Here is a 115,343-nt window from a genome sequence, read left to right on the forward strand (position 1 = left end):
AAGCCCGCTGCCGTGTGCAGCGCCGCCGCCCTCGTTGGTGAGCCGGGTTCTAAGCCCATCACCCCGGGGTGTCAACAGCCGGCTTTCGATTTTCTTCGATTTTCCGGTGCCCCTCCGCAAAACCGCGGAAAACGAAGGGTCCGACGCCTGTGGATAACCGTCCGGCCGACTTTCCGGCGCGCCGCTTCCGACTTTTGCCCCATTCGCAGCCGATGACATGCGCCGAACCGGCCGATCCCGCGACTTCGTTGACGGATTCGGCCCGAAGGTGCACTTTGGCGCCCACCGCCGCGGGCTTCTCGCGGGCGGGGCCAACCGGAATCGGCCGACGGAGACGATGCACAGCCACCGGTCCATGACGGACGACGAAATCGACCTCGGCACGGAGCCTGCGCTGCGTGCCGACGGCAGCGGCACGCCGTTCGATCGTCGCAAGGTGTCGCTGCGCTGGCTGACCGGGACCGTGCTGACCGGTATGACGTCTGCCTTCCTGATGGGCGGCGCCCTGATCGTCGCGCTCGACGGCCAGCACAGCCTCGCCGCCAATCCGGTCGACCAGCCGCCGCCGAATGCGGAGGCCGCCGCCGACCGGATGGTCGGCGTCCGGCGCGAAGGCGTGCTCGTCAAGGGTGACCGGCTCAAGGTGGCGTCCGACCAGTTCGCGGCGCGCCAGGTGCTCAACCTCTCGACCATGACGCGCGTCGGCGACAAGGATCTGATCCGCGTGCGCCCGTTCGTGCGCGTGTCCGCCTCTCTGACGCTGAAACGGTCCGAGGCGCGGGCCAACATTCCGGCCTACAATCCGCTGAAGGTCTTCGCCGACACCGACATTCTTTCCGGCAAGGCCTCCGGCGCCCGCAACCCGGCCTTCTACGACGCCAAGGTCGAGGGCGAGGTGGCGCTGCGGACCCGCGACTTCCCCGCCGACTCGACCCTGTTCGACCCCGACGTGACCATGACCTCCATGGAGGTCGAGCGGATCGTGCGCGATCAGGCCCGCTTCCTGTCGGACGGCAGCGTGCAGACGGCAGCGCTCCCGATGGTGTCCGATTCCGAGCGGATCGAGGCGAGCTTCGGCAGCCCGGGCCTGGCGTCGGCGATGGCCCTGCGCATCACGCCCGAGAACGTCTCCTTCTTCGCCAAGTCGGAGGCCGAACGCGGCGGCGCCGCGACCGGCAACGGCCTCGACGAAAAGCTGGTGCCGATCATCAATGCGGACTCGCTGAAGTCGGTGCTGAAGGAGAACCAGGCCGACGACAAGCTGACCGCCGAGATCCTGAAGGCGCTGACCCAGACCTTCCAACTGAAGAACCTGGACGGCAACAGCCGCCTGCGGCTCGGCCTCGCCAAGATCGACCAGACCAACAAGCTGAAACCGGTCCGCGTCTCGATCTACAATCAGGCGACCCATATCGTCACCGTCGCGCTGTCCGACGAAGGCGGCTTCGTCACCGCCCAGGAACCGGACGTGAACGAGAACGCGATCGAGGAGGAGGAGGAGACCGTCGCCTCCGGCAGCGTGCCGAGCCTCTACGAGAGCCTCTACCAGACCGCGCTCGACAACCAGATCCCGCCGGCCAGCATCAAGGACCTGGTCAATATCTTCAGCTACGATGTCGACTTCAACGGCCGCGTCAAGCAGGGCGACAGCATGGAAGTCTTCTATTCGCTCGAAGACGAAAACGATCCGAAATCGGTCCGCGAGATTCTATACTGCTCGATCAGCATCAACGGACAGTGGAAGCGCTTCTATCGTTACCGTTCTCCTGATGACGGCACGGTCGACTACTATGACGAAACCGGCAAGAGCGCGAAGAAGTTCCTGATGCGCAAGCCGATGGACGGCGGCGTGTTCCGCTCCGGCTTCGGCGGCCGTCGCCACCCGATCCTCGGCTACTACCGCATGCATACCGGCGTCGACTGGGCCGCCTCGACCGGCACGCCGATCCTCGCCTCGGGCAACGGCGTGGTCGAAGAGGCGGGCTGGAAAGGCGGCTACGGCCGCTTCGTGAAGCTCAGCCACAACAATGGCTACGGCACCGGCTACGGCCACATGTCGGGCTTCGCCAAGGGCATCGAAAAGGGCTCGCGGGTGCGCCAAGGCCAGGTGATCGGCTATGTCGGCTCGACCGGCATGTCGACCGGCCCGCATCTGCACTACGAAGTCTATATCAACCAGGTCGCCGTCGACCCGATGCGCGTGCGCCTGCCGCGCGGCAAGGAGCTCTCCGGCACCATGCTGGCCGAGTTCCGTCGCGAGCGCGAGCATGTCGACCAGCTGATGAACCGCTCGGCCTCGAAGGTCGCCCAGTCGAACTGACGGGTTGGGGCTTTCGGGACATCGGCGTTGGGCCGAGAGTCTGGGCCGGTTTTGGGAACGCCCCCTCATCCGCCCTTCGGGCACCTTCTCCCCCGAGGGGGAGAAGGGGATAACCTCTTGGGGGATCACGCAGACGCGCCCCGACCCAGCGGCTCCTTCCCCTTCTCCCCCCAAGGGGGGAGAAGGTCGCCGAAGGCGGGATGAGGGGGTGGGTGCAGCGACAGGCTCGAAGCCCACGGTTCGGACCACGGCCGTTCCTGCGGACCGACCGACCGTCCCCCTCATCCGCCCTTCGGGCACCTTCTCCCCCCCTTGGGGGGAGAAGGGGATAACCTCTTGGGAGATCATGCAGATGCGCCCCATCCGGCGGCTCTTTACCCTTCCCCCATGGGGGAGAAGGGGGCCCGGTTGAGGGGTCATGGTGATCGGCGATGGGATTCTGCGTTGGGCGCACGCTTCGGGTGCCGTGCGATGAACCGGGACGGACTCCGGCACCCGTAGCCCCCGCTCAGAAGCCGTTGTAGCGGCCGGGGCGGTGGTTGATGGCCAGGACGAGATTGAGGGCGACGACGCCGAGGATCGACAGGGCGATCCGGAGGGGATCGAGCACCCAGAGGGCGGCGGTCACGACGACGGCGTCGAGCGCCATCTGCACCGTGCCGGCGCGCCAGCCGCGCGTTTCCTGCAGCCAGAGCGCCATGACGCCGAAACCGCCGAGGCTGGCCTTGTGGCGGAACAGCACCAGCATGCCGACACCGATCTGAAGGCCGCCCATTACGGCGGCATAGACCGGTTCGACCGCGCTGATCGTAACCACCCGCGGCAGCAGCGCCGTCTCCACCGAGAGGATCGCCACCGCCAGGAAGGTCCGGACGGTGAAGGTGCGGCCGAGCGCCATCCAGGCGAAGGCGTAGAAGGGCAGGTTGGCGACGAAGAACACCGCCGAGAGCGGCAATCCGGTCGCGTAGTGGATCAGGAAGGCGACGCCGGCGGTGCCGCCGGTGGCGAGGCCGGCCAGCTTGAACATGTGAAAGCCGAACGCGACCAGCAGCGTACCGGTCGCCAGCGCGAAGGCGTCCTCGATGAACCCATGGCGGCGCGGGTCGGTGTCGGCATGCGGAAGTCGGTCGGCCAGGGACATGGGGATGCCTTGCGGGATCGGCGGATGGGGCGCCGGCGGCGGCGTCGATGCGTCGCCCCCGGCGCAGGCTCCATGATGTCGCAGCTTATTGTGCAGCGCAACAACGGCATGAAGGCCGAGGCGCGCATCCAGCGCGACCCGGCGTTGCGACCGGTCAGAGCATCAGCCGGCCCGAACGGATCGGGTGATTCTTTGCATGCCCTTGTTTGCAAAAGCTTTCTCCGATCAGAGCGGGGCGCTTCGGTCGGGCCTTGCGCTAGAAGCCGAAGGGACGCTCGTTCGGGGACAGGGGCAGCCATGTCGGCAAGCGGCGCCTTTCAAGCCAATAGGGGCGCCAAAGCGCGCGCCAGACCTTGGGCCGCTCGGCATTGACCTCAGGGCTCCGCTTTCCCCAGGTATCCCTTCGGATTTGCTGAAGGCCTTCGAACCAGCCATGGACCGCCGCCAACACCTCCGGATCGGGGCGGCGATTGGATTTTGCCTTGACCTGATCGATGAACACGAAGGGATGGAGCGACGTGGTCCCAAAGCCGATCGTTGCCAGTCGCTCGCCGTTCCTGTGGACGCTCCAGACCCGATACCGATTCCAAGCGACAGAGCCGGCAAGTCCGCGAACGCAGTTGTCCATGACCGAGGCTTCCTCGATGATCGCCGCGGCGCTGAGGAGCGGGAGGAATTTGAAGTCGCCGACAGTGGCGGGCTGGAGCCAGGGGTCCGCTATCGGAATGTCCCCGAGGAGAACCTTGGTCATGACCGTCATTCGGAACGAACGCGCAGCGGTCACGGCCGCGTCCCAGCCGATCGCCTCGCCCCAGCGGCGGTCGACGCATCCTCCGGCCTGGGTCTCTGGACGCTGCGAGAAGAAGTGCCAGAGCGCCAGATAGGAGATGTCGTGCTCGCCGGGCTTCGCACCCGTCGGCGCCTCGCGGGCGCACCAGACGACGAAATCCGGCTCGCCCCAGCGCGCCGCCTCGGCGACAGTCTCAAGCCATTGCGCCGCCGATTTCGCGCGGCGCGGCAGGTGGTTGACGATACGATGGCGCAGGAGGGGACCGTCCGGCAGGGCCGGCAGCGGCGCCCGAAACATCGAAGGCTGAAGCCGGCGCAGCCACATCGGCACGCCGAGGGCGGCCGCGATGTCGGCGAGCGGGGCCCCGGCCAGCACCGTGTTGAGGGCCGGCCGGACGTCGAGGCCGCGACGCGGATGGGCGAGGGCGAACAGCAGCGCCGGAAAGCTGACCGCCAGATCGGCGATCCGGCCCTGCGCGGTAGCGAGCTGCCGGATGGTCGGCTGCCAGCGGGTCTCGAACAGACGGATGCGCCGCTCCACGGGCCGTGGCGGGCCGGGCGGGCTGGGCGTGCCGGGCGGGTTCAACCGCGCGGAAGGAAAAGACACCGGATTGAAGGGCTGAATTTGGACATGCGGGGTCGACCGGGCCCGAGGCCACGGCCGGAATAACATCAAGGATCATGGGTCACGCGTGCGAACGTGCGCCGGAAAGCGCAGACGACAGGGCCGGATGGATCGGCGAGACCGGTGCGCTCTTCAGAGGTGGCCGGCGCCGGGGCAGTCGCGACGTACAGACATGATCGCCTCCCGGGTCCGCGTGACGTATCCGCATCCCCTACAACGAAAGGGCGCAAGCCTCAAGCCGGATGCAGATGCGGAAAGGCCCGGCAGGTGTCCCCGCCGGGCCTCGGATGTCCTTCTCAGGCGCCGATGGTTCAGGCCGCCTTGATCTCGCGCGCGGCGACCTGGAACAGGAGCCGGTCGGTGCCGCCCGTGACCGTGACGGTCTCGCCGTCATGGACCTCGCCGGCCAGGATCTTCTCGGCGAGCGGGTCCTGCACGAAACGCTGGATGATGCGCTTCAGCGGCCGCGCGCCATAGACCGGGTCGTAGCCCTTCTCGGCCAGCCAGGCGCGAGCCGAGCCGTCGAGGTCGAGCACGATCTGGCGGTCGGCGAGCAGTTTGGCCAGCCGGCCGAGCTGGATGTCGACGATCGCCCCCATCTCGGTCCGCTTGAGGCGGTGGAACAGGATGATCTCGTCGAGACGGTTCAGGAATTCCGGGCGGAAATGGCCGCGCACGACGCCCATGACCAGATCGCGCACCGCGTCGACATCCTCGCCCTCCGGCTGGTTGGCGAGATATTCGGCGCCGAGATTGGAGGTCATGATGATCAGCGTGTTGCGGAAGTCGACGGTACGCCCATGGCCGTCGGTCAGCCGGCCGTCGTCGAGCACCTGCAGCAGCACGTTGAAGACATCCGAATGCGCCTTCTCGACCTCGTCGAACAGCACGACCTGATAGGGCCGGCGCCGCACGGCCTCGGTCAGCGATCCGCCCTCCTCGTAGCCGACATAGCCGGGCGGCGCGCCGATCAGCCGGGCCACGGAGTGCTTCTCCATGAATTCCGACATGTCGATGCGCACCATCGCCTGCTCGTCGTCGAACAGATAGGCGGCGAGCGCCTTGGTCAGCTCGGTCTTGCCGACGCCGGTCGGGCCGAGGAACATGAACGAGCCGATCGGCCGGTTCGGATCCTGCAGTCCGGCACGGGCACGGCGCACCGCGGTCGAGACGGCATGCACCGCCTCGAGCTGGCCGACGACGCGCTTGCCGAGTTCGTCCTCCATGCGCAGCAGTTTCTCGCGCTCGCCTTCGAGCATCTTGTCGACCGGCACGCCGGTCCAGCGCGAGACGACCGCGGCGATGTTGTCCGCCGTCACCTCTTCCTGCACCATGGCGGTGGCCGACTTGACCTCGGCCTCCTTCAGCTTCTTCTCCAGATCCGGGATCACCCCATAGGCGAGTTCGCCCGCCTTGGCCCAGTCACCGCGGCGCTGTGCCTGCTCCAGTTCCAGGCGGGACTGGTCGAGGCTTTCCTTGATCTTGGTCGCCGACTGCAGCTTCTCCTTCTCGCCCTGCCAGCGCGCCGTGAAGGCGGCGGATTCCTCTTCGAGGCCCGCCAATTCCTTCTCCAGCTTGCCGAGCCGGTCGCGCGAGGCCGGATCGCTCTCCCGCTTCAGGGCCTCGCGCTCGATCTTCAGCTGCACGATGCGGCGATCGAGCTCGTCGAGTTCCTCGGGCTTGGAATCGACCTGCATGCGCAGGCGCGCGCCGGCCTCGTCGATCAGATCGATCGCCTTGTCGGGCAGGAAGCGGTCGGTGATGTAGCGGTTCGACAGGGTCGCGGCGGCCACGATCGCGCTGTCCGTCATCCGGACGCCGTGATGCAGCTCGTATTTCTCCTTGAGACCGCGCAGGATCGAGATGGTGTCCTCGACCGTCGGCTCGGACACGAAGACCGGCTGGAAGCGCCGGGCCAGCGCCGCGTCCTTTTCAACATGCTTGCGGTACTCGTCGAGCGTGGTGGCGCCGACGCAATGCAGTTCGCCGCGGGCGAGCGCGGGCTTCAGCAGGTTGGAGGCATCCATCGCCCCTTCCGACTTGCCGGCGCCGACCAGCGTGTGCATCTCGTCGATGAACAGGATGATGCCGCCATCGGCGGAGGTCACCTCCTGCAGGACGCCCTTCAGCCGCTCCTCGAACTCGCCGCGATATTTCGCGCCGGCGATCAGGGCGCCCATGTCGAGCGCCATCAGCTTCTTGTCCTTGAGGCTTTCCGGCACGTCGCCATTGACGATGCGGATCGCCAGACCCTCGACGATGGCGGTCTTGCCGACGCCGGGTTCGCCGATCAGCACCGGATTGTTCTTGGTGCGCCGGGACAGGACCTGGATGGTGCGGCGGATCTCCTCGTCGCGGCCGATCACCGGGTCGAGCTTGCCGTCGCGGGCGGCCTGGGTCAGGTCGCGCGCATAGCGCTTCAGCGCGTCATACTGGTTCTCGGCCGATGCGCTGTCGGCGGTGCGGCCCTTGCGCAGGTCGTTGATGACCGTGTTGAGCGCATTCGGCGTGACGCCGGCCTGGGCCAGGATGCGGCCGGCCTCGGTCTCCTTCTCGGTCGCCAGCGCCAGGAGCAGGCGCTCGACAGTCAGGAACGCGTCGCCGGCCTTCTCGGCCATCTTCTCGGCAGTCTCGAAGACGCGGGCGGTCGGCTGGGCGAGATAGATCTGCGCATTGCCGCCGGACACGCGCGGCAGCTTTTCGAGCGCCTTCTCGGTGGCGGCGAGCGCGTCGCGCGACCGGCCGCCGGCCCGGTCGATCAGCCCGGCCGCAAGGCCTTCCGGATCGTCGAGCAGGACTTTCAGGATATGTTCGGGAAGGAACTGCTGATGGCCCCGCGACAGCGCCATGGTCTGCGCCGATTGCAGGAAGCCGCGAACGCGGTCGGAATATTTCTCAGGATTCATGCCTGACCCCCTCTTCGCCCGCGAGGACCGTCCGAAGCCCGGTGCCCCGCGTCACGGGTGACTGGATTGGCCACGAAATGCGCCGCAAGGGCCGCACCGCCGTGACCGTCGGACGGGATATAGGAAGTCGCCCGGGCACCCGGAAGGGGCTGTCGGATCAGGAGCTTTACGATGGCGCTCCGGCAGGCGTCCTTGGGGGCCGGCGCCGGCGGCCGGACGGGCGGGAGGGCAGGCTGAAGGGCGTCGTGCTCAGATGCTTGACAAAAGCAATCATATCGACAGGATCGCGGCGTAGGCCGAACGGCCGAAGAGGAAATCGCCGCCGATGACCGCACCCGTCGCTCCCGAGCAGATCGAAGCCTTCCGCCGCTTCTCCCGCTTCTACACCGCCCGCATCGGCGCCCTGTCGGAGGGGCTGCACGGCAGTCCACTCTCGTTGCCCGAGGCCCGCGTCTTCTACGAGATCGGCGTCGCCGGCACGACCACGGCCGGCCTCGTCGCCGAGACGCTCGGCCTTGACGCCGGCTATCTGAGCCGGCTGCTCAAGGCACTCGAAGAGCGCGGCTTCGTCGAGCGCCGGCCCGATCCGGCCGACGGACGTCGGCAGATCCTCGCCCACAAGCCGTCTGCACAGCCGGTGTTCGACGCCATCCAGGCCGCGGCGCGACGTGAGATCGGCGAGATGCTGGACGGCCTCGGGGCTGCCGAACGCGCCGACCTGGTCGCCGCGATGGGGCGGGTCGAAGCCTTGCTGGCACCGACGCGACCGGCGCCCGAGATCACGCTGCGCCCGCACCGCGCCGGCGACATGGGCTGGATCCTGCAGGCCCATGGCGAGATCTACACCCGCGACTACGGCTGGACCCCGCTGTTCGAGGCGCTGGTCGCCGAGATCCTGGCGAAATTCCTGCGCGACTTCGACCCGGCCTCCGAGCATTGCTGGATCGCCGAGATGGACGGCCGCCGCGTCGGCTCGGTGTTCATCGTGCGGGCCGATGCCGACACCGCCAAGCTGCGGCTGTTGCTGGTCCATCCCGATGCCCGCGGCCACGGCCTCGGCCGCAGGCTGGTCGAGGAGGCGATCGCCTTCTCGCGCGCCCGCGGCTATCGGCGTCTCGTCCTGTGGACCAACGACCCGCTGGTCGCCGCCCGCCACATCTACGAGAAAGCCGGCTTCCGCCTCGTCGAGGAAAGCCGCCATGCGGATTTCGGCCCCGAGATGACCGGCCAGAACTGGGTGCTCGACCTGGACTGATCGGAAAGGGATCAGGCCGCGTGGCCGACCTCGATCTTCAAGTCGGATTTCAGGGCCGCGAAGGCGGCGTCGAACTGGTCCACACGGGAGGCATGGCCGACCCGGAACAGCCGGTCGACCTGCTCGCGATGCCAATCCAGGCGGCGCGCAAGCTCCGCGCGGCTGACGCCGGCCTCGCGGCAGGCGCGGAACAGCAGCACCTTCATCTCGGTCAGCAGCGGCAGGCGGACCGACGACACCTTGCGATCCGAAACGCCGCGATCAACCGAGCCGTCCGGCAGCGGCACGTCGTCCCAGCGAGCGAGCCGCGCGCCGATCGCCTCTTCGATGGCCTCTTGCGCGTGACGCCACGCCTCCGGTTCCGTCTCGCCGAAGGTGGTCACTTCGGGCAGCAGCGGACAGGTCACCAGGATGGTGCCGTTGTCGTCGGGTGCGAGTTCGATCGGATAGTCGAGCATCACTTCAACCCCAAATCCTTCAGGATCTTGTTGACGAGCCCGGTGCCCAGCTCCTTGCCCCGGCCATGCATCGGCAATTGGCTGACCCGGTCGCCGAGCCGCACGGTGACATGACCCGAGCCGCCCTTGTGGGTCTCGAAGGTGCATCCCCGCTGGGCGAGGAAGCGTTTGAGCTCGCTCGCATTCATGGGTCAAGCTAGTTGCAACCCGGCGGAAATGTCAACACTTCTGTGGAGACGCTCTCGATCCCTAGCCCCGTTCGGTCAGGCCGTACCAGAGATAGGCGGCCTTGAGCGCAAGCTTGCGGACGGCGGGGGCGAACAGGTTCATCGGCAGGCCGCGATAGGGGGCGGGCAGGTCGAGCATGCCTCCGGAGCGCATGGCGACGGCGTGGGCGAGTACCTGGCCGGCCCAGGGGGCGGTGTTGACACCATTGCCGTGCCAGCCGAAACCGTAGAGCACCGTCGGGTCGGACGGCAGCCGGCCGATGGCCGGGGTGCGGCGCGCCGTCAGGCAGACGAGGCCGTTCCAGAAATGGGTCGTCTCGATGCCTTTCCAACTCGGAAAGACCTCGCCCAGCCGCCGTTCCAGCCAGGCCCGCATGGCCTTGTCCTCGCGCGGCGAACCGGAGGTGCCGCCGCGCGCGCCGAACAGGAAGCGCCGATCCGGCAGCAGGCGGTAGTAGAACAGCAGGCTGCGCGCATTGGCGACCGGACAGACCGTGCGCCAGCCCTCCGCCGCCAGTTCGTCCTCGGTCAGCGGCCGGGTGACGACGATGTTGGAGAGCGCCGGGATGGTGCGGTTGGCAAGCGCCGGCTGCAAGTCGTCGGGCGTGTAGCCGTTGGTGGCGACGATCACGCTGCGCGCCGAGACCTGGCCGTCCGGCGTCTCCAGGATATGGCGGCCGCGATCCTTGGCCCAGGACAGGACCGGGCTGTCGGCATGGACGACGGCACCGTGCCGGCGCGCCGCGGCTTCGAGGCCGAGCAGGAATTTCAAGGGGTTGAGCCCGAAGCCGCCGCGCAGGCGCAGGGCGCCGTGCTGCTCGGTGCCGCCATGGCCGATGGCGTCGAAGGCCCAGCGCCCAAGAAAGGCGGCATCGAGGCCGAAGCGGTGGCGGTAGATCTCGGCGGTGCGCTGCAGGCCGGCGACCGCCGAGGGCGCATGGGCCACCTCGTAGGTCGCATCGCCTTGCGGCTCGGCCTCGATCCGCTCCTCGGCAATCAGCCGCCGGACCAGCTCGATGGCGTCGGCCTGCGTGCGGAAGAAGCCGTAGGCATCCGCCTCGCCGTAGCGGGCGATGATCTCCTCGGCCGAGGCCTTGGCGGCCGGCAGGGTGACGAAGCCACCGTTGCGCGCCGACGCGCCCCAGCCGATCGGCGCCGCATCGAGCACCACAGCCTCGATGCCGTGGTCGCGCGCCAGATGCAGGGCCGCCGACAGGCCGGCATAGCCGCCCCCGATCACCGCCACCTCCGTGCGGATCGAGGCGCCGAGCCGGTTCGGCACCGGCAGAGCGACGCCCTCCGACCAGACCGTGCGCGGCAGCATGTCGGTCTCGTAGACCTGGGGATGGAACAGCGCGGGATACATCGGCGGACGCCCTCCGGCGAGGCCGGCACCCTACCCCGCCGCGCCCGGAACTCAAGTGCGGCAGAAGGCCTGCATTCCGTTCAAGGCCGCCAGAGCGCCATCCGCCTTGACGGCGCCGGCCGCCACCCGTACCCGAACGAACCGACAGTTGGGAGCCGCCCATGGAGATGCGCATCGCCGGCCTCTACCGCTATCCGGTCAAGGGATTCTCGCCCGAGGCACTCGACCGCACCGATCTCGCCCCCGGCATGACCGTACCGTGGGACCGCGCCTTCGCGGTCGAGAACGGCGCCTCGGGCTTCGACCCGGCCAATCCCGGCTATTTCCCGAAGATCCGCTTCCTGATGCTGATGAAGAATGCCGGCGTGGCCCGGTTGCGCACCCGCTTCGATCCGGAGAGCCGGCATTTCGCCATCACGGAAGACGGCGTCCTTCTGGCGGAAGGCGGGCTCGATACGCCGGAAGGCCGCGCCGCCATCGAAACCTTCCTGGCCGCGCGCTTCGCGGACGAACTGCGCGGGGCGCCGCGCATCCTGGCCGCTCCGGGCCACAGTTTCTCCGACGTCGCCGCCAAGGTGCTGCACCTCGTCAATCTGGACAGCCTGCGCGATCTGGAACGCCAGCTCGGCCGGCCGGTCGATCCCTTGCGCTTCCGCGCCAATCTCTATGTCGAGGGCCTGCCGGCCTGGTCGGAATTCGACCTGGTCGGCCGCACGATTGTGGCAGCCGGCGTCGCCTTCGAGGGCGTCAAACGGACCGAGCGCTGCGCCGCCACCAATGTCGACCCGACGACCGGCGAACGCGACATGACCATCCCGCGCAGCCTGATGGGCCTCTACGGCCATACCGATTTCGGCATCTATGTCCGTGTCACGCGCGGCGGCACGCTTTCGGTCGGCGACAGGATGGCGGCGGACCTGCCGCAACGCACTGCCGAATTGCCGTTCTGACCCCCGGCGCCTGCCGGATCGAACGGCCGACCGCATCCCCGCCGCCCGTGGCGCCCCGGCCGGACATGCTGCATCACCCGAAAGCAAGCGGGGCCCGGATCGTTCGATCCGGGCCCCGTCTCATATCGGTCTTCGCTGTTGGCGAAAGGCTCAGTCGTCGGCCCCGGTCGGCTCGGGCGCCGCCTCGACGGCGACCGCCTTGCGGGTCCGCGTGCGCGGCGCCGCCGGAGCGGCGGCGGGCGTCGCCTCGGTGGCCGGAGCCGCCGCAGCGGCGCGGGTGCGACGCTTCTTCACCGGCGCTTCGGCTTCGCGCGGCGCCCCGGTGATGAAGGGCGGCAGATCGCTGGCCGGCTCGACCGCCGGCGCTGTCACGACCGGAGCCACGGCCACCGGAGCGGCCACGACCGAGGTCGCCACGGGCTCAATCACCCGCTCCTCGACCACCGGCTGCTCGTGACGCTCGCCGCGCGGCTCATAGGCCGGTTCCGGACGGCGTTCGCCGCGCGGTTCGCGATATTCACGCGGCTCACGGCTCTCCCGCGGTTCGCGATCGCCCCGGAACTCGCGCGGCTCCCGGTTCTCGCGCGGCGGACGGCCTTCGCGATCCTCGAAGCGCGGTTCGTAGGGGCGCTGCTGGCCACGGTCCGGCCGATCCTGCCGCTCGTAGCGGCCTTCCGGACGCTCGCCGCGCATGTCGGGACCGCGCTCGGCGCGCGGATCGGGACCCCGCTCGCCGCGTTGATCCGGTCCGCGCTCGCCGCGCATGTCCGGGCCACGCTCACCGCGCGGATCGGGGCCGCGATCGTTGCGATCGCGATACGGACGGCCGCTGCCGTTGTGGCGCTGGCGGTCACCGAACCGGTCCCGGTTGCCGTCGCGATCGCGTCCTTCCCGCTCGCGGCCGTCGCGGTCGCGATTGCCGTCGCGCATCTCGCGCGGCTGGTAGGGCGCCCGCTCCGGCAGCACCGGCTGCGGCTGGGACGCGAGATCCTCGACATAGGGTTGCGGCTGCTCGATCACGGCCGGCGTCGGACGGAAGTCCGCGCTGGTATCCACGTCATCCTCGTAGTCCTCGTCCTCGGACTGGATGTCGGTGCGCATGATGGTGATCGGCTGCTGCAGCTGCGCCTGCGCGGCTGCAATGATCCGATAGTAGTGCTCGGCGTGCTGCATGTAGTTTTCGGCCAGCACCCGGTCGCCACTTGCCGATGCGTCGCGAGAAAGCGCGACATACTTTTCGGCGATATGCAGAGCCGTGCCCCGGACCTTTACGTCCGGACCGTTGGACTCATAGCTCCGCGTCAGCGGGTTGGGGCCTTTGCGGTTGCTGTTGTTGCTATTGTTGCCCCGCCCCCGCATCCTCTGCTTTGGATTTCCTTGTCTCATCTGACCGTGGTCTCGTCCGGGAACTGAGAGTAGGGTCCCGCCGCCCGCATGAGATCTCGCGAATGCTCCGAGATCGGACGGGATGGACCAAGCCGCCACGCGAGGGTCGGCCGGGCCTTACGGGTACGACTTTCGGCAGGCGCATCGGCCGGCCATTCCATCCGCCGCTTCGAAGCTCTCGCGATCCTGGCCATCGCGCACGCGACACCAGGAATTGCGATCGTTCGATCCGCGGTCGGCCTTGTCATGATCGGCGCTCTGCCGATCTTTCCTGTCGCCGCCGGCCCGTGCCATGGCCGAAACGTCGATCCGATACCGATACGACGCCCCCGGCGACCGAAATTCGATGACCCGAGGCCTGCCGGTGCGAGACAAGCATCCACGACGGAACGCGTCCCGGAAGCAGTCCGAACCTGGGCATATCTTTCGACGAGATCCGGTCGATCCACTTCGGTCGATCCAACGGCGACCTGCGCTCTTCACACCGCTTACGGAACACGTCCCTCGCTGCACCCCCGAGAAACCTTCTGAAGAGGCAGCCCGGAAAGTCGCTGATCCGTAGAGAATGCGGTGAACCGTTCGCCGGTGTTACGTATCGGCGCGAGTGAACCTAGCGGCTCCCGCGTGATTTTCCAAGGGCTATTTTCAACGCCGTGGCCGGAAATCCGGCCATTTCCAGCGAGATGCGGCCGGCGTTCGGCCGGCCCGACGGCGCGCGGCCCGTCACGCCGCAAAGCCGGCGACAACGCGGTCGTTTCCGCCCGCATCGGCGACAACCGTGATTCGGGTCAGGCCGGCCCGCGCGAACAGATCCGGCACGCTGCGGCCCTGGTCGTAGCCGATCTCGACCGCGAGCGCCGCACCCGGGACCAAGGCCGCGGCCGAACGCGCCGCCAAGGCGCGATAGGCATCGAGCCCGTCTTCGCCGCCGTCGAGCGCCAGAATCGGATCGTGCAGCCGGACCTCGGGCGCCAGGCCGCCGATCACCGCCCGCGCGATATAGGGCGGGTTCGAGACGATCAGGTCGAAGCGTCCCGGCGCGAGGGCGTCGGCAAACGACGCGCGCAGCAGCGCGGCGCGGTCGGCGAGACCGAGCGCGGCCAGATTGCCGGCTGCGACCGCCAGCGCCCCGGCCGCCAGATCGGTGCCGATGCCGAAGGCCCCGGGATAGTCCGTCAGGATCGCGGCCAGGACGGCGCCGGAGCCGGTGCCGAGATCGGCGACGACGGGCGCCGGGTTGCCGGACCGGCGCAGCAGGTCGAGCGCGACGGCGACCAGCGTCTCGGTATCCGGGCGCGGTACCAGCGTGTCGGGACCGAGGCGGAACGGCAGGCCCCAGAATTCCTGCTCGCCGAACAGCCGCGCGATCGGCGCCCCGGCCAGGCGGCGACCCGCGAGATCCGTCAACGCGGCGGCGTCGGCGGCGCTGAGTTGCCGGTCGGCGGCGCGGATGAGGCCGGTCAGATCGAGCCCGAGCAGGCCGCGCGCGATCAGCCGGGCATCGAGATCAGGCGTTTCGAATCCGGCCGCCGCAAAGGCCCGACGCATGGCCAACACCGCCGCATCAAGGCGCATCCCGGCTGCAAGCTCGACGGGTGGCGCAGCGCGATCGGCCTCGCCGGACACGGCGTCAGCCCTGGTCGGCGGCGAGCAGGCTCGCCTGGTGTTCGGTCACCAGCGGGTCGATCACCTCGTCGAGCGCCTCGCCGGTCAGGATTTCCGGCAGCTTGTAGAGGGTCAGGTTGATGCGGTGGTCGGTCACCCGGCCCTGGCCGAAATTGTAGGTCCGGATGCGCTCGGAGCGGTCGCCTGAACCGACCTGGCTCTTGCGCGACTCGGCCCGCGCAGCGGCGGCCCGCTCGCGCTCGGCCTCGTAGATGCGCGCCCGGACCAGTTTCATGGCCTTGGCCTTGTTCTGGTGCTGGGAGCGCTCGTCCTGCATGGCAACGACCACGCCGGTCGGGATATGAGTGATCCGCACCGCGCTCTCGGTCTTGTTGACATGCTGGCCGCCGGCCCCGGAGGCGCGGAAATAGTCGATGCGCAGATCGGCGTCGTTGATCTCGACGTCGACATCCTCCGCCTCCGGCAAAACCGCGACGGTCGCGGCGGAGGTATGGATGCGCCCGCTCGATTCCGTCGCCGGCACCCGCTGCACGCGGTGCACCCCGGATTCGAATTTCAGCCGCGCGAACACGCCCCGGCCCGTGATCGAGGCGACGATCTCCTTGTAGCCGCCCATTTCGCCTTCGCTTGCCGAAAGCACCTCGACCTTCCAGCCGTGCAGGGCGGCATGGCGCTCATACATGCGGAACAGATCGCCGGCGAACAGCGCAGCCTCGTCGCCGCCGGTACCGGCACGCACCTCCAGGATCGCGCTCATCTCATCGGCCGCGTCCTTGGGCAGGAGCAGGACGGCGACCTCCCGCTCCAGGGCCTCGACGGCCGCCGCCGCATCCGCCCGCTCCGCCTCCGCCATGGCGCGCATCTCGGCGTCGGTTGCCGGGTCGGCGATCAGTTCGTCGATGCCCGCGCGCTCGGCCTCCGCGGCGATCAGCGCGCGCACCTTGGCGACGACCGGCTGCAGTTCGGCATAGTCCTTGGCAAGCTGGACATAGCTGTCGGAATCCGTCCCGCCCGCCATGCGGGCTTCCAGGACGGCGAAGCGGTCGAGCAACTGATCGAGTTTGTCGCGAGGGAGCATGTCTGGCCGGGAACGGGAACACGGGACGCGGGCGAGCGGGCGGGTGGGCAGGAAGGCCCGCTAGACCGGGATGCCCTGTTCCTCCGAATAGCCGCGCAGGAAATGGCGCAGATCGCCGGGCGGGCGGCCCGGTTCCAGTCGGCTCAGGAAGCGCGCCCTCAGGCGCGACAAATCGGATTCCAGCACCATGGCCTTGACCGGACCGATCGAGGCGGGCGCCATCGAAATCGAGCGGTAGCCGAGCGCCAGCAGGGCGAGGGCTTCCAGCGGCCGCCCGGCCAGTTCACCGCACAGCGTGATCGGCACGTGATGCTCGGCCGCCTTGTCGGCGATGATCTTCAGCATGCGCAGGAAAGGCAACGACAAGGGGTCGTAGCGCGAGGCGACGCGGGTATTGCCGCGGTCCGACGCCATGGTGAACTGCATCAGGTCGTTGGAGCCGACCGAAGCGAAATGCACGACGCGGAACAGTTCGTCGAGCTGGAAGACCAGCGACGGCACCTCGATCATGACGCCGAGCTTGACGGAGGCCGGCAGTGGGTGGCCGTGGCGCTTCAGGAAGGTCTTCTCGCGCTCGACCATGGCCTGCGCGCGCAGGAACTCGCCGACCTCGGTCACCATCGGGAACATCAGGCGCAGTTCGCGATCGCCGGCAGCCTTGAGCAGCGCGCGGATCTGGGTGCGCAGCAGGCCGGGCCGGTCGAGGCCGAGGCGGATCGCGCGCCAGCCCATGGCCGGGTTCTCCTCCTCCTCGAGCGCCCGCACATAGGGCAGCACCTTGTCGCCGCCGATATCGAGCGAGCGGAAGGTGACCGGCCGGTCGCCGGCCGCCACCAGCACCTGACGGTAGAGCTGCTCCTGCTCGCTCATCTTCGGGAAGGAGGAGGCGACCATGAACTGCAACTCGGTGCGGAACAGGCCGATGCCGGCCGCCCCGGATTCGTCGAGATGCGGCAGGTCGACCAGCAGGCCGGCATTGAGCAGCATCTGGACGTCGGTGCCGTCCTTGGTCATCGCCGGCCGCGAGCGCAGGCGCCGGTACTGCGCCTGCCGGCGGGCGCGGAAGCGCACCTTCTCGGCATAGGCATGTTCGACATCGGCAGGCGGGCGCAGATGCACCAGCCCGGCTTCGCCGTCGACGATCATGGCGTCGCCGACCTCGACCAGCGACACGACCCCGCTCAGCTGGCCGACCACCGCGATGCCGAGCGCGCGCGCCACGATGGCGACATGGCTGGTGGTGGCGCCCTCCTCCAGCACGACGCCGCGCAGGCGTTCGCGGTCGTAGTCGAACAGCTCGGCCGCGCCCATGCTGCGTGCGACGACGATCGCGTCCTTGGGCAGGATGCCGGCGGTCGGTCCGTGCGGACGACCCATCAATTCGCGCAGGAGCCGGTTGGCCAGCGCGTCGAAATCGTGCAGCCGGTCGCGCAAGTAAGGGTCGGTCTGGCGCAGCATGCGCGCGCGGGTGTCCGACTGGACCTTCTCGACGGCGGCCTCGGCGGTCAGGCCGTTACGGACCGCCTCCTCCATCTTGCGCACCCAGCCGCGATCGTAGGCGAACATGCGGTAGGCTTCGAGCACGTCGAGATGTTCGCCGGGCGTCGCCACCTCGGAGCGCGAGATCAGGTCGTCGACCGAGATGCGCAGCTTCTCGATGGCGGCTTCCAGCCGGGCCAGTTCCCGGTTCGGATCGTCGGCGATCAGCGCGGAAACGACCACGCGCGGCTCGTGCAGCACGGCATGGCCGAGCGCGACGCCGTCGCACAGGCCGACGCCTTCGAGCTGCATCGGCCGGCGCAGGTCGAGCGCGCCGCCGGAGACCCGGGCGAGCGGCTCCAGGCCGCCGGCCGCAATCATCTCGGCGATGATCATCGAGATGGTCTGGAGGGCTTCGACCTCCTCGTCCATGTAGGTCCGGTGGGACTTGTTCTGGACGACGAGCACGCCGAGGGTCCGGCCGGCGCGCAGGATCGGCACGCCCAGGAAGGCGTTGTACATTTCCTCGCCGGTCTCGGGCTTGTAGGCGAAGGCCGGATGGACCTGCGCGTTGGCGAGGTTGAGGAAGCGGGCTTCGGCGGCGATCAGGCCGACCAGGCCTTCGCCGACCTTGAGGGCGGTATGGTGCACCGCCTCGCGCTTCAGGCCGACGGTGGCGTAGAGCTCCAGCGTCTCGTCGGCGCGCAGCACATAGACCGAGCAGACCTCGGCCACCATGTTGTTGGCGATCTGCTCGACGATCTTGTCGAGCCGCTCCTGCGCGCTGATGGGCTCAGCCATCACCTCGCGCAGGCGGCGGAGCAGCACGCGCGGCGCCGCGAGGGACCCCCGCATCGTCAGCTCCCTCCCTGGTGGTGGCCGGACCGCCCGACCGGACGGTCCCCCGGCGCGGATCACGCTCCGCGCATCTGCCTCAATGCTTATCGAGACCGTAGACGGAATGCAAAGTCCGAACGGCCAGTTCGGCATAGGCTGCGTCGATCAGCACAGAGATCTTGATCTCGGAGGTGGTGATCGCGCGGATGTTGATGCCCTTGGAGGCGAGCGCCTGGAAGCACTGGGCCGCCACGCCGGCATGGCTGCGCATGCCGATGCCGATCACCGACACCTTCACCACGTCGCCCGAGCTCTGCACGTTGGTGGCGCCGATCTTCGCCATGGCGGCGTCGAGCACCGCGCGCGCCCGGTCGTGATCGGCATTCGGCACCGTGAAGGTGATGTCGGTGGTCGAGCCGTCGGCGGAGGTGTTCTGAACGATCATGTCGACATTGATGCCGGCATCGGCGAGCGGGCCGAACACGGCGGCGGCGACGCCCGGCTTGTCGGCGACGTTCCGAAGCGAGACCTGCGCCTCGTCCTTGGAATAGGCGATGCCGGTGACGACTTGGGTTTCCACGATCTCATCCTCGTCGCAAATCAGGGTGCCGGGGGGATTGCCGTTCTGGTCGACGCCGACCGCTGCCGGGTCGTCGAAGCTCGACCGGACGAAAGTGCGGACCTTCTTGACCATGGCCAGTTCGACGGAGCGCACCTGCAGCACCTTGGCGCCGAGCGAGGCCATTTCGAGCATCTCCTCGAAGGCGATCTTTTCGAGGCGGCGGGCCTTCGGCACCATGCGCGGGTCGGTCGTGTAGACGCCGTCGACATCGGTATAGATGTCGCAGCGATCGGCCTTGATGGCGGCGGCGATCGCCACAGCGGAGGTGTCCGAACCGCCGCGGCCAAGCGTGGCGATGCGGTTGTCGGGCGCGATGCCCTGGAAGCCGGCGATCACGGCCACCTGGCCGCCGGCGATGCGGCTGGTCAGGAATTCGCCGTCGATCTCCATGATCCGCGCCGCTCCGTGCTGACGGTCGGTCTTGAGCGGGATCTGCCAGCCCTGCCAGGAGCGCGCCTCGATGCCCATGTCCTGCAGCACGATGGCGAGCAGGCCCGAGGTGACCTGTTCGCCCGACGCCACCACCGCATCATATTCGCGTGCGTCGTGCAGCGCCGAGGCTTCCTTGCAGTAGGCCACCAGCTGATTGGTCACGCCGGACATGGCGGAGACCACCACCGCCACCTGATGGCCGGCATCGACCTCGCGTTTGACATGCCGCGCCACGTTCCGGATGCGCTCGATATTGGCGACGGACGTGCCGCCGAACTTCATCACCAGACGGGCCATGGAAAGGTCACTTCGCGAAGATCGGAACGGAATGCGCGGTCGGACGGCGTCCGAGGCGCGGCGATGCTGATACAGGACCCGCCCGGGAGGCGCAACATGCGGGGCAATCCGCCGTCATACGGGCTGGATCGAGATGCGACGGCCGGGCTACTGTCCGCGCCTTGCGGCTCAAGGATATCGGAGGGGAATCGTTGCCTTTTCGTCTAGTCCGGTCGGTCCGCAGGCTCTTCGCCCCTTCCACTGACAAGCCCGATCGGAAAGCGGCAAGACGCGAAGCCCTCGCCGCGGAGGCGCAGGTCAATGCCGGCATCGTCGCCGCAACGCCGGTCCTGCGCGACATGTTCGACCTGACGCCGCACTATCTGCCTTGCGACGAGCCCTTCCCGCTGTTCAACACGGCCGCCCTGAGCACCGAGACCGGCTTCCTGATGCTGGCCCGCAGTTGCAACAGCCTGTGCCTGAACGACGGCACCTATATCCATCGTGACCCGTCGGAGCGGACCAGCGTCAACATCCTGTTCGAAACCGACGGCGATCTGCAGATCACGCGCCGGCAGCGTCTCGACAACTCGCTGGCCGAGGCGGCCCTGGGGCCGGGAGCGATCGAGGACATTCGTCTCTTCGCCTGGCGCGGCGCGATCTGGGGCCTGGGCGCCTGGGTCCAATGGATCGATGCGACGCGATACCGTGCCGAGCAGGTCGTGATCCGGATCGAAGGCGGCCGGATCGTGGAGGCCCATCCGATCCCGTCGCCAGGCGGCGCGCGGATCGAAAAGAACTGGGTGCCGCTGGTCGCCGGCGACGATCTGTTCCTGGTCCAAAGCCTGGCGCCGCTGCATATTCATCGCTTCGAAGCCGGTCGCATCGTCACCCACAAGGGCGATGCGCCAGCGGGGAAGGAATTCCCCCTCCGGGGCGGCACGCCGTTCATCCCCTTCCGCGGCCACCATCTGAGCCTGGCCCATCAGGCGCCGCGGCGCGCCAATGGCAAGATCTACTATCTGCACCAGTTCGTGCTGCTCGATGCGCAGCTCGACCTGATCGAGATCAGCGATCCCTTCTTCATCCAGCGCCGCGGCATCGAATTCGCCTGCGGCCTGCAGCCGCTCGACGCGGAGGCGCTGCTGTTGACCTACGGCGTCTCCGACCGGCGCGCTGCCCATGCCCGCCTGCCGATCCGCGCCGTCGAACGCTTCTGCGTGATCTGAACGGCCCCTGCCCGGTCTCCGGACATCCACGGGTGTTGTTGCGTTTCGCGACAAGCGCCTTGACCCCGGCGGCCCGCGGACTACCCTCCCGGCCGAGCCGAAAGGACCGATCATGAGCGCCGCCCCCGCCTCTACCGTCGACGATGCCGAGATCCGCCGTTTTTCGGCGATGGCCGCCGAGTGGTGGAACCCCGCCGGCAAGTTCCGCCCGCTGCACAAGTTCAACCCGGTCCGGCTCGGCTACATCAAGCAGGAGGTCTCGGCCCGCTTCGGACGCGATGCCCAGGCGCCGGATGCCTTCGCGGGGCTGAGCCTGCTCGATATCGGCTGCGGCGGCGGGCTTCTGTCCGAGCCGATGGCCCGGCTCGGTGCTTCGGTCGTCGGCGCGGACGCGTCGGAGACCAATATCGAGGTCGCCCGGCTGCATGCCGCCGAGGCCGGGCTCGCGATCGACTACCGGGCAACCACCGCGGAGGCTCTCGCAGCCTCGGGCGCGACCTTCGACGTGGTGCTGGCCATGGAGATCGTCGAGCATGTCGCCGATGTCGGGCTGTTTGTGCGCACCGTGGCCGGCATGGTCCGGCCCGGCGGCCTGCTCATCATGGCGACGCTCAACCGGACGCTGAAATCCTACGCCCTGGCCATCGTCGGCGCCGAATATGTCTTGCGCTGGCTACCGCGCGGCACCCACGATTGGCGCAAATTCGTGACCCCCGAAGAGCTTTCGCGTCCGATCGAAGCCGCCGGGCTCACCGTCATCGACCGGGTCGGCGTGGTCTACGACCCCCTGCGGGACCGCTGGTCGCGCAACGCCCGCGATCTCGACGTGAACTACATGCTGTTGGCCGGGCGCGACTGAACCGCGCGCCGCCCGACGGACGGTCCCACTTCAGGCCGGCTTTGGTCGCCTCACGGGATCAGTTGAGTCATCGGCATCAGGATGCGCTCGCGCGCCTTGCCATCGCGCAGGGACGCAACATCACCGGTATTCGCCGCAGGCGCGCAGCGCGAGGCGGAGGGATCGCCGGAAGACAGGCAGGCGGTCTCGGCGTTCCGATCCACGATCGCCTGGCCCGCCACCTGCAGGTCGACCGGCCGGGCTCCGAAGACGCCGGCGAAACTGACCATGCCGCGCTCGGCCAGGCCCACGGTCACGGAGCGGCCGTCGGCGGCAACGGTGATGGAGGGCGTCAAGTCCGGCCGGGCCGCGAACACGACCTTCGCGGCACTGGCCTGGGCGGCGGCGACGCGTGCGGCGGGCGATCGCGACGGATCGGTGGCGAGCGTCCGGGCCGCGGCCAGCGACGCGGTGTCTGCGACATCCTGCAAGGCGATCCGCTGCGCCTGCCAGACCGCCTTGTCGACCACGTATCCCGCCAGCCCGATGATGAGCGGTGCACAGAGCGCGAAGGTGGTCACGACATTGCCGCCCCCATGCCGCACCAGGCGAGAGACAGGGCGGATCGGCGGTTGGACGGTTCGGCATTTCCGCATGGCGCACATCCGTTGTTCTGACGGGTACCGTGCCACCGAAGTTCAAAGCAGTTCTTACCGAGATAGGCGCAAGTCTAATATGTTAAAATGTGAACCTGTCGACCGGATGAGCGATCCAGGATGCTCGCAATATTGCTCAAATGATCTCAAAAACGCTCTGGTTGCCGCAATCGGCCGGATCGGCAGCTGACGCGGTCGGCGCGGGCGCGGCTCAAAAGGACGCCCCGCAACCGTCCGGGTGCGGGGCGCTTGTCTGACATGGCGCTTGCGGGCGGGTGGCGACCGTCGCGGGCCGCTTGATCGCTGTCAGGCCGTCATGGTGCCGGAGGCGTTCAGGGCGCCGTGGCAATGCTTGTATTTCTTGCCGGATCCGCACGGGCAGGCGGCGTTGCGGCTGACATTGGTCCAGGTCGACGGATCGTTCGGATCGATGCCGACGGCCTGCGGCGCGGCGGCCGCCGGAGCCAGAGCCTGGCCATAGCCGCCCTCGAACTCGTCGCGGCCGGTCGCCGCGTCGACATGATGCACCTGCATCGGCGGCAGGGCCGGCTGCTGGAAGGCCGAGGGTTCCTGCTGGACGATCTCGACCCGCATCAGCTGCCCGGTCACGGCCCGGCGCAGGCCGTTGAGCATGGCCTCGAACAGCGTGAAGGCCTCGGTCTTGTATTCGTTCAGCGGATCGCGCTGGGCGTAGCCGCGGAAGCCGATCACCTGGCGCAGGTGGTCGAGCGTGACCAGGTGCTCGCGCCACAGATGGTCGAGCGTCTGCAGGAGCACGGCCTTTTCGACATAGGCCATCATGCCCTCGCCGAAGCGCTCGAGCTTGTCGGCCATGACCGCGTCGGCCGCCTTGGTCAGGCGGTCCTGCACCTCCTCGTCGGCGATGCCCTCTTCCTTGGCCCAGTCCTCGATCGGCAGATCGAGACCGAGATGCTCCTGGACCTCGGCCTTCAGGCCGGCCACATCCCACTGCTCCGCATAGGCATTCTCGGGAATGTGCTTGCGCACCAGATCGGCGATCACGTCATGGCGCATGCCGTCGGTGGTCTCGCGGACGAACTCGCCCTGCATCAGCTCGACGCGCTGGTCGAACACGACGCGGCGCTGGTCGTTCATGACGTTGTCGAACTTGAGCAGGTTCTTGCGGATGTCGAAGTTGCGCGCCTCGACCTTCTGCTGCGCCTTTTCCAGCGCCTTGTTGATCCAGGGATGGATGATGGCTTCGTCTTCCTTGAGGCCGAGCTTCTGCAGCATCCCGTCCATGCGGTCGGTGCCGAAGATGCGCATCAGGTCGTCCTGCAGCGACAGGAAGAACTTGGAATGGCCCGGGTCGCCCTGACGGCCGGAGCGGCCGCGCAGCTGGTTGTCGATGCGCCGGCTTTCGTGACGCTCGGTGCCCAGCACGAACAGGCCGCCGGCCTTCAGCGCCTGGTCCTTCAGCCGCGCCACGTCGGCCTTGATCCGCTCGACCGCCGCGTCCCGCTCCGGCCCCTCGGCCATGTCCTTCAGCTCGTAGCGCACGCGCATGTCGACATTGCCGCCGAGCTGGATGTCGGTGCCGCGGCCGGCCATGTTGGTCGCGATCGTGATCGCGCCCGGAATGCCGGCTTCCGCGACGATCGCGGCTTCCTGCTCGTGGTAGCGGGCGTTGAGGACCGTGAAGACCTTCTCGGTGGTCGACTTCTGGTCGCCGTCATAGAGGTCGCGGAAGGCGGCCGGATCGGTCGGGTCGGCCTGGCGGAAACCGGCCTTGACCAAAAGATGGGCGAGCAGTTCGGACTTCTCGATCGAGGTGGTACCGACCAGGATCGGCTGCCCGCGCCCCTTGCACTCCTCGATCAGGCGGATGATCGCCCGATACTTCTCCTCGTTGGTCCGATAGACCTCGTCGTCGTCGTCGATCCGCTGGACCGGCAGGTTGGTCGGGATGTCGATCACTTCCAGACGGTAGATGTCCATGAACTCGTCCGCCTCGGTCATGGCCGTGCCGGTCATGCCGCCGAGTTTCTCGTACATGCGGAAGTAGTTCTGGAAGGTGATCGAGGCCAGCGTCTGGTTCTCGGGTTGGATCTTGACGTGCTCCTTGGCCTCAAGAGCCTGGTGCAGGCCTTCCGAATAGCGCCGGCCGGGCATCATGCGGCCGGTGAATTCGTCGATGATCACGACCTCGTCGTTCTTGACGATATAGTCCTTGTCGCGCTGGAACAGCGAATGGGCGCGCAGCGCCTGATTGACGTGATGGACGACGGTCACGTTCTCGACGTCGAACAGGTTCTCGCCCTTGAGCAGGCCGGCCTCGGCCAGCGTCCGCTCGAGCTTCTCCATGCCGGCCTCGGTGAAGGAGGCGGTGCGCTGCTTCTCGTCGATCTCGTAGTCTTCCTTGGCGGTCAGCCGCGGAATGAAGGCGTCGATGGTGTTGTAGAGCTCGGAGCGGTCGTCGAGCGGGCCGGAAATGATCAGCGGCGTGCGCGCCTCGTCGACCAGGATCGAGTCGACCTCGTCGACGATCGCGTAGTGATGGCCGCGCTGGACCATCTGGCCGACCTCGTACTTCATATTGTCGCGCAGATAGTCGAAGCCGAGCTCGTTGTTGGTGCCGTAGGTCACGTCACAGCCATAGGCGACCTTGCGCTGCTCGTCGTCGAGACCGTGCACGATCACGCCGACGGTCAGGCCGAGGAAGCGATAGACCCGCCCCATCCATTCGGCGTCGCGCGAGGCGAGATAGTCGTTGACGGTGACGACATGCACGCCCTTGCCGGTCAGGGCATTGAGATAGACCGGCAGGGTCGCGACCAGCGTCTTGCCTTCGCCGGTGCGCATCTCGGAAATCTTGCCCTCGTGCAGCACCATGCCGCCGATCAGCTGCACATCGTAATGCCGCTGCCCGATCGCGCGCTTGGCGGCCTCCCGCACGGTCGCAAAGGCCGGGACCAGCAGATCGTCGAGCTTGGTGCCGGCGGCCAGGTTGGCGCGGAACGTCTCCGTGCGTGCCCGGAGTTCGTCGTCGGTCAGCAGCGCGAGCTCGGCCTCAAGGGCATTGATGGCCTCAACCCGCGGCCGGTAGGCCTTCACCTTGCGATCGTTGGCGGAGCCGAACAGCTTCTTGGCGAGATTTCCGAGCCCGAACATGGAGGGCCTTTCCTGACTGTCGGTCCGCGACGCCGCCGGAACGCCTGATCGGCTCCGTCCGGCGCGACCGGAAGATTTCATGGAAATGCGACCGAGGGAAAACGAAACGCGTGCCCCGGGGTCCGGAACAGCCCTCGTGCCGCCCTCGACCGGCCCTCGTTTTTCAACTCCGCGCGGCGAGCCGGCGAGAGGGGCTGGCGGGGCGCGACAGCCCGTCGCAAGACGAGCCGAAACCCGGCGCCACGGGGGGCCGCGGCAGAGATAAGTGGGGGCCTCCCTGTTGTCAACGTCACGGCTTTGCACCAATGTGCCGGCCCGAATTCACGGCCCCGCCGCAATCGGTCCCTATCGGGGCGAAGAAACCATCGAAGGATAGTTCCGATGATCAAAGCGTCACGCATCGCGGTCCTGGCCGCCCTTCTGGCCTCGGCGGCCGTGATCGGATCGGCCGGATGGACGCCCGCCGCGGCCGCGGAGGACAAGAAGATCGCGACCGTCGACGGCAAGCCGATCACGGAGTCCGACCTTGCCGCCGTGATGGCCGAGATGTCGCAGCAGTTTGCCCAGTTGCCGGAACCGGCCCGCCGCCGCGCCGCGCTCGACCGCCTGATCGACATCCAGATCCTCGCCGGTCAGGCCGACAAGGACGGCCTCGGCGCGTCGGACGAATTCAAGAAGCGGCTGGAGAACCTGCGGCAGCGTCTGCTGATCAACGAATTCGTGAAGATCAAGGTCGACGGCTCCGTCACTGACGCCGATGTGAAGGCGGCCTACGACAAGTATGTCGGCGGCACCACCCCGCCGGAGGAGACCCGCGCCCGCCACATCCTGGTCAAGACCAAGGAAGAGGCCGACGCGATTATCGCCGACATCGCCAAGGGCGGCGATTTCGCCAAGATCGCGGCCGACAAGTCGCAGGATCCGGGCTCGGCCAAGGAAGGCGGCGATCTCGGCTATTTCGGCGCCGGCGAAATGGTCGCCGAGTTCGACAAGGCCGTGCAGGAGCTGAAGCCGGGCGAGTTCACCAAGACCCCGGTGCAGACCCAATTCGGCTTTCACGTCATCCGTGTCGAGGACAAGCGCAAGCAGAAGGTACCGAGCCTCGACGAGGTCAAGGACCAGCTCCGCCAGCAGGTCGTCCAGGAGAAGTTCTCCGAAGCGCTCACCCAGCTGAAGAAGACCGCGAAGGTCGAAATCGACGAGACCGCGCTCGGCGCGAAGAAGTGATCTGACCGCCCGGCCGCGGGCGCTTCGAGCCGGCGTCACGGACATCCCCGCGGCGCCGGCTTTTTCGTGGGCGCGGGGGCCCCGGGCTCAGAACCGCGTCCGCGCTTTCAGGGCCGCCGCCAAAGTGCCGTCGTCGAGATAGTCGAGTTCCCCGCCGACCGGCACGCCATGGGCCAGCCGGGTCACCGTCACGTCGATCCCGTCGGCCTTAAGACCGGCGATCTCGCCGGTGATGTAATGCGCGGTCGTCTGGCCCTCGACGGTGGCGTTGACCGCGAGGATGACCTCCCCGACGCGGCCCGAGCGGCAGCGTTCGATCAGGCCGCGAATGTTCAGGTCGTCCGGGCCGATGCCGTCGAGCGGCGACATCACCCCGCCGAGCACGTGATAGCGCGCCGCCATCGCGCCGGCCCGCTCCAGGGCCCAGAGATCGGACACGTCCTCGACCACCACGATCGTGCTCTCGTCGCGGCGCGGATCGCGGCAGATCGAACAGGGATCGACGGTGTCGACATTGCCGCAGACCGTGCACACGCCGACCTTTTCGTTGACCTCAGTGCAGGCGCGCGCCAGCGGGGCCAGCAGGGTTTCCTTGCGCTTCACGAGCGCCAGGGCGGCCCGCCGCGCCGAACGCGGCCCGAGCCCGGGCAGCTTGCCGAGCAGCTGGATCAGACGCTCGATCTCGGGCCCGGCGATGGATTTCGACATGGGAATGGGCCTCGTCGGCGGGGAGCCGCAATTCCTCCCCGGAAATTTCCAGATTGCCTAGACTTTGAACGATCCGCGCAAGTCGGGATTCACGGATGCCGTCCAACGATCCGCCGCAGAACAGGGGGCGAGAAGCGGCATGACCAGCGTGGACAAGGCGCAGCGGAAGCATTTCATCGATCTCGGCGGCAACACGCGTCTCGATCGCCAGGCCACCGAGACCCGCAAGGAAGACAAGGAGAAGGTCGTCGAGAAGGAGGTCACCAAGGCCCCGATCACCTCCGGCCTCGGTCGCGTGCTCGACCGCACCGTCTGACCGCCCCAGGTTCCGAAACCCAAACCCTTCGAGCCGGCCGGCACGCGCGAGCCCGGGCCGGCGTCAGAACGGCAGCTTGAAACCGGCCGGCAGGCCGAGACCGCCGGTCAGTTCGGCCATCTTGGCGGCGATCGCCGCTTCCGCCTTGGCGTTCGCGTCGCGATGCGCCGCGACGATCAGATCCTCAAGGATTTCCGCGTCGTCCGGCTTCAGCAGCGACGGGTCGATCTTGACCGAGCGCATCTCGCCCTTGCCGGAGACCGTGACGGTGACGAGGCCCGCACCGGAGGCGCCGGACACCTCGATCGTGGCCAGTTCGTCCTGCAGGCCCGCCATCCGCGCCTGCATGTCCTTGGCCTGCTTCATCATCTTCAGGAAGTCCATCGGAGCTCCTCGGGTTGGGGGTGTTCATGGAATCTGGGGTGCAGGCGGCCGTTTGCGACCGTCAATCGTCCGGCGCCCAGCCCGGATCGTCCATGTCGACCGGTGCCGTGTAGGCGTCCGCCGGCAAATCCTCCGACCCGGCCGGCAGGATCGGCGCGCCCGCCGCCGCCGCGGCCTCCTCTTCGGCCGTCTTGTGGACGCGCACGTCGACGATCATGGCGCCGGGGAAGCGCTTCAGCACGGCGGCAACCAGCGGATCGGCGCGGGCGTCGGTGACCAGCCGGTTGCGGGCCGCCTCGCGCTCCTCGGCGACCGTCGCCCCGCCGGTCTCGCGCGAGATGGCGATCATCCAGCGCCGGCCGGTCCAGTCGCCGAGCTTGCGACCCAGTTCCTGGGCCAGATCCTTCGCCGCCTCGGGGGTCGGCGAGAACTCGATCCGCCCGTCCTCGACGCGTACCGGCCGCAGCTGCCGCTCGATGGCGAGTTTCAGCCGGATGTCGCGCTTCTCGGCGGCGAGCGCGGCGATGTCCTCGAGACTGTTGAGCGGGCGCGTGTCGCCGGCGGGCGCGGTGGCGGCGGGTACCGGGGAAGGGGAAGGGGAAGGGGACGGTTGTACGGCAGACGCGCGCGGCTCCTCCCACGGGGCCGCCGGAGACGGGACCGCGGCGGCCTGGGCGCCGGCTGGCGCCGCGGATGCCATGGCGGCCGACGAGGCGACCAACCGGGGTGCGGCGCGCGGTTCGCCCGAGGCGGTCGGCGCCCCCGGCATGGCGCCGCCGCCCGGTCCCTGCGAGCCGCCGGCCATGCGAGGAGGGCCACCGGCCCCACCGCCCGCACCCGACAGGCCGCCACCGGACGGACCCGGTGACGGGCCTCCGGAGCCACCGGCGTCGCGCAATAGCTTCAGCGCCTCGTCGGGGGTCGGCAGGTCGGCCGCATAGGCGAGCCGGACGATCACCATCTCGGCCGCCGCCAGCGGCTTCGGCGCCGTCTTGACCTCGTCGAAGCCCTTGAGCAGCATCTGCCAGGCGCGCCCGAGCACCCGGAGCGACAGGCCCTCGGCATAGTCGCGGCCGCGCGTCACCTCCGCCTCGGTCGCCGCGCCGTCCTCGGCCGCACCGGGCACCAGCTTCAGCCGTGTGACGAAATGGGTGAATTCGGCGAGATCGGCGATCACCGTCGCCGGGTCGGCGCCGACCGCATACTGCGCCTCGAGTTCCTGCAGCGCCGCCGCCACGTCGCCGCGCATGACCTGGCCGAACAGGTCGATCACCCGGGTGCGGTCGGCGAGGCCGAGCATCTCGCGGATCTGGTCGGCGGTGATCTGCCCCTCGCCATGGGCGATGGCCTGGTCGAGCAGCGACAGGCTGTCGCGCACCGAGCCCTCCGCGGCGCGCGCGACCAGGCGCAGCGCCTCGTCCTCGATCCCGACCCGCTCGGCCTCGGCGATCCGGCGCAGATGGGCGGTCAGCACGCCGGCCTCGATGCGGCGCAGGTCGAAGCGCTGGCAGCGCGACAGGATGGTCACCGGCACCTTGCGGATCTCGGTCGTCGCGAAGATGAACTTCACATGCTCGGGCGGTTCCTCCAGGGTCTTCAGGAGACCGTTGAAGGCCGCATTGGACAGCATGTGGACCTCGTCCACGATATAGACCTTCATCCGCGCCGTGGCCGGCTTGTAGCGCACCGCCTCGATGATCTCGCGGATGTCCTCGATGCCGGTATGCGAGGCGGCGTCCATCTCCATCACGTCGACATGCCGGCCCTCCATGATGGCCTGGCAATGCACGCCGGCCACCGGCATGTGGATGGTCGGCTTGTCGATCTGTCCGGGGATCTCGTAGTTGAGCGCGCGGGCCAGGATGCGGGCGGTGGTGGTCTTGCCGACGCCGCGCACGCCGGTCAGCATGTAGGCCTGCGCGATCCGGCCGATCTCGAAGGCGTTCGAGAGCGTGCGCACCATCGGCTCCTGGCCGATCAGGTCGTCGAAGCTCTGTGGGCGATACTTGCGGGCGAGCACCCGGTAGGCGCCGGATTTCGCGGCGCCCGGCTTCGCCGCATCGGTCGGCCCGGCGGTCTCGGGCAGGCTGTCGGTCGGGAAGAGACCGTCCATGCGGCACCCGCGCGTTCAGCGGAACCGGCGCTCGGCCGGTTCCGGCCGGCCGCCGCTCGGCGGGCGACCTCAAATCGTGACACCCCAAAATCGAGGCGGTGGGAGGCCGGACGATGACCCGTGCCCGACCCGCCTTGGCTGCTTCCTTCCGGACCTGACCAGATCGACGAGTGGCGACGTCCACCGCCGACCTCCCGGGGTCCTCATATCATGGATTGACCGGCGACTTGCAAGGGCTACATCTCGACCCGGCCGCTCCCTGGCGATCGGCCGCCCCGCCATCCACAGAACCGGCCTTCCGCGACAGGCCCGGTCGCCAGCCCGACAGGACCCGCCATGACCGGCTTCACGCTCGATCCCCGCCTCGATGCCGACACGCTGCCGATCTGCGACCTGCCGCTCTCGTCGGTGCGTCTGCTGACCGATGCCAATTATCCCTGGGTCGTGCTGGTGCCGCGCCAGCCGGACCTGGTCGAAATCGTCGATCTGTCCCGCCACGACCAGGGCTGGCTGTGGGACGAGATCGCGCGGGTCTCCACCGCCCTGAGAACGATCACCGGCTGCGACAAGCTCAACGTCGCCGCCCTCGGCAATGTCGTCGCCCAACTCCATGTCCATGTCATCGCCCGATTCCGGACCGACCCGGCCTGGCCGGCACCGGTCTGGGGCAAGGTCGAGCGCCGCCCCTACGATCCGGCCGAACGCGACCGCCTGATCGCGGCGTTGCGCGCGGCCCTGGCCTGACGGCCCCCGATCCCCGGGGCGGAGCCGGTATCCCCTGCCCGGCCGCCTCCCCGCTCCGGCCGCCGCTCGCCATCCGACCCACGTTCGACCCGGACGGCCGAACGATCCCCCCGAACAGCGTGCCACGAGGCCTTCATGCCGTTTCCGTTTTTCGCCGACGAGCCCTCCGCCCGGGTCGGCTTCGCCGGCAACCGTCTCGACCGCCTGTCGGAGAAGCGCGGCGATGCGGACTGGTTCGCCCGCCAGCTGGCGGTGCCGGACGCCCGCTTCGTCCTCTATTCCGGCGACCGACCGGTGGTGTCGCTGCGCGATCCCGGCCGGCTCACCGCCGCCCATGACCGGGTCGTCGCCGACAGGCTCGGCGCCGATCTGGCCGCCCCTGTTCTCCTCGGCTTCGATAGCGGGGCCGACATCGCCACCGACCTGCCCGGCGCGACCCCCTGGTTCGCCGCCGAAACCCGGCTGCCGCCCGAGGCGATCGAGGCCGAGGGTCGCGAGGGCGGGCCGTTCAAGCTGATCGACCTGCGCTCGCTGGCCCTGCAGGGCGCTTTGCCGGCCCACGAGATGGGGGCGATCGCGCAGGCCCGCTCGCTGCTCGGCTGGCACGAATCGCACCGCTTCTGCTCGCGCTGCGGCCAGCCCTCGCGACCCGCCGCCGCCGGCTACCGGCGCGACTGCCCGGCCTGCGGCGCGCAGCATTTCCCGCGCACCGATCCGGTCGCGATCATGATGGTCACCGATGGCGAGAACTGCCTGCTCGGCCGGCAGGCGCGCTTCGCCCCCGGCATGTATTCGTGCCTCGCCGGCTTCATCGAGCCGGGCGAGACGATCGAGGCCGCGGTGCGGCGGGAGACCTGGGAGGAGGCCGGCATCGAGGTCGGCCGCGTCACCTACCATGCCAGCCAGCCCTGGCCGATGGTCTCCACCCTGATGATCGGCTGTCTCGCCGAGGCGGTCACCACCGAGATTCGCCGCGACGAGGAAGAACTGGAGGATTGCCGCTGGTTCTCCCGTGCCGAGACCCGCGCCATGCTCGACCGTACCCATCCGGACGGCCTCTTCGCCGCCAACCCCTATGCCATCGCCTGGCACCTGGTCCGGGCCTGGGCAGGCGCGTGACCGGGGGCGTTGGGCTCGCGGTTAAGACCCCGGATGATCGCGGATCGGCGCACGGCTTGCTGGCGCGAATCCGCCGGATCGCCGGCGGCCGTCCTTCGACACCGTCTCTTCGACGCGATTCCGCCCCGATCGCCCGGAATGCGGTCCGCACGGGCGATCGGACGGGAACCGCAGGCCGGCACCGGCTAGAGCATCATCCGATCTGAGTGGATCGGATGATGCTCTGCATGTTTTTGTTTGCGCAAGCTTTCTCCGATCAGAGCGAGCCGCTCTGATCGGACCTTGCTCTAGGGCGACCCGCGTTCCGGGCAAAAGGCGCGGCTGCCGAGACGCGGGACCGGCCGACGATTCCCTGCCAGGCCCCGGCGTCAACATCTTGTCATTTGCCGATAACTCGATGTGTGCCTAGCCTAACGTCACCGGGACAAGAACGAGACACCCGGTCCGAGCGGGGCCAAGCCTGCCGTGGAGCCGACGATCGCGCAGACCGGCAACCGTCCGATGGCGCAGCGTCGAGTTCCGAGTTTTCGGGGGCAGGCCGGTCGACCGTGGCCATCGCCATGCCACCCGCGGACCGAGCGGGCCCTCCACTCGCGCATGCCATGGAGGGAAGCATGAAGGGCATCACGTTCATCGCAGTCGCTGCCGCCGCGGCGGCGGTCACATTCGCCGACACAGGTCCGGCGGCGGCCCAGTCGGCCAATGTGTCGTTTTTCGTCACCAGCACGGGCGCCGGCAAGGGCGCCGATCTCGGCGGACTGGAGGGCGCCGACAAGCATTGCCAGACGCTGGCCGCGGCGGTCGGCGCGGGCGCCAAGACCTGGCGGGCCTATCTGTCGACGCAGGGTGCCGGCGCCGTCAACGCGCGTGACCGGATCGGCAAGGGGCCGTGGGTCAACGCCAAGGGCGATGTGATCGCCAAGAGCGTCGACGACCTGCACGGCAGCGCCAACGGCATCACCAAGGCGACCGCGCTGACCGAAAAGGGGGCGGTGGTCAACGGCCGCGGCGACACGCCCAACACCCATGACGTGCTCACCGGCACCCAGCCCGACGGCACCGCCTTCGCGGCCGGCGAGGATCGCACCTGCGGCAACTGGACCAAGAGCGGGGCGGACGGCATCGCCACGGTCGGCCATTCGGACCGCACCGGGCTCGACGAATCCGCGGCGGCGAAGAGCTGGAACTCGTCGCACAATTCGCGCGGCGGCTGCAGCCAGGACGCCCTGAAGAGCACCGGCGGCGCCGGCCTGTTCTACTGCTTCGCGGCCAATTGAGGCCGGCGGCCCGGGCGGCCCAGGCAGGCCGGGCCATTCGAGCGATGCGGCTTTGTCGTGTCCGACAGCGGCATGAGAAGGCCGCGTGACGAAGCCCGACGGTCATCGAGCGTGACCGTCGGCCTCGGTCGGACGGCCGAGTGCGGCCGCGCCGCCGAGGAACCGACGGGGCGCGACGACCGGTGCCGGAGACCGGTCTCGGAGATCAGCCGGCGAGCGCCGTCACCACCACCTCGATCAGCGCGCCGCCGCCAAGATCGGCGACGCCGACGGTCGCGCGGGTCGGCAGGTCGTCGCCGAAGGTCTCGGTCCAGACGGCATCCATCTCCTTCTTCTTCGACAGATCGGTCACGAAGATCGAGGCCGAGACGACGCGCGTCATGTCGGTGCCGGCTTCCTTCAGATAGCCGGCGATCTTGCCCAGGATGTTGCGGGTCTGCTCGCCCATCGACAGGCTGGTGTCGTCTGCGATCGTGCCGCCGACGAAGACGAAGCCGTTGGCGATGACCGCGCGGTGCATGATCGGCGTGCGGATGGTGCGGGTGATGGTCATGAGATCTCCGGAGGTTGGCGGGGTTTCGGTCAGGCCCGGGCGAAGCGGCCGATGCCGAGGCCGTCGATCGGGGTGTTGGTATGGCCGGTGGCGATCATCTCGGCCATCACGGCGCCGGCGCCGGGGCCGAGCTGGAAGCCGTGCAGCGAGAAGCCGAACTGGTGGTAGAGGCCTTCGTGGCGCCCGCTCGGACCGAACACAGGCAGGTCGTCGCGGGTGCGCGCCTCGATGCCGGCCCAGGCGCGCACGATGGTGGCGCCGCGCATGACCGGAAAGAGATCGAACACCGTGCGGGCGCTCTCCTGCAGCTTGCGCCAGTCGAGCACGGTCTCGCCGCTCTCCGGATAGGGCTTGGCCAGATGGCCACCGCCGATGAGAACGGTGCCGTTGGCGAACTGCTTGAAGGACAGCTTGCGGCCGCGCAGGATCACGACCGGGCGGATGAAGGCCGGCACGCGCGAGGTGATCATCAGCATCGGCGCCACGGTCTCGACCGGCACCGGCTCGCCGAGCGCGGCGGCGATGCGCCCGGCCCAGGCCCCGGCGGCATTGACCAGCACGGGCGCCTCGTAGGTTTCCGCCCCGGCATCGACCCGCCACAGGCCGGCCTCGCGGCGGACATTGGCGGCCGCGACGCCCTCCCGGACCAGGCAGCCGAGCGCCTCGGCGCGGCGGCGGAAGGCCGTCGTGGTGCGGGCCGGCTCGGCCGCGCCGTCGCGGCGCGAGACGATGCCGCCGGGACAGGTCTCGGCGACCGCCGGAACCAGCCGCCGCAGCTCGGCCCCGTCGATCAGTTCCTCGTGGTCGAAGCCACGCAGGTTCAGGTCCGCGACGCGGGCGCGACAGGCCTCGAGTTCGGCCTCATCCTCGGCGACCAGCACCTGGCCGGCATTCTCGAAGCCGCAGCTGTCGCCGAGCAGGTCCTCGATCCCCTCCCAGACATCCATGGAGCGGATCGAAAGCGGGATCTCGGCGACGTGGCGGGCGAGCTGGCGCACGCCGCCGGCATTGACGCCGGAGGCGTGGCGGCCGGCATAGTCCTTCTCGATCAGCACCGGCTTGAAGCCGCGCAGGGCGAGATGCAGGGCGGTCGAGCAGCCGTGGATGCCGCCGCCGACGATGATCGCGTCGCGACGGACGGCCATCAGCGCACCACGGCGCGCACAGCCGACTCGGACTGCGGCATGTCGGCGAGCTCGGCGAGCGAGATCGGCTTCACCGGCGGCCGCAGGCGGTAGTAGCCGATCGCCTCGGGAGTCAGTCCGCGCGCATCGGCCATCAGCTCGGTCACGGTCAAGCCGCACAGCCGGCCCTGGCACGGGCCCATGCCGGTGCGCCGATAGGCCTTCAGCTGGTTCGGCCCGGTCGCCCCGATCGCCACCGCGTCGCGGATGTCGCGCGCCGTCACCTCCTCGCAGCGGCACACAACGGTGTCGCCCTCCGGGATGCGGAACGCCCGGGACGGCCGGAACAGGAGATCGAGGAAGCGGCGGCCGCGCTCGGCCTTGTCGCGCGCGACCCGCAGGGTCTCCATCGAGGGTCCGCGCCGGATGCTCGAAGGGGCGAGCGCCTCGACGGCGGCCAGTCCGGCGATGCGCCCGCGCACCACGGCTGCCGGCGCCCCGCCGATGCCGGCGCCGTCGCCCGCGATGGCGATGCCGGGGACCGAAGTCGCCAGCGTCTCGTCGAGCACCGGCGCCCAGCACAGCTGGATCGGATCCCAGGCATGCTTGACGCCCGCCGCCATGGCCAGATTGACGTTCGGCACCACGCCCTGGTGCAGCAGGAGCGTGTCGACCGGCAGCGTCTCGCGCCGCCCGCCGGCCGTGTAGGCGACCCGTTCGACGCGGCCGTCGCCCTCCGCCGACAAGACCGTGACGCCGGAGACGACACGGACCTTCGCCCTGACCTCGCGCATCAGGGCAAGGCCCTTGGCGAAATAGGGTGTGAACAGGAAGCCGGGCGCGTGCCGCCAGGCCTGGCGCCAATTGGCGCGCTCGGCGGTGTCGAGGATCAGGTCGATGCCGCCGCCGAGGCGCAGGATCTGGGCGGCGAGCAGCCAGAGCAGCGGCCCCTGCCCGGCCAGCACCGTACGGCCCTCGGGCACGAGGCCTGAGGATTTGAGCAGAGTCTGGGCGGCGCCGGCGGTCAGCACGCCGGGCAGCGTCCAGCCCGGGATCGGAAACGGCCGTTCGAGCGCGCCGGTCGCCAGCACGACCCGGCGGGCGGTGACGAAGCGCGAGCCGCCGCCGATCGAGATGGCGACCTCCAGGTTCCGGTCGAGGCTCCAGACCGTGGCGCCCTGCAGGATCTCCGCACCGCTGGCGCGCGCCTCCGCGACCAAACCGGCGCCCGCCCAGTAGTCTCGGCCGAGCAGGTCCGGCGCGCGCACCGGCGTCGTGTCGATGGCGCGCCAGACCTGGCCGCCGGGACCGGCATTCTCGTCGAGCAGCAGGGTCGCAAGGCCGGCGCCGGCCGCGGTCGCCGCCGCAGCGAGGCCGGCCGGGCCGGCCCCGACGACCACGACGTCGTATTCGGAACGGGTCGGTCCGGCGCTCATCGGCCGATCTCCCTCTTGCCCTTCTGGATTTCAATGCGCATGCCTTCGCGCACGGGGATCAGGCAGCCCTGCCGGTTGCCGGTGCCGTCGACGGTGACCAGGCAGTCGAAGCAGACGCCCATCATGCAATAGGGCAGGCGCGGTGCGCCGCTGACGGCCGTGGTGCGGCGCACGTCCAGGCCGGAGGCGAGGAGGGCGGCCGAGACCGTGTCGCCCTCGCGCGCCGTCACCGCCGTCCCATCGACGAAGATCCCGACGGGTTTGCGCGTATCCGCTTGCAATCGCTTGAACATCGCTATCTCCGAGGCGCCGGGCGCCCGTCAGTAGTAGCCGCTGCCGGTGGTCGCGGCGGCGTCGAAGCGGCGGCCCGTGAAGGCGCCGACCTGGGCCGCGTCGAGCTGGCCGGCGGCGATCATCGGGGCGAGCGCATAGGCATGGTTGGAGGCCAGCGTCACGCCCGAATGGCAGCAGGCGACGAAGGCGCCCGGGTGGCTCTCCGACTGGTCGTAGACCGGAAAGCCATCCTTCGGCATGACCCGGATGCCCGACCAGGTGCGCACCACGTTGAGCCGCCCGAGCAGCGGGAAGGTGCGGCGCGCCCGGTCGGCCATGACGGTGCTGATCGACAGATCCAGCCCGGAATCGTCGAGCAGGTCCTCCTTGCTGTCGCCGATCATCACCGTGCCCTCGTCGGTCTGGCGGATCGTGGTCAGCGGATGCGGCAGGAACGGCATGGTGCGCTCGGTGACCACGATCTGGCCGCGCGTCGGGCCCATCGGGGCCTTCAGGCCGACCATCGGGGCCAGCGTCTCGTTGGCGTTGCCGGCCGCGAGCACGACCTTGCCGGCGCGGATCTCGCCCTTCGGCGTGGTCAGGCGGAATTCGCCGCCGCTCTGCGCGATCGCGGTGACCGGATGCTCGGGCCGGTAGTCGACCCCGAAGGCCTTGAAGCCGGTGTGGAAGGCCCGGAAGCTGCGCAGCGAATTGACGTGTCCATCGAGCGGACAGAAGGTTCCGCCGACCACCTCAGGGCCGATCGCCGGCAGCATGGCGGCAACCCGGTCGTGGTCCATCACCTCGACCTGGTAGTCGGCCGCGCCGATCTGGTTGTGCAGCCGCTTCAGCGTGTTGGCGCGCTGCTCGAGCTCGCCCTCCGACAGCGCCAGGTGGAAGCCGCCATTGCGCTGCAGCCCGACATCCAGGCCGGTCTGGTCCTTCAGGTCGGCGGCCAGCTGTGCCCAGGTCTCGGAGGCGCGCACGGTCCAGACCGTATAGGCCGGCATGCCGAGGCCCTTGCTCTGCACCCAGACGAGCGCGAAATTGGCCCGCGAGGCGCGCTTGGTCACGTCGCCCTCGTCGAGGACGACGACGCGCTGGCCGATTCGGCCGAGGCCCCAGGCGATCGCCGAGCCGAGCAGGCCACCGCCCACCACGGCGATGTCGTAGTCGTTGCGCATATTGTCTCCTAACGCCCCCGGTCGCCGTGACCGGAGAGCACCCGGTCGAGACCGAAGAAGCGGTCGAGCAGGACCAGGGCGAGCATGGTCACCGCGATCACACTGGCCGAGACCGAGGTGACGAGCGGATCGATATTGTCCTGGATGTAGAGGAACATGCGCACCGGCAGCGTCTCGATGCCCGGGGCGGCGAGAAAGACCGTCATGGTCAGTTCGTCGAAGGACTGGATGAAGGCGAGCGCCCATCCGGAAATCACGCCGGGCAGGATCAGCGGCAGCGTCACGCGCCGGAACAGGGTCCAGCTGCCGGCGCCGAGCGAGACCGCGGCCATCTCGACCGAGCGGTCCATGCCGGTCGCGGCGGCCAGCGTCAGGCGCAGCGCGAAGGGGAAGACGACGACCACATGGGCGATCAGCAGGGCCGGGAAGGTGCCGCTGAGGCCGGTCTGCGTGAAGAAGCGCAGGAAGGCGATGCCGAGCACCACATGCGGGATCATCAGGGGCGACAGGAACAGCGCCGACAGCGCCTCGCGGCCGCGGAAGCTGTGGCGTGCGATGGCAAGCGCGGCCGGCACCGCGAAGGCGGCCGCGATCAGCGACGCGACCGCGCCGAGCCACAGGCTGACCCAGAAGGCGTTGATGAATTCCGGATAGCGCGCGATCGCCCGGAACCAGCGCAGTGAGAAGCCCTGCGTGGGCAGCGACAGGTAGCCTTCCGGCGTGAAGGCGACCAGGCAGACGACCAGGATCGGCGCCAGCATGAAGATCACGAACAGGCTGTGGAACAGGAGAGCCAGCGGTCCGTTGCGGCTCATCGGAACACCTCCGCATAGCGCCGTTCGATCAGCGCGTTGGAGCCGACCACGATCAGCACCAGGGCGACCAGCAGCAGCACCGCCACCGCCGCGCCGAGCGGCCAGTTGAGCGTGTTCAGGAACTCGTCATAGGCGAGCGTGGCGGCGACCTTCAGGCGCCGGCCGCCGATGATCGACGGCGTGGCGAAGGCCGAGGCCGACAGCGAGAAGACGATGATCGCCCCCGACAGGATGCCGGGCATGATCTGCGGCAGCACGATGCGCCGCAGGATGGTGGCATGTCCGGCGCCGAGCGACATGGCGACATTCTCGATCTGCGGGTCGACGCGCTGCAGCGCGGCCCACACCGAGAGCACCATGAACGGCATCATGACATGGGCGAGAGCGACGACGACGCCGGTCTCGGTGAACATGAACGGGATCGGGGCGCCGATCACGCCGAGCGACATCAGCGCCTTGTTGACGACCCCGTTGGCGCCGCCGAACAGCAGCGCCCAGCCGAGCGTGCGCGCGACCACGGAGATCAAGAGCGGGCCGAGGATGACGAGCAGGAAGAAGCCCTTCCAGCGGCCCTGCATGCGGTTCAGGATATAGGCTTCCGGCGCGCCGAGCAGCGCGGTGATCAGCGTCGCCAGGACGGCGATCCGGAAGGTGCGCAGGAACATCTCCAGGAAGTAGTCGTCCTCCCAGATCTCGCGCCAGTTCTTGAGGATGAAGACCTGCTCGATGCCCTTGTACTGGCCCCAGTCGTTGAACGAGAGCAGCACGGTCATCGCCAGCGGGATCAGCACCACGGCGACGAACAGCATCAGGGCCGGCAGCACCAGCGGCCAGGGCGTGCCGGTGCCGGCGCGCTCTGCGGCAGGCGCCGGGGCGGCAGGCGTTGGCTCGGGGGCGGGCGCGGCGGCCGTCACGGCCGGGCTCCCGCAGCGCGCAGGCTCATGTCCTCGGGCCGCCAGGCGAGCCGCACGGCCTCGCCCTCGGCCGGCTGGGCCATGCCGTCATTCTGGCGGATCACGATGGCCGGGCCGCATTCGGTCTCGCACTGGAACAGCCAGTGGTTGCCCTGGAAGATGCGGATGGCGACACGGCCCGAAAGGCCTTGTTCCGAACTGCCGGCGAAGCCAATCTTCTCCGGCCGCACCGAGACAGTGACCGGGCCCGAGAACCCGGCCGGCGCCGGGGCGCTCCAGGAGCCGGCGACGATCCGGGCGGGTTGCGCTCCGGCCTCGACGGTGCCGGCGAACTCGTTGGTCTTGCCGAGGAAGTTGGCCACGAAGGCGGAGGCCGGGCGCTCGTAGGTCTCCTGCGGGGTGCCGATCTGCTCGACCCGGCCGGTATTCATGACCACGATGCGGTCGGACAGCGACATCGCCTCGATCTGGTCGTGGGTGACCAGGATGGTGGTGGTACCGAGATTGCGCTGAATCTGGCGCAGCTCGATCTGCATCTCCTCGCGCAGCTTGGCGTCGAGATTGGACAGCGGCTCGTCGAGCAGCAGAAGGCTCGGCCGGATCACCAGGGCGCGGGCCAACGCCACGCGCTGCTGCTGGCCGCCCGACATGCGCCGCGGATAGCGGTCGGCAAAGCCGGCGAGACCGACCATGGCCAGCGCTGACGCGACCCGCTCGGCCCGTTCGGCGGCCGGCACGCGGCGCATCTCCAGGCCGAAGGCGACATTCTCGGCTGCGGTCATGTGCGGGAACAGCGCGTAGCTCTGGAACACGATGCCGAGGCCGCGCCGGGAGGGATGGACCTCGGTGAGGTTGCGTCCATCCAGCCGGATGGCGCCGCCGGACAGATCGAGAAAGCCGGCGATCATCTGCAGCGTGGTGGTCTTGCCGCAGCCGGACGGGCCGAGCAGCGAGACGAACTCGCCCTTGGTGACGGTCAGATCGAGATGGTCGACCGCGTTGTGCGGACCGAACCGCTTGGTGACGCCGTCGAGTTCGAGAAAGGCCATGAGCGGTCTCGCCGGTGCCGGATGGGCGGAAGGTTCGGACGGACCCCGTCCCCGGTCAGGCCGGGAACGGGCAGTCTGCCAGACGGATCAGGAATTCAGGGACGGGCGATCAGCGTTCGACTTCGCGGTTCCAGCGCTTGGTCCAGTCCTCGCGCTGCGGATTGATCGCCGTCCAGTCCGGATTGTAGAGCTTGGCGGCCTTCTCGCCGACCGGGGCCATACCGCCGAGTGCCGGCGGGACCTGGACGGTCTTGTTGACCGGGCCGTAGCCGTAGTCCTTGAGCAGGATCAGCTGCATCTTCGGCTCGAGCATGGCCTTGATGAATTCCGAGGCGATCGGCGAGGCGTCGGCCTTTTCGACCGGGCAGGCCGAGGCCAGCAGCGTGACAGCGCCTTCCTTCGGATAGACGAAATCGACCGGGAATCCCGTATTGGCAAAGGACTGCACGCGACCGCTGCCCCAGACGGCGATCACGGCCTGGCCGGACTGGAACAGTTCGGTCATCTTGGCCGGCGAAGGCTCGTAGGCCAATACGTTCTTGTTGACCTCGTCCTTCATCACCTTGAAGCCGCTCTCGATGGCCTTCTCGCCGCCGCCGTTCATCTTGGCGAACATGAGCAGGGTGTAGAGCCCGTAGGTGTTGTTGATCGGCGGAATGACGACCTGCTTCAGGTATTTGGGATCCTTCAGGTCGTTCCAGGACGTCGGCGCGGCCCACCCCTTCTCGGCGAACAGCTTGGTATTGTACATCAGTCCAGTCGCGACCAGCCCGATGGCGACGGCGCGATCGTCCTTGAAGCGGGCGGCATCGTGCAGATCGGCCGCCGGCAGGTTCTGGATCTTGCCGCAGAAGCCGAGCTGGATCGCCTGGTACATCGGGCCGTCGTCGACGATGGCGACGTCGATCTGCTGGTTGCCCTTCTGCGCCTGCAGCTTGGCGAGCGTATCGGTGGAGTTGCCGGCGACGTATTCGACCTTGACCCCGTGCTTCTTCTCGAAGTCCGGGATGATCTCGTCGCGCATCGTTTTCTCGAACGAGCCGCCGTAGCCGGCGACATAGAATGTCTTCTGCTGCGCCGCAGCAGTCGAAAGGGATGCGACGAGCACCGTGAGGCTCGCAGCGGCAAGAAGGCCCTGACTTTTCATCTCGACTGATCTCCCCGTGCGGCGGCATCCCCGCGATGACGCGCCACCGGAATGCTCGCAACACCTCCTTCCGCCGTCCAATGAATAATGGCAAGCTATTCATGCTCCAATGTTATGAATAGGCCCAGTTTCATGGCACGCATCAATCCGAGGCAGGTGGAGGCCTTCCGGTCCGTGATGCTGACCGGCAGCGTCACCGAGGCGGCCAACCTGATGGCCGTGACCCAGCCGGCTGTGAGCCGTCTGCTGCGCGACCTGCAGCATCTCCTGCGGCTGCAACTGTTCGAGAAGCGCGGGACGGGGCTCGTGCCGACGGCGGCCGCCATGGCACTGTTCACCGAGGTCGAGCGCTCCTTCGTCGGCCTGGAGCGGATTACCGCCGCTGCGGAGGAAATCCGCGGCCGGCGGATCGGCAGCCTGCGGATCGCGGCCCTGCCGGCGCTCGCCAACGGCTTCCTACCGCGCTTTGCCGGTCACTTCCTGATGGACCGCCCAAATCTCAACCTGTCCCTCTTCGGCGTGATTTCGCCGATCGTGGTCGACTGGGTGCTCAACGGCCAATGCGATGTCGGGTTCGCGGAAGTGCCGATCGCTCATGCGGGGCTCAACGCCGTCCGGATGCCGGCCGTCGCTCGGGTCGCGGTGCTGCCGGAAGGCCATCGGCTGGCCAGCAAGGAGGTCATCGTGCCGCGCGATCTGGAAGGCGAGACCTTCATCTCGCTCAGTGCCGGCAGTTCGAGCCGCCATCAGGTCGACCAGGTTTTCGCGCGCGAGGACGTGCGCCGCGTGCTCCGGGTCGAGACGAGCCTGTCGGAGATCATGTGCGGCATGGTCTCGTCCGGTCTCGGGGTCGCCATCGCGGACCCCTTCACGGCCACCGAATTCGCCGGCCGCGGCGTCCTCGCGCGCCGATTCGAGCCGCGCATAGACTTCGATTTCGCCGCCGTCTATCCGCCCCAGCGCAGCCCCTCGCCGGTCGCCGTCGACTTCGTCGAGGCGCTCGCCCGTGCCATCGAGCGACATCCGGCGGTCTGAACCGGCTGCGCCCTGCCCGGCTCCGGGCGCGGAGCCGCGCCGGTACGCGATGTTCCGTCGGTCGGCTCGGTTCCCAACCGCGTCTCCGGCCGCCGGGACGTCGATCCGCCCGGTCAGCGCAGCTTCTTGAGATCGCTCGCCAGACCGACGCCACCGCGCGCCACGGCGGTTGTCCGGCCGGCGAGTTCCAGGACCCGCGCCAGTTCGACCGCCGGAGCACTGGCGACATAGACCACGTCCTTGTCGCGCAAATGCATCTGACGGGCGATGAAGAAGGCGTCCGGCGACGAGAAGTCCAACCGGTAGAGGACCGGCGCCGGCCGTTCGCCCGAGGCAGCATCCGGCGTCGGCGGTTCGGAGCTGAACACGAAGACCCCTCCGGCATCGGCCGCCAGACTGTCGAGGCCGCCGGCCCGGGCAAGCGCCTCCGCCAGGGTCACGGTCGCCGCGCCGAACTTCACATCGCCGGAGGTCGCAACCGCGCCCAGGATCGCGTAGCTGCGCGGCTCGGAGGCAACGAGGATTTCGTCGTTCGCCGCCAACAGGATGTTGTTGTCGCGCTCGGCCAGCAGGTCGTCGAGATAGAGATGCGCGACGGCGTCCTTCCGCTTGATCGTCAGGGCCGTATCGAAGGACGCGGAGCGGGCGCCGCCGGCGGCGGCGATCGCATCGATCAGACGCGTCCCCGCCGGACTCAGCGGAAACAGACCCGGTTTTTCGACATCGCCGAGCACCGTCACCGAATTGCCGCGACTGGCGGTGACCGAAAGTAGCACCTGGGGCTGGATCGCCTTGTCGGCGAGGCTGCGCTGCAGGGCCTGCCGGACCTGCTCCGGGCTGCGGTCAGCCGCCCTCATGGAACCGCCGTAGGGGGTGAAGAGGTTACCCGCCTGGTCGATCTGTGCCGTGAACTGGGTACCGCGCGTCTGCGAATTCGCGAACAGCCCGTTGTCGCCGGCTTCCATGACGCGCACGTCCAGCACATCGCCCCGGCCGAGAAGGATCGGATTGGGCTTCGCCAGACGCGGGAAGCTCGCCCCGATCACGCTCCGCCTGCGATCGAATGCGGCGCGCGCCGACCCGAGGTCGAGTTCGACCAGACGGGTTCCGGCGTCCTGACGGGACTGATCGATCACGACATCGGCGGATGGTCCGGAAGAAGGCAAACCCGAGCATCCGATCAGAGCGAGGCCGAACGCAACGGTCGCGACGCCAGGAAGCAGCCGGAACTGGCGTAGCGTCATGCGATAGTCCTCGGAAGCGATGCACGAGTGGGCGATCGGCACTCCGTGCCGGCTGTCGTGCTTAGCACTCCTGGAACGCCCATAATGGGCGCTGATCCACGATTTACATGGATAGAAATGATGCGGAAATCTAATCCAATAATGTAGTTATTAACCGCTACTACGTTTATGCCCAGATTGAGCACTTCCGCCTAATTCGAACTTTTGTGTCTGGCTCGGCACTCTGCCGATCGTATTTATTAAATGCACGTTAAATTTTACGAAATCGCTCCGACGGGCATCGGAAAGCGTAGAGCTGGCGACGGGTATGAAGCACGCAAGTCCGACAGCTACGGATGGCAGGCCGTCCTTGAGAGATCGGAAGGGGGGGCGCCGGATCATTGCGGCCACCGCCTATACCGCACCCTATGCCAGGGTACTCGACCCGCTGTGCGACCTGCTGGTGGTCGATTGCGATGTGGCGATGCAGATCCACGGCCTGCCGTCGCCGGCCAGCGCCGATCTCGCCATGATGGTCCTGCATGCCCATGCGGTCGCCCGTGGCGCGCCGGCGTCGAAAATCGTCGTCGAGTTGCCGCACGCGAGTTGGACGCATTCGCTCGACCTCGCCTACGAGACCAGCATCCACATCCTACGCGAGGTGGAATGCTGCGGCGTCCTGCTGCCGCTCGAGACCGTGGCGATCGAGACGATCCGCCATCTGGCATCCTGCAAGGTACCGGTCATCGCGCGCGCCGACATCGCCATGCCGGAGGAGGCCGGACTGGGCGCACAGTTCACGGCGGCAGAACGCGAATGGCACGCCATCCAGGTTGTGAACGATGCGCGCGCGGTGGCGGAGGCGGGTGCCTTCGCGATTCTGGCGGTCGGCCAGAACGACAAGCTGGCCCTGGCCCTCAGCCGTGCGGTGCCCGTGCCGGTCATCGGCGCCGAATCCGGCAGTCTGTGCGACGGCCTCCTGCTGCGCGACGTGGAATGCCTCAGCCTCTTGAGGTCGGCCCGCGAAAACGCGACGCGCTCGACCGTGCCGGCCGGATCGGCGACGGCCCGCAAGCCAACGCCGCGTCCGGCGCCGAATCGTCCGGCGCACCGCGCTCCGGCCGCAACGGTCGAATCGATCGCGCCCGCAATCCGCCGTGACGCCCCTGCCCCCGCCGCGGCTCCGTCCAGCGCGCGGGCGGCGCCGAAGCCCGTCAGCCCTCCGACCGTCGCCGCCCCGATCTTCGAACCGATGCCGGAAGCCCGATGGGAGGCCGCCGACGAGCCGGAGGCGGCCGAGGAGACCGTCTCGCTGCGGAAGTCCCCGTCCGTCGAACCGGCGGGCCGTCCGGATCTCGTCACTCTGCCCGAAGCGCATTGGGACGCGCTGACCGATAGTGCCGTCGGGACGGCGCCGGCCCCGAGCGAACCCGTCGAACCGCCCGCATCCGGGACCGGCATAGCGGACGATTTCCTGTCGATGTTCGGCATCGCGGAGCCCGAGGAATTCGTCTCCAGGCCGCCGCGTCCGACGGCCATGCCGGGACGCCGCTCGGAGGCAGCCCCGGACGACAATGCGCCCGTTCCGGCCGCCAAACCCGGACCCGCTCCGGCCTCGGATACTTCCGCGCCAACGCCGCGACGTCCGCTCGCCATGCGCGAACGGGCCGTGGTGCCGCCGCCGCCGCCCGCATCGGCGCCGCCGGCCCATCGTCCTCCGCCCGCCCGGCTTCCCGGCTCTGCCGCCAGGGCCAGCGAGGAGAACGCCGGCCGTTCAAGCCGGGAGCCGGATCCGGCGCCGGCGCCGGCGCCCGACCCGGAACGCACCACCGCAAAGATACTGCACTTGCCAACCTTCTCGGGGCAGCGGCGCCGGCGGTGGCTTGGTCCGCCGACATCCGGCCCCGGAGTGCTGTCGCTTCTGGTCGGCATCTGTCTGGCCGGCGGCCTGGTGGCCGCGCTGCTGCTGCCTGAACGGTCGACCGTGCCTCTGTCGTCGGCCGCCAACGCGGCAACCGTCGAGACGCCGGTGGTCACCTCCCGGATCAGGACCGAGGCGATCGCCAGTTCGGAACCGTCCGCCACCTCGGGCTTCAGGTCCTGGGCCGGCACGGCCGGTCCGCGGCCGGTTGAGGTCAAGGTCCTCCAAACCCGACCGATTTTCTGACCGAACCGACCGATCCAGCATCGATTGCGCTGTGACTGTCCTCCTGCCGATCTCCTGCGAACCAAGGACGTGAATGATGTCGATGTCGCACCAGCTGGGAGCCTTCGCTCCGGTCATTGCCGTGCTGGGCAGCCGGGATTTTGCCTTGGTGATCGCTCTCGGCCTGCTCGTTGCGTCGATCGGGTGGTACCTTGCGGTCTGCCGCCCCCGTCGGCGTGCGGCGATCGAGACTGTGAAGGCGTTGCAGGACAAGCTCCTGTCCGCGATCGCGCTCGACAAGCCCGAGGCCCGCATCGCCCAGGTGGACGCGACCTTCGCAGCATCGCCCTTCGCAGCCCCCTGGATCCGCTACCGCTCCGGCTTCGAGATTCGGTCCGATCAGATCATCGCCACCATCGGCGCCGAGGACGTGTTCCGGCGCGACCGGCTGCGCGACCTGATGGATTGCGACGACATGCCGGCCCTGATCGAAAGCGTCGTCGCGGCCGGGCTGCTGCTCGGCGCGCTCGGGCTTCTGATCGGGACCTGGAGTGGCGCCGAAAGCGCGGCCTATTGGGTCGTCGTGCTGGCCGTCGCGATGATCGTCCGGCAGCTTCGCCAAGGCGACGCCAATGCCTTTGCGGTGCGCAAGGATCGGGTGATCGAGGATCTGATCGAATCCTTCGGGGCGCTCGCCAATCACGTCCCACGCGAATTGGTTGCCCTGCGCCAACTGCGGGCATCGGAGGAGAACGAGCGCCAGTTGGTCCGTCTGCGCGATGCGCTGTCGGAATCGATCGGCGGCCAGGTGTCCAAGGTCCTCAATCAACATGCCGAGCCGCTTCCCGAGCTGATCGCCGCCAAGATCGCCAGTTCGATCTCCGCCACCATCAACCCGCTGATCGGCGAGATCACGCGGATCGGCGCGACGATGGAGCGCAATTCCAACGACTTCGCCACGCGCGCCGGCGACGGCTTCGTCCGGCTGTGGCGCGAGGCGACCCAGGCCGAAACCGACCTGATGAACCGGTCCCTGCGCAGCAATGTCGAGCAGCTGGAACAGATCGCCCGGACCGTCCAGTCGGTCGAGCAGGGCTTCGGTTCGACCATCGAGCTGGCGTCGCAGCGGCTGCTGGCGACGACCCAGCATTTCGGCGACATGATGGACAGCCGCAGTGCGGAGATCGGCAACCGGCTCGATCAGTTCAAGAATGCCCTCAGCGAACTGCCGGGTCTCGTGACCAATGCGGCCGGCGAAGCGACCCGCTCGATGGCCGCGCGGCTCGCCGATGTCGACCGGTCCCTGGCCCGGATTCCTTCGGTGGTCACCGAGGCGTCCACGGCCGCCGTCGAGGCCATGAAGGCGCAGATCGGCAGCCTCGAGAAGGTTCTCGCCGGCGTCCCGACCGTGGTCAACGAGGCCGCGTCGGCTGCCGCGGCGTCCCTGAAGGCCCAGGTCGGCGCGCTCGACGACTCGCTCGCCCGCATCCCCGGCTCCGTCGTTGCGGCGACGGACAGGGCGCTGATCGCCATCACCTCGGGGGTCGAGGAGACCTCGCTGCGGATGCAGGATGTGACGCGGTCGTTCAACGACATGGCGGCGGCGGAGATGGAGCGCCAGTCGGAACAGATCACCGTCGCGCTGGGACGGGCCGCCGAACAGATCCTGGAAGCGACCCAGGCGGCGTCCGGCGAGTTGCGTACGGCGGGCGAATATCTTGGTCTCAGCGTCGTCGACGGCAGCCGTCTCGTCGGCGAGAGCGCCGAAAGCGCGCGCTCCGTCCTGTCGGGAGCCGTCGAGGCGCTCGAGCAGCAGATCGTCGAATTCTCGGGCCATGTCCGGGCGGCCTCGGCCGAACTCGCCGTCCATCCGGCCCGGGTTGCCGATGCCTTCGAGGCGGTCTGGAGCCGCAGCGTCGAACGGCAGCTCGAAATCGTGGCCGAGAATATCAGGAGCTCGGCTTCCGCACTGGAAAGCATGAGCGGCACCGTTCGGGCGGCCGAGCAGCACTATGCCCAGCAGATCGATAGTTCCGCGACCGGTCTCAACCGGGCGACCGATCGGTTGGAGGGGACACTGGCCTCCGGCACCGACCGCCTGAACGAGCAGCTCGGGGCCGTCCGCAACACGCTGGCGGATCTGGTGCGCTCGGTCGGCGACAGTTCCAGCGAGGCGGCGCAGATCGTCAGGGTCGCGATCGCCGACCTCGACTCGGGCCTCGCCCAGGTTCCGCGCGCCGTCACCCGGGCGACGGATACCGCACTCGACGGACTGAGTGCACGCCTGCGCGAGATCGAGGCCGTACTGCAGAACCTGCCGGGCTCGATCGCGGCCTCCGCCGAGAGCGCGGCGGGTACGATCGGCAATGTCCTGAACGCGACCGCGGAGGACGTGCGCGAACGCACCCGGACGATCGGCCAGCAGCTCGATGCGACGGTCACCACCAGCATCGGGCTGCTCCAGTCGGGCGTCGAGGCGGCCGGCGACAATCTGCGCCGCCAGGCCGAGCAGGCCGCCGGAACCAATGTCGAGGCCGCGCAGGCGATCGCGACGCAGATCCGGCAGGTCGAGGCCGTCCTGCAGACGCTGCCGACGAGCGTCTCGACCCTGACCCAGGATTCGGTCGTCCGCATCGGCGCCGCCATCGAGGCGGCGGCGGGCACGATCGGCACCGTCCTGAACGCGACTGCGGAGGACGTGCGCGAGCGCACCCGGACGATCGGCCAGCAGCTCGATGCGACGGTCACCACCAGCATCGGGCTGCTCCAGTCGGGCGTCGAGGCGGCCGGCGACAACCTGCGCCGCCAGGCCGAGCAGGCCGCCGGAACCAATGTCGAGGCCGCGCAGGCGATCGCGACGCAGATCCGGCAGGTCGAGGCCGTCCTGCAGACGCTGCCGACGAGCGTCTCGACCCTGACCCAGGACTCGGTCGTCCGCATCGGCGCCGCGATCGAGGCGGCGGCGCAGGGCTGGGAAACCCAGTCCGGACGCTTCTCCGACATGGCGTCCGAGAAGATCCGCGCGTTGAGCGGGACCCTGATCGAGACCGGCGAAACGCTGGTCCGGCAGACCCATCAGGCTGCAGACATCAACGTCGCAGCCGCCGACACCGTCGCGAAACGGCTGCATCAGATCGACGAGACCCTGCAGCGCCTGCCGGCCACCATGTCGGACGCCTCCCAATCGGCCGTCTTCACGATCGGCGCCGGGATGACCGCCGCCGTCCAGGACCTCAAGCAGCAGTTCGTCGGCTTCACGGGCAGCATGGTCGACACCCTGGCCAGCCGGGTCGAAAGCCTTGGCCGCCTTCTCGAAGAGGCCGGCCAGTCGATCACGCGCCAGTCCGCCGATGTCGCGGCCGAACAGGCCGCGTCCTCCAAGGCGCTGGTCGGGCAGGTGCGGGAGCTGGAGAGCCTGATGGCCGCCCTCCCGGCTACGCTCAAGACCTCCGCCGAGACCACGGCCGCAACGGTCGGCGCGACCCTCGACAGGACATCCCAGGAGGTGCTCGACCGGACGCGGGCGATCGTCGAGACGCTTGCATCCGGCCTTCATGTCCAGGTCGATGCCGTCTCCTCGCGGCTCCTGGCCGCGGGCAGCGACCTTGCCGAAGCCACGCAACGCACCGCCGCCTCGGTGCGCGAGGCGGGCGACGGGCTGGTGGCGGGAAGCCGCGAAGGCGCCCAGCTTCTGGCCATCGCGTCCGGTCAGCTGCGCGATGACTTCGCCGGATCGGTGCAGTCCCTCAAGGTGCAGGTGGATGAACTGTCCGGACGCATCGACACGGCCTCCGCCGAACTGGCACGCCAGCCCGAGCATGTGGCCAACACGCTCGGCCGGTTGTGGGAGGCGGCCGTCGGTCGCCAGATCACGCTGTTGTCCTCCGGTGTCACCGAATCCGTGTCCGCTTTGTCGGGCGTGGTCTCCGTGCTCAAGGATGCCGACAGGAAGATCGGCGATACAGTCGGTGAGGCGGCACGCGTGCTGATGTCGAGCAGCGAAGCGCTCGACGATGCCCTGTTCACCCACGGCTCGCGCGTCGCCGGTCAGCTCGATTCCATCGAGAACGTCCTGCAGCGCATTCCGCAGGTCGTCGAAACCTCGGCCCTCAACGCGGTCAAGGCCATCGACTTGTCGGCCGCGACCTTGAACGAAAGCGTGTCGCGCCTGCCCGCCACCGTCGTCGGGGCGACCACGGGCGCGATGAGATCGTTGCGCGAAGCCGTCGAGGAGATCGAGACGACCCTGCGCAAGGTGCCGGTCACCATCGGCCATGCCGCCGAGTCGAGCGTTGCCGGCCTTACCCAGAGCCTGAGCACCGCGATCGCCGATCTGCGCGACCAACATCGGGTGCTGGCCGAGCATTCCCAGCAGCGCTTTACCGCGCTCTTCTCGGACTTCGCAGCGACCGGCGATCAGTTCAAGTCGACCATCCAGGCCGCGGGCGAGAGCCTGACCGGCGCCGGTGTCGAACTGAACCGCAACACGAGCCAGAGCATTGCGACCATCGGCGAGGCCGCCGAGGTGGCACGGACCCGGATCGACGACGCCGTCTCCGGACTGGGTCGCCAGATCGACCGTCTGGCCAACCGTCTCGAACTGGCTTCCGCCGAACTGATCCGGCAGCCGGAGCGGATGTCCGAGACCCTCGCGTCGCTCTGGCAGCAATCCGCCACCGCGCAGGTGGAAGCGCTGTCGGGAACCGTCCGGGCCGCCGTCGACGCCCTTGAGACCGTCGTCCGCGGGGTTGCCGAAACGGGTACCGGACTGACCGATGGAATCAACGTCGCGGCCGGGCGGCTGGAGGCGGCGGCGGACGCCGTCGACAGCGTCCTGGCCAGCAGCGCCGAGACCCAGAAGTCCCAGATCGTGGCGCTCGGCGGGATCGTCGAGACGATCCCGGATCGCATCTTCGGCGTCGTCGACGAGATGACCCGCACCCTGCGCCTGCGCATCGAGGACCTGGACAGCGTCATCGGCGCCCTGCCGGACCATGTCGCGAAGTCCGCCGAACAGGCGGTCGCGACCATCGCGGCCGGGGCTGCAACGCTCGAAGGCGCCCTTGCACACCTGCCCGTCAAGGCGTCCGAGACCGCCGAGCGGTCTCTGGCCTCGATCACCGCCGGCGTCGAAGCCTTGGCACGGAAGGTTCAGGATGCGGGGCGGGACTTCACCCGGGCCAGCACGGCCGAACTGGAACTGAAGGTGCGCGATCTGGGCGGCGTCCTCGACGAGGCCGGCCAGGCCATGGTGATCGCCATGCGGCAGTCGGCAGAAGAGTTCCGGCGCAACGGCGGCATCCTGCGCGAGGATTTCGCCGCCGGCATGTCGCAGAGCGTCGAGCGCATCGCCCACGGCACGCAGCAGGCCGCCACGCAGCTGCAGGCGGCCGTGGAACAGCTCGACCTTCGCATCTCCGCCCTGGCAAGCCGGATCGACCGGACCGCCGAGGTGATCTCGGCTACCGGCCGCGAGATCGATGCGGCCGGCCGGAATATCGCCGGGTCGTCCGGATCGATCGCCGATCTGGGCCTGCTCTACGACAAGACAGCCGAGCCGCTGGCCGGATCGATCGCCGCGACCAAGCAGGCGCTCGATCAGGTTCTGGCCGGTCTTGCCACCGTCACCGACGTCAACCAGCGCGGAGCCGAAGCCCTGCAGACGGTCGCGCTCGGCGGCAACGCCGCCCGGGAGTTCTTCGAGACGCAGGGTGTCCGGATCGCCGATCTCGACGCCGTCATCTCCGGAACTCTCGAGCAGTTGCGCGAGAGCATGCGCCGGCTGTCCGTCGACGTGACGACGGAGCTCCGCGTCATGGTCGACGACAACCGCCAGGAGGTGCAGGACTTCCTGCGCAGCGTAGCCGGTTCGATGCCGGACGTGACCGAGCGCAGCAAGGTCTACATGCGCTGACGACGGCGACTGCTGCGGTCGACGGGGCGGCCGTGCCCGGCCGCGCCGCCGTCGAGTGGGTGGGGCGGCGGGCCGCTCCCCCCCGGAGACGTTCGATTGACGGACGAGGTTGCAACGTGCCGGCGCTTCGGGGCGTTGCCACTCCGGCGTCGGCGCCATGGCCCGTCTTCGTCGATCTGCGGCGACACTCCCACGGCCTTGAAACGCCCCGGGACCAAGACGTCCCGATGCATCAGATAATATCGTCCGGCTTCATTCGCCGTGACCATTCAATCGTTCCGGCGACCGCCAGCAAGCCGACAGGCATAAACACATCGCGCAATCGCTGCAAATGCTTCACTCAAAGCCTACAGGTACCCCTCCGAAGCCAGATAGTCCCTTCAGACTCCATCCTTCAAGAAACCAAGGGCCTGATCGACAATGCGCGATTCCTACCGCTCTCTGTCTTCCGTCTTGACGGCTCGGATCCGATGCGCGATCTCTCGATTCATCCGACGCAATGTCGTCGATGACGCGCCCTTGGATCTCACCATCATCGAAGCCGAGATCGATGCCTTCCCGAGAACGGGAAGCGAGCGGCTGATGATTTACATTCTCTGCATGTTGAATGGCGCGGTCTGGCTGCTGATCTTCGTTCTGCTGCTTCGGACCGGTTCGTAATGCGGACGGCTTCCGAAGGCAGTTGTCGATGTGCGTAGTGGTCAGAATCCGACATTGGCGTCCCGCAAATGTCAGATTGAATTGACCACACAATCAAAACGTTAGTGGCTCGGATTCACAAGACGGATGGGGACCATCCGTCTCGGTCGAACCACTAGCAATCGTGTCCTGTCCGATCCCATCTCGCGCCAGGACCGAACTCCAACGCGCCCGAACCCGAAGGCATCGCGTGAATAGGCGCGGGCGCGCGATTGCCGGTCACGGAGGCTCGCCGCCCCGATCGACGATCGTCCGTTACGACACGTTCGAACCCGCTGGGCGGGACATGCCCTTCCGGCCGCGCCGAACAGATCGCCGCGGCGTCGCCGGCACGCGCGCCAAGGTCCCGCCATCGGCGATCCGGCGCGACGCAACGATTGCATCTGCGCAGGAGAACGAGGCGATCCGATCGGACCGTCAGCTGAAAACGACGATGCGATCGCGTGCGCCAGGTCCCGGCGAAATCCGGGCGGCCGGCGCGGCACCATCAAGTCGGGTCGACAGCCCGCAAAGCGAGGCGCAGCCCCAACGCCAAGGCTACGCAACAACGGGCGCAAAGGCCAACGCCGTCGATCGGCGCGACGGTTGCGATGAAAAGGGGCTTCGGACGATCCCGGCCGACCGGGCGCCTGGGCACCGCGCAGACGGCGATCCTGCACCGGATGGAAAGCGCCTTCCGGCTGCGGAGACGGTTGTGCAAGGGCCTGAGACAGGCGGCGGCGACCCGTCCCGACGATTGCTCCCGTTCCGACAGGCGAGTCAGCCGGCCCGGGCCATAACGGGCGGCGGCGCAACCGGGGCCGGGCTGGCAGAGGAAGATTCCCGCTCCCCGTCGTCGGTCGCCGGATTGTAGGCCACGACGCGCATCACGGGCTCTCGGTCACCCGCATAGTGTACCGGGCAAGTCGGCTGACCGTTGCGAATGCCGAAGCCACGCAGGCGTTCGAGCGCGTTCTTGAAGGTGACCAGCCGCGCCGTCCGATTGATCGCGAAACTGTGGCGCAGGATCGAAAGGTCGACGATATGCGTGCGGACGCCGCGTGCGATCGAGAACTGCAGCAGCATCTCGAACTCGACGAGATCGTCCCGCGACCGCCGGTCGGCATTGGCGAGAGCATCGGCGGCTATCCGCGAGTGCCGGCCGATGAACGCGGCAGCGACCTCCGAGAAGTCCGGTTGCCGGACCCGATCACCGGTTTCCAACACCGGAGAGACGTCGGCCGCCGCTTCAGCCGGCTGACGAGCCGCAACGGAAACGCCAGCCCCGAGCAATGACGCGGGAAACCCGCGGACCGCATCGAGAATGGGGCTGAGCCTCGGCGCCGTCAGGGCGGCAGTGGTCCACATCGCACAATCTCCGATCAACATGTCTGAATCGAACTCAACCATAAAACTTAACGGCCGAAAATAGACAAAAGAGCGAAAATTTGATGATAAGGCACGTATTAGTATCGGAAATCCGCGTCTAATTTCACTTTCCTACATCCTCCTCCAACTTTCTTTCCATATAAATCAAGTACTTATCGTTCCTTCAGTACGCCATGTGATCGCATATCAGTCTTAACACGTCACCATTTTGGGTCGCTTGAAATGATGTCATGCGCTCAATGTAAATAATGTCGCCCAATATGAGCATTATACGACTTTCTATTTTCAGTTGGCCCGGCAGCCTGGATTGGTACGAGGCATTCAGATTCGGGCGAACCCGCATGCAACAGGCCGACCTATCCGTCCCGGCGATGGTCTCCGAGACCGCTCCGGCATTCGCTCCGGCGGGTCACGGCCAGCGCTGGACTGCGCAACGCAAGATGGCCGTTCTGGAAGCCGTGGCCAGCGGCGTCGTGAGCCTGTCGGTGTTGCAGTCGGACTACGGCATCAGCGAATCCGAACTGCGGGAATGGCACTATGCGGTCGAGAAATATGGCTTCGACGGACTGAAGCTGAAACACAAGCGGCCGCGCCGGCAAACGTTCCCACCGCGCCGCTCGCCGTCATGGTTCGGCAGCGACGACAGCGCCGCCCGGTGACGTGGCCGTGTCTGTGCTGACCAACCGTCGCCTGGCGAAGACGCCCTGCCTCCCGAAGGCAGGGTCCATGCGTTTCGCCCATTCGGCGCTTTCGGACCGAGGCAGCAGCGCGGTCCCCTTATCAGGTTGCACGGTCGCGTCGCCCGGTTAGGCGGTTCGGAGGAAGGCCGGGACCGGAACCCAAGCATTGCCGGCGAGACCGGGCTGCGCGGGCGGCTCCGATCCGTTGTCCATGCGTTTGCATGCAGGCCCTGCCGAGGCGGTTGCATCGCGCTGGACGATCATTCCGGCGCCGGCCTGAGCCTGAGGAGTGCGACCGGGTGGTCTATAAGTCAGCGGTCGGATTCACGAGACGGCTGGGAACCATCCGACTCGATCGAACCACTCGCCTCCCGGCAGCGTCCGAAGCCAGTGTTGGTTCTCGTCAAGCTCCGATGCTGGAAAGAGTACTCAACGACGTCTCGTTGCCAATATGTTTTTTCTCGCCGCCACAGTCTCATGCCTACAACAGCGGCCGCCGTTACCTTTTGTCGTTGAGGTCCGGCGAACGATGATCGTCAGGCATTTTCACATAGGGTGGCGCCAAATCGCAAGACGAGGGGCATTCGGCCCTCTCCGGAGCGGCCTCGGTCCGGACATTCATTGGCGTGTCCTGTCGCGCCGGTGCAGAAGGTTTTGATTCGACAGCCGGCACCAGAGGCGACTTCAGGTTGACCCGAATAGTATAATTTCCATTTTATCGTTATGTGCAAATACGGAGCACGGCGAGATACATTCTGCTAATAGATTTCTGATTTATGGCCCGGCGACACTTCCCACAAGAATGAGCATATATTCTATTGAAATCCATTAGACGGATTGCGATAAGACATAATACCGCCGCACGAATTGTGGCATAGGTTTCGTAAGGAGATCGACCTGAAGGCGTAAACGTCTTTATGGTCAGGTAGCTGTTATAAAAATCATGACCCGGCGCATAGAATATACTCATCCGACTGTCGAGATGGAGACATATTCTGGCAAGCGGAGGGAAGATGTCGTGGGAAGTGACGTTTATGAGGTTCAATTGGACCGGAAAATGCCTTCTGATCCGACTTCGTATTTCGGCAAGGCGGAGAAGGCAGCCGATCTGCTTCGTTCCTTCAATCGAATACGAGACCAGCATTCCTTGGACTATGATGACATAGCAATCTTGCTTGCGTGCGGTCGAATCAATTTTGGTTCGCGTCGATATCCGATATCCTATGCTCAAGCGGCCAATGTCTCTTCTCTAGCCGACTATGTCGGAATTCCGCGGGAGACTGTTCGGCGTCGGCTGGGAATACTCGCTTCCAAGCAACTGGTGGCTCGCGTTGCGCATGGCTACATCGTGAGCGACGTGTCGACCTGGTCAAGTCTCACCGGCAACTCCTGACGTTATGGTGCCGCCCGATTGACACGTTCCAATCCTTCGGAACGGGCGTGGCAGAACGCCAACCCGACGTTTCGGCGCACGGCCCGGCGCAGCAATGCCCTACCGAACAAAATATGGAATCGGATGCGATTTCGATCGCAGTCCGTCGGCACTCGGTGTCATCCCCGGACTTATATCTGTTTATGCATTTATAATATTCGGTTGCATTTCCGCAAGGTCACCGTCGACGAACCTCTCGGGGGGCTTGAATCCCCGGAAATTGTCGATCACAACGATTTGGACGGAGAAATTTCAGCTACACCCACGTGAACGGACCGGCCGCGGGCAGTTGCGGACAGCTCATTGAAAAGGGGGAGCGGGTGGCCGGCTGGATTCAAGCGATCGTCGTGTATGCGACATCTGCGACGTATGCGCGCAAGAGACCCGGTGCTGCTACTTATTGGATTCAAATCCAGGCATATAATAAGATTATCGACAATTAAAGTTATAAGAACACGCATACCACAAGGAATACAACATTTCCACTTTATTTCCCTTTCGTTAAATGGTGATATTTAGGCTCAATAATGGGCACTTGAAATATTGATCCTTTGCCTAAAACAATGCGATAACGCTCCATATGGGCAGGGGTCGTCAGACCTGGGTAGATCATATCCATATGGTGAATTCGACTCCGCTTTTGTTCTCGCTCAATAGTCAAGCTTAACTTGATTTGCTGAGTGCATTGCAAGGGCCAGGTCGTCGGTAGAAATTCCAGGCGGGGGTGCAGATGCAGCGCGAACTTCCAGAAGACTCCTTGATACCACGACCGGGGCACCCGGTTTCCTCTGAGATCAACCGGTATTCCGTGCGCGCGGAGAAGGCCGGAGAGATGATCAAGAACTTCGGGAAGATCCGCCAGCAGTATGATCTCGACTTCGACGATGTCGCTATTTTGCTTGCTTGTGGCCGTATTAATTTTGGCTCGAGGAAATACCAGTTCTCTTACGTACAAGCTGCAAACGTTTCTTCAATCGCGGACTATATCGCGATGCCGCGCGAGACCGTGCGGCGGCGACTGCAAATCCTCGACACCAAACGTCTGATGGCGCGGGTCGCGCATGGATATATCGTCAGCGATCTCGCCGCATGGTCGTGCCTGACCGGCAATTCGTGACCCTGTCGACATCGCGTCCCGGTTCTTGCGTCCGTTCCGGCCCACCAAGAGCGGATGGGCCTCACTCGGGATAGCGAACCGTCGCCCGCGTAGGGAGTATGGCGAGGGCGGTCCGTGACGGCCCGATCGTGGCGCGGCGATTGCTTCCGCGCTGCCAGGCGTGCCGCATCCCGGAACGGTGTTTCGGAATGACGCCCGGCGGTCATCCGAACGATCGGATCCTTGGATCAAGCAATCCGTGTTTCGGATTGATGGCACGGATTGGGATCCGTCCGGCATGTCGGTCCGCCTGAGGCATTAGATGTGAGAGGAGGCGATCATGGCGATCAGAATCCTGGTTGTGGTAGCCGACCCGCGGACACGCATGCTGCTTTCGACCTTCTGTCGGGAGAATAACTATACTGTGGAATGGGCCGCTACCGCGCTGGATGCGTGGGCGAAATGCCTTACCTACTCTCCTGATATCCTGGTTCTCGATTTGGACAGCGTCGACGCGGTCGATTCCGAGTTGGTCTGGCACGTCTGCGGTCTCTGCAACGTTCTGCTGCTGAAGGGATCGCGGCCGCTGCGGAGCCCTGCCCGTATCGGCGACCCTCCGGCCAAGGCGATCATCGGCAAGCCGGTGCGGGTCGAAGACCTCGTCGCGGCCATTCTGACGATCCGGAGCGATCAGTCGGAATATCGCGCGTCTTTAAGCAGAAGTGGCGTTCTCCGGTTCGGGCGCTTTGCCTTCCACAATGCAACCCGAAAGCTCGTGTCCGAAGACCGTGCCGTATATCTGACAAATATGCAGACGGTGCTTCTCGAATATTTTCTGTCCAGGCGCGGTGTCCATCTATCGCGTGAACAGATTGCAAAAGCTCTGTACGGTAGCATCCAAAACGTTAATGTTCGCTCCGTCGATGTGCTGATCAGCCGCCTGCGAACGGTCCTCGGACAACAGCGCGGCGGAGATCGATTCATCCGCAGCATTCGCGGTATCGGCTATGTATTCGTCGCGGACCCGATGGACGCCGTGAATGTGAACCTGGACATCGAGCCGCCGGCCAAAGGCCGCAAGCCGCTCTTCGAGGCGGATGTTTATTAGATCTGGCATCCAAATCGTTTTTGTATCGCACACCCATGGCGTCCCATCCTGGCACGACGCCGGCCTCCCTGCTCAGGACGGCCAGGAGGCGCTACACCGCCCTGAACGATTTCGTCGGCCAAGATCGGCATGGCCATCCTGAATCCATGGCCTCCTGGATCGGCACGCTGCCTCGTGCCGTCGGAGCCGCGACGCCGGCCTCGGCTCGTCAGGCGAAGCCGCTCATCGCGCTGCTGCGCGGATACCGTGGACCGCCCGGGGCCGGTCAGCGGTCCGCTTCCGTCATGGACCGCCCTTCGTAAGAGCCCGCCACTTCCGGCGACCGGCCGGCCTTCGCACGAAGCTCGCCGCGAAAGACGCCGTCGCTTTGCAGGCCGCGCCACCCAGCCCTGCGACCCACGTCCGTCCCGGAGGTCAGAATCAGACATTTGCGTCCCGCAAATGCCGGATCGAGTTGACCGGGCAATCAAATAGTCAGTGGTTCAGATTCATGAGGCGGATGGGAACCCTCCGTCTCGATCGCACCACTAGAGTTGCCAGTGGCTGCAGAGCCGCTCCAGGAAGGCCGCCTCGCGCTGCTCAAGCCGCTCCGTGACATCGCCCTCGGCATCGAGGAGGCTGACCGATGTCGCAAAGGGCTCGCTGGCGTCGTGCCCCATGAGCCGCTCCCGGCGCTCGACCGCCGTCTCCCGGATGGTTGCAAGGCTGCGGCGGCGCCGAACCAGGACCAGATTGCCCAACCCGTTCAGAATGTCCTTGTCGGACCGCACACCGACCGTCAAAGCGCGTCCCGCGGCCGGAGCCCGCCGGGTCGCGAACTTGTCGACATGCAAGTCCTCGGGGGCCGGAAGCCCGGACGCGCCTGACAGGAGAAGTTCAAGCTTCAGCATGATCGGCAGCTGGACGCGCGTTGCAGAGATGGCGGGCGAATAGAGCAGCCCGCGCAGTTCCTGACGCTCGGCATCGCTCAGATCCAACGGCGACCCATCCTGCAGGACATTCTCTCCAGCCGCCAACGTATCGACGATCTTGCCAAACCGAGCAAGCCGCGATCCCGTATAGTCCCTTCGCAGAAGCAGGTAGAAACAGAGCCGCTCAAGCTTCTCCAGAAACTCGGTATGCAGGGCTCGTTCTTTGCAGTTGTTCAAGATGCGAAGAGCTGGACCGATCCATTCGTTGAAGTCAAAGGATTGAAGGACGAATAGACTTCCTGAATCCCGCTCCAGGGACGCCTTCTGGTTGATCAGATAATCATAGATGGACGCATAGGGGATCAGGATGTCGGCGACGAAGGCCTCCCGTCCGATGCCGTTGGGCACGAGCGATTGGAAATCGGTCAGGATGGATTTCACCCTGCGGCCGGTATGGGCGAACAAGGTGTGATGGAGCAGGGATTCGAAGCCGGCGCGTCCGAGGGCGCCTTCGATCCGCTCCCATTCGCATGCCATCGCCTCGGCCTGCTCGTCCGGCAGGCTGGACACGATCTCCGCTTTGATCAGGTCCGAAGTCGACAGGTTGAGGCCGCGACTGTTGATGACCGAGAATATCCGATAGGCGGTGGAGCGATCGGCCGCGGTGATGACCACGAAGTAGCATCGCTCGACCACGAACATCGTCAGGCGTTGCCGCCGTTTCGGCGACAGCGCCTGCAGGGCTTTGCGCATGAAGACGAGGTTGCGCAGGATGTTGTCGTCGCCGGCAGGTTCCGCGCTGTCGTCCGGGACCGTGCAGGTGGCCCCGGGAGCCTGGACGAATGCGGCGAAGAAGTCGTTGTCGCGCGGCCTCAGTGTCAGGCGGAACCGGTCGGACGTGCCGACGAGCGGGTTGCCGCGCGCATGAACCAGATCGTGCAGGGCAGCGGCCGTGGCCTGATCGGTTTCGATGTCCCGCAGTAACGAAATGAGCATCGTCAGCGTGGTCAGTCGCTGTTGGCCGTCGATCACGTCGGCCTCGGGAGCGTTGGGCATCCTGACCAGGATGACGCTGCCGAAAAAGTATGGCCGCATCGCGTCGACTGGGCATTCCGGATCGTATTCGTCGATTTCCGTAAAAAGATCGTCCAGCAAGTCACCTGCCTGCTCGGTCGACCAGGAATAGGCTCTCTGAAAATTGGGGATGCAGAAGACATATTCTTCTGACATCATTTTCCGCAGCGGAAGTTCGCGAGCGTGCAGAGATGGCATCATGTCGTTCTGATCTTCTTGTGAAATTATTCGGATAATTACCGGGCAGATACCACATGGGCTTCCGACCGGAAGAGCAAAGCAGGCGACTGCGCCTAAAACGGGCACCGACGCTGGCTGCGGTGCCGCTTCCGCTGGCAAAGTCCCGTTAAGGTAACGCAACTGTGTCGTTGGGATCGTCGCGCAAGCGCCGTCCAGGCGGGCCGAAAGGGCGACGGTCGGCGCTCGTTCTGTACCGACGGCTCATGCCATCGTCTGGCGGCGGACCACGGTCCGGGGAGGCTTCCGGTCGTCTCGACTGCGGGCGCGACCGGGATTGTCCCGGTTCGTCATCGTTGGGTTCGGAACCGGCATCGGTCCGAATCGCCTGCGATGGTTTCGCCGGACGATGGGATCGCAGGTTCGCATGTGTCCGCCTTCGGGCGCACGATGGTCATCGGAACTCTTGAAGCCGTCGGCACCGCCGATAGGAGAAGTCTGTCGCAATGATCGTCGAGCGCAAATTGACGGCCGAGGAACTGGCCGAGATCCTCAGGGTACCGCTCGAGGCCGCACGCGCGGTGGCGATTCGGAACGAGTGGCGGTTCGAGCGCGACCGCAGGGGGCGGCTGCGGATCTCCGTTCCGGACCAGTTCTTGAAGGCACAGACGGGTGGCGCCCGACCACAGGCGCGGCGGGCTGCGCCCTCCGAAACGCCGGCGCCGGCAAAGCGGAAGGCGGCGTCGGCTCCCGCGGCAGAGCCGGCAGCGGCACGCCCGGCGGCGAAAGCCCGGCCCGCCAACCATCGCAGTCCGCCGGCGGCGGCAGCGCCCACGGCCACGGCCACGGCGCCAGGAGCCGATCCCGATTCGCGTCCCCCGCAACGCCGCGCCGAAGCCGGTGCCGGCGCCGGCGCGCGCGGGGCGACCGAGCCGGTGCCGCCACCCAAGGAGGCGGGCCGACAGGACGCATTCTCGCTGCAGGTTCGGGTCTCCAGCCTCGAGAGCCAGATCGAAACCCTGATGAAGCTCGCGCTGTTGGAACGTCAGCGCGCCGAAGAGGCGATTGCCGAACGCAATCATTGGCGCAATCTTGCCGAGCGCCTGATCGAAGCCCTGCCGGACAGCAGTTCCTGGCTGCGGCGCTGGCTGCACTGATCCGGCCGCCGATCGCAGGACTGAGACCGGAAGCCCGCATCCTTGGCAGCCGTCGCGACCGGGCGGTGCCTTCCGGAACTTCGGCACCAGACCGCGCCGCATGCGAAGGGTTTTGCGGCACCGACGCATCGGCCCGTGGCCGGGGCGCGACGCTCTCTTGGACGACGGCAACGCACAGCCGGGCATCGGTCCCGAAGGATCCGCCGCAGCTCGGGCCGTCGACCAGACTTCGGCCCGCAAGAGCTACGGAAACAGGGACGACGACGCGCCAGGAACAAACCGGGTACGCGCCCCCAGGCCGGGAACCGGCGACCATTCCGCGGGGAGCGGTCGCCCTGAGGCCGCATCGGAGAACGCCCCGGTATGCGGCGGCGTCGAACACGGATGCGGGATTTCGATCCGCGCCATTGCGAGCCGGATCACCGGAGCCGTCCGCCCGGCTCCTTGCCGGACCGGCCGAACAGGGACGTGACCAGCCAGGTCGTGCCGAGAATCACGGCGCAGACGACGGCCCAGACCGTGAAGAGGGCGACGCCGCCGAAGCCCTGCAGCAGATCGATGAGCCAGGTCGGCGACGTCGGCTCGATCGGGAAGCCCGGCACTTCGTCGCCGAAGCTCCAGCGCGCGACACCGAAAACGATGCGCGTCATCGCCCAGGCCCCGAAGACCAGGAAGGACCAGAAGGCTACGCCGATCCAGGCGGCAGTCCAGGCGAGCGGGCGCATGGCGTCGTCTCCAGTTCGTGCCTGTCTCCACCGGCGACGGCCGGATCCGGACCCGCCCCCGGGCCATGCCGGTACGGCCTTCCCGCTACGGCGCGGCCGGGGCGATGCCGGCATCCGGCTGAGATCGGTGGTCCGGAGGTGCCGTTCAAGAGCCGGCACGGCAAAGCCCATCCTCCGTCGAGCCTTTCCACGGCGTTCGGACCGGCTCCGGCCTCATCGCGAAGGTCGAGGACGCGGAGCGGCCGGGCCCACCAGGGACGGCTGCGGTATCAGGGGCGACGCATCCGGGAGCCCGGCCAGACCGGCGGCGCGACGCGCGCAAACTGTGCCGGCCGTTCGATTTCGCTACCGAGCCGTTCGGCGGCGTGCCAGCCCCAGCGCGGATCGTCGAGAATGGCCCGGGCAAGGGCGATCTGGTCGGCTTCCCCGCGCTGCAGGACGGCTTCGGCCTCTTCGGGATCGACGATCATGCCGACCGCCTGGGTGATGATACCGGTCTCCGCCTTGACGCGCGCCGCGAAGGGCACCTGGTAGTTCGGGCCGACCGGGATGCGGATCTTCGGCGTGATGCCGCCGGAGGAGACACAGACATAGTCTAGCCCCTCGGCCTTGAGCCGAGCCGCCATTTCGACGGCATCCTCGGGGGTCAATCCGCCCTCGGCCCAGTCCGTGCCGGTGATCCGGGCGCCAACGGCGAGATCCGGCACGGCCGCGCGCACGGCCCGCGCCACGGCAGTCGGAAAGGCGGCTCGACGGTCGAAATCGCCGCCAAAGGCGTCGTCGCGCCGGTTGGCGAGCGGCGAGAGCATCGCATGCATCAGATAGCCATGCGCCATATGCAATTCGATCAGGTCGAAGCCGATCCGGCGGGCGCGCAGAGCGGCGGCCACGAAGGCTCGTTCGATGCGCTCGAAATCGGCCGCCTCGAGAAGCCCGGGCACAGGCCAGCCGTCGTCGAAGGGCAGCGCCGAGGGGCCGAAGGTTGGCCAGGCGTCCTCGGCCTGCGACAGGGCGCGGCCGCCCTCCCAGGGCCGTTGCGACGAGCCCTTGCGGCCCGAATGGCCAAGCTGCACGCCCCACTTGGTTCCCGGCACCGCATAGGCCCGCGCGGCCGCCATCACCGGCGCCAGGGCCCGCTCGGCGGCATCGGAATAGAGCCCGAGGCAGCCATGGGTGATCCGGCCGCGCCGTTCGACGGCGGTCGCCTCCAGGATCACCAGACCGGCGCCGGACATTCCGAGCATCGGCAGATAGGTGCGGTGCCAATCGCCGGCACAGCCGTCCTCGGCCGAATACTGGCACATGGGCGAGACGACGATACGGTTCGGCACGGTCACAGGGCCGACGGCAAGCGGCGAGAACAGGATCGACATGACGGCTCCGGGAAAGGGCAGGGCCGCTGCAGCGGACCCGCTCCGGACGCCGGCGTCAAGTCAACCCAGCCGCGCGGTGCGTTTCTTGTCTGCCGGGCCGTGGACGGGGCATGATTGCAGGATGCCCACTGACGATCTTTCCACGCTTCTGACGATGCCCTCCCGTCCGGAGGAGACGCGCCTGGTGCTGCGCGGCGTCAAACGGCACCTGCGGCGGCTCGGGCTTGCCTGTGTCGAGGAACTGCCGCTCGCCTCCGGCCGCCGGGCCGATGTGGTCGCGCTCGGCGACGACGGCAGCATCCGGATCGTCGAGGTCAAATCCTCGATCGAGGATTTCCGGGTCGACCAGAAATGGCCCTTCTACCGCCTGCATTCCGACCGGCTCTATTTTGCAACCAGTCCGCGGGTGCCGTTGGACATCTTCCCGGAGGATTGCGGCCTGATCGTCGCCGACGCCTTCGGGGCGGAGATCCTGCGGGAGGCGCCGGAGCATCGACTGGCCGCCGCGACCCGCAAAGCCATGACCATCCGCTTCGCACGCGCCGCCGCTCTGCGGCTGCACGGTGCGGTCGATCCGGAGACTTTCGAGGGTTGACGGTCGGTCGGGCCGGATCGGCAACCGGGCGCGTTCACGGGAATGCCCTGAAACGACGAAACCCCCGGACCAGGCCGGGGGCTTCGTCAATCCTGCGGGTCAGGCCGCAAGGACATTCGATCGGCAGGGGAAGGCCGTCGAAGCCGTTCGGATGCGTTGCAGCAATCCGGCCGGTCAGGCGATGCGCGTGCGCGACGGGCTCGGCAGCTTGGCGGCGCGGTTGGCGAGCGCCCGCGCGGAGCTGGTACGACCGGCGAGGCCTTCGAAGAAGATCTTGGGATCGCGAACGAAAATCTCGGTCGCGACGGCCACGAGGCCACCGAAGGCAACAGCGAGAGCGAGATATTCGAGGAAGTGCGGACCGATCATGGCGGGTCTCCGTGGAGCAACGAACTCTGTTGCAATGCAATATAGAGAAGACCAAACCTGACAGCAAGGTATCTGGCATGCCAGATACCGCCGAGCGGCCATGTCGCAAATGCATGACCGACCTCCTCACCCCGGCGCCGGCAAGCGGGGCGCCTGCCCGTCTGCATTCGGCCCCAAAATGCATGTGGGAGCCGCCCCGGCAGGGTGGCTCCCACAAAATCATCCTTGCTGGACTTCGCTGCGGTTGCCCCGCAGGGCCCGCGCCGGATCACTCCGCCGCGCTGGAGACCGTTCCGGACGCCGCCTTGGTCTCCTCGACATCGTCGATGTCCTTGAGTTCCTCAAGCCGCGGCATGGAGACGATGTTGTAGCCGGAATCGACGAAATGCACTTCGCCGGTCACGCCGGAAGACAGATTCGACAGCAGATACAATGCCGTACCGCCGACCTCATCGATCGAGACGGTGCGCCCGAGCGGCGAGTTGCGCTTCTGGAAATTGAACATCAGCCGGGCATCGGCGATGCCGGCCCCCGCCAGCGTCCTGACCGGACCGGCCGAGATCGCGTTTACGCGGATGTCGTCAAGGCCGAAATCCATCGCCAGGTAGCGGACCGAGGATTCCAGCGCCGCCTTGGCGACGCCCATGACGTTGTAGTTGGGCATGACCCGCGTCGAGCCGCCATAGGTCAGCGTGACCATGGAGCCGCCGGGATTCATGATCGCCGCCGCCCGCTTGGCGATCTCCGTGAAGGAGAAGCAGGAGATCACCATGGTGCGCACGAAATTTTCGCGCGTGGTGTCGGCGTAACGGCCCTTGAGTTCGGTCTTGTCCGAGAAAGCGATGGCATGAACCAGGAAGTCGAGCCGGCCCCAACGCTCCTTGATGGTCTCGAAGACGCGGTCGACCGAGGCGACATCCTCGACATCGCAAGGGATCAGGAAATCGGATCCGAGCGAGGCCGCAAGCGGCTTCACCCGCCGGCCGAAGGCCTCACCCTGGTAGGTGAAGCCGAGTTCCGCGCCGGAATCGGCCAGCTTCTTGGCGATCCCCCAGGCAATGGAATGGTCGTTCGCGACGCCCATCACCAGCCCGCGCTTGCCATGCATCAGTCCGCTCATGCGGGTCCCTGCTTCATAGGCCCGTCTGCCGCTCGCCGCTGGGACGAGGCGCAGGTGAGGGTAGCCGTAGCGATCGGTCCACATGCGATCCGGTACGTTCGAGGGTTCGAACCGGATCGCACAGTCTCTTGAAAACCTTATGACACGGCCGGCGCGGCGCGCGCCAGCCGTCGCGTTCAGCGGTCGTGCCGCTGGAACACCAGCGTGGCATTCGTGCCGCCGAAGCCGAAGGAATTGGACAAAACGGTCTCCAGTTCCACGTCGTCGACCCGCTGGCGCAGGATCGGCATGTCGGCGAAATCGGGATCGAGCTCTTCGATATTCGCCGATTCGGCCATGAAACCGTTCTGCATCATCAGGAGCGAATAGATCGCCTCCTGCACGCCGGCCGCGCCGAGCGAATGGCCGGTCAGCGACTTGGTCGCCGAGATCGGCGGCACGTCCTTGCCGAACACCGCGCGGATCGCCTCGATCTCCTTGGCATCGCCGACCGGCGTCGCCGTGGCGTGCGGGTTGATGTAGTCGACCTTGCCCTTCACGGTCGCCAGCGCCTGGCGCATGCAGCGCATCGCCCCCTCGCCCGACGGGGCGACCATGTCGTGGCCGTCCGAGGTGGCGCCGTAGCCGGTCAGTTCGGCATAGATGCGGGCCCCGCGCGCCTTGGCATGCTCGAGCTCCTCGAGCACCAGCACGCCCGCGCCGCCGGCGATGACGAAGCCGTCGCGGTTCTTGTCGTAGGCGCGGGAGGCGGTTGCCGGCGTGTCGTTGAACTTCGACGACATGGCCCCCATGGCATCGAACAGGACCGACAGCGACCAGTCGAGTTCCTCGCAGCCGCCGGCGAACATGACGTCCTGCTTGCCGAGGATGATCTGCTCGGCCGAGTTGCCGATGCAGTGGCTCGACGTGGCGCAGGCCGACGAGATCGAATAGTTGACGCCCTTGATCTTGAACCAGGTGGCGAGCGTCGCCGATGCGGTCGACGACATCGCCTTCGGCACCGCGAAGGGTCCGACGCGCTTCGGACCCTTGGTCCGGGCGATGTCGCAGGCCTCCAGCAGGGTGCGGGTCGACGGGCCGCCGGAGCCCATGATGATGCCGGTCCGCTCGTTGGAGATGTCGCTCTCCTCAAGCCCGGAATCGCGGATCGCCTGGTCCATGGCGACATGGTTCCAGGCGGTGCCGCCGCCGTGGAAACGCATGGCGCGGCGATCGATCAGGCCCTCGGGATCGAGGGTCGGGGCGCCCTGCACCTGCGACCGGAAGCCGATTTCGGCATGCTTCTCGGCACGCGTGATGCCCGATCGGGCCTCGCGCAGCGAGGCAATGACTTCCTGGGTGTTGTTGCCGATGGAGGATACGATCCCCATCCCGGTCACGACCACTCGCCTCATCTGGGCCTCGATTCTCGTCTCGTTCTCATTGCCGGGCGCAATCCGTATCGGACGGACCGGCGCTTCAACGCCGGTGCCGGCAGCCTGTCCGGATCGGGCCACCGGTCTTGACGTCCCGGGCCATCAGGCCTGGAACAGCCCCACCTTCAGATCCTTCGCCGAATAGATCTCCTGGCCGTCGGCCTTGACCCAGCCGTCGGCGATGCCGAGCACCAGCCTGCCGCGCATCACGCGCTTGAACTCGATGCCGTACTCGACCAGCTTCACGCCCGGCTGGATCTGCCCGGTGAATTTCACCTCGCCGACGCCCAGGGCCCGCCCGCGTCCCGGCGACCCGAGCCAACCGAGATAGAAGCCGACCAGTTGCCACAGCGCATCGAGTCCGAGGCAGCCCGGCATGACGGGATCGCCCTGAAAGTGGCACGAAAAGAACCAGAGATCGGGCCGGATGTCGAATTCGGCGCGGATATATCCCTTGCCGTTCTCGCCGCCCGTCTCGGAAATCTGCGTGATGCGGTCGAACATCAACATCGGAGGCAGCGGCAGCTGGGCATTGCCCGGGCCGAACAACTCTCCGCGCCCACAGGCGAGCAGATCTTCATAAGCAAAGCTGGAGCGGCGCTCGTCCATGGGGTTCCGTATCGCCCTTTCGTGTTCTGCGGCACAGCCCGGAACTCCGGACCGTCGGGCTTTGCGCCCTTCGACCGCCCATGCGGCTCCAGCCCCCGAAGAGGCCGGCACTATGACCGCGGCGCCTTCTAACATAGGGATCGGGGCTCCGAAAGATCAGAGGCAGCCGAACCGGCGTCGTAACGGAAACCATATGAGGACTATTCCGAGCATGCCGCGGGTTGCCCTGCTTGCGAATGGTTCCTATTATTGTCCCAACGAGCCTCAACGGCTTGCGACACCGGAGACGCGCTGGTGGTTCGATCGCGGCAAGCGGCTCCCGTTCCGCTGCCGTAGTCGAACCATGAACCTTTTGACGGGAGGAGTGACGTCCGGCATTCTCCGAAGGCATCCAAGATCGAGGACGGCGATGGAAGCGAGGTCAGTGACCCTTTATGCCCAGCGCGAGCCGGACCCGGCCGGGTCCGCCCGCGACGGCGAGGCGCGCCCGACCTGCGTCACCGCGATGATGCGCCGCGCCGGCCTCAGGCCGACCCGCCAGCGCCTCGCCCTCGCCTCGCTGCTGTTCGGCCGCGGCCACCGCCATGTTTCGGCGGAAGCGCTGCACGAGGAGGCCATCCTGGCGCGGGTGCCGGTCTCGCTGGCGACCATCTACAACACCCTGCACCAGTTCACCGAAGTCGGCCTGCTGCGCGAACTGGCCGTCGACGGCTCGAAATCCTATTTCGACACCAATGTCGGCGACCATCACCACTTCTTCGTCGAAGGCGACAATGCCATGCTCGACATCCCGGCCAGTTCGGTCGAGATCGGCAGGCTGCCGGCGGTTCCGGACGGTATGGAGATCGTCCGGGTCGATGTGGTGGTGCGCCTGCGCCGCAAGGATTGACCGGCCGGCCGGGACTGCCGCTGCAGACCGCACACCGGTGCTGAGACCGCCCGCCCGCGTCGGCTTTGGGGGTGCGGCGCAGGATTGCCGCGATTTCGGCGTCTTGCAGGCCTTTGCCTGCCGGGCCGCGGGTGTTATCAAGCGCGCGACCTCTGACCTGTCCGGAACCCGATGACCACGCCGCTTGCGCAAATCCGCAATTTCTCGATCATCGCCCATATCGACCATGGCAAGTCGACGCTCGCCGACCGGCTGATCCAGGCCTGCGGCGGCCTCGAAAGCCGCGAGATGGTCGATCAGGTGCTCGACAACATGGATATCGAGCGCGAGCGCGGCATCACCATCAAGGCGCAGACCGTCCGGCTCGAGTACAAGGCCGCCGACGGGCAGGTCTATACGCTGAACCTGATGGACACGCCCGGCCATGTCGACTTCGCCTACGAGGTCTCCCGGTCGCTGGCCGCCTGCGAGGGCTCACTCCTGGTGGTCGACGCCTCGCAGGGCGTCGAGGCGCAGACGCTCGCCAACGTCTATCAGGCGATCGACAACCATCACGAGATCGTGCCGATCCTCAACAAGATCGACCTGCCGGCCGCCGATGCCGACCGCGTCAAGGCGCAGATCGAGGAGGTGATCGGCATCGACGCCTCCGAGGCCGTGCCGATCTCGGCCAAGACCGGGCTCGGCATCCCGGACGTGCTGGAGGCGATCGTCAAGCGCCTGCCGCCGCCGCGCGGCGATGTCGATGCGACCCTGAAGGCGATGCTGGTCGACAGCTGGTACGATACCTATCTGGGCGTCGTGGTGCTGGTGCGCGTGGTCGACGGCATCCTGCGCAAGGGCCAGAAGGTCCGCATGATGGGCACCGGCGCCACCTACGAAATCGAGCGGGTCGGCGTCTTCACCCCGAAGATGCGTGACCTGACGCAGCTCAGCCCGGGCGAGATCGGCTTCATCACCGCCTCGATCAAGGAAGTCGCCGACACCCGCGTCGGCGACACGATCACGGACGACCGCAAGCCGACCGCAGAGGCCCTGCCGGGCTTCCGTCCGGCCCAGCCGGTGGTGTTCTGCGGCCTGTTCCCGGTCGACGCGGCCGAGTTCGAGGACCTGCGCACGGCCGTCGGCAAGCTCCGGCTCAACGACGCCAGCTTCACCTACGAGATGGAGACCTCGGCGGCGCTCGGCTTCGGCTTCCGCTGCGGCTTCCTCGGCCTGCTGCATCTGGAGATCATCCAGGAGCGGCTGGAGCGCGAGTTCAATCTCGACCTGATCGCCACGGCGCCCTCGGTCGTCTACCAGATGACGCTGACCGACAATTCCACGATCGAACTGCACAATCCGGCCGACATGCCGGAGGTGACCAAGATCGAGGAGATCCGCGAGCCCTGGATTCGCGCCACCATCCTGACGCCGGACGAATATCTCGGCTCGGTCTTGAAGCTCTGCCAGGACAAGCGCGGCGTCCAGATCGACCTGTCCTATGCCGGCGCCCGGGCCATGGTGGTCTACGACCTGCCGCTCAACGAGGTGGTGTTCGACTTCTACGACCGGCTCAAGTCGGTCTCGAAGGGCTATGCCTCGTTCGACTACCAGATCACCGACTACCGCCCGGCGGACCTGGTGCGCATGCAGATCCTGGTCAACAGCGAGCCGGTCGACGCGCTCGCCATGCTGGTGCACCGGACCCGGGCGGAGAGCCGCGGCCGGGCGATCTGCGAGAAGCTGAAGGACGTGATCCCGCCGCACATGTTCCAGATCCCCGTGCAGGCGGCGATCGGCGGCAAGATCATCGCCCGCGAGACCATCCGCGCGCTGCGCAAGGACGTGACCGCCAAGTGCTACGGCGGCGACGCGACCCGCAAGCGCAAGCTCCTCGACAAGCAGAAGGAGGGCAAGAAGCGGATGCGCCAGTTCGGCAAGGTCGAAATCCCCCAGGAAGCCTTCATCCAAGTCCTGAAGGTGGAGGGGTGAGGAACGGTCCGCGCCCCTCGGGGCGCGGATGAAAAGCTCCAGTGGAGCTTTTCAAGTGACGAACGCCCTGAGCCCAAGCGAAGGGCAGGACGAGGCGCGGCCCACGCCCCTCGGGGCGTGAACGAAAAGCTCCAATGGAGCCTTTCGAGCAACGAACGCCCTGAGCTCAAGCGAAGGGCAGGACGAGGCGCGGTCCGCGCCCCTCGGAGCGCGGACGAAAAGCTCCAGTGGAGCTTTTCAAGTGACGAACGCCCTGAGCCCAAGCGAAGGGCCGGACATGCGTCGGAGGGCACCCTCTCTCGGCGCATCCCCGGCCGGAGCGCAAGCGGAGTGCCGGGGCCCACTCCGCCGCAAACTTGCCTCAACGGCTTGTTTTTATTGATGGATTTTATTCTGACCGGCGTGCCGGATCGGCGGGTTTTGCATACCTTGCCCGGGGAAGCGCCGAGAGATCGCGTCCTGCGCGCCCGTCCGACTTCCGACCAGTCTCAATACGGCAGCCCGACATAGTTCTCCGCGATCGCCGCCGAGGCCACCTCGGAGCTGGCGATATAGTCGAGTTCCGCCAACTGCATACGGGCCCCGAAGGCGCCGGTCTCCGGCAGCAGGTGCATCATCGCGGTCATCGACCAGGAGAAGCGCTCGGCCTTCCAGATGCGCGCCAGGGCGCGCGCCGAATAGGCATCGATCCCGGCGCTCGACTGCTCCTCGTAGAATTCGCGCAGGCCGGTGGCGAGATAGTGCACGTCGCTGGCCGCCAGGTTCAGCCCCTTGGCGCCGGTCGGCGGGACGATGTGGCCGGCGTCGCCGACCAGGAACAGGCGGCCGAAGCGCAGCGGCTCGGCCACGAAGGAGCGCAGTGCCGCGATGCTCTTCTCGATCGACGGACCCGGCACGACCCGGTCGGCGACCGCCTCCGGCAGGCGTCGGCGGAACTCGTCGTAGAAGCGCTGGTCGGACCAGTCCTCGACGCGCTCGGTCGGCGGGACCTGGACGTAGAAGCGGCTGCGGCTGTGCGAGCGCATCGAGGCGAGCGCGAAGCCGCGGTCGTGGCGGGCATAGACCAGTTCCTCGTCGGCCGGCGGCACGTCGGCGAGCAGGCCGAGCCAGGCGGTGCCGTAGATCCGCTCGTAGAGCGTGAGCGCAGCTTCGGGTACCGAGGCGCGCGAGACACCGTGGAAGCCGTCACAGCCGACCACGAAGTCGCAGTCGATCACCTGGGTGACGCCATCCTTCCGGTAGGTGACCCAGGGCTTGACGCCGTCGAAATCGTGGATCTCGACCGAGGCCGCCTCGTAGACGGTCGCGGCGCCGAACTCGGCGCGGGCGTCCATCAGGTCGCGGGTCACCTCGGTCTGGCCATAGACCACCACCGACCGGCCGCCGGTCAATCCGGCCAGGTCGATGCGATGCGTGCGGTCGGCGAAAGCCATCGAGAAGCCGTGATGCACGAGCCCTTCGCGATCGAGCCGGTCGCCGCAGCCGCAGGCGCGCATCTGGTCGACCAGGCCAGTCTCCAACACGCCGGCGCGGATGCGCGACAGGACATGCTCGGCGCTGCGCGCCTCCAGGATGACCGCGTCGATGCCGGCCCTGGCCAGGATCTGGCCGAGCAGCAGGCCGGACGGCCCCGCTCCGACGATACAAACCTGATGCCGCATGCCGTGGGCCTCCCTCAGCGACGCCGATTCCGGCGATCTTGGCGCAAACCTGCGCCGGCGGGGGCTTGCGGGGAATGGAGCCGTCGCACAGTCTCTTGGACAAATCGAACTTCCACGGGAGCCCGAGGATGCGCAACCTGCCGCCCGCCTATGCGCTCTACGGCGAGGATGCCGCCGGGTTTCCGGACGAACTGCATATCGAGACGATCAGGGTCCGCAGCCGAGTCCACGACTGGAACATCCGCCTGCACCGGCACGGCGAGCTGTATCAGTTCTTCCTGCTGACGCACGGCGGCGGCATGGCGACGATCGACGGGGCGCGGCATCCGCTGCGATCCGGCACCGCCATCGCGATGCCGCCGCTGGTCGTCCATGGCTTCGATTTCGAGCCCGACACCGACGGTTTCGTCGCCAGCGTGCCGCCGGCGGTGCTCGATCGCGCGGCTTTCGGCGACGGCGCCTGGCGGCGCGACCTGGCGCGCCCGGCCCTGCTCGATCGGCCGGAGACCGAAGTCGCCCCCCTCGCCCAGGTCTTCGGGCTCGCCCTGCAGGAATTCGCCGAGGATCGCGCGGGGCGCCGGGAGGCGCTGACGGCGGTTTCCGGGTTGATCCTGGTCGCGTTCCGGCGGGCGATCGCGGCCGCCCTGCCGGAAACCGCCGGCGCGCGGGCCGCGCCCGGCCAGCGTCTCTTCGAGCGGTTCAAGGCCGAGGTCGAGGCGCACTATCGCGCCCATCTGCCGATCGCCGAGTTCGCCCGCCGGCTCGGCACCAGTCCGCAGCATCTCACGCGGACCTGCCGGGCCCTGTCCGGACGATCGGCTCTGGACATCGCCCATGACCGGATCGTCCTGGAGGCGCGCCGGCACCTGCTCTACACCTCGATGACCGTCGCCGAGATCGCCTTCCTGCTCGGCTTCTCCGATCCGGCCTATTTCACCCGCTTCTTCGGCCAGCGCACCGGGGTCAGCCCCAGCGCCTACCGGCAGGCCGTGGAGGGTCAGGGCCGGGCCCCGGCAGGGCGCGATGCCGCGCCGCCCGCCGGGCGGCGCAAGACCTTCAACGGCCGATCCGGCTCAGCACCTGCGGGTTCAGGAAGCGCTCGATGACCAGCATGAACAGGATCGAGGGCACGAGCAGGATCAGGGCGGTGATCGACGCGATCTGGTAGTTGCCGCCCATGCTCGCATTGTAGAGCAGCAAGGGCAGCGTGCTGACCTGCGGCACGCCGACGAAGAAGGTTCCGGTGAATTCGTCGAGCGATTCCAGGAAGACGAACACGGCGCTGGCCATCAGACCGGGCGTGGCCAGCGGCAGCGTCACGGTCAGAAAGGTCCGCCAGGCGGAGGCGCCGAGATTGCGGGCGGCCAGTTCGAGATCGCGATCGATCGCCGCGAAGGCCGCTGCCGCGATCCAGACGGAATAGACCAGACCGTGCACCGTATGCACCGCAACCACGCCGGCCACCGTTCCGGTCCAGCCGAAGGCGTAGAAGATGCGCGCCACGTTCATGTAGATCGCCACCGACGGGAAGGCCTGCGGCAGCATGAACAGGATCAGGAGCACGAGGCGGCCGGGCAGGCGCAGCCGGCCGAGCGCGTAGCCGGCCGGGATAGAAATCGCGAAGGCGAAGACCACGGTGAGCAGCGCGATCTCGATCGAGGTGGCGAGCGACGCCATCGCATCGCCGGTCGGCCGGAATACGGCCTCCCAATACCGGAACCCATAGACGACCGGCAGCTTGAACGGCGTGTACCAGCGCTCGGCGACCGACCAGAGGACCAGATTGGCCAAGGGTCCGAGAACCGCGAAGGCGAAGAGCCCCAGAGCGATGCCGCGCAAGGCACCGCCTGCGGCCGACGCCGCCATGGCCCGGACGCGCGGACCGGCCGTGTCGAGGGCGACCGTCGTCATCGCGGGACACCGCTCCTGAGGCCGTGCCGCAGATAGAGGAAGGCGGCCGCGGCCGTCATCGCGTAGGAGAGCACCCCGAGGGCGTTGGCGGTGGCGTAGTCGCCATAGGCGTTGATGCGGAAGGCCATGTCGACGGTCAGCATGGTCGGCTGGGAACCGGCGACCATCATCGGCACCGACAGGACGGACAGCATCGTCACGAAGGACAGGGTCAGGGCCACGGTCAGGTTCGGCATGACCTGGGGCAGCACGACATCGAACAGGGTGCGGACCCGACCGGCGCCGAGATTGCGGGCGGCATCGATCGTGGCCCGGTCGAGCGCCGCCATCGCGCCGGCCAGGAGCAGCGTGACGAAGGGCACCTGCTTCCAGACGAAGGTGATGACGATGCCGCGCCAGTCGAGCAGGCTCGCCCCCTGGCCGGGATCGATCAGGCCCAGCGCGACGAGACTGTTGTTCATCAGTCCGTTCTTGGCGAGGAAGGTGCGCATGCACTGGCCGGCGACGATGAAGGGAATGAAGAGCGGAAACCGATAGAGCCAGCCGAGCAGCGCGACCGCGCGGCCGGGCCGACCGAGGACCAGGATGCCGGCGACGGCGATCGCCGCCGCCGCGGTCGCTGCGGTCGAGACGGCGACGATGAAGACCGTGAACAGGATGTCGCCGGAATAGAGTTCGAAGGCCTTGCCGAAGTGGGCGAGCGTCGGCCTTCCGTCGGATCCGGTGAAGGCGGCCGACAGCGAATAGCCGAGCGGATAGAGGAACAGGGCGCCGACCATGGCGAGGGCCGGCGCGACGAGGAGGAACCCGGCGAGGGAGGGGCGTTCTCGGTCCATGGGGGGGCCCGGTGGACGGGTTGCGTCCACCGGAATCCTCTCGTCAGTTGGCCACCTTCTTCTCGTAGCCTTCGAGAATGTCGTTGAAGTAGGGCGCAATCGGGAACGGCTTGCCCTTGCTCGACAGATCCTCGGGCGTGATGTCGGCGAACAGCTTCTGCCAGGTCGCCTGTTCGAGCTTGCCCTGCAGGTGCTGGGCGTCGATGCCCGGATACCAGTTGAAGCGCTTGACGATGCCCTCGGCCTGGACCGCCGGGCTGGTCGCGAGCGCGATGAACTCGGCGGCGAGCTTGGTCTGCGGCGCCTTCGCCGGGATGGCATAGTACATCGGCTGTCCGGGCATGCCCGGAGCGACCAGCTTCAGCTTCATCGACGGGGGCAGCTTGCCCTCGGCCTGCCAGCTGTAGAACATGTCGACCCAGACCGGACCCATGGCGATCTCGCCGCGGTTCAGCATGTCGAGCGTGCCGGCATTGCCGGGCGTAATAACCGCATTGCGGTTGAAGTCCTTGAGGTCGGCCAGCGCCTTGTCCCAGGCGGCCTTGCTGGTCTCGTCATAGGGACCCTTCATGAGCCGGTCGGTATTGCCGCCGAAGGCATAGATCCAGCCGGTCACGAAGGCGACGCCCGACATGCCGCCCTTGATGCCGTTGTAGCCGAACTGCTTCGGGTTCTTCTTCACCCATTCGACCAGTTCGGAATAGCTGGCCGGCGGGGTCTTGACCATGTCGGCATTGTAGGCGATCGCCGTCTGGGAATGGAACATCGGCATGACGAAGCCGCCGACATCGGCGCCGAGCGCGTTCTCGGCGGTATCGCGCGTAACCAGGGCGCCGGTCGGGATGCCGGCGCGATACTTGTCGAGCAGGCCTTCCTTGACCATCTGGCCGGCCATCTTCTGATGGGCGACGACCACGTCGAAGTCCCAGGCGGCGGCTCCGGCCTGCTTCTGCGCGGACAGCTTTTCGTAGATCTTCTGCGAGCCGGCATCGCCGGGACCGGTGCCCACGGCCACGACCTTCACGCCCGGATGGGTCTTCTCGAACATCGGCCCGAGATAGTCCTTGACGTAGTCGACCATGTTTTGGTCGCCGGCGGTGGCGACATTCAGCGTCTGCGCGCCGGCGGGGCCGGCAAGGAGCAGGGTCGCGGCGGACAGAAGGCTGCCGAAAGTCAGACGAACGAGCATGGGGAACTCTCCTTGCGCTGGGTTCAGGCGGCGCGGATCGCCGGCACGCCCGGCCCGGACCGGGCGAAGACGTGCAGCGACGGCGCCGGAATGGCGATGGTGACGGCGGCGCCGTCGTCGAGCCGGTAGGCGTCGTCGACGAAGAAGCGGCCGACGGGCGTGCCTACCTGGTATCGGTAGCGGCCGCCCGGATAGCTCGACTGTTCGATGCGGCCCGGAATGGCGAGGCAGTCCCCCCTGCCCTCCCGAGCCGCGAGGGTGACCGCATTGGCGCGGAAATGCAGCAGGCACGGTCCCTCGACGGGCGGCGTGCCGGCGATGCGGGCGCGGATTCCGCCGGCCAGCGAGAGAACGAGATCCGTTCCGTCGCGCCGCGCCTCCGCCTCGATCACGTTGTCGGCGCCGAGGAACGACGCCACGGTCGGCGAGTTCGGGCGCCGGTAGACGTCCTCCGGCCGGCCGTCCTGCACGATGCGTCCGGCCTCGAGGATGACCAGCCGGTCGGCCATCACCATCGCCTCTTCCTGGTCGTGGGTGACGTGGATCGCGGTGAAGCCGATGCGCTGCTGCAGCGCGCGGATTTCGTGCCGCATGGCCAGCCGGATCTTGGCGTCCAGATTGGACAGCGGCTCGTCCAGGAGCAGGACCGGCGGATGGACCGCCAGGGCACGGCCGAGCGCGACGCGCTGGCGCTGCCCGCCCGACAGGGTCGTCACGGACCGGTCGCCGAAGCCCGGCATTTCGACCAGCGTCAGGATCTCGTCGACCCGCCGCGCGATATCGGCGCGCGACCAGCCGCGCAGCTTCAGCCCGTAGCCGATGTTGCGCGCGACCGTCATGTGCGGCCAGAGCGCATAGGACTGGAACATCATGGCCGTGCCGCGCCGTTCCGGACCCGTGCCGGTCACGTCGCGCCCGCCGAGCAGGATGCGCCCGGCGCGCGGCGCGATAAAGCCGGCGATCGACCGGAGCAGCGTGGTCTTGCCGCAGCCCGACGCGCCGAGCAGCGCGACGAAGCTGCCCGGTTCGATGGCCAGGTCGATCCCGTCCAGCACCACCGTGCGGCCGTAACCGACCTCGAGCCGCTCGATGGCGACTGCCGTCCCCTGCTGCGGCATCGGTCCCTCCGCCGACCGGCTGGATGTGCCGGTCACCCGCGGGGAGCTAGCAGGCCAACACGACAATGACATGAACACGTGTGCAAATGCGGTCGAGGCGGCGACCGGCACGAGCCGGCCGGGCGAGGAAAGCAGGCAATCGGGAGGGTTCGGGTTGGGCGAGGACGAAGCGGACAGGGCGGGACGGCGCGGGCGCCGGGTCACCGCGGCAGACGTGGCGCGGGTGGCCGGCGTCTCGCGGGTCGCGGTCTCGCGCAGCTTCACGCCGGGCGCCAGCGTGTCGGACGCCATCCGGGACCGCGTCATCGCCGCCGCGCGGACGCTCGGCTATCGTCCGAACGCCTTCGCGCGCCAGCTCAACCGCGACCGCTCCGAACTCGTCGCCTTCGTGGCCGGCTTCATCGACAACTACTACTATGCGGTCTTCTTCGACCGGCTTCTGAACGAACTGCAGACGCGCGGCTGGCGCACGCTCTATGTCCATGTCGGTGCGGGCGGCGATGCGGTCGAGGCGCTGGCGCAAGCCTCGGAATATCCCGTCGCCTGCACGATCGTGGCCGCCGGCAGCCTCGATGTCGACGCGATCGCGGCGCTGCGGGCCATGGGGCCGGTGATTCTGGCCGGCCCGGCCTCCGCCCTGCCCGATGCCGATGCGGTCTCCTCCGACGGCGGGCGCGGCATGGCACTCGTGGTCGACCATCTGGTCGGGCGCGGCCGGCGCCGCCTGGCCTGCATTTCCGGACCGGCGAGCCTTGCCAGCGCCCGCGAGCGCGCCGAAGCCTTCGGGACGGCGCTCGCCGGCCACGGGCTTGCGCCCGCCGGCATCGTGCATACCGATTTCACCGAGCCGGGCGGCGTCGAAGGCATGCGCCGTCTGCTCGATGCGTATGGCCCCCCGGATGCCGTCGTCTGCGGCAACGATGCGATCGCCTTCGGGGTGCTCAACCTGCTGCGCGCCGAGACCGCCCTCGCGGTCCCGGGCGACATCGCCGTCACCGGCTTCGACGACACCGCACCGGCGGCCTGGCCGCTGATCGCGCTGACCACCGTCGCCAGTCCGCTCGACCGGCGCATCGCCGCCATCTGCGACCTGCTCGACCGGCGCGTGGCGGACCCCGACGCGCCGGCGCTGCGGATCCGGATCGAGCCGCATCTCGTCGTCCGCGCCACCGGCTGAGGGCGTCATGACCGAGACCCCGTCCCTGCATTCCGTCTGGCTGCTGGCGGCCCCCGAAGACGAGCGCCGCCTCGCCGCCGAGGTCGAGGTGCTGTCGCGGCGCTTCGGCACCCCGCGCTTCCGGCCGCACGCGACCCTGGCCGGCGATCTCCCGATCGACGCGGCCCGCCTCGCATCGCGGGTCGCATCGGTTGCCGCCGGCCACCCGGCGCTCGCCGCGCCGGTCGTCGGCATCGAGACCGGAGCGGCCTATTTCCGGGCCTTCTACGCCCGCCTTGCCGCGACAGACGCTCTGACGGCGCTCCATGCCGCCGTTCGGATCGCGGCCGGGACGGATCCGGCTTCCCCGTTCCTGCCGCATGTGTCGCTGGCCTACGGCCTGCCGCCCGGTCCGGCCCGCGACGCGGCGCAGGCCGCGATGCAGGCCGTCTGGTCGGGGACGCCGATCCGGTTCGACCGCCTCGCGCTCGTCCGCTCGGCCGACACGATCCCGATCGCGCAGTGGACCGTCCGGCAGGACTGGCCCCTTTGCGCGCCGACCTGACGGTGCCGCCGACCTGCGCCGGAGCCGTCGGCCCCGGACGCGGCCGATCGCCAAGGCGCGCTCAGTTGGTGCGCGGCAAGACCCCGTAGGCGCCTTCGAAGTCGCCGAGATCATGGTCGACGGTGCCGGGCACGCGGACGGTGCGGACCGTGACGCGGTCGCCGGAGAAGCGGTAGTCGACTAGGCCGCACTGCTTCTCGCCGAGCCGCTCGTGGTTCCAGTCCGGCACCACGAAGGCGACCGCCGGGGCCCAGACCATCGCGGTCGAACGCCACAGCCGGATGCGCTGCTGGTGGATGTGACCCGACATGACGAGGCGGACATCGGCGGCCGCGATCAGGTCGACCAGCCGGCCGCGTGCCGCCCGCGGGGCATACCAGTAGCCGGTTGCGGCGTCTTCCTCGGGCTCGTCCAGGAACAGCGGCTTGTGCAGCACGAGCGCGATCGGGCGGCCGGGGCCGGCGGCGAGCGCCTCGGCCAGAAAGGCCTCCTGGGCGGCCTCCTCGTCGAGTCCGGAGCCGAACAGGGCCGAATTCAACCCGACGAACCGCCAGGCGCCGATGTCGCGGACCCATCGGTCGGCACCGAAGACGGACCGATACCGTTCGAGGCGCTTCACATCGACGCCCTGGTGAACGACCTCTCCGGGCTCGGCATTGTTGCCGACATCGTGGTTGCCGGGCACGAAGGCCGTCTCCAGGCCGAGGCCGTCATGAGCCGCGCGGGCGAAGGTGAGATCCTCGTCGCGATCGGCGCCGTCGAGCGCGATGTCGCCGGTATGGAACACAGCATCCGGCCGCTCCTGGCGCAGCCAGTCGGCGACCCGGTCGAAATTGGCGTTGAAGTAGGGCTTCGACGGCGAGAGATGCGTGTCCGAGATCTGGACGATGCGGAAATGGGTCATGGCGCGTCCCGAGGCTGATCGAGCGATCCGCTACCGCCGCCCCATGTCGCCCGCGTGACGGCCGCCGTCGCGCCTGTCACCGGAATGACGTGTCCGCTTCGCCGCCCTGTCATGTCCCGACCGTATGGCTGGCCAGTCTTGTCCGGTCGGGAGCGGGAAGTTGGCAGGCGTCACCATCGCATCGCTGCATAAGCGCTTCGGCGCCGTCCGAGCCGTCGACGACGTTTCGCTGGCCCTGTCTCCCGGAGAGTTCGTCTCCCTGGTCGGGCCGTCCGGCTGCGGCAAGACTACCCTGATGCGCATCGTCGCCGGCCTGGAACGGGCCGAAGGCGGCTCGGTGTCGATCGCCGGGCGCGATGTCACCGGCCTGCGCGGCGCGGACCGCAACGTCGCCATGGTGTTCCAATCCTACGCCCTCTATCCGCACATGACCGCACGCCAGAACATCGCCCTGCCGCTGGTCATGCGCCGGCTCGGGGCGCGCCAGCGCCTGCCGCTGGTCGGCCGCGTCTGGCCCGGCACCCGTGCGGCGCTCGCCGGCATCGAAGCCGACGTGGTCGCGACCGCCGAAAGCCTGGGCCTGGCGCATCTGCTCGATCGCAAGCCGGCTCAGCTTTCCGGCGGCCAGCGCCAGCGCGTCGCCCTCGGCCGGGCCATCGTGCGCCGGCCGGATGTGTTCCTGATGGACGAACCGCTGTCCAATCTGGACGCGGCCCTGCGCGTGCAGACCCGCAAGGAAATCGTCGACCTGCACCGCCGCGCCGGCGCCTCGACCATCTACGTGACGCATGACCAGTCCGAGGCGCTGACCATGTCGGACCGGGTCGCGGTGATGATGGCGGGCCGCATCCTGCAGGTGGCGAGCCCGACCGCGGTCTATGACGACCCGCGCGACCTGCGGGTCGCCCGCTTCATCGGCTCGCCGCGCATCAACACGCTCGCCGCCGAGATCGGGGCCGACGGCCTCGTCCGCGTCGCCGGCCAGGCCATGGGCATCGCCTCGTCGGCGCGCGGCGCGCATGTCTATGCGCTGAGGCCGGAACATCTTTTGCTGGCTACCGGTGGCGGGCTTGCCGCCAAGGTCGAGCATGTCGAGTTCCTGGGCGAGGCGCTGCTGGTGCATGCCCGCCTGACCGCGACAGGCGAGGCGGTGGTGGCGCGTCTCACGCCCGAGGACCGGAGCCGCCTGCCGGCCGACGACACGGTCGCCCTCGTGCCCGCAGCGGGGCGGGGCCTGCTGTTCGGCGCCGACGAGGCCCGCGTGGAGGCCGTGCCGGCCGCCGTCGCGCCGTCGGGAGCGCGCGTCCGTGGCTGAGGCGGCAACGATCGCGCAGAGCCGCACCGCACCCACCCGCCGGCCCGCCGGCGAGACTGCCGTCGCCTGGCTGCTGGCCGCGCCGGCGACGCTCGCCTATGCGGCGATGATCCTGGTGCCGAGCCTGGCGCTGGTCGTGCTCGCCTTCACCGACTACGAACTCGGCGCGCCGGGCTTCCGGTGGGTCGGGCTCGGCAATTTCGCTGAGCTGATGGCCGACCGCGGCTTCCTGCGCTCGGTCGCCAACACGGCGCTCTACGTCCTGTTCGTGGCGCCGGTTTCGGTCGCGCTGGGGCTCGCCATCGCGCTCCTGATCGAGGGCGGCCGGCGCGGGCGCGCGCTGTTCCGGGCGCTGTTCTTCCTGCCGGTCGTGTCGCTCACCGTCGCCATGGCGACCGCCTGGTCCTACATCCTGCATCCGACCATCGGCCCGCTCAACGCGCTGCTGCGCGCGGTCGGCATCGACGGCGCCAACTGGCTCGGCGATTCCGGCACGGTGCTCTTGTCGCTCGGCCTGATCGGCATCTGGGAGAATGCCGGCTTCAACCTGGTCCTGTTCCTGGCCGGGCTGACCGCGATCCCGCGCGATCTCTATGCGGCCGCCGAGATGGACGGCGTCAAATCCGCCTGGGACCGTTTCGTCACGGTGACCTGGCCGATGCTCGGGCCGACCACGCTGTTCGTCGTGATCATCACCACGGTCCGGGCGATCCGGGTGTTCGACACGGTCGCGACGCTGACCCAGGGCGGCCCCAACAAGGCGTCCGAGGTGATCCTCTTCACCATGTACACGGAAGGCTTCTCGTTCTTCCGGATGGGCTACTCGGCCGCCATCACGCTGCTGTTCCTGGTCGCCGTCACGGTCCTGATGCTGGTCCAGAACCGGCTGATCGATCGTCGTGTCCATTACGGGTGAGGCCATGACCGACGACCGCCCGCTCCTCGCCGATCTGCCGCGCCTCGTCGTCCTGACGCTGCTCGCCGCGATCTTCGTCGCGCCCTTCGTGTGGATGCTCGCCGTGTCGGTGAAGCCGCCGGACGAGGTGTTCCGCGCCTCGCTGGCGCTGCTGCCGGAACGATTCCACGGCTTCGAGAATTACGGCCGCGTCTTCGCCGAGGTGCCGGTCGGGCGCTATCTCGCCAACGGCGTCATCGTCTGCGCCGGCATCCTGGTCTTCCAGATCGCTTTCGCGGTGCCGGCGGCCTTCGCGCTCGCCAAGCTCGACTTCCGCGGCCGCGACGCCCTGTTCGGCTTCGTCATGCTTGGCCTCATGGTGCCGGCCCATGTCCCGGCGATCCCGATCTATATCGCGCTGGCCAAGGCGGGGCTCCTCAACAGCTATGCGGCGCTGATCGCGCCCTTCACCATCTCGGTCTTCGCGATCTTCCTGTTCCGCCAGTTCTTCCGCGCCATGCCGGACGAGATGATCCAGGCGGCGCGGCTCGACGGCCTGACCGATCTTTCGATCGTCTGGCGCATCGTGCTGCCGAATGCCTGGCCGGCCGCCACCGCCTTCGCGATCTTCTCGGTCGTGGCGCACTGGAACGACCTGTTCTGGCCGCTGATCGTGATCTCGCAGGGTGATCTGGCGACGCCGGCCCTCGGCGTCCTCTACTTCAAGAACCAGGAGGCGGGCGCGGATTTCGGGGCCCTGATGGCCTCGGCGGTGGTGATGACCGCCCCGCTCGTCGCCGCCTTCCTGTTCGCCCAGCGCCGCTTCATCGAAGGCATCACCATGACCGGCCTCAAGGGATGAGACCGGCCGGCGCCTTCGCCTTCAAGGAGACCGAACGATGACTCTCGACCTCTCGATCAGCCGGCGCGGGGCGCTCGGCCTCGCCAGCGGGGCCGCCGCCACGCTCGCCATGCCGGGCATCGCGCGCGCCGCCGCCGTCGATCTCGTCGTGCACTATTCGATGCCGGCGATCTTCAAGGACGCGCAGGAGGCCATCGCGGCGGCCTTCAACGCCCGCCAGTCGGCGATCCGCGTCTCTTACGTCAATCCGACCCCGACCTATGAGGACGGCGCCCAGCTGATCCTGCGCCAGGCTGCCACCAACCAGCTGCCGGACGTGTCCTTCCAGGGCCTCAACCGCCTGCGCCTGTTCGCCGAACGCGGCATCGCGCTCGACCTGCGCGGCCTGCTCAAGGACGAGGGCGATCCGGCCCGCCTCGGCTATTCGGCGCCGCTGCTCGGCCTCGGCTTCCACGGCGGCAGCCAGGCGGGCCTCGCCTTCGCGACCTCCAACCCGATCTCCTACTACAATGTCGATCTCCTGAAGCGCGTCGGCGCCGATCCGGAAGCCTTCCCGACCAACTGGGACGACGCCATCGCACTGTCCGCCAAGATCGCCGGCCTGGGCGACGGCATCAACGGCATGTTCTTCCGCTGGCCGGGCGACGACTGGATGTTCTCGGCGCTGCTCTACGGCTATGGCGGCCGCATGCTGACGACCGACGAGAAGGCGGTCGCCTTCAACGGTCCGGAAGGCCTTGCCGCGCTGAAGCTGCTCGACCGGATGGTCAAGGAAGGCCGGATGCCGAATCTCGCGGCTTCCGCGAGCTCGACCCAGGACCTGCAGGCCTTTGCGGCCGGCAAGCTCGGCATGATGTTCCGCACCACCGCGCAGGTGCGCGCCATCTCGCAGTCGGTCGGCTCCAACTTTACCCTGCGCACCACCGTCATGCCGGTGATCGACCCGGTCAAGGGCCGCCTGCCGACCGGCGGCGCCGGCGCCATGATCACCGCCAAGGATCCGAACCGCCAGCGCGCCGCCTGGGAGTTCGTCAAGTTCGCGACCTCGGCCGAGGGCACCAGCCTGATGGTCAAGAATACCGGCTACGTGCCGACCAACCAGATCGCGATCGACAATCCGGAATATCTCGGCGATTTCTACAAGCAGAACCCGCTCTTCGTCGCCGCGACCAAGCAGGTGCCGCTGATGATCCCGTGGTATGCGTTCCCGGGTCAGAATTCGGTGCGCGTCACCCAGGTGATGGTCGACCAGCTCGCCCGGATCGCCGAGCAGAAGGCGACCCCGGAGGCCGTGCTCGCCGACATGGCGACCGAAGTCACCAAGCTGATCCCGACGCCCTGAGCGGCGGAGCGGTTCGACGGTGCCGAGAGGTCCGGGCGGATTCGATGAACCTACCGGGCGAGGTGCCCGCGGGATCATGAATCCCCCGGTTCACTTGCCTCGGCGGGCCATCCAAAAGCCGACGCCGGCCGCTGTCACCAGGGCCGCCAGCTTCGTATGACGGCGGGCCAAGGAAAAGGCGGTCGGGGCGAGCGAGACGAGCGTGCTCGCCGCGACCGCGCTGCCGATCTCACGACGGGTGCGCCGGACCATCACCGACAGGGTGACCACGGCGCCGATCGCAACAGCCGCCGCAACGGCGGCGACGATCAGCGCCGCCGCCTCGGGCGAGACATGGTGGGCGAGCGCGATCTGCACGGCCATGGCCATGAAGATCACCGCGACGACCAGGGCCAGACCGGCCACGGCCGCCGCGATCGTGACCACCATCCCGCGGCGTCGGACCAGATCGAAATCCAGTCCGAACAGGCGGGCGAGTGTCATCGACCCGCCCCCGGCCTCGTCATGACGCCGAGGAGGAGACCGACGCCGGCCGCAATGGCGAGCGCGGTCAACGGCCGCTTGGACACGGCTTCGGTGACGCTCTCCAGGGAATTGCGACCGAGCACGCCCGCATCATGGGCGAGGGCGCCGACACGATCCGCCGTGGCCGCGCCGACCCCGGCGACGGCGCCCGCCGCCTCCGCGGCCTTCTCGCCGGTCGATTCGGCGAAGGCATCGACCAGGCGCCGCATCTCGGCGAGGACATCCTTGGCCGAGGCCATCACGGAGTCCGCATTGGCCGCGACGGTGTCCTTGGCCGCGCCGATCTCCGCGACCGTGCCTTTCGCGCTGGCGCCGATATGGTCGACCAGGGAGAAGGTATCGCTGACTTTCTGGTTCATGGTCTCTTCCTTTTCGAAGGCTGAGGTGATCCGGTGGCCGTGACGGCGATTCGGTGGTTCGCCCCGGGTTTCCGGTCAGACAACCGCCGAATGCCGCCGAGGTTCCTTCCGCGCTGTCGTGGCCGTCCGACCTCGCCCAGGGACGCAGACTTCGAAAGCTGGCGACCGGGCCGGGCGGGAACCGATCGGACGGTCGCGCATTGAGGCCGCAGCGGACCGGTCACGGTCCGGCGATCCCCCATTGGCGGAGACGGCCCCTTGAACCGACCAGAGCGTGCCGTCCCGACTCCGACTGTTTTGCCGGACCACCTCCAGCCTCACCCTGCGGCCGGCGTCTGGCGCTTCCGGAGCGACCTTGCCACTGTCGGGCTTTTCGTGTTGGCGCTGCTGGTCGCCCTGCGCTCGGCCTCGGCCATCGCGGTGCCGATGGTCGCGGCCATCGTGCTCGGTTCGGTTCTCGCCCATATCGGCGACCGGGCGCAGCGGATCGGCGTGCCGACGGTCGTCGCCGGGATGGTTCTCGTGCTGGCGACCAGCGTCGGCCTCTTCGTCCTGGGCAATTCGGTGGCCGATGCGATCAGCAGCATCCTCGACCGGCTGCCCGACTTGACCAAGCGGGTCGAAGCCCTGCTCGGTCCGGTGATCGGCTACTTCGATGGCCTGCATGCTCTGATGGCCGAGCGATCGACCCAGACCGGCGGTGAAGGCGCGGGCAGCCTCGGCCGGCTGGCGTCGTCCGTCGACATGACCGCCGTGACCGGCTTTCTCGGCGGACTGACGCCGGCCTTCGGCGAAGTGCTTGTATTCCTCGCCACGCTGGCCTTCTTCGTCGCCGGCCGCGCCGCCCTGCGGCGCAAGGCCATCCTGGCCTTCGGCGACCGCGACCGTCGGCTGGCGATGATCCGGGTGTTCAATGCCGCCGAGGCGACTCTGGCGACCTATTTCGGGACCACCTCGACCATCTATCTCGCGGTCGGGATCATGACGGGCGCGATCGCCTGGAGTTCGGGGCTGGCCAATCCGGCGCTGTGGGGGGTGATCGCCTTCCTGCTCAGCTTCATCCCTTTTCTCGGTCCCGCGATCATCACCGTCGCACTCGTCTCGGCCGGCCTGCTGACGCATACGGGACTGCTGGCAGCGCTCTGGCCGGCGATCGGCTTCGGCATCGTGCATCTGATCAGCGAGAACGCGATCCTGCCTTCGATCCTGGGCCGCCGCTTCGAGATCAATCCGTTCCTGGTTTTCGTTGCGATCGTGTTCTGGAGCTGGATGTGGGGCCCGATGGGAGCGGCGCTGGCGGTCCCGATTCTTCTCGTGGCACAGACCATGCGGGATGCCCTCGCCGGTGCGCCATTGAGTTCACTGCCGGAATGACGATGGCGTCAGGGCATCCATCGTGCCGAACCCGACGACCCCTGTCCTCGCGCTGCGGCCTGATTTGGCGGAAGCGCCGGACGCCCGACGGACGATTGCCATGGCAAGCCCGCGATCCGTTTGTCCGTGCGCGCGGCGTCCGTCCGAAAGCCTGGCTCTCCGGAGGCGCGGACGGTTCAATCGGGCATCCTGCATGCCCGTGACGCGGCTCAGGTCGGCAATAATTTGCAAAACTGTGCATGTAAAAATGACATGTTGGTTGTATTTCCGGCAACGTCGCAATGCGAGATTTTGTGGACTACCGAATACCCACCGCACGAGATGAATTTCCGTTGGATGGAATACATACCATCAAGAGGGGATTTTCGCCGGGCATACAATATTCTCCATATCCATGATCCAAAATGTTTTGGGTACCGAATCCAAAAACGCGAAGATTTTACTATGTTCTACGTATTGTGGAGAATGGATGCTGTCAGACTGCCGTCAGAAATCAGAAATCTATTATCCAAAGCGTTTTGCATATTATCGATTTAACGGATTCTAAAATGAAATGCGTTGTTCTAGGCGTCTACAATAGCAGGAAGACGATCATGTTCGAGTTTGGCGGCAATACCCAGCGATTGAAAGCGCTCTCCGAGGCCGTTGAAAATTCCCAAGGCGTCATCGAGTTCCTCGCCGACGGCACCATCGTGGACGCGAACCCGAATTTCTGTGCCGCCAGCGGATATGCGGTCGACGAACTTAAGGGACGCCACCATTCGTTGCTGGTCGAACCGAACTACGCCCGTTCGGAAGCCTATCAGGCGTTCTGGACCGCGCTCCGGCGCGGCGAGAGGCAGACCGGGCGGTTCGAACGGCGCAACAAGGACGGCAAGGTGCTCTGGCTCCAGGCCACCTATGCGCCGAAGCGGGCGCGCAACGGCACGGTCGAAGGTGTCGTGAAAGTTGCCGCCAACATCACCGAACAGCTCCTCGCCGAGGAACGGGCGCGACTTCTGCTCGGAATTCTCGACCAGCTGCCGGTGAACGTGATCACCTGCGATCCGAAGACTTTCCTGATCGACTATGCCAATACCACCTCGATCGAGACCCTGCGCCGCATCGAACGCTATCTGCCGGTGAAGGCAGACCAACTGATTGGAACGTCGATCGACGTCTTCCACAAGCGCCCCGAACATCAGAGGGCCATGGTCAACGATCCGAAGCGGATGCCGCACCGGGCCGAGATCCGGGTCGGCCCCGAGGTGCTCGATTTGGAGGCTTCGCTGGTCAATCATCGACCGCTGATCGTCTGGTCGATCGTCACCGACCGGTCGCAGATGGCGGCCGATGTCGGGCGCGTCACCAACGACCTGAATCAGATCGCCGTCGATCTCGGCTCGGCGGCGAGCCAGCTCGCCGGCAACGCCGAGAAGGTCGGCAGCATGGCCCAGGCGGTTGCGGCCGCCTCCGAAGAGCAGGCGGCAGCGATCGGGGAGGTCGCCGAACGCACCTCCGCCACCGCAAGCCGCGCCATGAAGATGGAGGAAGCGGCGACCGACGCGCGCGCGCGCATCGGCGGACTTGCCCAGATCGTCGGCGGGATCGGCGAGGTCGTGAACCTGATTGACGGCATTGCGGCGCAGACCAAGCTCCTCGCCCTCAACGCAACCATCGAGGCCGCGCGCGCCGGCGAGGCCGGCCGGGGCTTTGCCGTGGTCGCCGCGGAAGTCAAAGCCCTGTCGGACCAGACGTCGCGGGCGACCGCCGACATCGCCGCACGGATCACGAAGGTCCAGGAGGGAACCGGCGATACCGTCGATGCCGTCGATCTGGTTCTGTCCGGAATTCGAAGCGTCGGAGAACTGACCAATGCGGTTGCGGCGGCCTCCGAGCAGCAGCGCGGCGTCGCCGCGGAGGTGACCCGCACCATCGCCTCGGTCGCCCATGAGGCGATCCACGCCGGGACCGCCGCCAAGTCGGTTTCCCAGGGCGCCGACCGGGTGACCGAGACGGCCGTGCTGCTGAAGGAGAAGATCGCGGCCTTCTCCAAAAGCGCGATCTAGAGCCGGCCGTCGCCTCGCTTGCGCCGTCGCGGCGATGCCGACGGGGCGGCGCGGCAGTCACCGCTGTGTCCGGACCGATGATCCGGGCCGAATACGGCTCGCGACGCCATGGGCGGCGCCCGGGCTTGGCCACCGCCGGGCCCGGCCCGACGGGGTCTTGAGCGGTCCCTGTCGGACCCCTCGGCAGACGCGACCGACCGACAGCCCGCTTTCGGCGCGGGGCGACCTTGCCGCCGGCGGACCTTCGCCCGATCTTAGGCGGGCGACCACCCGCGGCTTGATCCCGTTGCGGCTGGCGACACCGAGGCCTGCCCGTGACCATCGCGTTCGACAACAGCTATGCCCGTCTGCCCGACCGCTTCTATGCGCGCGTGGCGCCGACGCCGGTGGCACAACCTCGGCTGATCCGCCTGAACCGGGCGCTCGCCGGCGAACTCGGCCTCGACGCCGATCGGCTTTCCGAGCCCGAAGGCCTGGCGATGCTGGCCGGCAACAGGATCGACCCGCAATCCGAGCCGATCTCGATGGCCTATGCCGGCCATCAGTTCGGCCAGTTCGTCCCGCAGCTCGGCGACGGACGCGCCATCCTGCTCGGCGAAGTGGTCGACCGTCACGGCCGGCGGCGCGACATCCAGCTCAAGGGTTCCGGGGCGACGCCGTTCTCCCGTCAGGGCGACGGGCGTGCGGCGCTCGGCCCGGTGCTGCGGGAATATATCGTCAGCGAGGCCATGGCTGCGCTCGGCGTGCCGACGACGCGCTCTCTGGCGGCGGTCGCGACGGGCGAGCGGGTCCGGCGCGAGCGCTGGCTGCCGGGCGGGGTGCTGACGCGGGTCGCGTCGAGCCACATCCGGGTCGGCACCTTCCAGTTCTTCGCCGCGCGCGGCGACGGGGAGGGGGTACGGGCGCTGGCCGACCACGCCATCGCGCGGCACTATCCCGACGCCGCCGCAGCGACGAACCCCTACCGCGCCTTTCTGGAAGCCGTCACCTTCGCGCAGGCCGACCTCGTCGCGCGCTGGTGCCTGATCGGTTTCATCCACGGCGTCCTCAACACCGACAACACAGCCGTCTGCGGCGAGACGATCGACTACGGTCCCTGCGCCTTCATGGACGCCTACCATCCGGCGACGGTGTTCAGTTCGATCGACATGCAGGGCCGCTATGCCTTCGGCAACCAGCCGCGCATTCTGCAGTGGAACCTGACCCGGCTCGCCGAGACCCTGCTGCCGCTGCTGGCCGACGAGCAGGATGCGGCCATCGCGGCAGCCGAAGAGATCCTGGGTCGGTTTCCGGGCCGGTTCGAACAGCGCTACCATGCCGGACTGCGCGCCAAGCTCGGTCTTGCCACCACGCAGGAAGCCGATATCGCCCTTGCGCGCGATCTCCTGACGTGCATGGCCGAGGGGCAGGCCGACTTCACGCTGACCTTCCGGCGGCTCGCCGATGCGGCGGCCGATCCGGCACGGATGGACGCCGTCCGCACCCAATTCGCCGATCCGGCGCGCTTCGACCTCTGGGCGCCGCGCTGGCTGCAGCGGCTGGACGCCGAGGGCGGCGCCCGTTCGGCGCGGGCCGCGGCGATGCGGACGGTCAATCCGATCTACATTCCGCGCAACCATCTTGTCGAGGCGATCATCGAAGCTGCGGTCGATCGGGACGACTTCGCGCCGTTCCACCGCCTGATCGAGGTCCTCGCCGATCCGTTCACCGCGCGCGACGACCTCGACGCCTTCGCGCGCGCACCGGAACCGCACGAGCGGGTATTGCAGACCTTCTGCGGGACCTGAGCGGCGGCCGTTGCGCCGGGGTGGTTTCAAAGTCGCATGGCCGCCGGGATCCTGGCCCGGCGGCAGTCATGGAGACGCCGAACGCTTCGCCCGTCCCCAGAGATCCGCGACGACCTTGGCGGTCCCCACAAGGACCAGGGCGCAAAGCGCCACTTTCGACAACGTCTCCATCGTCCCCTCGATCAGGACGGCATGGACGATGCTGCCCAGTACGATCACCAGCGCGAGCGTCAGATGACCGATGCGCCACACGCGCGGGCTGATGCGCAATCGCCGGCGGAGGAGAGCCAGCAATGCGACCGCGAAGACCGCCCACATGGCGATCACGCCCCAGTTCGAGAAGGGCGTCGGCGATGCGAACTGAAGCGCGTCGACGACATCCGGCGGGCTGGTGAGCCACAGTCCGGCGACGTGGATCACCACGGCCAGAACCAGCACGGCGCCGATCCAGCGATGCAGGCGACGGCCGCGATAGGCCGAAAATCCGGGCAGATATCCGCCCGCCAGCAAAGGCTGGACGAGTTGAAGCCCGAGGGCGGCGATTCCGGCAAATCCCGCAGCGATATAGACCGGGTCGCGCCAGGCCAGGAGCGGGCTCGCCGCCGCGGCGGCGATCGGGACGACGAGTGCAATCGCCAGGGCGGCCCAGACCGTCAGGATCCGGGTCAGTTTCGCCCCCCTTCCGCCCAACGCGTTCACACCGGCTCAAGAACGAAATGCGCCTCGAGGCGCTTGTCCTTCGAGCTCGGCATCACCGGGCGCAGAAAGACGGTCCGGTAGGTGCCGCCGTCATAGGCGAGATGGCCGTGCGGCTGGCCGAATGCCGGCACGATCTGCGGCATCTCGAGGCGGAACACCCCATTCGCATCGGTCAGCGTGGCACCGTGGCTGCGCTGGTCGCTCTCGTAGCCTTCCGTCGTATGGGCCCAGATCTGGATGCGCTGCCCGGCAAGCGGGGCGCCGTCGCCGGCACGACGCACGGTGCCGGTCATCCAGAAACCGCCGCCGCCGATCCGCTCCACGATCGGCGCGCCCGGCCGGTAGTTGTTGGCGCCGCCGGCCATCGACGGCGTCGGCGCCAGACCCGTCGCCCGGACGGGCAGGACAAGTCCGGCCATCCCGCTGGCCAATGCGCAGCCACCGACCGCAATCAGGCGGCGGCGATCAAGCCGGACATCGGTCATGAACGATCCTCCTCGAAAAGGCGCGCCCTTGGGTGGCCGTTGCAGACGCGCATCTCCGATACATTAAGGCAGGCCGCGACTTCTTAAAGGGGCCTTGTCGTCGAAGGTCGGGACGATTGCGACCGGTCTCGCCGTCCTGCGCCGCGCAGAGCCGCCAGCTTCGCATATCTGGCGGGAGCCGATGCGCCCCCGCGGTTCCGGTCTCGAGGACGGGCCTCCTGTCGGACCTACGGGGTCCGGCCTCGGCGGCGCGCTGGCCCACCGGTCGCTGTCGCGGGCCCGAAGGCCGGCGGCCAATGCCCCGCCGGCTTTCAGGAGCCCCGGCGGACCCGCCCGCCGCACCGGTCTCGGTCAGGCGACCTTCACCCGGAAGTCGCCGACGCCGTCGACATGGCCGTGCAGGGCATCGCCCGGCTTGACCGCGCCGACGCCGGCCGGGGTGCCGGACATGATCAGGTCGCCGGGCGCGAGCACGAAGTAGTCGGACAGGTAGGAGATCATCTCCGGCACCTTCCAGATCATCTGGTTCAGGTCGCCGGTCTGACGACGCTCGCCGTTCACATCGAGCCAGATGCTGCCCGCCGCCGGATGTCCCACCGCCGCGACCGTATGGATCGGGCCGCAGGGTGCCGACTGCTCGAAGGCCTTGCCGATCTCCCAGGGGCGGCCGAGCTTCTTGGCTTCGCCCTGCAGGTCGCGGCGGGTCATGTCGAGCCCGATCCCGTAGCCGAAGACATGTTCCAGGGCCAAGTCGACCGGGATGTTGGCGCCGCCGCTCTTCAGCGCGACCACCAGCTCGATCTCGAAATGGACGTCCTTGGACTTCGGCGGATAGGGAAAGTCGATGCCTTCCAGCAGGATACTGTCGGGATTCTTCTGGAAGAAGAACGGCGGTTCCTTGCTCGGGTCGTGGCCCATCTCGATGGCGTGTTCGGCGTAGTTGCGACCGATGCAATAGATTCGCCGGACGGGAAAGAGATCCGAGGAGCCAACGACGGGCAATGCGGCCACGGACGGGGGTGAAATGACGTAACCCACGAGAGACGTTCCTTTTCTTCAGTTGCGGGATCCGGCGAAGTAGTCGACCCGGCGCTCGATCGCACCGAGCAGGGTATCGATCAGGAAGGCGAGCCCGAAGAGCACAATCAGCATGGCCCACATGTGCTCCATCAGGAAATTCGACGAGTAGATCTCGAAGAGGCGGCCGAATCCGACCACCGATACCAGGAGCTGCCCGATGATCACGCCCTTGACGGCGCGCAGCAGTCCCAGCCGGATGCCGGTCAGGATCTCGGGCAGAGCGGACAGGACGTAGATCTTCGAGAAGGCCTGCCAGCGGCTGGCCCCGTAGACGCGCGCCATCTCGACCAGCGACGGCGAGATCGATTGGGTTCCGGCCCGCGCGTCCAGGATGACGATCCAGATCGCGAACAGCACCACGGTCAGCACGATCGTGGTCTCGCCGAACCCGAAGATGGCCATGATCACCGGCACCAGCGCGGAGAGCGGGGCCGAAATGAAGACGTTGACCCAAGGCAGCAGAAGGCGGTCAAGAAGCGGCACGCGGCCCATCAGGATGCCGACGGGCACGCCGATCAGGATCGCCGCCGCACTGCCGGCCGCGAAGGTGCGTGCCGTGATGCCGACGGCCTCCCAGAAGCTCTCCGTCCCGGCGATCTCGGCGAGACGAACCAGCGTCGCCGACAATGGCGGGATCAGGAGGGTGAGGTCGGCCCGGCCGACGATCTCCCAGACAATCGCCCAGACGACGAGCGACGCCATGGCAGGGACCCGATAGCCGCCGATCAGCATGACGTCTCGCCCTCACTCGACATAGTGGCGCAGCCCCTGCCAGATATCCTCGACCGTATCGAGATAGTCGGGGTGCCGGCGGATCCGATCCGGATCGCCGTCGCGCGGCAGATCGATCTCGATGATCCGCTGCACGCGGCTCGGGCGCCGCGACAGCAGCACGATCCGGTTGGAGACGTAGACCGCCTCCTCGATCGAATGGGTGACGAACAGGAAGGTCTTTCGCTCCTGGGCGACCAGGCGGAGCAGGTCTTCCTGGAAGCGGCGGCGCGTCTGTTCGTCGACAGCCGAGAAGGGCTCGTCCATCATGACCACGTCGGCGTTGACCGCGAGCGCCCGCGCCAGACCGACGCGCTGGCGCATGCCGCCCGACAGTTCGTGCGGATACTTGTGCTCGAAGCCCTTGAGGCCGACCGCCTCGATATATCGCTCGGCGACGGCCTCGCGCTCCGATCGCGCCACGCCGCGCAGTTCGAGCCCGAAGGCGGCGTTGCGCAAAACGGTCGCCCACGGCATCAGGGCGAAATCCTGGAACACGAAGCTGCGCTCCGGCCCCGGTCCGGTGACGCGCCGGCCCTTAACGAGGATTTCACCGGCCGTCGGGGCGACGAGACCCGCGATGATCTTCAGGAGCGTGGTCTTGCCACAGCCGGAAGGGCCGAGCAGGGAGGTCAAGGCGCCTTCCGGGAAGGTGAGGCTGATGTTGTTGAGCGCCTCGACGCCGCCCCCATAGGTCTTGGAGATGCCGCGCACCTCGACGATGCCGTCGGGCGCCGCGACGGCCGCCGGGATGCCGTCACCGAAACGGCCCGGATGCGCGCTCGCTGGCATCCCCGGGGATCCGGCCGGAAGCGTCGTGATCATGCCGTCCTCCGCGTCTCGGGCCGCAGGAAGCGCTGCTCCACGAAGCCCAGGATTTCGATGAAGCCGACCGACACCATGATGATCGCCGCGATCGCCGCGTACATCTTCGGATAGTCGGCGACCGACTGGTTGTAGGTGATGATGTCGCCGATGCCGGTGGGGGTGACGAGCAGTTCGGCCAGCACCGCACCAACGAAACCGGCCGCCGCGCCGAGGCGCAGTCCGGCGAAGATGACCGGCGTGGCGGCCGGCAGGATGATCTTGCGAATGATCTGTGCCGGCGTGCCGAGGAAACTCGTGCCCATCTCGATCAGGCTGCGCGGGGCATGACGCACGGCCTTGAAGGAGTTCAGCACGATCACCGGCATGGCCATGATGCAGACGATCGACACCTTGGTCAGCAGACCGATGCCGTAGGCCATGACCAGGATCGGGACCAGAGCCGCCAGAGGCGCGGCCTGCAGGACGATGAAGATCGGGACGCCGAACCACTCGACCCGTTCGTCGAGCCCCATCGCCACGCCGATGCCGACGCCGACGACGCCGGACACCGCCAGTCCGATGGCGAGCGGCGTGAGGGTCACCCCAAAGGCGCGAAGCAGACTGCCGTCGGACAGCAGGGCCGCGAAAGCCGTGGCGGTTTCGGAGAAGGGTGGAAAGGACGGGCTGACCGGCCAGCGGCCGGCGATTTCCCAGGCCAGCAGCGCGATCGCGAAGGACACCGCCCGGAGCGTGAGGGGATGGACGAGCGCGGCGCGCGGCCGGAAGCGGGGCGTACCGACCCCGGTCGCAGGCGGCGTCGAGAGGCTGTTCATGCCGGTCCCGATCATGAGGAAACGTTCCTGGCTGGGTTTGGTCCGCCCGCCGCGGCGCGGCGCCGATCTGAGGGATCATCCGGCGACGGACTCCGGACCGGCGGCGCCGGTCCGGATGCGAGGCCGCGGAGCCCGGCGCCGGCGGGTCAGCCGCCGATCTTCTTGCGGGCGCGCTCGAGCGGGCCGAAATCCCAGAACTCCTCGACCTTCAGCTCGGCCGCGGGACCGGTCATCTGCCCGGCCTGGGTGTAGAAGTCAAAGTCGAGCCTGACCGCCTGGGGCGAGCCGCCGGCCTTGTCGAAGACGCCGTTGTCGACCGCCTGCCGGTAATATTTGTCCACGTCGGCGAGAAGTTCCTTCGGCAGGTCCTTGAGCAGGCCGCGCTTGACGCGCTCCTTCTCGACCATGGTCGGATCGGCCGCCATCTCGCGCCAGACCTTGGCGAACTCCTCGACGATCGTATCGGCTGCGGCCTGGTTCTTGGCGAGCCATTCGGTGCGCGCGAACAGGATCTCGTCGCTGGCCTTCTCGTCGAGGCCGGGCAGGACGTGGAACTTGTCGGCGCTTTTGGCGAGCAGGAGGTTCTTGTTGGCGAGGTCGACGATGGTCGCCTTGATCTGCCCGTTCAGCATGGCGACGACGCGGTTCTCGGAGCCGGCCACATAGGAGCGCTGGCCGAACTTGATCCCGTTCCGGTCGGCCAGGATATTGCCGATCGCCTCGGTACCGGTCCCGCGGGCGTGGAACACGAAGGGCTGGCCGTCCAGGTCCTTCCAGGTCCTGTAGAGCGACTTGTCGGCGACCGCGAAGAAGACCAGGCGCGTCACCTGGAAGATGCCCTTCAGCGGCGCCTTGGATTTCTGGACGACCGCATAGGGCGTGCCGATCCCCAGATCGGCCTGGCCGTTGACGACCGCCTGGATCGCCAGGTCCTCCTTGGCGAAGGAGGTCAGGGTGTAGTCGACGCCCCGCTCCTTGGCGCGTTCGAGCGCGACGATGTAGGCGAGCGTTTCGACCGACACGGTGTCGCCGAGCGCCACCTGGACCTTGGCGGCCTGCGCCTCCGCCACGACGGCCGGAACCGTCATGGTCAGGACGGCGCCTGCGATCGCACCCGATAATCTGGACATGAACGACATGGGAACAGCTCCCTCGGCAGTTTCCTCAAGGCACCCCGCCGGTTCTCCGGGCTCTGCGGCAACCTCGATCCGGAAGGTATATCGCTGAATCAGGTCGCGCAAACTGTTTTATCGATATTTTTTGAGTGGACCAGTTTTCGTCGCGAAAAGACGCACTCGCCCGACCGCGCCGAAGCGACGGTGGGCGAGTGTCCGGGCCGGACCTCGGAGACGGGAGAACGAAGGCGGCGCCGGGCGGCGCGACGCGCGGCTCAGTCGGCGGCCGCGGCGAAGTCGGTCTCGATGATGGTCAGGGTCTTCTGATAGTGCCGCTGGAGCAGATCGACGGCGCGCTCGACCTCCCCGTCGATGGCCGCGTCCATGATTTCGCGGTGCTCGTCGGGGCCCTGCCGGGCCGGATAGACCCGCGCCGCCGCGAGCCGGCGATAGCGGTCCGCCTGGTCGCGCATGTCGCGGCAGAAGCCGAGCAGCCACGAGGAACCGCAATTGGCGATCAGGGCGTGGTAGAATTCCCGGTGCCGCTCCTCCCAATCCGGGTTGAAGCTGTAGCTGGCCGGGTCCAGCGAGCGGGGCGTCCGCGACAGGCGGTGGAACGCCAGCACCACGCCTTCCTCCCAGGCGACGGTGCGGTGCAGGATCGATTCGCGCACGGCGATGCCTTCGAGCCAGCACCGCGTCTTCACCAGTTCGGCCAATTGCGCGAGGCTGACCTGGGAGACGTAGAATCCGCGCTGGTCGCGGCGTTCGACGAGGCCCTCCGAGGACAGGCGGTTCAGGGCCTCGCGCACGGGGCTCGCCCCGATTCCGTAGCGCTCGCAGACGAACTCGATCCGCAATTTCAGACCCGGCGCGAGCGATCCGGCGAGGATGTCGTCCCGAATGCGGTCATAGACCGTCGACGAGGTGGTGAGGCGGACGATGGGTTCGTTCATGGCAGCCGGGCTGAAGCGACGGTAACCGGGGGTTCATAGCACGAACCGCGGCGCAGGAAAGAAAAACGATTATCCGAGCCAGAACGAATTTTCATCGAGTTTGTGGGCTTTCGCCAAGTTCGCAAGCGGCGACCGATCGGACGCCGAATCCCGGCGCCGGCACGCCGTAACGGCCGACGGCATCCGAGGCATGGACACCACCAGGACTTCGGCGATGCCGGCCCCGGCTTCAGCGCTTCAATGAGGCCGGGGCGCGAGGCGGCGGCATCCCGCGTCTTTCCTCCCCCCAAACCGCAATCCCGGACAAGGCCCGCAGGGCCGCCGATCCGGGACCTACTCGCCTCGCGGCCGCGTCAAGATCACACGAGAAAACAGGGCATCGCGGCAGGTTTCGGTGAAAGTAGGCCGAGGCGCGAGGCCCCGGATAGGCTCTTCGCGGTCGGCGATCAGAATATCGAAGAGCTGCTGCTTCAATGAGGCCGGGGCGCGAGGCCCCGGATAGGCCCGCCCGCGCCGCGCTCTCCCATCTCCTCCCTCAGATCATCGCTTCAATGAGGCCGGGGCGCGAGGCCCCGGATAGGCGCGGATTGACCATACCATATGTCAGCCGGGTATTTTAGCTTCAATGAGGCCGGGGCGCGAGGCCCCGGATAGGCCAGGAGCCGCCATGTCCGTCTACCGCCGCGCCGGCCGGGCTTCAATGAGGCCGGGGCGCGAGGCCCCGGATAGGCGAGGGCAGGCAGCAAGCGACGCAGCAAGAGCAGCTTGTGCTTCAATGAGGCCGGGGCGCGAGGCCCCGGATAGGCGGAGAAAGACCGTGAGCGCAAGCGCGCGAGCAAAGTCGCTTCAATGAGGCCGGGGCGCGAGGCCCCGGATAGGCGTGCCTGATGAGCGGGCCATCCGTGACAGCGTCGAGCTTCAATGAGGCCGGGGCGCGAGGCCCCGGATAGGCATCCGGCCGCCGGCCCGGGGCAGCCATACACCTGGGAGGCTTCAATGAGGCCGGGGCGCGAGGCCCCGGATAGGCCGTCATCAAGGAATACACCGTCGCCGCGAAGGAATTCGCTTCAATGAGGCCGGGGCGCGAGGCCCCGGATAGGCTAGCGATTTCCGCGAAGGACGCGGCTCGGACGCGGCTGTGCTTCAATGAGGCCGGGGCGCGAGGCCCCGGATAGGCCGGCCCGTCCGATCCGGCATCCGGCGTCTTGACGAGCTTCAATGAGGCCGGGGCGCGAGGCCCCGGATAGGCTCGTGACGACAGTCGCGTCGAGAACGGCCGGCGCGATGGCTTCAATGAGGCCGGGGCGCGAGGCCCCGGATAGGCCCGCCATTCACCGGGCGCGCGTCAACCTCTTCAAGTTGCTTCAATGAGGCCGGGGCGCGAGGCCCCGGATAGGCCGCGCCAGTGGTCGCGGTATAGACAGACGGCAGCGAAGCTTCAATGAGGCCGGGGCGCGAGGCCCCGGATAGGCGGCGCGGTCGGCGCGGTCGGGACATAGTCGACAGGCTTCAATGAGGCCGGGGCGCGAGGCCCCGGATAGGCGACCCGCCCGAGGTCCAGGAGCAGGACGCCGCCGACGCTTCAATGAGGCCGGGGCGCGAGGCCCCGGATAGGCTCACACTCTACACAACATCGCTGCAGACTACGTGATGCTTCAATGAGGCCGGGGCGCGAGGCCCCGGATAGGCGCCCTGGCTGGAAAGCACAGAAGCGCGAGAGGGTTATGGACCGCTTTGCGAGAGGTCGGCCAAAGGATCGGCGGCCGGGACCGCGATTCCTTGCCGGGAGCTTCAAATTATCAAAGAACGTGTTCTGACACAACGACTTGGATCTTTGCGAGCGGTGCCGGGGCTTTTCGTGCCATCCGAGCGCTCGCGAAAATCAGGCTACAACCGTTCGTGACGGACGCCAAGGCAAACCGGCGGTCTGGCTGCGAAAGTTCGCGCGGGCGGTGCGGCGGGGGCACCGAAAGCGGCCGCGATGCGGGTCAGATGACGATCGCCTCGCGTTCTATGGGCTCGAACGTCTTGCCGAGGCTCTCGACGGCAAGGTCGACGTCCTCCGCCGGACCGAGGTCGAGGATGACCACGTGGTCGGTCTCGCGGTCGATCAGGGCTTCGAGCGCGGCCGCCATCGCGGCGCGTCGCCCTCCGTCGAGACGGCAATGGAACACCGAGAGCTGAAGCCATCGGCCATAGCCCTTCATGGTCTTGAACACGCGCCGCCAGCGCTTCGGGTCGGAAATGTCGTAGGCGACCACATAGGCGTGTTCGGCATTGGAGCGGCGCGGCGCCATCGGCCTCTCCCCAACTCAGCGCGGCACATAGTGCGGATATCGCGGAATCTCGCCCGCGACGAACTTGGCGAAGAGCCGGGCCTGGACCTGGATCAGCCGGCGCATCGCGATCTGATAGCCGAAGACCGGATGGGTCGTCTCCTGGTCGAGCCGGCGCTCGTAGGCCTGAACCAGGGCACGCCGGGCCTTCGGCTTCAGATTGCAGCCGCCGGCGGCGAAGACGAAGTCATCGGGTCCGAGTTCGCCGTTGTTCAGCGCCATCAGAACGGCACTGTCGGCGAGCAGCGGCCGGAACGGTTCGATCAGATCGAGCACCAGCGCCGGGCGGCCGGGCCGCTCGACATGATAGACGCCTTTCCAGGGATCGAGGCCGGCGATCGATAGGGCCGACGCGAAAGTGCGCGTCAGCAGCGCATAGGCGAGCGACAGGCAGGCGTTGACCGGATCCGCGGGCGGACGGCGGTTGCGGCGATCAAAGGCGAAGGCGGGCAGAACCGCGACGGCTGCCGTGAAGAGCTGCGGCAGCGCCCTGAAGTAGAGGGCGGCGGCCTCGCCCTCGTGGCCGAGGAGTGCCGCGGCGCTCTCTGCGCGTGGCACCCGGTCCGCTATCAGGGCATCACGACTGCGCGGCGGCACACCATCCGATCGATCCGCCGGCCGTCACGCCTCCCCGACGACCCGGGCCCGTGTGAAGTTCATGAACTTGCCGACCGAGATTCGGCGCGCGACGCGGACGTGGTCGATGCCGAGCGGGACCAGGGCGCCGGGCTCGCGCAGGTCCGGGTGTCCGAGCAGGCCGCGGATGGCCGCGAGCGTCGCCGGGTCGCGCCAGATCGGCCAGGCGAAGGAGAAGCCTTCGGCCGACTGCGCACCGCCGAGAACGGTCGGGCGGATGCGCTCGCCGCGCTGTTCGGGGGAGAGCGTCAGAGCCGGCAGGCCGACGGCGGCGAGGCGGTTGGCGCCGTGCTGGGTGCCGGCCTTGTAGGCCGCGTCGGTCGGATCGCCGGCGAGCAGGGCATAGCGGACATCCTCGGCCGGATCCCAGCGGAACGCGAAGGTCGGGTCGCTCCGGTGCCAGGGGGCGAACAGCGCTTCGGCGAGGCAGTCGGCAGGCGACAGGTTCACGGCCGCCTTGCCGCGCCCGCGCGGCGGCGGCGCGGCGGTCGCCGGCACCGACGCGAGTCGATCCAGGAAATGCTGGTGTCCTTGACCGAAGAGCAGACACAGCGGCGTCGGGTCGATTGCGGCCTCCGCGGGGTTCTTATCCTCCTTGACGGCCGCGTCGCTCATCAGGGCCGCGAGGAGATCGCCCCACGTCCGGCCCCCCGGGCCGGCTTCGGCCGCCTGCCTGAGCAGGGCGCGCGCTCGGCTGCGCGGGTAGTTGAGATCGCGCACTTCGCCGAACGCGTGTGCCGCGGCCAGTGCAGCGACCCCGCGCGCCGCACTCTCGGCGATCTCGCCTTGCGTGACCGGCCGCGCCAGGTGCAGCACCGGGCGAAGCGGCGGCGCGTCGAGGTCCCAGGCGGCGCGCGGCCTGAGCGGCGCCGGGGCGGTCCGGTCGTCGGCCTCGAGGGCACGCAGGAGACCCAGCAGAGCCATGAAGGCCAGGAGATTGTCCGGTTCCAGCCCGTCGAGCCGATGGCTGCGGGCAGCCGGCTCCTGAACGGCGCTCGGCGGGTGGGCGGCGGTACGGCTCACGGGCTCCTCCCCCCGGCTTCGGCGAGGATCGGCGACGGATGCGGCCCAGATTGCCGCTCGTCGCGGTACGCGGCCCATTCGGACGCCCGATGGTCGGCGAGCCGCAGGACGGCCTCGAACCGGGCGAGCTCCCAGGCGCCATAGCGGGCCCTCAACATGTCGAACAACTGGGCCCAGTCGCGACCGTCGCGATCGTAGGCGAGCGATTGCGGACCCGGCGCCTTCGGCAGCGCCGCCTCGCCGCTCGGCAGAACGAGGCGTCGGTCCTCCCGGTCGAGCGGATCTTGGTGCGGATAGAACGGGCGGCCGCGGCCGTGATGGGTGCCGATGAGCCACAGCACCAGATCGGCGTCGGCGACGTCGGCAAAGGCCGGATCGCCGGGTGCCAGCCGCACCGAAAGCGCCTCGTGGCGCCAGTTCGGCGGAAGGGCATCCGGCGGTCGGCGTGCGGGCAGCCGTCCGCTGCGCGGCAACGGCCGGGCCGACTTGGCGAGAAGGTCCTCCGCGCTGCCGAACAGGGCCGCAAAGCGGGCATCGGTCCGGCGGAGCTGCGCCTGAAAGCGCGGATCGGCCTTGCCGAGGTCGTGCATCAGTCCGGCGGCGCAAAGATCGATCACGCGGTTCGCCCCAAGCCCGGCGGCCCGGGCGAAGGTTTCGGCGAACTGGGCGACATCCGCGCTGTGCCTGGCGAGCGCAAGGTCCCGCGGCGCGATGGAGCCGGCGACATCGTCTTCGGTCGTATTCGCCGCAACCGCTTCGAGCCCGGTGCCGGCAGCTCCGACGATGCCTCGGGTCGCGACGAGAACGACGCCGCGCGGGCGTTCGTCATCGTCCTTGCCATAGAGATCGAGATGAACATCGACGGCCCGCCAGCCGCCGCGAGCGCCGGACCGGAGGCGGCTGAGACGCTCCGCGAGCCTGTCGGGCAGCCCGTCCAGGGCGAGAAGCCGCTCGACCAACCCGGCTTTGTCGCGCTCGTCCGCCTCCGCCAGGACGCCGGCGAGTTCCGCCTCGCGCCCGGCCCGAAGCCGAACGGCCTCGATCTCCCGGTTGCGCCGCTCCGGCGCCGTCTCGCCGTCGGATGCGTCGTCCGGCGCGATCAACCCCGGCGCGATCCGCACCGCGAAACGGCGGCCGTCATAGGGTGCCGCCGCCGCATCGGCGATGTCGGTCGCCGGGGTCGGCGACGTCGGGTTCCAGCCGAAGAGATCGACGCCCCCGAAATCGGCCGGTGCGATCAGGGTCATGCCGGCCCGCAGGTCGTCCGGTCCAACCCATGCGGAGCGATCGTCGTCGCCGGCCCATCGGAATATCCGCCGCCCGGCGCCTCGCCGTCTTGGCGTTTCATCGATCGCCGGCTGCGGGATATCGGCGAGCGGATCGCTTCCGCCTGCGCGGCCCTCAAGCCAGGCTCGCACGACCGCAATCGGCAGTTCGATCGCCTCGGCCGAACGCGGCGGCACGGCGAGGAGACGCCGACGAACCTCGTCGGCGGCGTCCCGGTCCGCGAGGTCGGCGCGCCAGATCAGCGTCACCGCGGCGGGCTGCAGATCCGGCCCATGCAGATAGAGGCCGATATCGGGACTCGCCGCCGGCACCGGCCAGGTCTGGGTCAGGAGGTCGAGATGCGCGGGCATCAGCACGGGTGCGTCGGCGCGCGGCGCGGACAATCCCGGCGGCGGCGCCGTGGCGGCGTCGGTCGTGAGCGCCCCGAATGCCTCGATGCCGAAATCGACCGTCGGCGGCTCCCCCTTGGCCCCCGGCGTCGCAATCCGGGCCAGCCAGCTCCAGGTCTCCCGGATCGCCGTGCCGTAGACGATGTCCGTGCCGCGCGAAGCGACGTCGGCCTTCGAGGCCACGATCGCGGCCGACGGAACGATTGGTCGTCCCGCCCGGTTCAGGCGGCCGAAGCGCTGGCGCAGGGCGTCGAGCGGCGCCGCCTCGGTGACAAGGCCGTCGAGATCGAGGTCGACACCGGCTTCGATGCACTGGGTCGCGACGACGAAGAGCGGTCGCGTGAGGGCGTCGCGAGAGGCGTCGGTCCGGATCGGATCGAGTGCCGCGGCCAGTCCGTCGCGGTCAACCGGGCGGGCCGGACCGATCAGCAGGAGCCTGTCCGCCGAGGGCTCGCCCGAAGCCGGGTCTGCGCTGACCGCCGTGCCGAGGCTCTCGAACACCTGGCGCGCGCGCCGGACCCGGTTGACGACGATGCCGATCGCCGGGCAGCGGATGCCGGTGGCCTGGAGCCGATCGCGGGCCTGCAACGCCTCCGCGACCAGGATCACGACCAGCGTCGCAGCCTCCGTCTCGTCGACGGGCGCATCGGCGTCCTCCGCCTCCTCGGCCGCGTCCGAGAGGGTGGTCCTGGCCTTGGGAGGCGCAACCAGACGCACCAATTTCGGCGCCTGCAGGCGCGCCCGCAGCACCGGGTCGGCGCGATCGTCGTCGTCGAGCCTGAAGACATCGTCGTCGGTATCGCCCGGTGTGGCGGTCAGTACGGACACGCCCCAGGGGCCGCAAACTTCCGCCTCGCGCCAGTCTTGGCCGCGATACCGTTCGACCCACCGCAGTGTCTGCCTGAACGGCTCCGCCAGATGCGCCTCGTCGAGCAGGATTCGGCAGTCCGATCCGATCAGGCCGGCATGGATCGGCTTCGAGGCGTCGCTGACGCCATAGCCGCGGAACAGGAGGCGGGAACCGATCTGGTCGACCGTCGTGCAGATGATGGTCGGTTGAACCGGGGTTCGCGCCCAATCGTCCTCGCGCGGCACCCCGCCACGCAGCCGCGCCGCGATCAGAGGCAGCGGTTCGAACGCGGCCCGCGCCGCTTCCGGGATCGCCGAGACGGCGAGCGCACGCAGTCGCGCGGAAACACGGCCCAGCACGGTGTCGCCATGGGCGGTCCGGAGGGTTTCGGCGATCCGCCGGGCGCGCCCGAACGCATCGTCGACCACAAGGCGCCGGTCGACGACGAAAGCGATCCGGACCGGCACCCGCCGCGCCGTTCCCCGATCCGCCTCCAACGCCAACTGGAAGACCGCGATGTCCAGCGTCGCCGTCTTGCCCGATCCGGTCGGAAGATCCAGAAGGCGCGGCCATGCCCCGGTCTCGCTCGCGGCAACGGCGGCCGCGAGCCGGGTCTGCCAAGGAAACGGTCGAACGCCGTGAAGCCCTTCGAAGAAGGTCGGAAAGTCGTCGGGGTCGAGCGCCGGGATCATCGCTCCACCCCAGGCTCAAGATCAGGATAGGCCCGGCACAGGCCGAGGCCGACATGCCGTCCGGCGCCGAGAATGACAGGCCCCTCGATCGGCTCGGCAAAGCGAAGCACCGCATGGGTGAGCGGGCGGCTCGCAAGGCTGGGCGGCAAGCGCCACCGCGTCCACACGGGAGCGCCCCCCGAAGGCCAAGCCGACGGCGCGCCGACGACAGCCGAATGCTTCTCCGGCACCACGGCAGGACGCGGCCCCCATCGCGTTTCGATCATCTCCGGCTCCGGCAGGCCGATATTGCGGCATGCGGCGACGATCCCCTGGACGATCTCGTCGTGCTTCGCCGCACCGGTCGCCTTCAGGTGTCGGTCGAGCACGATCGGCGTGACGGTGGCGAACACACGTGCGGGCGCCGTGTAGGACAAGGGATCGAGCGTGCGCAGCGTCGGCTGCAAGGTTGGCGCGAGCGCAATCTCGAACGGCACGTGCCCGTCCTTCGCCGTCCTCCAGATCCGCATGACCGGTCGCGATCCGCCCGATCCTTCTTCGCCTCGACGAACGAGCGCCCGCATCGCCGCCCCGAAGTCGGCATCGTCCAGCAGCCCGCTACCGCGCGGCGGCACGATGGCGAAGCCGAGAACGCGCCCGTCCGCATGCCGGACGCCCGTGAAGGCGAGCGGCACAACCGCCATATGGGGCATCCGTGTTGGCGAGCGGTCCGGCTCGTGGCCGCTGACCAGCGCCGGGACACGATCGCCGAGACCGATCGCCTTGTAGCCGCTGATGACCGCATCGCGGATCGCCTTGGCGACGACGGCGGCAGCCCGCAGGTCCGGCATCACGCCGACCCGCGGCCGCCCGGCATCGCTTGGTCGCCCGTCGACCCTGCTGTCGTCGGCTTCGACCACCTCGAGGAGGAGCCACTGCGAGGCAAACACGCTGTGAGACCGTTCGGTCGCGGGAGGCAAGGTCGCGGTTGCCCGGTCACCCGGGCGCGGTCGACGTCCGGACGCAAAGCCATCTCGAAGCTCTTGCAGCCGTCCCGGATAGACGCGCCGCCGCGCCGGCAAAAGCGCATGCGGAGCGCTATCGGTTCCGTCGAGAAGGAAGCGGCAGCGCGTCAGGCTGGCGGAGTGACCGACATAGGCGGTATCGGCGGCGAGCCGGATCAGGGCCTCCAGCGTCGCCGGGTCGACAACGGCATCGCACCAGCGATAGCGCACCGTCGGGTCGTCCGGCCGGAAGGCGGGAAAGCGACGGGGCTGTCGCCGACGAAACTGCGGCATCACGGACCGGTCGCCGGAGCGTCCGGTGCCCGGGTCATTGGGCGGCACGAAATGGATCGGCACGCGCCGCGGTAAACCCGAACTTGCTTCGATCAGCGGCGGATCGAGCCGCTCCAGCCATTCGAGCGCGGCGCGTTCGTCGTCGCGGCTGCCGCGGGCCGCCCAGGACGCGACCAGCGCCGAAAAGATGCGATCGGGCTGCGGCGGCCAGTCGGGCGCGTCGGTATCGGGTCCCAGCGCCGCAAAGGCGGTGCCGGTCAGATGCTCGACCTCGAGGACGAGGGTCATGCGCCCGTCCCCTCGGCCTCCCCGCCTTCGCCCTGAAGCGCCAGGTCCTGGCTTCTCCTCACAATCGCCACCAGCTTGTCCTGCGGCAGGAGGTCGACCGGCTTCGGTGCAAGCTGGAACCCTGCCGCCCGAGCTCCTGCGGCCGCCTCGGCATAGAGCCGACGCGCATTGTTGACGTCGATTTCAATGGCTCGCGTGGAGCCATCCGGATGCACGCATTCGAGACCGCTCGGGCCGTCGCAGACGAGGTCGCAACGCGAGCGAAGCGCATAGCCGCGCGCATCCTGTTCCGCGATCGCGAGAAGCCCGAGCGCGGCCAGCAAGGTACGGCCGGCGGCGTCCTTCGCCGGCGATCCGAACCTGAGCCGGCGCAGGGCTGCGAAGCTCAAAACGACGGTATGCTCCAGGTGATCACAGGTGATGCCGAGTGGGTCGACGGTGGGTGCTATGTTGCCATGGTTGATCTCGGAAGGACGGACCTTCGTGGCCTTCTTGCCCACGCCCGCAGCGTCGACATCCCAGCCCTTCTCGCCCTTATAAACCTCGACCTTCCGCAACACGCCGAGCGGATCCATCCGACTGCCGGTCCGACGCCCGGCAGTCCGCACATCGATCTCGCCGGTGCGCGCGTTCGGCACCTCGTCGACCGGCACGTCGACGGCAACGATTTCCGAGACCAGGCAGCGCGCGAATTTGGCGCCGATCCCGCCGCCCTCTCCGGTGGAGTGCCAAGCCCCGAACAGCAGCGCATTGGGCGAAATTTCGAGGATCGAGGCCGGATCGCCCCTGGCCAGCAGCCTGCCGGTGGCGCATTCCATGAAGGGCGTGCCGTCGAGAAGACTGTCGCGCAGGATCGCGTCATAGACCCGATGGGGAGCGTCGAGCGACGTGACGAACTCGATCCCCTCGATGCCACGATTGCGGAAATCCACACGGACGTAGGGGATTTCGGCAATCCCATCCTTGGCGGCGCTGAGGAGAGCCTCTTCGAGCCGATTTGCCTGCGACTGCACGCTGTCGACCAACACGCACCAGACTTCACCTTCGGGCCGTCGACGCCGTTCGTAGACGTGACGCGGCGCCGGGTTGCGCCCCTCGCCCGGATAGGTCGGCGGGAAGATCTTGTCCCCCTGCCCCCCGACCGGCTGCAACCGCCGCCGCCGCCGCAAGGCAGCGTCTCGCGAGACCATGTCGGCGAGTTCGGCCGCTTGCATGTCAATGTCCCCAGCCCCTCAACCAAAGAGAGCATGGGCTTGGCCGTGATGAGGTGTCAAGCACCATAGGTGCATCTGTTCATCCAACCGCCCTCCGGTTGGACTTCTCACAGAACCGTCCGGCGAAGGCACGACGGTCGGGAAAAACGAGATGATCGGAGCCGCCGGCGGCTCCGGGCAGTTGATGGCCGGGTTCCGGCGGGAACCGAGAAGGTGTTGAGCGTCTGCAGGATCAGGATCTTGAACATGAACACCGGAGCGCGGCCGGGCGGCGGCGGCCCCTGCGGGGTCGTTGCATTGTGGGCCGCGCGGAACGTCTGCCAAGTCCGCCCGTCCGGTCACTGAGAACCGCCCGATCGCGGCAAGGAGCGTCATCGGCGCGACGGACCGCATAACCGGCTCGCACTCGATGTCGATCCAGTCCGGGTTCTGGTCGAGACAGACCGACCGGCTCAGGGCCGGCGCGATATCGGCCGCCCGACATCAACCGCGGCGCCGGCGATGTGGGACGGGGCCGGCTGCACCCAAGCCTTCCTGAACAGAGAGGGGATCGCCATGCCGCTGCAGGAGGCAGACGGGAGGAATCGAACAGGCCGACGGTCACGCCTGGCGCCGGTGCCGCGCTGAGACTCCAAAAGCAGGCGCCGAGATGCCGCCCACGTCAACGCTATCGGCGCCGAAGTTTGGGCCACCGCAAATGGCGACAGAAGTCAGCCTGATTTTTCAGATGCTTGTCTGGAGAATTGGTGGAGCCGAGGGGAATCGAACCCCTGACCTCTGCAGTGCGATTGCAGCGCTCTCCCATCTGAGCTACGGCCCCGTCTGGCCTGCGAACAGGCCCCCGGCTGGGATGGGCGCCATTTAGGGTGTGGGGCGGGGGGCTGTCAAGCGATTGTCCGGCGTGGAATGCGAGGCGGTGGCGGAGGGCGCTGGCCGACGCGGGAGGCCGGTCCTGGTTCCGGGGCCGGAGGCACCGAGATGGCCCCGGGCGATGTCGATCCCGCCGCCGGGATCGCGTCGCGAGCCCCGGTTCCGGGGCCGGACTGCGGCATGCCGGCTCAAGATTCGGTGGTCATGCGGGCGCGGGCGAAGCGTTCGAGCGACAGGGCGATGACCGCCATGCCGAGCATCGTCCCGTAGAAATACGAGAGATCCATCGTCTTGCTTTCGTAGAAATTGTAAAACCCGGATCGCGCCAGTTCGATCGGGTGCATCAGCGGGTTCCAGGCGATGATCTCGCGCATCGTCGGCGGCATGTAGTCGACCACGAACATCTTGCCGGAGAAGATAAACTGGGCACGCCGGAGGACGCTGTAGAAGCGGTCCCACCAGGGCAGATAGACTTCCAGCGAGGCATTCAGCACGCCAATCACGAAGCCGTAGACGCCGGCCATGAAGATCGCCTCGTAGACGCGCAGGATGTCTTCCGGCCACAGTACCTGTTCGGGATATATCGTCTTCATGAAGAAGTTGTGGCTGAACAGAAAGATATGATAGATGATGATCATATTGGTCACGATCATCACGAATTGCGCGAGGTAGATGTCGAAGGGAGTGATGATCGGGAAGTTGAGCACCATCTTGTTTTTCGACATGGCGCCCGAAATGGCGGCTTCGGTCTTGTTGAAAGCGTAGAAGACGACGACGCCCTGGAGGAAGAACAGCGCCATGCTGTTGCCAAGCGGCGGGATCGGGTGGAATTCGTAGCGGATCAGCGACAGGCCGATGATCAGCGCCAGGGGCTCGATAAAGGTCGAGGCATAGCCGAGACGGCCCTCGCTCGACCGATGCACTTCGCGGCTGAGCAGGGCGGCCACGTTGCGGAACCGCATCGCGAGCGGCGATCCGTAGGGACTGCGGGTGCTCTTCGGTCGTGCCATGTCGTGCCGTTCCTGCCCTGCTCTCCGCCCGGGCCGCCCCGCCGGGCGGGCGGTCAGGCGGCGTCCGAGGTCCGGAGCGCGCGATTGAAATCCACGTAGCCGACGACCGCGTGAATAAGTTCGTGTTCGGGTCCGTCTTCGCCGAACGGCGCCAGCGTCCAGGTCCAGCACGCATCCGGAACCGGCAGGCGATGGCCGCCGATCAGTTCGGCCGTCTCCAGCACCCGGCCGGCCCGATCGACCGTCCGCTGCTCGGTATCGGTCAGGAGGCAGACCCGGCCGCGGAAGCCGGCGAGCCCGGCGAGATGGCCGGCCACCAGGACCGGGGCGATCCCATCCATGTCGGGCGCGTCAGCTGGCGGTAATGTAGCGATCGTGTGCGCTGCGGCAAGGTCTTCGTAGGCGAGCGGGATTTGGCTGAGGAGATTGGCCGAGACGATCAGGTCGACTTCCGGGTCGGCGGCGAATTCGGCAAGCGGATCGCCCGACGGACGGCCGTCGGGCGCGAGGCCGGACAGATCGCGCGTGACCAGAACCACGTTGCGATGCCGTGCCAGGCGCAAACGGACGATGCTCAGATGGACGACATCGACCAGAAGGACAGTTTCGAAGGCGGCGGCGAGCCTCGCCACGGGCACGTCGCGGGCAAGCCCGGAGCCGAGCACCACCACCTTGCGGCGCCGCGGCAGATCGGCCATGGCGCGCTCGACCACCGACCAGCATTGCCGATAATGGGGCGCCCAGGCGGCCGCGCAGCGACCGGCCCGCGACCAGAGATCGACGGCGGCCTTCAGATGGCCGAGCCGGCGATGGGCGGCCCGGCAGGGCGTGGTCAGGTAAACCAGGACTTCGGCAAGCACGGCGGCTCCGGCTCGGCTTCGACGGGCGATTCGGTCGATCCGGGGCCAGTGTAGCGCCCCAGGCGACGGCGGTCCCGCGGCGGCGCTTTGCCGTAGGCGCCCCCGGAACCGGAGCCGCTTTCCTGTCCGGTCCGCAAAACGCGGCCGGCGGCGACAGGGGGTTTTCTGCGGCAAAAGCACCGGCGGGGCTGGTTGCCCAGAGCCTGACCGCCTACGTAGGATGCTCGAAGTCAACCGGACAGGAAGCCATGACGACGACGCCCTCCGCCGATCCGTCCCCCGCCACCGGTCCGGCGACCGCCCCGCCGGCCCGCACGGGCACAGCCCGCGGCAAGGCGACGCTGCCGACCGGCGTCAAGCTGGCCATCGATTTCGGGCCGCTGCTGGTCTTCTTCCTGGCCTACCGCTTCTCGGACATCTTCATCGCCACCACCGCCTGCATGGTCGCCACGGCGGTGGCGGTGGCGGTCGCCTATGCGCTGACCCGGCACCTGCCGGTGATGCTGTTGGTCACCGGCGCCGTCGTGATGATCTTCGGCGGGCTGACGATCTATCTGCACGACGACACCTTCTTCAAGATGAAGCCGACCATCATCTACGGCCTGTTTGGCATCGCGCTCGCCGTCGGGCTGGTGTTCGGGAAGTATCTCCTCTCGCATGTCTTCGAGTTCGCAATTCGGCTCGATGCGGAGGGGTGGCGCAAGCTGACGGTACGCTGGTGCCTCTTCTTTTTCGCGATGGCGATCCTGAACGAACTGGTCTGGCGCAACGTGCCGCAGGCGCGCTGGGTCGACTTCAAATTCTTCGGGCTGCCGACGCTGACCTTCCTGTTCGCCATGGCGCAGATGCCGCTGATGCAGCGCCACACCGTCGAGGACGAGGGCGACACTCCGGCCTGACGGGCGCAGCATTAGCGGCCGGACAGGTCCGGGGCGCAGTTCAGCGGCGTGCGGAGGCGCCGTCATGTGTGCCGGCCGCCCAGGCGAGCGCCTCGTCGAGCCGGTCGTTGCCCCAGAACAGTTCGCCGTCGGCGGTGACGAAGCTCGGCGCGCCGAAGATGCCGTGGCGCTGGGCATCCTCGGTGACGATCTTCAGCCGGTTCTTGATCGCCTCGTCGGCGCGGGCGCGGGCGACCAGCTGCTGGCCGGCCAGTCCCAGCCCGTCGAGCAGGGGCACCAGCGTCTCGGCCTTGGAGACATCCCGCCCCTCGCCGAACTCGGCCGTGTAGACGGCGCGCGAAAAGGGCGCGACCCAGCCCTCCTGCGCGCCGATCAAGGCCAGACGCGCGGCCAGCAGGGTATTCTGCGGGAAGGGATCCGGGCGCCGGAACGGCAGCCCCGCCGCCGCGGCCGAGCGCTCCATGTCGCGCCACATGTAGCGGCCCTTGGCGGGATAGAGATTGAAGGGCGAGGTGGTCCAGCCCTGGCCGGCGAAGATCGGCCCGAGCAGGAAGGGGCGCCAGGTGATCGCGACCCCGGCCTCGGCGGCGGCGGCCTCGATCCGCATGGCGCTGAGATAGGAATAGGTCGAGGCGAATTCGTACCAGAATTCGACCGAGGACACGGGCTTCGGCGTGGCGACCATGCGCGACACTCTCCAGCACAACGGCGGTTTACGCCCGGGTCCGTCGGGATCCCGGCGGCGACGCGTCCGGGATCCCGACGGACACGAATCGTTTCCATGCCCCCGCTTCGAACTGTAGAGCCAGACGTGACCGCAAGGGAACATTTCCTGGGGATTCATCCCCGGTGCGACGGCCGCCGACCCGGCCGAACGGCCGCCCCGCCCGGATCAATCGGCGATGCGCCGATCGGTTCCGCATTGCGCGCCCGATCCGAATGCGGTCCGGTGCGTTCATCGAGCCGCGACCCGATCGGGGGAGGATGCGCATGACCGACGAACCCGCCGCCGCGAGTGGTCCCGGCCCGGCCGACCGCCGGGCCCGCCGCAGGCTTGCCGACCGGCCGGTGCTGGCCTGTCTGGCCGCCACGCTGGCGGTCTCGCTCCTGTTCCTGGCCGTGCCGCAGCTCGATCGCACCGTCACAGCCCTCTTCTATGGCCCGGACGGCTTCGCAGCGGCGAGCAATCCCGGGCTGGTCGGGCTGCGGCTGGCCGGGCGGATCGTGACCCGGATCGCCATCATCGGCCTCGTCGTCCTGCTGCTCGCCAAGGTGCTGGTGCCGGACCGGGTCGCGCGGGTGCCGCTCAGGGCGCTCCTGTTCCTGGCCGCCAGCCTCGCCGTCGGGCCGGGGCTCGCCGTCAACCTGACCCTGAAACAATATTGGCACCGGCCCCGGCCGGCCGAGACCGACCTCTATGGCGGCGATTTTCCCTTCGGCCTGCCCTGGATGCCGACCGGCGGCTGCGTCGCGGACTGCTCGTTTCCGTCCGCGGAAGCCTCCGCGGCGATCTGGTGGGTGGCGGTCGCGCTGGTCGTGCCGGCGCGCTGGCGACGCGCCGCGACGGTCGCCGCCCTGCTGTGGGCGGCTGTGATCTCGCTCAACCGGATCGCCTTCGGCGGCCACTATCTGTCCGACGTGCTGATCGCCTGGTGCCTGACGCTGACGCTGGTCTTCGTGCTGCGCGACCTGATCCTGATCCGCCTGCCCGAGCCGGCCGTCGCGTGCCTGGAGGCCGGGTTGGCGCGGCTCGGCGGCCGCCGCGGCGGGCCACCGGGCGGCGAAACCGGGCCAGGGCGCGCGGATCGGGAACCACCCTTGCCTTGACAGGCGCGCCCGGGCCTGTAAGGCCGTTGCGATCCTAGTCTTAGACCGCGAGAGATCCATGTCAGCCGGTAGCGTCAAGAAGGTCGTGCTCGCCTATTCGGGCGGCCTCGACACGTCGATCATCCTCAAGTGGCTGCAGGTCACCTATGGCTGCGAGGTCGTGACCTTCACGGCCGATCTCGGCCAGGGCGAGGAGCTGGAGCCGGCGCGCAAGAAGGCCGAGATGCTCGGCATCAAGGAGATCTTCATCGACGACCTGCGCGAGGAATTCGTGCGGGACTTCGTCTTCCCGATGTTCCGCGCCAATGCGCAGTACGAGGGTCTCTACCTGCTCGGCACCTCGATCGCCCGGCCGCTGATCGCCAAGCGCCAGATCGAGATCGCCCGCGCGGTCGGCGCCGACGCGGTCTGCCATGGCGCGACCGGCAAGGGCAACGACCAGGTCCGCTTCGAGCTGACCTATTATGCGCTGCAGCCCGACATCACCGTGATCGCGCCCTGGCGCGAATGGGACTTCAAGAGCCGCGAGGCCTTGATCGACTTCGCCGAGAAGAACCAGATTCCGATCGCCAAGGACAAGCGCGGCGAGGCGCCCTTCTCGGTCGACGCGAACCTGCTGCACTCCTCCTCGGAGGGCAAGGTGCTCGAGGATCCGTGGATCACGCCGCCGGAATATGTCCACATGCGCACCATCTCGCCCGAGGATGCGCCCGACAAGGCAACCGAGATCGAGATCGAGTTCGAGAAGGGCGATCCGGTGGCGATCGACGGCGAGCGCCTGTCGCCGGCCGCGCTGCTGACCAAGCTCAACGAGCTCGGCAAGGCCAACGGCATCGGCCGGCTCGACCTGGTCGAGAACCGCTATGTCGGCATGAAATCGCGCGGCGTCTACGAGACCCCCGGCGGCACCATCCTCCTGCAGGCCCATCGCGGCATCGAGTCGATCACGCTCGATCGCGGCGCCGGCCACCTGAAGGACGAGCTGATGCCGCGCTATGCGGAGCTTGTCTATTACGGTTTCTGGTACAGCCCCGAGCGCGAGATGCTGCAGGCGCTGATCGACAAGAGCCAGGAGATGGTCACCGGCACCGTCCGTGTGAAGCTCTACAAGGGCAATGTCATCGTCACCGGCCGCAAGTCGCCCTACTCGCTCTACGACCAGGACCTGGTCACCTTCGAAGAAGGCAAGGTCGCCTACGACCACCGCGATGCCGCCGGCTTCATCAAGCTCAACGCCCTGCGCCTGCGGACGCTCGGCAAGCGGCGGATGAAGTTCGACAACTGAGAGTTGGCTACTGGTTTATTGACAAACAATCCGAGAGGCGGCGTTATGGCGCGCCTTTCGGAGTTTGCCCATGAAATTGTTGCCTCCACAATCATTTTTCGACCTCAGCTATGACGATGCCTATTCGGACGCAGCAAGCGCCAAGCTTGCTTTGGATTTCGATGGCGCCATTCGGGATCGATTTCTAGCGAAAATCAGTTTTCACGGCGTGATTCAAGACGAAGAATTCGACAGGATTTCCAATGATATTGAGGATCTGATCAAGAGGACGATCAATCCGCAGATCAAGTCCGCGATTGCCAACCGCAATCCGAACTTTACTGCCGAGGAAGGCCGGGGACGTGCCACTCGCTGCGTAGATCTCATCTCGCCACGAGGCGAAGATGCGTTGTGGCCGATCACCAAGGCTTTGGTGGAAGAGGTCTATCCGGCCGAACCCGGCGAGAAGGCCGCCGATTTCCATCGGAAGCGCACAACAAGCTGCATGATCATTTTGCGATCGGCACACAAGGCGTTCCAGAGCGAAATCGCCAAAGCGGCTGGACGCAACACGTGAGTTCCAAATTGAACTGGATCCGCCTGCGTCGCTTCTGCCGGGATCCGTTCATCGAGCGGACCGCTCTCGGATTGCTCGCTCTGCTATCTGCCCTGATGGCGCTGAAGTCGAAACTCGAAGTTGATGCCGCGCCGGAGATCGACCGAATCGATCCGTCCCTGCTGCTTTGGGCAGCGCGATTTTACGGCGTTTTCTTCCTGTTCTGGTTCTTGAGCCACATGGTATTTCTTCTCGCAGCACCGCGTTTGGTTTTCGACTACAACAACAAGGAGCAATACCTCGATGCCTCATTGAAGATTCACAGCTCCATTGAAAAGAATCTCACTGAACAACGAGACAAATATATACAAA

General features: G+C 67.8%; 96 protein-coding genes, 1 tRNA gene, 1 other RNA gene and 1 CRISPR repeat array (1 of these 99 running past the window's edge). Of the genes, 37 read left to right on the forward strand and 61 right to left on the reverse strand.

Annotation, left to right across the window (positions count from 1 at the left end; all coding sequences use genetic code 11):
- The first annotated feature begins 355 nt into the window (after window positions 1-355).
- Window positions 356-2,320 carry a M23 family metallopeptidase gene (locus tag KL771_RS14630; protein WP_261969296.1) on the forward strand — a complete coding sequence of 655 codons (1,965 nt, stop codon included), beginning with the start codon at window positions 356-358 and terminating at the stop codon, window positions 2,318-2,320.
- A 508-nt stretch (window positions 2,321-2,828) separates the two neighbouring features.
- Here KL771_RS14630 and KL771_RS14635 read toward each other — a convergent pair.
- The 3 genes from KL771_RS14635 to clpB form a co-directional block, all read right to left on the reverse strand.
- Window positions 2,829-3,461 (reverse strand): YitT family protein, encoded by a 633-nt coding sequence (locus tag KL771_RS14635; RefSeq protein ID WP_261969297.1) that lies wholly within the window; start codon window positions 3,459-3,461, stop codon window positions 2,829-2,831.
- Between the two features lie 256 nt (window positions 3,462-3,717).
- Window positions 3,718-4,791 (reverse strand): hypothetical protein, encoded by a 1,074-nt coding sequence (locus KL771_RS14640; RefSeq protein WP_261969298.1) that lies wholly within the window; start codon window positions 4,789-4,791, stop codon window positions 3,718-3,720.
- A gap of 395 nt (window positions 4,792-5,186) precedes the next feature.
- On the reverse strand, window positions 5,187-7,781 hold the full coding sequence (gene clpB, locus KL771_RS14645; protein ID WP_261969299.1) for an ATP-dependent chaperone ClpB: 2,595 nt from the start codon (window positions 7,779-7,781) through the stop codon (window positions 5,187-5,189).
- 325 nt (window positions 7,782-8,106) lie between these two features.
- On the opposite strand from clpB, the gene KL771_RS14650 reads away from it, so the two are divergent.
- Complete coding sequence (locus KL771_RS14650; protein WP_261969300.1) at window positions 8,107-9,036, forward strand: bifunctional helix-turn-helix transcriptional regulator/GNAT family N-acetyltransferase; 930 nt, start codon at window positions 8,107-8,109, stop codon at window positions 9,034-9,036.
- An 11-nt stretch (window positions 9,037-9,047) separates the two neighbouring features.
- Here KL771_RS14650 and KL771_RS14655 read toward each other — a convergent pair whose 3' ends face one another.
- The 3 genes from KL771_RS14655 to KL771_RS14665 form a co-directional block, all read right to left on the reverse strand.
- Window positions 9,048-9,494, reverse strand: coding sequence for a type II toxin-antitoxin system HicB family antitoxin (locus tag KL771_RS14655; protein ID WP_261969301.1), 447 nt, complete (start codon window positions 9,492-9,494; stop codon window positions 9,048-9,050).
- A complete protein-coding gene (locus tag KL771_RS14660) occupies window positions 9,494-9,682 on the reverse strand; it encodes a type II toxin-antitoxin system HicA family toxin (protein ID WP_261969302.1) in 189 nt (62 codons plus the stop codon). The genes KL771_RS14655 and KL771_RS14660 overlap by 1 nt, the downstream gene beginning before the upstream one ends.
- A 61-nt stretch (window positions 9,683-9,743) precedes the next feature.
- Window positions 9,744-11,087, reverse strand: a complete 1,344-nt coding sequence (locus KL771_RS14665) for an NAD(P)/FAD-dependent oxidoreductase (RefSeq protein ID WP_261969303.1) — start codon at window positions 11,085-11,087, stop codon at window positions 9,744-9,746.
- Window positions 11,088-11,248: 161 nt separating this feature from the next.
- On the opposite strand from KL771_RS14665, the gene KL771_RS14670 reads away from it, so the two are divergent.
- Window positions 11,249-12,037 carry an MOSC domain-containing protein gene (locus KL771_RS14670; protein WP_261969304.1) on the forward strand — a complete coding sequence of 263 codons (789 nt, stop codon included), beginning with the start codon at window positions 11,249-11,251 and terminating at the stop codon, window positions 12,035-12,037.
- Between the two features lie 150 nt (window positions 12,038-12,187).
- On the opposite strand, the gene KL771_RS14675 is transcribed toward KL771_RS14670, so the two are convergent.
- From KL771_RS14675 to KL771_RS14695, 5 genes are all read right to left on the reverse strand, one after another.
- Entirely contained in the window at window positions 12,188-13,423 is a 1,236-nt protein-coding gene (locus KL771_RS14675; RefSeq protein WP_315901500.1) for a DUF4167 domain-containing protein, read from the reverse strand.
- 723 nt (window positions 13,424-14,146) lie between these two features.
- A complete protein-coding gene (gene prmC / locus KL771_RS14680) occupies window positions 14,147-14,971 on the reverse strand; it encodes a peptide chain release factor N(5)-glutamine methyltransferase (protein ID WP_261969306.1) in 825 nt (274 codons plus the stop codon).
- 82 nt (window positions 14,972-15,053) lie between these two features.
- Window positions 15,054-16,127, reverse strand: coding sequence for a peptide chain release factor 1 (gene prfA / locus KL771_RS14685; protein WP_261969307.1), 1,074 nt, complete (start codon window positions 16,125-16,127; stop codon window positions 15,054-15,056).
- A gap of 60 nt (window positions 16,128-16,187) precedes the next feature.
- Window positions 16,188-18,461: a phosphoenolpyruvate--protein phosphotransferase gene (ptsP, locus tag KL771_RS14690; protein ID WP_261969308.1), complete on the reverse strand. Its 2,274-nt coding sequence runs from the start codon at window positions 18,459-18,461 to the stop codon at window positions 16,188-16,190.
- Window positions 18,462-18,540: 79 nt separating this feature from the next.
- Entirely contained in the window at window positions 18,541-19,794 is a 1,254-nt protein-coding gene (locus tag KL771_RS14695) for an aspartate kinase (protein WP_054359162.1), read from the reverse strand.
- 191 nt (window positions 19,795-19,985) lie between these two features.
- On the opposite strand from KL771_RS14695, the gene KL771_RS14700 reads away from it, so the two are divergent.
- Both KL771_RS14700 and ubiG read left to right on the forward strand, forming a co-directional pair.
- Window positions 19,986-21,002 carry a hypothetical protein gene (locus tag KL771_RS14700; protein ID WP_261969309.1) on the forward strand — a complete coding sequence of 339 codons (1,017 nt, stop codon included), beginning with the start codon at window positions 19,986-19,988 and terminating at the stop codon, window positions 21,000-21,002.
- Window positions 21,003-21,114: 112 nt separating this feature from the next.
- Window positions 21,115-21,861, forward strand: a complete 747-nt coding sequence (gene ubiG, locus KL771_RS14705; protein ID WP_261969310.1) for a bifunctional 2-polyprenyl-6-hydroxyphenol methylase/3-demethylubiquinol 3-O-methyltransferase UbiG — start codon at window positions 21,115-21,117, stop codon at window positions 21,859-21,861.
- Between the two features lie 50 nt (window positions 21,862-21,911).
- Here ubiG and KL771_RS14710 read toward each other — a convergent pair whose 3' ends face one another.
- Window positions 21,912-22,421, reverse strand: coding sequence for a pilus assembly protein TadG-related protein (locus KL771_RS14710; protein ID WP_261969311.1), 510 nt, complete (start codon window positions 22,419-22,421; stop codon window positions 21,912-21,914).
- Between the two features lie 381 nt (window positions 22,422-22,802).
- Window positions 22,803-25,628: a preprotein translocase subunit SecA gene (gene secA, locus KL771_RS14715; protein WP_261969312.1), complete on the reverse strand. Its 2,826-nt coding sequence runs from the start codon at window positions 25,626-25,628 to the stop codon at window positions 22,803-22,805.
- Window positions 25,629-26,009: 381 nt separating this feature from the next.
- On the opposite strand from secA, the gene KL771_RS14720 reads away from it, so the two are divergent.
- Window positions 26,010-26,855, forward strand: a complete 846-nt coding sequence (locus KL771_RS14720; protein WP_261969313.1) for a peptidylprolyl isomerase — start codon at window positions 26,010-26,012, stop codon at window positions 26,853-26,855.
- An 87-nt stretch (window positions 26,856-26,942) separates the two neighbouring features.
- Here the strand turns inward: KL771_RS14720 and recR are convergent, their stop codons facing one another.
- Window positions 26,943-27,563 carry a recombination mediator RecR gene (gene recR / locus KL771_RS14725; RefSeq protein ID WP_261969314.1) on the reverse strand — a complete coding sequence of 207 codons (621 nt, stop codon included), beginning with the start codon at window positions 27,561-27,563 and terminating at the stop codon, window positions 26,943-26,945.
- A gap of 139 nt (window positions 27,564-27,702) precedes the next feature.
- Here recR and KL771_RS14730 point away from each other — a divergent pair, with 139 nt between their 5' ends.
- Window positions 27,703-27,879, forward strand: a complete 177-nt coding sequence (locus tag KL771_RS14730) for a hypothetical protein (protein WP_261969315.1) — start codon at window positions 27,703-27,705, stop codon at window positions 27,877-27,879.
- Window positions 27,880-27,942: 63 nt separating this feature from the next.
- Here the strand turns inward: KL771_RS14730 and KL771_RS14735 are convergent, their stop codons facing one another.
- The 3 genes from KL771_RS14735 to ffs form a co-directional block, all read right to left on the reverse strand.
- Complete coding sequence (locus KL771_RS14735; RefSeq protein ID WP_261969316.1) at window positions 27,943-28,263, reverse strand: YbaB/EbfC family nucleoid-associated protein; 321 nt, start codon at window positions 28,261-28,263, stop codon at window positions 27,943-27,945.
- 61 nt (window positions 28,264-28,324) lie between these two features.
- Window positions 28,325-30,376, reverse strand: a complete 2,052-nt coding sequence (locus KL771_RS14740; protein ID WP_261969317.1) for a DNA polymerase III subunit gamma/tau — start codon at window positions 30,374-30,376, stop codon at window positions 28,325-28,327.
- Between the two features lie 97 nt (window positions 30,377-30,473).
- Window positions 30,474-30,572: signal recognition particle sRNA small type (gene ffs / locus KL771_RS14745), an RNA gene on the reverse strand.
- Between the two features lie 140 nt (window positions 30,573-30,712).
- Here ffs and KL771_RS14750 point away from each other — a divergent pair.
- From KL771_RS14750 to KL771_RS14760, 3 genes are all read left to right on the forward strand, one after another.
- Window positions 30,713-31,120, forward strand: coding sequence for an HIT domain-containing protein (locus tag KL771_RS14750; RefSeq protein WP_261969318.1), 408 nt, complete (start codon window positions 30,713-30,715; stop codon window positions 31,118-31,120).
- A 135-nt stretch (window positions 31,121-31,255) separates the two neighbouring features.
- Window positions 31,256-32,239, forward strand: a complete 984-nt coding sequence (nudC, locus tag KL771_RS14755; RefSeq protein WP_261969319.1) for an NAD(+) diphosphatase — start codon at window positions 31,256-31,258, stop codon at window positions 32,237-32,239.
- A 614-nt stretch (window positions 32,240-32,853) separates the two neighbouring features.
- Entirely contained in the window at window positions 32,854-33,516 is a 663-nt protein-coding gene (locus tag KL771_RS14760) for a hypothetical protein (RefSeq protein WP_261969320.1), read from the forward strand.
- Window positions 33,517-33,721: 205 nt separating this feature from the next.
- Here KL771_RS14760 and KL771_RS14765 read toward each other — a convergent pair whose 3' ends face one another.
- From KL771_RS14765 to KL771_RS14805, 9 genes are all read right to left on the reverse strand, one after another.
- A complete protein-coding gene (locus tag KL771_RS14765) occupies window positions 33,722-34,069 on the reverse strand; it encodes a RidA family protein (RefSeq protein ID WP_261969321.1) in 348 nt (115 codons plus the stop codon).
- 29 nt (window positions 34,070-34,098) lie between these two features.
- Window positions 34,099-35,214 (reverse strand): NAD(P)/FAD-dependent oxidoreductase, encoded by a 1,116-nt coding sequence (locus KL771_RS14770; RefSeq protein ID WP_261969322.1) that lies wholly within the window; start codon window positions 35,212-35,214, stop codon window positions 34,099-34,101.
- Complete coding sequence (locus KL771_RS14775) at window positions 35,214-36,629, reverse strand: FAD/NAD(P)-dependent oxidoreductase (RefSeq protein WP_261969323.1); 1,416 nt, start codon at window positions 36,627-36,629, stop codon at window positions 35,214-35,216. The genes KL771_RS14770 and KL771_RS14775 overlap by 1 nt, the downstream gene beginning before the upstream one ends.
- Window positions 36,626-36,922 carry a (2Fe-2S)-binding protein gene (locus KL771_RS14780; protein ID WP_261969324.1) on the reverse strand — a complete coding sequence of 99 codons (297 nt, stop codon included), beginning with the start codon at window positions 36,920-36,922 and terminating at the stop codon, window positions 36,626-36,628. Before KL771_RS14780 ends, KL771_RS14775 begins: the two co-directional genes overlap by 4 nt.
- 27 nt (window positions 36,923-36,949) lie before the next feature.
- Window positions 36,950-38,086: an NAD(P)/FAD-dependent oxidoreductase gene (locus KL771_RS14785; protein WP_261969325.1), complete on the reverse strand. Its 1,137-nt coding sequence runs from the start codon at window positions 38,084-38,086 to the stop codon at window positions 36,950-36,952.
- Window positions 38,087-38,094: 8 nt separating this feature from the next.
- A complete protein-coding gene (locus tag KL771_RS14790; RefSeq protein WP_261969326.1) occupies window positions 38,095-38,901 on the reverse strand; it encodes an ABC transporter permease in 807 nt (268 codons plus the stop codon).
- Window positions 38,898-39,728 (reverse strand): ABC transporter permease, encoded by an 831-nt coding sequence (locus KL771_RS14795; RefSeq protein ID WP_261969601.1) that lies wholly within the window; start codon window positions 39,726-39,728, stop codon window positions 38,898-38,900. The genes KL771_RS14790 and KL771_RS14795 overlap by 4 nt, the downstream gene beginning before the upstream one ends.
- 83 nt (window positions 39,729-39,811) lie before the next feature.
- On the reverse strand, window positions 39,812-40,864 hold the full coding sequence (locus KL771_RS14800) for an ABC transporter ATP-binding protein (RefSeq protein ID WP_261969327.1): 1,053 nt from the start codon (window positions 40,862-40,864) through the stop codon (window positions 39,812-39,814).
- A 109-nt stretch (window positions 40,865-40,973) separates the two neighbouring features.
- On the reverse strand, window positions 40,974-42,011 hold the full coding sequence (locus KL771_RS14805; protein WP_261969328.1) for an ABC transporter substrate-binding protein: 1,038 nt from the start codon (window positions 42,009-42,011) through the stop codon (window positions 40,974-40,976).
- Window positions 42,012-42,143: 132 nt separating this feature from the next.
- Between KL771_RS14805 and KL771_RS14810 the strand changes: the two genes are divergently transcribed.
- Window positions 42,144-43,046, forward strand: coding sequence for a LysR substrate-binding domain-containing protein (locus KL771_RS14810; protein WP_261969329.1), 903 nt, complete (start codon window positions 42,144-42,146; stop codon window positions 43,044-43,046).
- A 113-nt stretch (window positions 43,047-43,159) separates the two neighbouring features.
- Here KL771_RS14810 and KL771_RS14815 read toward each other — a convergent pair whose 3' ends face one another.
- On the reverse strand, window positions 43,160-44,290 hold the full coding sequence (locus tag KL771_RS14815; RefSeq protein ID WP_261969330.1) for a polysaccharide biosynthesis/export family protein: 1,131 nt from the start codon (window positions 44,288-44,290) through the stop codon (window positions 43,160-43,162).
- 349 nt (window positions 44,291-44,639) lie between these two features.
- Here KL771_RS14815 and KL771_RS14820 point away from each other — a divergent pair, with 349 nt between their 5' ends.
- From KL771_RS14820 to KL771_RS14830, 3 genes are all read left to right on the forward strand, one after another.
- A complete protein-coding gene (locus KL771_RS14820; RefSeq protein ID WP_261969331.1) occupies window positions 44,640-46,436 on the forward strand; it encodes a 3-methyl-2-oxobutanoate hydroxymethyltransferase in 1,797 nt (598 codons plus the stop codon).
- An 82-nt stretch (window positions 46,437-46,518) separates the two neighbouring features.
- The gene (locus tag KL771_RS14825; protein ID WP_261969332.1) at window positions 46,519-52,329 is read left to right on the forward strand and encodes an apolipoprotein A-IV repeat region-like domain-containing protein; all 5,811 of its coding nucleotides are present in this window, start codon (window positions 46,519-46,521) and stop codon (window positions 52,327-52,329) included.
- Between the two features lie 519 nt (window positions 52,330-52,848).
- Complete coding sequence (locus KL771_RS14830) at window positions 52,849-52,989, forward strand: hypothetical protein (RefSeq protein WP_261969333.1); 141 nt, start codon at window positions 52,849-52,851, stop codon at window positions 52,987-52,989.
- Between the two features lie 798 nt (window positions 52,990-53,787).
- On the opposite strand, the gene KL771_RS14835 is transcribed toward KL771_RS14830, so the two are convergent.
- Window positions 53,788-54,375, reverse strand: a complete 588-nt coding sequence (locus KL771_RS14835) for a hypothetical protein (protein WP_261969334.1) — start codon at window positions 54,373-54,375, stop codon at window positions 53,788-53,790.
- A gap of 362 nt (window positions 54,376-54,737) precedes the next feature.
- On the opposite strand from KL771_RS14835, the gene KL771_RS14840 reads away from it, so the two are divergent.
- The 4 genes from KL771_RS14840 (at window position 54,738) to KL771_RS14855 (ending at window position 58,712) form a co-directional block, all read left to right on the forward strand.
- A complete protein-coding gene (locus KL771_RS14840; protein WP_261969335.1) occupies window positions 54,738-55,055 on the forward strand; it encodes a DUF1153 domain-containing protein in 318 nt (105 codons plus the stop codon).
- A 1,039-nt stretch (window positions 55,056-56,094) separates the two neighbouring features.
- Window positions 56,095-56,469, forward strand: a complete 375-nt coding sequence (locus KL771_RS14845; protein ID WP_261969336.1) for a hypothetical protein — start codon at window positions 56,095-56,097, stop codon at window positions 56,467-56,469.
- A 769-nt stretch (window positions 56,470-57,238) separates the two neighbouring features.
- Window positions 57,239-57,625 (forward strand): hypothetical protein, encoded by a 387-nt coding sequence (locus KL771_RS14850; RefSeq protein ID WP_261969337.1) that lies wholly within the window; start codon window positions 57,239-57,241, stop codon window positions 57,623-57,625.
- A gap of 319 nt (window positions 57,626-57,944) precedes the next feature.
- Entirely contained in the window at window positions 57,945-58,712 is a 768-nt protein-coding gene (locus tag KL771_RS14855) for a response regulator transcription factor (RefSeq protein ID WP_261969338.1), read from the forward strand.
- A 527-nt stretch (window positions 58,713-59,239) separates the two neighbouring features.
- On the opposite strand, the gene KL771_RS14860 is transcribed toward KL771_RS14855, so the two are convergent.
- Complete coding sequence (locus KL771_RS14860; RefSeq protein ID WP_261969339.1) at window positions 59,240-60,898, reverse strand: DUF262 domain-containing protein; 1,659 nt, start codon at window positions 60,896-60,898, stop codon at window positions 59,240-59,242.
- 482 nt (window positions 60,899-61,380) lie between these two features.
- On the opposite strand from KL771_RS14860, the gene KL771_RS14865 reads away from it, so the two are divergent.
- Window positions 61,381-62,031, forward strand: a complete 651-nt coding sequence (locus KL771_RS14865) for a hypothetical protein (protein WP_261969340.1) — start codon at window positions 61,381-61,383, stop codon at window positions 62,029-62,031.
- 419 nt (window positions 62,032-62,450) lie between these two features.
- Here KL771_RS14865 and KL771_RS14870 read toward each other — a convergent pair whose 3' ends face one another.
- Complete coding sequence (locus KL771_RS14870) at window positions 62,451-62,756, reverse strand: hypothetical protein (protein WP_261969341.1); 306 nt, start codon at window positions 62,754-62,756, stop codon at window positions 62,451-62,453.
- A gap of 269 nt (window positions 62,757-63,025) precedes the next feature.
- On the reverse strand, window positions 63,026-64,129 hold the full coding sequence (locus KL771_RS14875; RefSeq protein WP_261969342.1) for an NADH:flavin oxidoreductase/NADH oxidase: 1,104 nt from the start codon (window positions 64,127-64,129) through the stop codon (window positions 63,026-63,028).
- Window positions 64,130-64,250: 121 nt separating this feature from the next.
- On the opposite strand from KL771_RS14875, the gene KL771_RS14880 reads away from it, so the two are divergent.
- Window positions 64,251-64,724, forward strand: a complete 474-nt coding sequence (locus KL771_RS14880; protein WP_261969343.1) for an MmcB family DNA repair protein — start codon at window positions 64,251-64,253, stop codon at window positions 64,722-64,724.
- Window positions 64,725-64,898: 174 nt separating this feature from the next.
- On the opposite strand, the gene KL771_RS14885 is transcribed toward KL771_RS14880, so the two are convergent.
- The 4 genes from KL771_RS14885 to fabA form a co-directional block, all read right to left on the reverse strand.
- The gene (locus tag KL771_RS14885) at window positions 64,899-65,093 is read right to left on the reverse strand and encodes a hypothetical protein (protein ID WP_261969344.1); all 195 of its coding nucleotides are present in this window, start codon (window positions 65,091-65,093) and stop codon (window positions 64,899-64,901) included.
- Window positions 65,094-65,361: 268 nt separating this feature from the next.
- Complete coding sequence (gene fabI, locus KL771_RS14890) at window positions 65,362-66,213, reverse strand: enoyl-ACP reductase FabI (protein WP_261969345.1); 852 nt, start codon at window positions 66,211-66,213, stop codon at window positions 65,362-65,364.
- A gap of 176 nt (window positions 66,214-66,389) precedes the next feature.
- The gene (fabB, locus tag KL771_RS14895; RefSeq protein WP_261969346.1) at window positions 66,390-67,607 is read right to left on the reverse strand and encodes a beta-ketoacyl-ACP synthase I; all 1,218 of its coding nucleotides are present in this window, start codon (window positions 67,605-67,607) and stop codon (window positions 66,390-66,392) included.
- A 123-nt stretch (window positions 67,608-67,730) separates the two neighbouring features.
- The gene (gene fabA / locus KL771_RS14900; RefSeq protein ID WP_261969347.1) at window positions 67,731-68,237 is read right to left on the reverse strand and encodes a 3-hydroxyacyl-[acyl-carrier-protein] dehydratase FabA; all 507 of its coding nucleotides are present in this window, start codon (window positions 68,235-68,237) and stop codon (window positions 67,731-67,733) included.
- 505 nt (window positions 68,238-68,742) lie between these two features.
- Here fabA and irrA point away from each other — a divergent pair.
- Both irrA and lepA read left to right on the forward strand, forming a co-directional pair.
- Window positions 68,743-69,126, forward strand: a complete 384-nt coding sequence (gene irrA, locus KL771_RS14905) for an iron response transcriptional regulator IrrA (RefSeq protein WP_261969602.1) — start codon at window positions 68,743-68,745, stop codon at window positions 69,124-69,126.
- Between the two features lie 171 nt (window positions 69,127-69,297).
- Window positions 69,298-71,100 (forward strand): translation elongation factor 4, encoded by a 1,803-nt coding sequence (gene lepA / locus KL771_RS14910; protein ID WP_261969348.1) that lies wholly within the window; start codon window positions 69,298-69,300, stop codon window positions 71,098-71,100.
- Window positions 71,101-71,588: 488 nt separating this feature from the next.
- On the opposite strand, the gene pobA is transcribed toward lepA, so the two are convergent.
- Window positions 71,589-72,761: a 4-hydroxybenzoate 3-monooxygenase gene (pobA, locus tag KL771_RS14915; RefSeq protein ID WP_261969349.1), complete on the reverse strand. Its 1,173-nt coding sequence runs from the start codon at window positions 72,759-72,761 to the stop codon at window positions 71,589-71,591.
- 128 nt (window positions 72,762-72,889) lie between these two features.
- Here pobA and KL771_RS14920 point away from each other — a divergent pair, with 128 nt between their 5' ends.
- Window positions 72,890-73,867, forward strand: coding sequence for a helix-turn-helix domain-containing protein (locus KL771_RS14920; RefSeq protein ID WP_261969350.1), 978 nt, complete (start codon window positions 72,890-72,892; stop codon window positions 73,865-73,867).
- On the opposite strand, the gene KL771_RS14925 is transcribed toward KL771_RS14920, so the two are convergent.
- The 4 genes from KL771_RS14925 to KL771_RS14940 are packed head-to-tail and all read right to left on the reverse strand — an operon-like array spanning window position 73,818 to window position 77,815.
- Entirely contained in the window at window positions 73,818-74,627 is an 810-nt protein-coding gene (locus KL771_RS14925) for an ABC transporter permease (RefSeq protein WP_261969603.1), read from the reverse strand. The two genes, KL771_RS14920 and KL771_RS14925, sit on opposite strands and share 50 nt — an antisense overlap.
- Window positions 74,628-74,668: 41 nt before the next feature.
- Window positions 74,669-75,508, reverse strand: coding sequence for an ABC transporter permease (locus KL771_RS14930; RefSeq protein WP_261969351.1), 840 nt, complete (start codon window positions 75,506-75,508; stop codon window positions 74,669-74,671).
- Window positions 75,509-75,551: 43 nt separating this feature from the next.
- Window positions 75,552-76,697 (reverse strand): ABC transporter substrate-binding protein, encoded by a 1,146-nt coding sequence (locus KL771_RS14935; protein WP_261969352.1) that lies wholly within the window; start codon window positions 76,695-76,697, stop codon window positions 75,552-75,554.
- A gap of 23 nt (window positions 76,698-76,720) precedes the next feature.
- Window positions 76,721-77,815: an ABC transporter ATP-binding protein gene (locus tag KL771_RS14940; protein WP_261969353.1), complete on the reverse strand. Its 1,095-nt coding sequence runs from the start codon at window positions 77,813-77,815 to the stop codon at window positions 76,721-76,723.
- 70 nt (window positions 77,816-77,885) lie between these two features.
- Between KL771_RS14940 and KL771_RS14945 the strand changes: the two genes are divergently transcribed.
- A complete protein-coding gene (locus KL771_RS14945; protein WP_261969354.1) occupies window positions 77,886-78,992 on the forward strand; it encodes a LacI family DNA-binding transcriptional regulator in 1,107 nt (368 codons plus the stop codon).
- Between the two features lie 7 nt (window positions 78,993-78,999).
- Window positions 79,000-79,536, forward strand: a complete 537-nt coding sequence (locus tag KL771_RS14950) for a 2'-5' RNA ligase family protein (RefSeq protein ID WP_261969355.1) — start codon at window positions 79,000-79,002, stop codon at window positions 79,534-79,536.
- A gap of 61 nt (window positions 79,537-79,597) precedes the next feature.
- Here KL771_RS14950 and KL771_RS14955 read toward each other — a convergent pair whose 3' ends face one another.
- Window positions 79,598-80,440, reverse strand: coding sequence for a metallophosphoesterase family protein (locus tag KL771_RS14955; RefSeq protein WP_261969356.1), 843 nt, complete (start codon window positions 80,438-80,440; stop codon window positions 79,598-79,600).
- 160 nt (window positions 80,441-80,600) lie between these two features.
- Between KL771_RS14955 and KL771_RS14960 the strand changes: the two genes are divergently transcribed.
- The 4 genes from KL771_RS14960 to KL771_RS14975 are packed head-to-tail and all read left to right on the forward strand — an operon-like array spanning window position 80,601 to window position 84,854.
- Window positions 80,601-81,755 carry an ABC transporter ATP-binding protein gene (locus KL771_RS14960; RefSeq protein WP_261969357.1) on the forward strand — a complete coding sequence of 385 codons (1,155 nt, stop codon included), beginning with the start codon at window positions 80,601-80,603 and terminating at the stop codon, window positions 81,753-81,755.
- Window positions 81,748-82,671 (forward strand): carbohydrate ABC transporter permease, encoded by a 924-nt coding sequence (locus KL771_RS14965; RefSeq protein WP_390866864.1) that lies wholly within the window; start codon window positions 81,748-81,750, stop codon window positions 82,669-82,671. Before KL771_RS14960 ends, KL771_RS14965 begins: the two co-directional genes overlap by 8 nt.
- A gap of 4 nt (window positions 82,672-82,675) precedes the next feature.
- Window positions 82,676-83,512, forward strand: a complete 837-nt coding sequence (locus KL771_RS14970; RefSeq protein WP_261969358.1) for a carbohydrate ABC transporter permease — start codon at window positions 82,676-82,678, stop codon at window positions 83,510-83,512.
- Between the two features lie 37 nt (window positions 83,513-83,549).
- Window positions 83,550-84,854, forward strand: coding sequence for an ABC transporter substrate-binding protein (locus tag KL771_RS14975; RefSeq protein ID WP_261969359.1), 1,305 nt, complete (start codon window positions 83,550-83,552; stop codon window positions 84,852-84,854).
- A 90-nt stretch (window positions 84,855-84,944) separates the two neighbouring features.
- Here the strand turns inward: KL771_RS14975 and KL771_RS14980 are convergent, their stop codons facing one another.
- A complete protein-coding gene (locus tag KL771_RS14980) occupies window positions 84,945-85,337 on the reverse strand; it encodes a hypothetical protein (protein WP_261969360.1) in 393 nt (130 codons plus the stop codon).
- The gene (locus KL771_RS14985; RefSeq protein ID WP_261969361.1) at window positions 85,334-85,738 is read right to left on the reverse strand and encodes a hypothetical protein; all 405 of its coding nucleotides are present in this window, start codon (window positions 85,736-85,738) and stop codon (window positions 85,334-85,336) included. Before KL771_RS14985 ends, KL771_RS14980 begins: the two co-directional genes overlap by 4 nt.
- A 297-nt stretch (window positions 85,739-86,035) precedes the next feature.
- Between KL771_RS14985 and KL771_RS14990 the strand changes: the two genes are divergently transcribed.
- The 3 genes from KL771_RS14990 (at window position 86,036) to KL771_RS15000 (ending at window position 90,947) form a co-directional block, all read left to right on the forward strand.
- Complete coding sequence (locus tag KL771_RS14990; protein WP_261969362.1) at window positions 86,036-87,112, forward strand: AI-2E family transporter; 1,077 nt, start codon at window positions 86,036-86,038, stop codon at window positions 87,110-87,112.
- A gap of 593 nt (window positions 87,113-87,705) precedes the next feature.
- Complete coding sequence (locus tag KL771_RS14995; protein ID WP_261969363.1) at window positions 87,706-89,160, forward strand: methyl-accepting chemotaxis protein; 1,455 nt, start codon at window positions 87,706-87,708, stop codon at window positions 89,158-89,160.
- Between the two features lie 308 nt (window positions 89,161-89,468).
- Window positions 89,469-90,947, forward strand: coding sequence for a protein adenylyltransferase SelO (locus KL771_RS15000; RefSeq protein WP_261969604.1), 1,479 nt, complete (start codon window positions 89,469-89,471; stop codon window positions 90,945-90,947).
- A gap of 66 nt (window positions 90,948-91,013) precedes the next feature.
- Here KL771_RS15000 and KL771_RS15005 read toward each other — a convergent pair whose 3' ends face one another.
- The 17 genes from KL771_RS15005 to KL771_RS15085 all read right to left on the reverse strand — a co-directional run bounded on the left by KL771_RS15005 (window position 91,014) and on the right by KL771_RS15085 (window position 110,425).
- Window positions 91,014-91,646 carry a ferric reductase-like transmembrane domain-containing protein gene (locus tag KL771_RS15005; protein ID WP_261969364.1) on the reverse strand — a complete coding sequence of 211 codons (633 nt, stop codon included), beginning with the start codon at window positions 91,644-91,646 and terminating at the stop codon, window positions 91,014-91,016.
- Window positions 91,643-92,131: a twin-arginine translocation pathway signal gene (locus KL771_RS15010; protein ID WP_261969365.1), complete on the reverse strand. Its 489-nt coding sequence runs from the start codon at window positions 92,129-92,131 to the stop codon at window positions 91,643-91,645. Before KL771_RS15010 ends, KL771_RS15005 begins: the two co-directional genes overlap by 4 nt.
- Window positions 92,132-92,482: 351 nt before the next feature.
- Window positions 92,483-93,169 (reverse strand): fumarylacetoacetate hydrolase family protein, encoded by a 687-nt coding sequence (locus tag KL771_RS15015; RefSeq protein WP_261969366.1) that lies wholly within the window; start codon window positions 93,167-93,169, stop codon window positions 92,483-92,485.
- Between the two features lie 18 nt (window positions 93,170-93,187).
- Window positions 93,188-93,913 (reverse strand): ABC transporter permease, encoded by a 726-nt coding sequence (locus KL771_RS15020; RefSeq protein WP_315901501.1) that lies wholly within the window; start codon window positions 93,911-93,913, stop codon window positions 93,188-93,190.
- A 42-nt stretch (window positions 93,914-93,955) separates the two neighbouring features.
- A complete protein-coding gene (locus KL771_RS15025; protein ID WP_261969368.1) occupies window positions 93,956-94,774 on the reverse strand; it encodes an ABC transporter ATP-binding protein in 819 nt (272 codons plus the stop codon).
- 29 nt (window positions 94,775-94,803) lie between these two features.
- Window positions 94,804-95,637: an ABC transporter permease gene (locus KL771_RS15030; protein WP_261969369.1), complete on the reverse strand. Its 834-nt coding sequence runs from the start codon at window positions 95,635-95,637 to the stop codon at window positions 94,804-94,806.
- Window positions 95,638-95,768: 131 nt separating this feature from the next.
- Window positions 95,769-96,761, reverse strand: a complete 993-nt coding sequence (locus KL771_RS15035; protein WP_261969370.1) for an ABC transporter substrate-binding protein — start codon at window positions 96,759-96,761, stop codon at window positions 95,769-95,771.
- 251 nt (window positions 96,762-97,012) lie between these two features.
- Window positions 97,013-97,693: a GntR family transcriptional regulator gene (locus KL771_RS15040; protein ID WP_261969371.1), complete on the reverse strand. Its 681-nt coding sequence runs from the start codon at window positions 97,691-97,693 to the stop codon at window positions 97,013-97,015.
- Between the two features lie 393 nt (window positions 97,694-98,086).
- Window positions 98,087-99,382: direct repeats of the CRISPR family, unit length 37 nt; unit sequence GCTTCAATGAGGCCGGGGCGCGAGGCCCCGGATAGGC.
- A 299-nt stretch (window positions 99,383-99,681) separates the two neighbouring features.
- Entirely contained in the window at window positions 99,682-99,990 is a 309-nt protein-coding gene (gene cas2 / locus KL771_RS15045; RefSeq protein ID WP_261969372.1) for a CRISPR-associated endonuclease Cas2, read from the reverse strand.
- A 15-nt stretch (window positions 99,991-100,005) separates the two neighbouring features.
- A complete protein-coding gene (gene cas1 / locus KL771_RS15050) occupies window positions 100,006-100,587 on the reverse strand; it encodes a CRISPR-associated endonuclease Cas1 (protein ID WP_261969373.1) in 582 nt (193 codons plus the stop codon).
- A gap of 63 nt (window positions 100,588-100,650) precedes the next feature.
- Complete coding sequence (locus KL771_RS15055) at window positions 100,651-101,688, reverse strand: type I-G CRISPR-associated protein, Cas3-extension family (protein WP_261969374.1); 1,038 nt, start codon at window positions 101,686-101,688, stop codon at window positions 100,651-100,653.
- Window positions 101,685-104,906, reverse strand: coding sequence for a type I-G CRISPR-associated helicase/endonuclease Cas3g (gene cas3g, locus KL771_RS15060; RefSeq protein WP_261969375.1), 3,222 nt, complete (start codon window positions 104,904-104,906; stop codon window positions 101,685-101,687). The genes KL771_RS15055 and cas3g overlap by 4 nt, the downstream gene beginning before the upstream one ends.
- The gene (gene csb2 / locus KL771_RS15065; protein WP_261969376.1) at window positions 104,903-106,471 is read right to left on the reverse strand and encodes a type I-G CRISPR-associated protein Csb2; all 1,569 of its coding nucleotides are present in this window, start codon (window positions 106,469-106,471) and stop codon (window positions 104,903-104,905) included. The genes cas3g and csb2 overlap by 4 nt, the downstream gene beginning before the upstream one ends.
- Entirely contained in the window at window positions 106,468-107,685 is a 1,218-nt protein-coding gene (gene cas7g, locus KL771_RS15070) for a type I-G CRISPR-associated RAMP protein Csb1/Cas7g (protein ID WP_261969377.1), read from the reverse strand. The genes csb2 and cas7g overlap by 4 nt, the downstream gene beginning before the upstream one ends.
- Before the next feature lie 744 nt (window positions 107,686-108,429).
- A tRNA-Ala gene (locus tag KL771_RS15075) sits at window positions 108,430-108,505 on the reverse strand.
- A gap of 238 nt (window positions 108,506-108,743) precedes the next feature.
- Window positions 108,744-109,565 carry an ABC transporter permease gene (locus KL771_RS15080; RefSeq protein ID WP_261969378.1) on the reverse strand — a complete coding sequence of 274 codons (822 nt, stop codon included), beginning with the start codon at window positions 109,563-109,565 and terminating at the stop codon, window positions 108,744-108,746.
- A gap of 53 nt (window positions 109,566-109,618) precedes the next feature.
- Complete coding sequence (locus tag KL771_RS15085) at window positions 109,619-110,425, reverse strand: hypothetical protein (protein WP_261969379.1); 807 nt, start codon at window positions 110,423-110,425, stop codon at window positions 109,619-109,621.
- 248 nt (window positions 110,426-110,673) lie between these two features.
- On the opposite strand from KL771_RS15085, the gene KL771_RS15090 reads away from it, so the two are divergent.
- Window positions 110,674-111,324 carry a septation protein A gene (locus KL771_RS15090; RefSeq protein WP_261969380.1) on the forward strand — a complete coding sequence of 217 codons (651 nt, stop codon included), beginning with the start codon at window positions 110,674-110,676 and terminating at the stop codon, window positions 111,322-111,324.
- Between the two features lie 40 nt (window positions 111,325-111,364).
- Here the strand turns inward: KL771_RS15090 and KL771_RS15095 are convergent, their stop codons facing one another.
- The gene (locus KL771_RS15095; RefSeq protein ID WP_261969381.1) at window positions 111,365-112,009 is read right to left on the reverse strand and encodes a 2-hydroxychromene-2-carboxylate isomerase; all 645 of its coding nucleotides are present in this window, start codon (window positions 112,007-112,009) and stop codon (window positions 111,365-111,367) included.
- A gap of 305 nt (window positions 112,010-112,314) precedes the next feature.
- Between KL771_RS15095 and KL771_RS15100 the strand changes: the two genes are divergently transcribed.
- The 4 genes from KL771_RS15100 to KL771_RS15115 form a co-directional block, all read left to right on the forward strand.
- Window positions 112,315-113,151: a phosphatase PAP2 family protein gene (locus tag KL771_RS15100; RefSeq protein WP_261969382.1), complete on the forward strand. Its 837-nt coding sequence runs from the start codon at window positions 112,315-112,317 to the stop codon at window positions 113,149-113,151.
- Window positions 113,152-113,209: 58 nt separating this feature from the next.
- Entirely contained in the window at window positions 113,210-114,436 is a 1,227-nt protein-coding gene (locus KL771_RS15105) for an argininosuccinate synthase (RefSeq protein WP_261969383.1), read from the forward strand.
- Window positions 114,437-114,506: 70 nt separating this feature from the next.
- Complete coding sequence (locus tag KL771_RS15110; protein ID WP_261969384.1) at window positions 114,507-114,992, forward strand: hypothetical protein; 486 nt, start codon at window positions 114,507-114,509, stop codon at window positions 114,990-114,992.
- Window positions 114,993-115,000: 8 nt separating this feature from the next.
- Window positions 115,001-115,343 carry the 5' portion of a hypothetical protein gene (locus tag KL771_RS15115; RefSeq protein ID WP_261969385.1) on the forward strand. Its footprint extends 152 nt past the window's final position, so the window shows 343 of its 495 coding nt (coding positions 1-343); it begins with the start codon at window positions 115,001-115,003; its stop codon lies beyond the right edge, outside the window.

Origin of the sequence: Prosthecodimorpha staleyi (assembly GCF_018729455.1) — a bacterium.
Lineage (GTDB): Bacteria > Pseudomonadota > Alphaproteobacteria > Rhizobiales > Ancalomicrobiaceae > Prosthecodimorpha > Prosthecodimorpha staleyi.

What these genes read in the sequence shown, in the direction of transcription:
- KL771_RS15035 (WP_261969370.1), bottom strand. Translation starts at nt 96,761, where the DNA reads ATGTCGTTCATGTCCAGATTATCGGGTGCGATCGCAGGCGCCGTCCTG.
- KL771_RS14875 (WP_261969342.1), bottom strand. Translation starts at nt 64,129, where the DNA reads ATGTCGATCCTGTTCTCGCCGCTTGCCGTCGGCCCTGTGACCGTGCCG.
- ubiG (WP_261969310.1), top strand. Translation starts at nt 21,115, where the DNA reads ATGAGCGCCGCCCCCGCCTCTACCGTCGACGATGCCGAGATCCGCCGT.
- prmC (WP_261969306.1), bottom strand. Translation starts at nt 14,971, where the DNA reads ATGCGTCGGGCCTTTGCGGCGGCCGGATTCGAAACGCCTGATCTCGAT.
- KL771_RS15030 (WP_261969369.1), bottom strand. Translation starts at nt 95,637, where the DNA reads ATGATCGGGACCGGCATGAACAGCCTCTCGACGCCGCCTGCGACCGGG.
- KL771_RS14790 (WP_261969326.1), bottom strand. Translation starts at nt 38,901, where the DNA reads ATGAGCCGCAACGGACCGCTGGCTCTCCTGTTCCACAGCCTGTTCGTG.
- KL771_RS15010 (WP_261969365.1), bottom strand. Translation starts at nt 92,131, where the DNA reads ATGACCGATGTCCGGCTTGATCGCCGCCGCCTGATTGCGGTCGGTGGC.
- pobA (WP_261969349.1), bottom strand. Translation starts at nt 72,761, where the DNA reads ATGCGGCATCAGGTTTGTATCGTCGGAGCGGGGCCGTCCGGCCTGCTG.
- KL771_RS14655 (WP_261969301.1), bottom strand. Translation starts at nt 9,494, where the DNA reads ATGCTCGACTATCCGATCGAACTCGCACCCGACGACAACGGCACCATC.
- KL771_RS14995 (WP_261969363.1), top strand. Translation starts at nt 87,706, where the DNA reads ATGTTCGAGTTTGGCGGCAATACCCAGCGATTGAAAGCGCTCTCCGAG.
- KL771_RS14835 (WP_261969334.1), bottom strand. Translation starts at nt 54,375, where the DNA reads ATGTGGACCACTGCCGCCCTGACGGCGCCGAGGCTCAGCCCCATTCTC.
- cas3g (WP_261969375.1), bottom strand. Translation starts at nt 104,906, where the DNA reads ATGATCCCGGCGCTCGACCCCGACGACTTTCCGACCTTCTTCGAAGGG.
- KL771_RS14750 (WP_261969318.1), top strand. Translation starts at nt 30,713, where the DNA reads ATGACCGGCTTCACGCTCGATCCCCGCCTCGATGCCGACACGCTGCCG.
- KL771_RS15110 (WP_261969384.1), top strand. Translation starts at nt 114,507, where the DNA reads ATGAAATTGTTGCCTCCACAATCATTTTTCGACCTCAGCTATGACGAT.
- KL771_RS14760 (WP_261969320.1), top strand. Translation starts at nt 32,854, where the DNA reads ATGAAGGGCATCACGTTCATCGCAGTCGCTGCCGCCGCGGCGGCGGTC.
- KL771_RS14720 (WP_261969313.1), top strand. Translation starts at nt 26,010, where the DNA reads ATGATCAAAGCGTCACGCATCGCGGTCCTGGCCGCCCTTCTGGCCTCG.
- KL771_RS14735 (WP_261969316.1), bottom strand. Translation starts at nt 28,263, where the DNA reads ATGGACTTCCTGAAGATGATGAAGCAGGCCAAGGACATGCAGGCGCGG.
- KL771_RS14885 (WP_261969344.1), bottom strand. Translation starts at nt 65,093, where the DNA reads ATGATCGGTCCGCACTTCCTCGAATATCTCGCTCTCGCTGTTGCCTTC.
- KL771_RS14950 (WP_261969355.1), top strand. Translation starts at nt 79,000, where the DNA reads ATGACCGAGACCCCGTCCCTGCATTCCGTCTGGCTGCTGGCGGCCCCC.
- KL771_RS15025 (WP_261969368.1), bottom strand. Translation starts at nt 94,774, where the DNA reads ATGCCAGCGAGCGCGCATCCGGGCCGTTTCGGTGACGGCATCCCGGCG.
- KL771_RS14775 (WP_261969323.1), bottom strand. Translation starts at nt 36,629, where the DNA reads ATGAGCGCCGGACCGACCCGTTCCGAATACGACGTCGTGGTCGTCGGG.
- KL771_RS15020 (WP_315901501.1), bottom strand. Translation starts at nt 93,913, where the DNA reads ATGGCGTCGCTCGTCGTCTGGGCGATTGTCTGGGAGATCGTCGGCCGG.
- recR (WP_261969314.1), bottom strand. Translation starts at nt 27,563, where the DNA reads ATGTCGAAATCCATCGCCGGGCCCGAGATCGAGCGTCTGATCCAGCTG.
- cas7g (WP_261969377.1), bottom strand. Translation starts at nt 107,685, where the DNA reads ATGCAAGCGGCCGAACTCGCCGACATGGTCTCGCGAGACGCTGCCTTG.
- nudC (WP_261969319.1), top strand. Translation starts at nt 31,256, where the DNA reads ATGCCGTTTCCGTTTTTCGCCGACGAGCCCTCCGCCCGGGTCGGCTTC.
- KL771_RS15090 (WP_261969380.1), top strand. Translation starts at nt 110,674, where the DNA reads ATGACGACGACGCCCTCCGCCGATCCGTCCCCCGCCACCGGTCCGGCG.
- KL771_RS14935 (WP_261969352.1), bottom strand. Translation starts at nt 76,697, where the DNA reads ATGCTCGTTCGTCTGACTTTCGGCAGCCTTCTGTCCGCCGCGACCCTG.
- KL771_RS14635 (WP_261969297.1), bottom strand. Translation starts at nt 3,461, where the DNA reads ATGTCCCTGGCCGACCGACTTCCGCATGCCGACACCGACCCGCGCCGC.
- KL771_RS14675 (WP_315901500.1), bottom strand. Translation starts at nt 13,423, where the DNA reads ATGAGACAAGGAAATCCAAAGCAGAGGATGCGGGGGCGGGGCAACAAT.
- KL771_RS14880 (WP_261969343.1), top strand. Translation starts at nt 64,251, where the DNA reads ATGCCCACTGACGATCTTTCCACGCTTCTGACGATGCCCTCCCGTCCG.
- irrA (WP_261969602.1), top strand. Translation starts at nt 68,743, where the DNA reads ATGATGCGCCGCGCCGGCCTCAGGCCGACCCGCCAGCGCCTCGCCCTC.
- KL771_RS14970 (WP_261969358.1), top strand. Translation starts at nt 82,676, where the DNA reads ATGACCGACGACCGCCCGCTCCTCGCCGATCTGCCGCGCCTCGTCGTC.
- KL771_RS14650 (WP_261969300.1), top strand. Translation starts at nt 8,107, where the DNA reads ATGACCGCACCCGTCGCTCCCGAGCAGATCGAAGCCTTCCGCCGCTTC.
- KL771_RS14980 (WP_261969360.1), bottom strand. Translation starts at nt 85,337, where the DNA reads ATGACACTCGCCCGCCTGTTCGGACTGGATTTCGATCTGGTCCGACGC.
- KL771_RS14825 (WP_261969332.1), top strand. Translation starts at nt 46,519, where the DNA reads ATGTCGCACCAGCTGGGAGCCTTCGCTCCGGTCATTGCCGTGCTGGGC.
- KL771_RS14955 (WP_261969356.1), bottom strand. Translation starts at nt 80,440, where the DNA reads ATGACCCATTTCCGCATCGTCCAGATCTCGGACACGCATCTCTCGCCG.
- ptsP (WP_261969308.1), bottom strand. Translation starts at nt 18,461, where the DNA reads ATGCGGGGGTCCCTCGCGGCGCCGCGCGTGCTGCTCCGCCGCCTGCGC.
- KL771_RS14665 (WP_261969303.1), bottom strand. Translation starts at nt 11,087, where the DNA reads ATGTATCCCGCGCTGTTCCATCCCCAGGTCTACGAGACCGACATGCTG.
- KL771_RS14815 (WP_261969330.1), bottom strand. Translation starts at nt 44,290, where the DNA reads ATGACGCTACGCCAGTTCCGGCTGCTTCCTGGCGTCGCGACCGTTGCG.
- KL771_RS15040 (WP_261969371.1), bottom strand. Translation starts at nt 97,693, where the DNA reads ATGAACGAACCCATCGTCCGCCTCACCACCTCGTCGACGGTCTATGAC.
- KL771_RS14840 (WP_261969335.1), top strand. Translation starts at nt 54,738, where the DNA reads ATGCAACAGGCCGACCTATCCGTCCCGGCGATGGTCTCCGAGACCGCT.
- KL771_RS14630 (WP_261969296.1), top strand. Translation starts at nt 356, where the DNA reads ATGACGGACGACGAAATCGACCTCGGCACGGAGCCTGCGCTGCGTGCC.
- lepA (WP_261969348.1), top strand. Translation starts at nt 69,298, where the DNA reads ATGACCACGCCGCTTGCGCAAATCCGCAATTTCTCGATCATCGCCCAT.
- KL771_RS14865 (WP_261969340.1), top strand. Translation starts at nt 61,381, where the DNA reads ATGATCGTCGAGCGCAAATTGACGGCCGAGGAACTGGCCGAGATCCTC.
- KL771_RS14740 (WP_261969317.1), bottom strand. Translation starts at nt 30,376, where the DNA reads ATGGACGGTCTCTTCCCGACCGACAGCCTGCCCGAGACCGCCGGGCCG.
- fabA (WP_261969347.1), bottom strand. Translation starts at nt 68,237, where the DNA reads ATGGACGAGCGCCGCTCCAGCTTTGCTTATGAAGATCTGCTCGCCTGT.
- KL771_RS14770 (WP_261969322.1), bottom strand. Translation starts at nt 35,214, where the DNA reads ATGGCCGTCCGTCGCGACGCGATCATCGTCGGCGGCGGCATCCACGGC.
- fabB (WP_261969346.1), bottom strand. Translation starts at nt 67,607, where the DNA reads ATGAGGCGAGTGGTCGTGACCGGGATGGGGATCGTATCCTCCATCGGC.
- KL771_RS14780 (WP_261969324.1), bottom strand. Translation starts at nt 36,922, where the DNA reads ATGTTCAAGCGATTGCAAGCGGATACGCGCAAACCCGTCGGGATCTTC.
- KL771_RS14850 (WP_261969337.1), top strand. Translation starts at nt 57,239, where the DNA reads ATGCAGCGCGAACTTCCAGAAGACTCCTTGATACCACGACCGGGGCAC.
- secA (WP_261969312.1), bottom strand. Translation starts at nt 25,628, where the DNA reads ATGTTCGGGCTCGGAAATCTCGCCAAGAAGCTGTTCGGCTCCGCCAAC.
- KL771_RS14670 (WP_261969304.1), top strand. Translation starts at nt 11,249, where the DNA reads ATGGAGATGCGCATCGCCGGCCTCTACCGCTATCCGGTCAAGGGATTC.
- KL771_RS15100 (WP_261969382.1), top strand. Translation starts at nt 112,315, where the DNA reads ATGACCGACGAACCCGCCGCCGCGAGTGGTCCCGGCCCGGCCGACCGC.
- KL771_RS14975 (WP_261969359.1), top strand. Translation starts at nt 83,550, where the DNA reads ATGACTCTCGACCTCTCGATCAGCCGGCGCGGGGCGCTCGGCCTCGCC.
- KL771_RS15105 (WP_261969383.1), top strand. Translation starts at nt 113,210, where the DNA reads ATGTCAGCCGGTAGCGTCAAGAAGGTCGTGCTCGCCTATTCGGGCGGC.
- cas2 (WP_261969372.1), bottom strand. Translation starts at nt 99,990, where the DNA reads ATGGCGCCGCGCCGCTCCAATGCCGAACACGCCTATGTGGTCGCCTAC.
- KL771_RS14930 (WP_261969351.1), bottom strand. Translation starts at nt 75,508, where the DNA reads ATGGACCGAGAACGCCCCTCCCTCGCCGGGTTCCTCCTCGTCGCGCCG.
- csb2 (WP_261969376.1), bottom strand. Translation starts at nt 106,471, where the DNA reads ATGACCCTCGTCCTCGAGGTCGAGCATCTGACCGGCACCGCCTTTGCG.
- prfA (WP_261969307.1), bottom strand. Translation starts at nt 16,127, where the DNA reads ATGCTCCCTCGCGACAAACTCGATCAGTTGCTCGACCGCTTCGCCGTC.
- KL771_RS14695 (WP_054359162.1), bottom strand. Translation starts at nt 19,794, where the DNA reads ATGGCCCGTCTGGTGATGAAGTTCGGCGGCACGTCCGTCGCCAATATC.
- KL771_RS14810 (WP_261969329.1), top strand. Translation starts at nt 42,144, where the DNA reads ATGGCACGCATCAATCCGAGGCAGGTGGAGGCCTTCCGGTCCGTGATG.
- KL771_RS14925 (WP_261969603.1), bottom strand. Translation starts at nt 74,627, where the DNA reads ATGGCGGCGTCGGCCGCAGGCGGTGCCTTGCGCGGCATCGCTCTGGGG.
- KL771_RS14945 (WP_261969354.1), top strand. Translation starts at nt 77,886, where the DNA reads ATGAACACGTGTGCAAATGCGGTCGAGGCGGCGACCGGCACGAGCCGG.
- KL771_RS14940 (WP_261969353.1), bottom strand. Translation starts at nt 77,815, where the DNA reads ATGCCGCAGCAGGGGACGGCAGTCGCCATCGAGCGGCTCGAGGTCGGT.
- KL771_RS14920 (WP_261969350.1), top strand. Translation starts at nt 72,890, where the DNA reads ATGCGCAACCTGCCGCCCGCCTATGCGCTCTACGGCGAGGATGCCGCC.
- KL771_RS15095 (WP_261969381.1), bottom strand. Translation starts at nt 112,009, where the DNA reads ATGGTCGCCACGCCGAAGCCCGTGTCCTCGGTCGAATTCTGGTACGAA.
- KL771_RS14730 (WP_261969315.1), top strand. Translation starts at nt 27,703, where the DNA reads ATGACCAGCGTGGACAAGGCGCAGCGGAAGCATTTCATCGATCTCGGC.
- KL771_RS14855 (WP_261969338.1), top strand. Translation starts at nt 57,945, where the DNA reads ATGGCGATCAGAATCCTGGTTGTGGTAGCCGACCCGCGGACACGCATG.
- KL771_RS15080 (WP_261969378.1), bottom strand. Translation starts at nt 109,565, where the DNA reads ATGGCACGACCGAAGAGCACCCGCAGTCCCTACGGATCGCCGCTCGCG.
- KL771_RS14800 (WP_261969327.1), bottom strand. Translation starts at nt 40,864, where the DNA reads ATGGCCTTTCTCGAACTCGACGGCGTCACCAAGCGGTTCGGTCCGCAC.
- clpB (WP_261969299.1), bottom strand. Translation starts at nt 7,781, where the DNA reads ATGAATCCTGAGAAATATTCCGACCGCGTTCGCGGCTTCCTGCAATCG.
- KL771_RS14785 (WP_261969325.1), bottom strand. Translation starts at nt 38,086, where the DNA reads ATGCGCAACGACTACGACATCGCCGTGGTGGGCGGTGGCCTGCTCGGC.
- KL771_RS14765 (WP_261969321.1), bottom strand. Translation starts at nt 34,069, where the DNA reads ATGACCATCACCCGCACCATCCGCACGCCGATCATGCACCGCGCGGTC.
- KL771_RS14985 (WP_261969361.1), bottom strand. Translation starts at nt 85,738, where the DNA reads ATGAACCAGAAAGTCAGCGATACCTTCTCCCTGGTCGACCATATCGGC.
- KL771_RS14805 (WP_261969328.1), bottom strand. Translation starts at nt 42,011, where the DNA reads ATGAAAAGTCAGGGCCTTCTTGCCGCTGCGAGCCTCACGGTGCTCGTC.
- KL771_RS14870 (WP_261969341.1), bottom strand. Translation starts at nt 62,756, where the DNA reads ATGCGCCCGCTCGCCTGGACTGCCGCCTGGATCGGCGTAGCCTTCTGG.
- KL771_RS14660 (WP_261969302.1), bottom strand. Translation starts at nt 9,682, where the DNA reads ATGAATGCGAGCGAGCTCAAACGCTTCCTCGCCCAGCGGGGATGCACC.
- fabI (WP_261969345.1), bottom strand. Translation starts at nt 66,213, where the DNA reads ATGAGCGGACTGATGCATGGCAAGCGCGGGCTGGTGATGGGCGTCGCG.
- KL771_RS14860 (WP_261969339.1), bottom strand. Translation starts at nt 60,898, where the DNA reads ATGATGCCATCTCTGCACGCTCGCGAACTTCCGCTGCGGAAAATGATG.